Source organism: Pseudomonas sp. GD03875 (assembly GCF_029840585.1).
Classification (GTDB): Bacteria; Pseudomonadota; Gammaproteobacteria; order Pseudomonadales; family Pseudomonadaceae; genus Aquipseudomonas; species Aquipseudomonas paralcaligenes.
In genome coordinates this window covers 111,246-221,957 of record NZ_JAOCCV010000002.1, presented here as the reverse complement: position 1 = coordinate 221,957, position 110,712 = coordinate 111,246, and the positions used below count along the sequence as shown (strand labels likewise).

The window sequence follows — 110,712 nt, the reverse complement described above, 5'->3', positions numbered from 1 at the left end:
TGGACCTAAGATGGGGCCGCCCCCTGGAAAAAACAAGCGAGAACGCCGGAAAAGCAAAGGGCCCCGCAGGGCCCTTTGTTTCAACGACTTGCAGACGTCATACGTCCGGCGCGGCCTTGGCCGGCGGCTCGCTGCTTTCGTAGATCAGCAGCGGCTTCGAACTGCCTTCGATCACGCTTTCGTCGATCACCACCTTGCTGACGTCGCTCTGCGAGGGAATGTCGTACATGGTGTCGAGCAAAACGCCCTCGAGGATCGAACGCAGGCCACGGGCACCGGTCTTGCGCTCCAGCGCCTTGTTGGCCACGGCCTTGAGCGCATCGGCACGGAACTCCAGGTCCACGCCTTCCATCTCGAACAGCTTGCCGTACTGCTTGGTCAGCGCGTTCTTCGGCTCGGTGAGGATCTGCATCAACGCCGCCTCGTCCAACTCGTCGAGGGTGGCGATGACCGGCAGGCGGCCGACGAACTCCGGAATCAGGCCGAACTTGACCAGATCGTCCGGCTCGACCTCACGCAGCGCCTCGCCGACCCGCTTGCCCAGATCCTGGCTGCGAACCTCGGCGTTGAAACCGATGCCACCCTTGGTCGAACGCGCCTGGATGACCTTCTCCAGACCGGCGAAGGCACCACCGCAGATGAACAGGATGTTGCGGGTGTCGACCTGCAGGAACTCCTGTTGCGGATGCTTGCGGCCACCCTGCGGCGGAACCGAGGCGACGGTGCCCTCGATCAGCTTGAGCAGCGCCTGCTGCACGCCCTCGCCCGACACGTCGCGGGTGATGGACGGGTTGTCCGACTTGCGCGAGATCTTGTCGATTTCGTCGATGTAGACGATGCCCATCTGGGCCTTCTCGACGTCGTAGTCGCACTTCTGCAGCAGCTTCTGGATGATGTTCTCGACGTCCTCGCCCACGTAACCGGCCTCGGTCAGGGTGGTGGCGTCGGCGATGGTGAAGGGTACGTTGAGCAGGCGCGCCAGGGTCTCGGCCAGCAGGGTCTTGCCGGAGCCGGTCGGGCCGATGAGCAGGATGTTGCTCTTGCCCAGCTCGACGTCGTCTTTCTTGTCGCGCTGGTTGAGGCGCTTGTAGTGGTTGTAAACGGCGACGGACAGCACCTTCTTGGCACGTTCCTGACCGATCACGTACTGATCCAGGATGCCACTGATTTCCTTGGGCGCGGGCAACTTGTGAGCGCTGCTCTCGGCCTGGGCTTCCTGCACCTCCTCGCGGATGATGTCATTGCACAGGTCGACGCACTCGTCGCAGATAAAGACCGAGGGGCCGGCGATCAGCTTGCGCACTTCGTGCTGGCTTTTGCCGCAGAAAGAGCAGTAGAGCAGCTTGCCGTTGTCCTCGCCGTTGCGGGTGTCAGTCATTCGATCGATCCAATACGGTAGGCATGAAACACAAGATGAAGGCAATTGCGGGCATTTTCAACCCTGCGGGACGGCCGGATATGTCCGGCCGCCACGCCGTGGCGCAGGTCAGACGGCCAGTTGGCGCTTGTTCAGGACCTGGTCGATGAGGCCATACTTGACCGCTTCCTCGCCGCTCATGAAGTTGTCGCGGTCGGTATCGCGGGCGATCACGTCGATGGGCTGCTTGCAGTGGTCGGCCAGGATCTTGTTCAGGCGCTCGCGGATGGTGAGGATCTCGCGGGCATGAATCTCGATGTCCGAGGCCTGACCCTGGAAGCCGCCCAGCGGCTGGTGGATCATCATGCGTGAATGCGGCAGGCAGTAGCGCTTGCCGGCGGCGCCGCCAGCCAGCAGCAGCGCGCCCATGCTGCAGGCCTGGCCGATGCAGATGGTGGACACGTCGGGCTTGATGAACTGCATGGTGTCGTAGATCGACATGCCGGCGGTCACCGAACCGCCCGGCGAGTTGATGTAGAGGTGGATGTCTTTGTCCGGGTTCTCGGCTTCGAGGAACAGCAGCTGGGCCACGACCAGGTTGGCCATGTAGTCCTCGACCTGGCCGACCAGGAAGATCACCCGCTCCTTCAGCAGACGGGAGTAGATGTCGTAGGCGCGTTCGCCGCGAGCGGACTGCTCGATCACCATCGGCACGAGGCCGCCGGCGGCTTGGATGTCAGGCATGGTGTTCATGAAAGAATGATGCGACATGTCTAGCGATCTCTCCCTAATAGTCATGTCTCTAAAGACGCATAAGCCAGCGCGAAGGCTGGCTTATGGTTGTGCTCGAACGAGGCGAGGGATCAGGCAGCTTGCGGGGTTTCCGCCGGCTTGACCGCTTCTTCGTAGGAGACCGCTTTATCGGTCACGCTGGCCTTCTGCAGGACAGTATCTACAACTTGTTCTTCCAGTACAACCGAACGCACTTCGTTCAGCTGCTGGTCGTTCTTGTAGTACCAGGCCACGACCTGCTGCGGCTCCTGATAGGCGGAGGCCATTTCCTCGATCAGCTCGCGAACGCGCGCCTCGTCGGCCTTCAGTTCGCTCTGCTTGACCACTTCGGCGACGATCAGGCCCAGCACGACGCGGCGCTTGGCCTGCTCTTCGAACAACTCGGCCGGCAGTTGGTCCGGCTTGATGTTGCCACCGAACTGCTGGACGGCCTGCACGCGCAGACGGTTGACTTCGTTGCCGATCAGGGCCTTCGGCACTTCCACCGGGTTGGCGGCCAGCAGGCCTTCCATCACCTGGTTCTTGACCTTGGTCTTGATAGCCTGGCGCAGTTCGCGCTCCATGTTCTTGCGTACTTCGGCGCGGAAGCCTTCCAGGCCGCCTTCGGAGATGCCGAACAGGGCGAAGAAGTCGTCGTTCAGCTCCGGCAGTTGCGGGGCGGACACGCTGTTGACGGTGATGGTGAACTCGGCAGTCTTGCCGGCCAGGTCCAGGTTCTGGTAGTCGTCCGGGAAGGTCGGGGTGACCACACGCTCTTCACCCGCCTTGGCGCCGACCAGGCCATCCTCGAAGCCCGGGATCATGCGGCCGGAGCCCAGCACCAGCGAGGTGCCCTTGGCGGTGCCGCCGGCGAAGGCTTCGCCGTCGATCTTGCCGACGAAGTCGATGCTCAGCTGATCACCGTTCTCGGCGGCACGCTCGACGACCTCGAAACGGGTGTTCTGCTTGCGCAGGATTTCCAGCATGTTGTCGAGGTCAGCATCATTCACCTCGGCCTGCAGGCGCTCGACCGCGATGCCGTCGAAACCGGCCAACTGGATTTCCGGGAATACTTCGAAGGTGGCGATGTACTCGAGGTCCTTGCCCTTCTCGAAGGTCTTGGGCTCGACGGACGGAGCGCCGGCCGGGTTCAGCTTCTGCTCGACGATGGCTTCGTAGAAGGTGGCCTGGATCAGGTCGCCCAAGGCTTCCTGACGGGCGGAGTCTTCATAGCGCTGGCGGATGACGTTCATCGGCACCTTGCCAGGACGGAAACCAGGGATCTTGGCACGACGGGCAGTCTGTTGCAGACGCTTGGTCACTTCGGTCTCGATGCGCTCGGCAGGCACGCCGATGGTCATGCGGCGCTCGAGAGCGGAGGTGCTTTCAACAGAAACTTGCATGGATATTCCTCGTTGCACAGACATGGCCGGGCGTTCCGGCCCCAGAATCAAAGGCGAGCATTCTAGTGGCTCGACTTACAGAAGTCACCTGCGCAAATTCGCACAAACGATGACACGCCTGAAACGCCCTGCCAGGCGCCATCATGGTCTATGCTACGGGTCCCGTATCACACACAAGGAACCGTTCCATGAGCCTTTTCGGAAAGATACTCGACGTACTCGGCTTCGGCACCAAGGCGGAAGCCGCCGAGGCGCCTGCTGCGCCCCCTGCCGATTCGGCACCGCAGTCGGCACCGCAAGCAGTGAGTGCGGTGGATGTGACGAGCAAGCTGGAGGACCTAGCCGCCAAGCATCCGGAAAAACTCAACTGGAAGACGTCGATCGTCGACCTGCTCAAGCTGCTCGGCATAGACAGCAGCCTGACCGCGCGCAAGGAACTGGCGACCGAACTGGGCTGCCCCGCGGAGAAGATGGGCGATTCGGCACAGATGAACATCTGGCTGCACAAGACCGTGCTGCAGAAACTGGCCGACAACGGCGGCAACATTCCCCCCGAACTGCTCGACTGAGCCCCGGCACGGGAGAGGCATCGCCCTCTCCCTCCTGCCTCCCCTACCCGCGCAACGCGGGCGCCTGAGCAGCGGAAAAGCCAGGCGAAGCCCGGAAAGACTTCAGCGCAGCTGGTTGAACAGGTTCAGCCCCGCGATCTTCACGTAGCTCTGCTGCGCCGCCTCGAGAATGATGGTCTGGAACGACAGGCGCGACAGCGCTTCGGCGTAGTCCAGCTCGCGCAGGTCGGCCTGCACGGCCTTGTTCACCAGCGTGACGTCCTCATTGTCGACCTCGGTGGTGTCGATCAGGTTGAGCCGCGCGCCGATCTCCGTCTGCACTTCCAGCACGCTGCCCATGCCGTTGTCCAGGTTCTTCAGGGCGATCGCCACTTCGTCGCGGATGGCCAGGTTGCCGGCCGGCGAGGTGGGCGAGGACTCCAGCGCCTGGCGCAGCCGGGAGATGGTGTTGAGGATGCTGCGCTGCTCCTGGAACTGCGGCTGCACCACGAATTCGTCACCGCCCGCGGCGCTGGCCGGGCCGGACATGCTGAACTCGGCGCCATAGACCGTGAAGTTCGACGGATACGGGCCCGCCGCCGTGCCGGTGGCCAGCACGGGGCTGTTCGGCCCCATCGGCTGGGCGTAGACCTCGAAATTGGTGTCGTCGGTGAACTTCAGCACCACGCCCGAGGTGGGGAACTGGCTGTTGAACACCGCCTGGTTGACCACGCTGCCGCCGGAGATCACCGCGGCCGATGCGTTGGTGGAGGAGCGCGTCACCGCGAACTCGGTGGGTGCGGACTGCAGGGTGAAGCTGTGGGTGCCGATCCCCGGAGTGCCCGGCGTGGCGGTATCGGCCAGCAGGTTGTCCAGGTCCATGGCGTTGTCGCCATCCTTCAGCACCACGTCGAGCTGGAAGCGCATGCCGCGGAAGTTGATGGCGTTGCCACCGCTCACCAGCGGGTCGATCTGCCCGCCCCCGGGGATTTCCGAGGTGACGTCGGCGCCCGAGGCATCATAGATGCGGAATTCCTTGCCGCTGACGAACGTCAGCGAATATGGCTCGCCGCTGCGGAAGTCGGCATTGAACGCCCGGTTGTCCTCGACCAGCCCCGGAGACACGAACACCCGCTGGTCGCTGGCAGGCACGGCGGGAATGGTGGTCGCCGGCAAGGGCGGCGTCGGCAAGGCCGGATTGTTGACGCCCCCGGTACCCTGCACCCGGTTGGCGTTGCTCACCTCTTCGAAGAGGCGCTTGCCGTTGTCGTTGATCGCAACGTTGGTGGAACTGGCCACCTGCAGGCTGCGCTGCCCCTCGTCACCGAAATAGGAGTAGGTGCCGTCCGGATTACGGACGAACGGCGCATTCTTGCCGAGAAAGCCGCTGAACAGGTACTCGCCACGGGCGTTGCGGCTGTTCATCAGGTTGAGCAGCTCGGCCTCGCGCTGCTCCAGCTCCTTGGCGATGGACTTGCGGTCATCGGCCGACAGCGTACCGCCGCCGGCGCGCACGGCCAGTTCGCGCACGCGCTGCAGGACGGTGTTGACGGAGTCGAGGGTGGTCTCCTCCTGGGTCAGGCTGTTCTTCGCCGCGGTCAGGTTGTCCTTGTACTGGCCGAGCACGGCCTGCTGCTGCTCCAGCTGCAGCAGGCGCACCGAGGCCACGGGGTCGTCCGCGGGCGTGAGGATGCGGTTGCCGCTGCTGATCTGCTCCTGGGTGCGGATCAGGTTGGCATAGTTGCGACCCAGGCCGGACACGCCGTTGTTGAATGCCTGGATGGAAGAAATGCGCATTACCATGGTCTGGCCTCCCGGCCCTGGCGAAGGCTCGTCAGAACGAGTTGATCAGCGTATCGAACAGACTACGCGCAACTTGAATGATTTGCGCGGATGCCTGGTAGTACTGTTCGAACTGGATGAGCTTGGCGGCCTCTTCGTCCAGGTTCACCGCCGACACCGAGTCGCGGTTGTCGGTCGCCTGCTTGAGGATCGCCCCCGTGGCCTCGCTGTCGACACGCGCCTGGCTGGTAAGCGTTCCCACCCGCTCGACCAGGTCGCCATAGGAATCGGTGAAGCTCGCCCCGGTGGTATCCGGCGCCAGCGGATTGACGCCGATAACGGCCTTGTTCTGCAGGTCGACCAGTTTCAGCGCGTTGCGGTTGTCCGACACTCCGTTGGTGTTGAACGACACCGAGAAATTGTCGCCCGCCTCCGGTCGTCCGCTGATGGTCACTTCGTAGTCGAAGGCGCTCGGCACCGGCGGAGGCCCGGCCGAAGCCGGCACGCTGATGGTGATGGCGTTGTTCTGCCCCGGCACGATGGTGCCGGTATCGATCACGTTGCCGTTGATGTCCACCACATCGTAGCTCTGGGTCGAACCACCGCCGGCGCCCATGACGATGCGCAACGGCGGCGCGTTGCGCAGGCTGGTTTCCAGGTCGGCCTGGGCGGCCGGATCGTAGATGTCGATCTCGGTGAGCAGCGTGGGCTGGGTGATCTTCCCGGTCCCGATATTGGCCGGGCTGGTCTCTGCCTTCAGCGGTGCGGCGAAGGCCAGCTCCTCCGGGTTCTTCATGTCGGCGCGCATGTGGCTGCCGGCATTGCGGGTCGGCATCACCATGAAGCGATCGCCCGCGGCGAAGGTGCCGGTCGCCACACCGAGGGAGAAGCCGTCCACCTCGGGCGCCGGCACCGTGGTAATGTCGAAGGTGCCCGGGGTCGGCGGGAACAGGGTGCCGTCGGACGTCCGCCGCACCACGTATTCGGTGGCGCTGGTGAACTCCACCTCGTAGTCGCTGGTGGTCAGCCGGGTGGTGTCGGTGATGCTGACGTTGAGGTTGGCCAGCGGATCGCTGTTGCCCACTCGCGCCAGGCTGCGCTGGGACAGCAGCAGCGGATCGTTGAGCGGACGGAACAGCTCGTTGCCGAACTGGCCATTGAGGTCCAGCCCCTGCCCCAGCTGGCGGTTGATCTGGTCGGTGATCGACAGCGCCAGGCGACCCACCGAGTTCAGCGACGTATCCAGTACATCCTGGCGGTAGCGGATCAGGCCGCCCATCTCGCCGCCGGTGATCAGCGAGGTGACGTTCTGCCGGGAGTTGCCGCTGATGAACTGGATCTCGCTGCGCAGCGGGTCCGACTGCCCGGGCACCACTTCCAGGCGCGACGCCTTGGCGCCCACCACCAGCGGCTGCCCGGAGCCGATGAAGATGTTGTAGCCGCTGCCCTCCTGCGGCACCACGGTGACGCCGATGAACTCGGAGAGCTTGCGCACCGCCTCGTCGCGGGCGTCCAGCAGGTCATTGGGCTGGTTGCCGTTGGCCTGGGCCACGGCGATGGCGTCGTTGTAGCCGGCGATGGAGGTGGCCAGCTGGTTGACCTGGTCGGTCACCGCCGAGAGCTGCTTGTTGATGAACGCGTTCTGTTCATAGAGCCGGTCGTAGACGGTGTTGAAGCGCTTGGCCAGGCCTTCCGCCTCGGACAGCGCGAGCTGCCGCGCGGGGATGTTGGCCGGGTCTTCCGCAGCGGTCTGCAGGGCCGCGAAGACCTTCTGCAGGCCCGGGGTGATACCGGTGGTGCTGCCCGCCAGCAGGGAGTCGAGCTGGTTGATCTGGCTCAGGTAGGCGGACACGTCGCTGTTCAGCGCCGTGCTGGAGCGCACCTGGGTGGTGAGGAATTCGTTGTAGATGCGCCGCACGTCGACCAGCGTGGTGCCCGAGCCGATGTAGCCGGCGCCGCTGAACTGCGGGACGCGCGTGGCCTGCACCGCGTCCTGCCGGGAGTAGCCCGGGGTGTTGACGTTGGTGATGTTGTGGCCGGTGACCGCCAGCGACGTCTTGTACGCGGCAAGGCCGGACAGGCCGATGTTCAACAGGTCAGCCATGATTTAGCTCTCAGGTCCTTGTGGTCGGGCTGTCGGCGGCGGCCACAGCCTGGTAGGTCTGCATCTGCCGGGCGATCTGCGAGATCTTGCGGGCGTACTGGGGATCGGTGGCGTACCCCGCCTGCTGCAGCTCGCGCACGAAGCTCTCGGGCTTGTCGGTGACGGCCAGGGCTTCCTGGTAACGGCCGTTGCCCTGGAGGAAGCTCACGTAGTCGTTGAAGCTCTGCCGGTACGAGTCGTAGGCGCGGAAGGAAGCCGCCTCCTTGACCGCCTCGCCACCCTTGTATTCGGTGGTCAGCACGCGGGCCGACTCACCCTGCCAGCCGCCGTGGGCCTTGATGCCGAACAGGTTGTGACTGCTGGAGCCGTCGGCCTGGCGGATGATGGACTTGCCCCAGCCGGTTTCCAGCGCGGCCTGGGCGACCAGGTAGCGGGCATCGACACCGATCTTCTGCGCGGCCTCCTCGGCCAGCGGCAGCATGGTCTGGACGAACTCCGCCGCCGAGGCGAAGGCGGACTTGCCCTTGGCCAGCGGCGGCTGGGCCACGCTGCGGCCGCTGACGGCCGCGCTGTCGTTCAGTCCCAGCGGCTTGCCGTCGGCCACCGCGCTGGCCTGGGCCGGCACCCAGTCGCTGCCGGCCAGCGGCTGCGCCTCGGTGGCGGGCACGATGCCGGCCAGCAGGCGGTCGGTGAGCTTGCTCGGCAGGCTCAGGCGGCGCTGGTTGAGCAGCGCCGAGTCGTCGCGCGCAGCGCCGCCCTCGCCCGCCGGCTTGAAGGCGCCGGCGCGGGCTGTGGCGTTGGGCGACTCGACCTGGGCGAAGGGGTTGACCCGCTTGGGACCGCTCTTCATCTGGCTGAGCTGGCGCTCCAGCACCGAGGCCAGGCCGATGCCGCCGTTGTTCTTCGACAGGGTCACGGCCAGCTGCTGGTCGTGCATGTCCTGGTAGGTCTTGCTCTCGTTGCTGTTCATGAAGTTGTCTTCGCCGAACACTTCGTTCGCCTTGCGCATGGACTTCATCATTTCGTTGAGGAACAGCGATTCGAACTCCTGGGCGACCTTCTTGATGTTGCCCTCGGTGTCGCCGCCGACCTTGAACTGGTTGAGCCGGTTCAGGTCGGTGTAGGCGCCGTTGTCGAGTCCGGCTGCGAGTCTGGAATCCATGGTCGTCACCCTCAGATCACGATCAGGTCGGCCTGCAGGGCTCCCGCCTGCTTCAGCGCCTCGAGGATGGCCATCAGGTCGGAAGGCGCGGCCCCCACCTGGTTGACCGCACGCACGATCTCGTCCAGAGAGGTGCCGGGACCGAACTTGAACATCGGCTTGGCTTCCTGCTGGGCATCCACGCGCGAGCGCGGCACCACGGCGGTCTGCCCGCCGGCCAGCGCGTTGGGCTGGCTGACGATGGGGTCTTCGGTGATGGTGACGGTCAGGCTGCCGTGGGTCACCGCCGCCGGCTGCACCTTGACGTCCTGGCCGATCACGATGGTGCCGGTGCGCGAGTTGATGATGACCTTGGCGGCCGCCTTGCCGGCCTCGATCTGCATGTTCTCCAGCATCGCCAGGTAATCCACCCGCTGGTTCGGGTCCAACGGCGCGCTGACGCGGATCGAGCCGCCGTCGAGGGCCTGGGCCACGCCCGGGCCGAGCAGGCCGTTGATCTGGTCGACGATGTTCTTCGCGGTGGTGAAATCCGGACGGTTGAGGTTCAGGGTCAGGCTGTTGCCCTGGTCGAAGCCGCTCGGCACCGGCCGCTCGACGGTGGCGCCGGCGGGAATGCGCCCGGCCGACGGCACGTTGACGGTGATGCGCGACCCGTCGCCGCCGGTGGCGTCGAAGCCGCCGACCACCAGGTTGCCCTGGGCGATGGCGTAGACGTTGCCATCGATACCTTTCATCGGCGTCATCAGCAGGCTGCCGCCGCGCAGGCTCTTCGAGTTGCCGATCGAGGAGATGGTCACGTCCAGGGTCTGCCCCGGCTTGGCGAACGGCGGCAGCTCGGCATGCACCGACACGGCGGCGACGTTCTTCAGCTGCACGTTGCCGCTGCCGGCCGGCACCTTGATGCCGAACTGGGCCAGCATGTTGTTGAAGGTCTGCAGGGTGAACGGCGTCTGGGTGGTCTGGTCACCGGTGCCGTTGAGACCCACCACCAGACCGTAGCCGATCAGCTGGTTGGTGCGCACCCCCTGGATGCTCGCCAGGTCCTTCAGGCGCTCGGCCTGCACGGCGCTCGCGGCGAGCAGCAGGCAGAAAACGGAAATCAGTCTTTTCATGGTCGGCTACCTGCTCAGAACGGGAACAACGGGCTCATGAAGAACCGGTCGAACCACCCCGGCTGACTGGCATCGGCGAAGGCGCCGGTGCCCGAGTAGGTGATGCGGGCGTTGGCCACGCGGGTCGAGGACACGGTGTTGTCGGTGGCGATGTCGTCGGCGCGGATCATGCCGGCAATACGCACCAGCTCGTCGCCGGTGTTCAGGGTCAGCCACTTCTCTCCGCGCACGGCCAGGATGCCGTTGGGCAGCACCTCGGCGACGGTGACGGTGATCGAGCCGGACAGGCTGTTGCTCTGGTTCGCCCCCGAGTCACCCTTGGTGGCGCGGGTGCCGCTGTAGCCGACGTCCAGGCTCAGGTCATCGGCCTTGAGCGGGTTGATGCCGGCGTTGGAGTTGCCGACCGAGACGGCGCCGCCGAACAGCGAGGTCAGGCCGAGGTTGGCGCTGCTGTTCTTCGACATGTCCGAACCCGCCGACTTGCTGGCCTGGGTGCGCTCGCTGAGGGTGATGGTGATGATGTCGCCGACCCGGTAGGCCTTGCGGTCGTCGTACAGGTTGGTTTCGAAGCCGGCCTGGTAGATCGCGCCGTTGCTCTGCGCCGCCGGCAACGGGGTGCGCGGCAGCACCGGCGCGTAATAGGGGTCGTCCGGCTTGGGCGCGGGCGCGACGCAGCCGGTCAGGACCACGCTGCCCAGCAGGGGAAGAAGAATCAGCAGCCGGTTCATAACCACTTACCTCACGGCGTTCATGTTGCGGGTTGCCGGCGCCGGGGCGCCCGATATCAAAGGTTCTGCGTGATGAACGAGAGCATCTGGTCCGAGGTGGAGATCACCTTGGAGTTCATCTCGTAGGCGCGCTGGGTGGTGATCATGTTGACCAGTTCCTCCACCACGCTGACGTTGGAGTTCTCCAGGGTGTTCTGCAACACAGTGCCCAGGCCGGTCAGGCCCGGCGTGCCGACCTGCGGCGCGCCGCTGGAAGCGGTCTCCAGGAACAGGTTGTTGCCGATCGCCTGCAGGCCCGCCGGGTTGACGAAGTCGGAGGTCTGGATGTTGCCGATCACCTGGGCCGCGGGGTTGCCGGCGGTGGTCACCGACACGGTGCCATCCTCACCTACGGTGAAGGTCTGCACCTCGGCCGGCAGGACGATGGCCGGCTCCAGCGGGAAGCCGCTGGAGGTGACGATCTGGCCGTCGGAGTCCAGGTGGAAGCTGCCGTCGCGGGTATAGCCGACGGTGCCGTCCGGCATCAGGATCTGGAAGAATCCGCGGCCGTTAACCGCTAGGTCCAGCGGCTGCTCGGTGGTCTGCAGGCTGCCGGCGGTGAAGATCTTCTGGGTGCCGACGACACGCACACCGGTACCCAGCTGCAGGCCGGTGGGCAGCTCGCTGTCCTGGCTGGACTGGCCGCCGGGCTGGCGGCGGATCTGGTACAGCAGGTCCTCGAACTCGGCGCGGTCGCGCTTGAAGCCGGTGGTCGAGACGTTGGCCAGGTTGTTGGAGATGGTGGTCAGGTTCATGTCCTGGGCGGACAGGCCTGTCTTGGCAACCCAGAGGGCAGGAAGCATGTTCGTTCTCCTCGAGCGCCGGATTCATGGCGCTTCGCGTTGGTGATTAGCTGAGTTGCATGACCCGTGCCATGGCCGACGCGCCGTCTTCGGCGGTGCGCATCATCTTCACGTGCAGTTCGAACTGGCGGGACAGCGAGAGCATCGCGGTCATTTCCTCGACGGCGTTGACGTTGCTCGATTCGAGGAAGCCCGAGGTGAGGCGGACATTGGCCTCGGCTGCCACCGGCTCGGTCGCGCCCTTGACCCGGATCAGACCGTCGGTACCCTTCTCCATGGTCCTCGGGTCCGGGTTGACCAGCTTGATGCGGTCCACCTCCGCCACCACGTTCGGCGCCTCGCCGAGGGCACGGATGCTGATGGTGCCGTCCTGGCCGATCTCGACCTTCTGCTCCGGCGGCACGGCGATCGGCCCGCCATTGCCCAGCACCGGCAAACCGTTGCCGGTGCGCAGCTGGCCCAGGGCATCGATCTGCAGGCTGGCGGTGCGCACGTAGGCTTCGCCGCCGTCGGGTGCCTGCACGGCTATCCAGCCCTGCCCTTCGATGGCCACATCCATGTCGCGGCCGGTCTCCTGCAGCGAACCGGGGGTGAAGTCAGTGGCCGGGCGCTCGCTCATGGCGTAGACCCGCGCCGGGTAGCTCTCGCCGAACACGGGCATGGAACGCGCCTGCTCGTAGTCGCGATGGAAACCGGTGGTGGAGATGTTGGCCAGGTTGTTCGCATGGGCGCGCTGGGCCATGGTGTTCTGGCTGGCACCGGTCATGGAGATGTACAGCATCTTGTCCATGGTTTGCTCCGCAGGACGGCTTTCCGCCGCCGATGACTCTGTTACCTGCCTTTCAGCAAACACCGTGCCAAGCGCTGAAATTACACCTATCCGATTGTTTTCTATGGACTTATAAAAAAGAGAGGCTCCCGAAGGAGCCTCTTGAGATGGTTTTCCGGCGAGGGGTTGCCGCCGGCGGCAAGCCCCCTCCCCTCATCAACGCAGGTTGATGATGGTCTGGGTGATCGCGCTTTCGGTCTCGATGGTCTTGGCATTGGCCTGGTAGTTGCGCTGGGCGACGATCAGGTTCACCAGTTGGTCCGACAGCTCGACGTTGGAGTCCTCCAGCGCGCCCGCCTGCAACACACCCAGAGTTCCCGAACCCGGCGGGTTGCGCACCGGCTCGCCCGATTCGAACGACTGCACCCACTGGGTCTTGCCGATCGGGGTCAGACCCTGGACGTTGGCGAAGTTGGCCAGGATGACCTGCCCCTGCACCTTGGACTGGCCGTTGGTGTAGCGGGCGAAGATCAAGCCGGTGTCATCGACTTCCAGGCCGGCCAGCTCACCGGTGGTGTAGCCGTTCTGGCTCACGCTGCTGACGGCGAAGGAGCTGGCGAACTGGGTGGAGCGGCGCAGGTCGATGGTCAGGAACTCCGGGCTCTGGTTCGCGCCGTTCTCGCTCCATACAGGCGGCGTGGAGTTGTCCGGCGCGGCCGGGGTCCAGTTGTTCATCAGGATCGTGCCGTCCGGGTTGACGGTGAAGTCGGTGGAGGTCGAGCTCAGCAACTGTCCCGCCTCGGTGAAGGTCAGGTTAGCGGTGAACGGCGTGGTGCCGGGACCGTTGTCATAGACCGGGGGCGGCCCGGGGGTGACCAGCACGCTCTCCGGGGCGGACGGGTTGCGCCCGTCGATCAGCACATGCATGGTCCAGCTGTTGAGCGCCGGCGGCGCATCCTTGACGAAGTACTGGGTCAGTACGTGGGCATTGCCCTGGGTGTCGTAGATATTGGTCGAGGTCGACGAGTTGTAGGTGGTCGGGTCGGCCGGGTTGAACGGCGTCGTCGTTGGCGACACGCTGTTGGAGTTCAGGTTGAAGGTCTGCGCCATGGTCGAAGTCGCGCGCGGCTCCTGGCTGGCGGTCTGGATGCGCAGGTTACCGATGACGCCCGTCTGCAGGTTGTCGTTGGCGTCGACCGTATAGCCCTGCAGGTTGTAGCCGAAGTTGTCGACGATGAAGCCGTCGCGGTCGGTGCCGAAGTAGCCCGCGCGGGTGTAGCTCAGAGCACCGTTGTTGCTGACCTGGAAGAAGCCGTTGCCGTTGATCGCCAGGTCCAGCGCGTTCTGGGTGTAGTTGATGTTGCCCTGGTTGAACAGCTGGGCGACGTCGCCCAGCAGCACGCCGCTGCCCTGCGGGTTCTTGCCGGTACCGAGCATCGACGCCGCGTAGACGTCGGCGAACTCGGCGCGGGACTGCTTGAAGCCCGCGGTGCCGGCGTTGGCGATGTTGTTGCCGGTGACGTTGAGGTCCTTGGTGGCTGCCCGCAGACCGCTAAGACCGATATTGAAAGCCATGGATGTGCTCCTTTGCCGTTACTGCCGGCGCTTACAGCCTGGGGGGTTATTGACCGATTGTCTGGACCTGGGACAGCGGCACCGCGCCGATGCCCGCCAAGTTGAGCCTCATTTCGCTGCCGTTCTGACCGAGCACGACGCTGTCGACGTTGGCCGGCAGCAGGGTGTAGAGCCCCTTGGTGCCTTCGGGGTAGGTGGCCTGGGCCTCGAACTTGTAGGTGCCGGGCGGCATGAGATCGCCGTTTGAGTCCTTGCCGTCCCACATGAAGCTCACGTTGCCTGCCGCCTGCTGGCCGAGATTGACGCGGCTCACCGCCTTGCCGGCGCTGTCGTAGACGTTGACGTAGACGTTGCTGCTGCTGACCGGCAGGACCAGGCTGGCCTTGAAGGTCTCGCTGGTGTCGACCACTGCCTTGTCGGACGGCACGATCACCTTGCGCCCGACCAGGGACGAGGCCTGCAGGGCCTGCGAGGACTGATAGCCGGACAACAGGGAGCCCATGCTGGTATTGAGCTTCTCGATACCCTCGACCTGGCTGAACTGCGCGAGCTGGGCGATGAACTCGCCGTTCTCCTGCGGCTCCAGCGGGTTCTGGTTGTTCAACTGGGCCACCAGCAGCTCGAGAAATTCATTCTTGCCGAGATCCTTGCTCTGCTTGGTTTCCTGCTTGATCTGGTACTGGTCCAGTACCGAACTGGCGCCGCTTACACTGCTCATCCCTTCAACTCCTCGCTAACCGGATCACTGGCCCAGGGTCAGTACGCGCTGCATCATCTGCTTGGCGGTGTTCATCATTTCCACGTTGGTCTGGAAGGCACGACTGGCGGAAATCATGTCGGCCATCTCCTCGACCACGTTGACGTTCGGGTAGTACACGTAGCCCTTCTCGTCAGCCGCCGGGTGGTTGGGCTCGTAGCGGGGCATCAGGCTGCTCTGGTCTTCCACCACGCCCAGCACCTGCACGCCACGACCAGGCTGGTCCTGGTCGGCGAACAGCGAGCCGCGGTCGCCGTCCATGGTCGACTCGAACACGGTGGCAAACACCGGGTGGCGCGCGCGGTAGGTCTGGTCGATGCTCGACGAAACGGTCTCGGCGTTGGCGATGTTGCTGGAAATGGTGTTCAGGCGAGTGCTCTGGGCGCTCATGCCGGTACCGGCGATGTTGAAGACACTGGAGAGTGACATGACTGGGATCTCCCTTATTCGCCGCGCAGGGCGCCGACAAGACCTTTGAATTTGCTGTTGAGCAGGGTGAAGCTGGCCTGGAACTGCACCGCGTTCTCGGCGTAGTTGGCCTGCTCCTGCTGCATGTCGACGCTGTTCTGGTCGATGGACGGATGGAACGGCGTGCGGTAGCGCAGCGCCGGGTCGGCCAGCTGGATACCTTCGCTGGCGATGTGGCGGCTGTCGGTGCGGCTCATCTCGAACTGCTTGCCGCTCTGCTTCTCGCTCTGCTCCGCGAGCACGGCGGAGAAGTCCAGATCACGGGCCTTGTAATGCGGCGTGTCGGCATTGGCGATGTTGTTGGCCAGAACCTCGGCGCGTTGCGCGCGGAAGCCCAGGGCCGTTTCGTGAATGCCGAGTGCGTTTGCGAAGCTGATGCTCATGATCGGTAACCTCTGCCGTGTGGGCGTCGTGCCAGACATTTAGCAAAGGCTGTGCCATTTATATTAAGTGTTATTTTTCAATAACTTAAAAAATAAATTCGATCATCGAGAGCGGCAAGCGGCAAAGCTTTTCCGCTCCTGCCAAGGCAAGCGGCAAAGCCGTCAGGCCGATTGCCGCCCCTTAAAACTAAACGGGAGGCTTATTCCTGACGCCGGCCACCCCTTCCGCTACACACCGACATTATCTGATAAAAAATTCAATATTGAAGAATTTATCAATTTTAAATAATCTGCATGTTGCCCTGACTTTCACAACAACAAGGGATCGACACGACATGCACAACAACAAGAAAAGCCCTGCCCTACCCGAAACAGTGGATGTGCTGGTGATAGGCAACGGCCCGGTCGGCGCCACACTGGCCGCCCTGCTCGGTCGTTACGGCGTACAAACCTTGGTGATCGACAAGATCCACGACATCCTGCTGATGCCACGCGCCATCGCCCTCGACAACGAAGCCTTGCGTATCCTGCAACTGGCGGGTCTGGCCGAAGGTGCCTTCGAGAAGATCGTCATTCCCGAAGTACGCATGCACTGCCCCATTGTCGGCCAGTTCGGCCGCGCCAATACCAGTGGCAGCCTCGATGGCCACCCCAAGCTGGTGACCTTCTACCAGCCGGATCTGGAACGCTCGATGCGCGAGCAGCAGCGGCGCTTCGACAACGTCATCAGCCTGGGCGGTTTCGAGCTGGAAAACCTGCATCAGGACGCCGATGGCGTCCTTGCTTCCCTGCGAGCCGAGGACGGCAGCCAGCGGCAGGTGCACGCGCGCTACCTGATCGGCGCCGATGGTGCCAGCTCGCGGGTGCGCAGCCTGATCGGACAGGATTTCGAGGGCCAGACCTACAGCGAGGACTGGCTGATCGTCGACGCCGCCGAGCGCGAGATGCAGGCCATCGACCATGTCGAGTTTCTCTGCGATCACCGCCGCCCTACTCCGCACATGCCAGCCCCCGGCGGGCGCGAGCGCTGGGAGTTCATGCTGCATGCCGGCGAGAGCCGAGAGCAGATGGAAAGCGACGAGCGCATCGCCGAACTACTGCATAAATGGATCGAGCCCGGCCAACTGAAGATCGAGCGCAAGGCGGTATATCGCTTCCACGCACGCTGCTGCGACAGCTTCCAGAAGGGCCGGGTGTTTCTGGTCGGTGATGCCGCGCACATAACCCCGCCCTTCGTCGGTCAGGGCCTGGTAGCCGGCCTGCGCGATGCGGCCAATCTGGCCTGGAAGCTGGCCTGGGTGCTGAGCGGCCAGGCCGATGCCAGGATTCTCGACAGCTACGATCAGGAGCGCCGCCCACATGCCCGCGAGATGATCGCGCTGGCCAAACTGATGGGCCGCATGGTGATGCCAAGCAACGCACCGATGGCGCTGCTGGTCCACGGTCTGATGCGCGCGTTGCGCCTGGTGCCGCCATTGCGGCGGCAATTCGAGGAGCTGGAAATAAAGCCGAAGAACAACTTCAAGCGCGGCCTGTTTGCACGACGCGCCTGGGGTCGCCGCCTACGTCGCGGAGGCCTGTTCCCGCAGGGACTGGTGCGCGCGGCCAACGGCAGCATCGGCCTCAGCGACGATGCCCTGGGAGATCGCCTAACCTTGGTCGGATTCGGTATCGATCCGCGTGAGCAGTTGGATCAAACCGCCCAACAGCAATGGGAACGCTGTGGCGGTGGATATCTGCAGGTAGGCCTGCATGGTCAGAAGCCTGGCGCCTCGACGCCTTTCGTCGAGGACATCGGCCAGACGCTACTCGGCTGCACCTCCGAACGCTCGCTGGCGGTGATCCGCCCGGATCGCATCGTCATGCATGAGGGGCCCCACGCCCGAGCTAACCAGATGGTGCGCGAAAGTCTGGCCCTGCTTGGCCACTGAACGCAGATGCCCCAATGCCGGTGCTTCCACTATCATCGGGGTCGATTCCTCAGCGAGTATCCCAATGAGCAAGACCGCTACCCCCGACGCGCCCCTGACACGCGGTCACAAGAAGCGCGAACGTACCCGCCAGGGTCTGATCGACGCGGCGTTGCGCCTGTTCGCGCGCAAGGAGGTCGGCGAGGTCGCGTTGCTGGAAGTGGCCAGCGAGGCGGAGGTCGCCAGCGGCACCATCTACAACTATTTCCGCACCCGCGACGAAGTGGTCGAGGCCGTCGGCATCGCCCTGGCCGATGAGTTCTCCGAAGCCATCGAGCTGCTCAATGCCCATGTCGATAGCGGCGCCCGCCGGTTGAGCATCGGCGTACGCATGTTCATCCGCCGCGCCATGGCCGATCCGGACTGGGCCAGCGCGGTGATTCGCGTGGTGCATTTCGACCAGGCGATCCGCTCCAAGATCGCCGGCCATGTGCGCGCAGACCTGCGGGCAGGTGCCGAAGAAGGCGTGTTCACTTATCCCGACGAAGGTATCGCCCTCGACCTGGTGGTCTCCTGCAGCGTCGGCGGCATGCGCGCGGTGATCGAAGGCCGTGGTGTCGAGAGCCATGACGGCAAGGTCGTCGAAATGCTCCTCAAGGCGCTCGGCGCCACCCCGGCCCGCGCCCGCAAGCTGGCCGAGCAGGCGCTGCCGGACTGAGCCCGCTCAGCCACGCTGGCTGACCCAGCGCCGATATTCACGCGACTGCCGCTTGGTCTTCAGCTGGTTGCTCAGTAGCGCCAGCAGCGGCGAGGTGCGGGGCCGGGCCGGCTTGCCACGGCTGAGCAACGCCAGCTGTTTCTTGATGATCGACTGGGTCGCCGCCGAGGCGAACGCCTTGTTCTTCCAGGGCACCATGATCGGCTCGACACCCGCATCTTCGCCGGACTGCCAACGGCGCGGCAGCGCCGGGTCGACCGCCAGCGCGGTAGCCATCCCCAACATCGCCACCCGCCCTTCCAGCACCCGCTCGGCCACCACGCGACGACGGATGCCGCCGGTGACCATCAGCGGCATGCGTGCCACCGCGGCGATGCGCTCGGCGAACTCGAGGAAGTAAGCCTCGCGAGCCAGGCTGCTACCGTCGCGTGTCCGGCCCTGCATCGCCGGGCTCTCATAGCTACCACCCGAGAGTTCGACCAGATCGACCGCCTCCTTGTTGAGCAACTGCACCACTGCCGCCGCGTCCTCGGCATCGAAACCGCCACGCTGGAAATCCGCCGAGTTGAGCTTCACGGCCACGCATAACTGCGGCGCCACCTGTGCGCGCACCGCCGCCACCGTACGCAGCAGGATGCGCGCCCGATTTTCCAGGCTGCCACCCCACTGGTCGGTACGGCGATTGGACAACGGCGAGAGGAACTGGCTGAACAGGTAACCATGGGCTGCGTGAATCTGCACTCCGGTGAAACCGGCACGCTCGGCGAGCACCGCGGTGGCGGTGTAGCGCTGGATCAGTCGCTCGATCTCCACCTCGGACAATGCGCGCGGCTGGGCGAACAGTTTCTCCAGGCCGGGAATGTTCACCGCCACCGCCGACGGTCCGAACGCCGGTTGGCCGAGGTCGGCCATCAACTGGCGGCCGGGGTGATTGATCTGTATCCAGCCCTGTGCGCCACGGCTGCGGCAGGCCTCAGCCCAGGCCGCGAAGCGTTCCAGGTGGCACTCGCTATCCAGCACCACGCCGGCAGGGCCGGTCAGCGCGTGGCGGTCCACCATCACATTGCCGGTGATGATCAGCCCCGCGCCGCCTTCAGCCCAGCTGCGATAGAGGCGGATCAACGCTTTTCCGGGAGCATGATCGGCATCGGCCAGGTTCTCTTCCATGGCGGCCTTGGCGATACGGTTGGGAATCATCTGACCGTTAGGTAGGCGCAGGGGTTGGAACAGCTTGCTCATTGGTCAGTCCTTCAGGCGCTGCGCCAGGACGGCGAGCGGTTGGGTGACGCTCCACCCCAGCCAGGTGCAGGGTGGATTCGGATTCGCAACGGGGGCGGCGACCACCGCTTCACCACGCCCGGCAAAGCACGGAAACAGGCGCAGCGCATGACCACGGGCGATGCCGGCGAGCTGCTGCAGCGACCAGGGCGAGGGAAGTCGCTGCCGAACAGCGCTTCTGGCCGGCGCGACCAGTTCGCGCAGTACCGCCTCGGAATGCTGCTGGCCGAAGTGCGCTGGCGGAATGATGCGGTGATGAATGTCGATGCGGCCTTGCTGAATGCTCATTGTTGTTATGTCTCGCAGGCGTTGCCTCAGGCAATAGAACACTTTCGAACAAAATTGAACACTTATGTAAAAATAAATCAAATACCCAAATTTCTGCATCCCCCCCTGAAACGCTCACCAACAAAAAATATATCCTTTTAAATTCAATTATTTATTAGATAAACGCAGCATCATGAGCGAACCAAAATAAAAATTCGTTGACCAATTTTAGACACGAGTGTTCAATTTGATTCATCTGGAACTTGGAGCTCTAACGTCGTGGAATCTCTCAACTCAGCCCAGCGCCGCATCCACCAGGCCGCACTCCGCCTCTTCGCCGAGCGCGGCGTCAGCCAGGTGAGCATCAGCGACCTGGCTCAGGAAGCGGGCGTAGCCCGCGGGACCATCTACAACAACGTCGAAACCATCGACCACTTGTTCACGCAGGTCGCCAGCCAACTGAGCAAGGAAATGCACGTGCGGGTCAGCAAGAGCTTTGCCGACCTCCAGGACCCTGCCGAGCGGCTGGCCAACGGTATTCGTTTTTTCATCCGCCGCACGCACGAGGAACCCCATTGGGGCGCGTTCCTCAACCGCTTCGCGATGAGCGACGCTTCGCTGCGCGAGATGTTCTACAGCCAGGCGACCGCCGACCTGCTGCAAGGACTGCAACAGGGGCGCTACAAGTTCCGCCAGGAGCAACTGATCGCGGTCATCACACTGGTTTCCAGCACCACGCTGGGCGCCATGTTCCTGGTCGGCGAAGGCATCAAGGCCTGGCGTGAAGCGGGTAGCGACACCGCCGAGCTGGTGCTCAAGGCACTGGGCGTAAGCGACGAGGAGGCGCGCCAGCTGGCGACCACCGAGTTGCCCGCCCTGCCACCAGCGGCCTAACCAGCACTCATCGAACATTCCAACGGCCCTGCTCTGCAGGGTCGCAGGGCCCGGCTTTGCCCGAAAAAGGCCAGGGAGAACAACAATAATGACAGCGCAAACCGTTCAACCCACGCTCGCCACGGCCCAGCCGGCGCGCCATCCGCAGCCCACGGTAAAGGCCCAGGCGCTGGCCCACCTGATCTTCGAACGCCCGGATCTGGACAAGGCCGAGCGCTTCCTCGGCGACTTCGGCCTGCTTCCGGTGCGTCGCGATGTCGACTGCCTGTACCTGCGCGGCACCGGTCCGGCCCCCTACTGCTACCGGGTCGCCCTGGCGGGCCAGGCACGCTTTGTCGGCTTCGGCCTCGTCGTGGCAGAACGCGGCGACCTAGAGCGCCTGAGCGCCCTGCCCGGCGCCTCGGCCATCGAATCCCTGGGTACCCCCGGAGGCGGCGAATGCGTGCGCCTCACCGACCCGTCCGGCTTCCTGGTCGAGGCGATCCACGGCCAGCAGAGCGTCCAGCCCCTGCCGCACCGTGCCGCACTGCCGCTCAACGTGGTCGACGAGATGCCGCGCATCAACGCCACCCAACGCCCCCCCATCGCGCCGCCGGAAATCATCAAGCTCGGCCACGTGGTGCTCGAAGTGGCCGATTACCAGACCACTTGCGCCTGGTACACCCGGCACTTCGGCTTCATCCCCAGCGATGTGCAGGTGCTGCCGGATGGCTCTCCGGCGGTGGCCTTCATGCGCCTGAACCTCGGCGACACCCCCGCCGACCACCACACCCTGGCCATCGCCCAGGGCTTCATGGCCGCCTACAGCCATAGCGCCTACGAGGTGGTCGATGCCGACGCCGTGGGTATGGGCCAGCGCATGCTGCAGGAGCGCGGCTGGAAGCACGCCTGGGGCATCGGCCGGCACATTCTCGGCAGCCAGATCTTCGACTACTGGCAGGACCCCTGGGGCGACAAACACGAGCACTACTGCGATGGCGACCTGTTCACCGCCGAGCAGCCGACCGGGCTGCACGCGGTGAGCCCGGAGGCCATGGCGCAGTGGGGCCAGCGCATGCCCAAGAGCTTCACCAAGCCGGTAATGAACTTCGCCGCCGTGCGTGCCTTGCTGCACAACCTGCGCCGCAGCCCGGATGTGACCCTGCGCAAGCTGGTCACGCTGGCGCGGATGTTCGGCTAGGCCCCGCCGCCATGCCGCACTGCAGTCGCCGCGATCTGCTCAAGAGCGGTGCCGTGCTGGCCGGTGCAGCAGCGCTGTTGCCCTCGCCCGCCCTGATCGCCCAGGAACAACAAAACGCCGCCAGCGAGCGGCCAACCGCAGTACCAGGAGTCGCTTCCATGCCCGTCCATGTCGTCCACTTCGAACACCAGAACACCCGCCAGTGGGGTGTCATCCGCGGCGAACGCATCAGCCGCATTGCCGGTGAGTTCGCCAGCACCGGCGCGCTGATCGCCGGTACACGCCTGGAAGACCTGGCCGCGCTGCCGGACGGCGAGCTGACGCTGAGCGAGGTCAAGCTGCTAGCGCCGGTGACGCGCGACCAGCAGTTCGTCTGCCAGGGCGCCAACTACCGCCAGCACATGATCGAGTCGGGCATGGACCCGAACGTGAAGCACTTCAACATGATCTTCACCAAGGCGCAGAGCTGCATCGTCGCCGCCGACAGCGAGCTGATCAAACCACGCGAAGTACGCTTCCTCGACTACGAGATCGAACTGGGCCTGGTGCTGCGTCGCGCCATCAGCGGCAAGGTCGCCGTCAGCGAAGCCAACCTGCACGAGTTCATCGCCGGCGTGGTGATCGTCAACGACTACTCGGCGCGCGATATCCAGATTCCGCAGATGCAGTTCTACAAGGGCAAGAGCTTCCGCACCTTCGGCCCGGTCGGTCCGTTCCTCTGCCTGCTCGGCCCGCAGGACATGGGCTACCTGAAGAAGCTGCAGCTGCGCCTGACGGTCAATGGCCAAGTGCGCCAGCAGGACAGCACAGCCAACCTGGTCTACGGCCCGGCGGAGACGCTCAGCGAGCTGTCCGGCGTGCAGGACTTCGCCGCCGGCGACCTGATCGCCACCGGCACCCCGGCCGGCTGTGCGCTGTCCATTCCCTCGCCGGCCAAGCAGCGCATCGCCGCGCTGCTGCCGGAGGCGACCAAGTGGAAGCTGTTCATGAAGGCCCAGGCCGATCGCAGCCAGTACCTCAAGGCCGGCGACCTGGTGGAGGCCAGCATCCGCAGCGCCGACGGCGTGATCGACCTCGGCGTACAGCGCAACCGCGTGGTGGAGCAAGGCTGATGGCGGTCAAGAACCTGGCCGATATCGAGGCCATCGAGAGCGTGCCGCTCGAACGGCACAACCTGCCGGCCAGCACCTATGCCGCACTGCAACGCTGCGCGGCCAGGCATGCCGATGACCCGGCACTGAGCTTCTTCGTCGATGCCAAAGCCTTCCACAACACCCACGACTGGAGCTACGCCGAGCTGTTCGCCGACATCACCCGCGCGGCCAACGCCTTCTACGCGCTGGGTATCGGCGCCAAGGATGTGGTGGCCTTCCTGCTGCCCAACCTGCCGGAAACCCACTTCACCATCTGGGGTGGCGAGGCCGCCGGTATCGTCATGGCCATCAACCCGCTGCTGGAAGCGGCGCAGATTGGCGAGCTGCTGCGCGCGGCCAACGCCAAGCTGGTGGTGACCCTGGCGCCGACGCCCGGTGCTGACCTGTGGCCGAAGCTGGCCAGTCAACTCGACCACTTGCCGTCCGTGCGTGATGTCGTCTGGGTCAGCATGGCGCCCTACGTCGGCACCCTGCCCGGCCTGGCCCTGCGCTGGATGGCCCGACGCGAAAAAGGGCGCCAGCGCGGCCGGCGCATCCATGACCTGCGCAATCTGATGCGCCGCCAGCCGGCTGAGCGCCTGAACAGCGGCCGGCAGATCCGTGGCGATGAGCACTCCTCGTATTTCTGCACCGGCGGCACCACCGGCCTGCCGAAAATCGCCATCCGCAGCCATGGCTCGGAAGTGTTCAATGCCTGGGCCATGGCCGCCAACCTGCAACCGCGCGCACCGGGCCAGGTGATTTTCTGCGGCCTGCCGCTGTTCCACGTCAACGGCCAGCTGGTCACCGGGTTGATGCCCTGGACCCACGGCGACCGGGTGATCATCGGCACGCCCCAGGGCTACCGCGGCGACGGCGTGATCGCGCGCTTCTGGGCGATGGTCGAGCACTTCGGCATCAACTTCTTTTCCGGCGTACCGACCGTGTATTCGGCGTTGCTGCAGCAACCTGCCGATGGCCGCGACCTGTCCAGCCTGCAATACGCGCTGTGCGGTGCGGCGCCGATGCCGGTGGAGCTGTTCCGCGAATTCGAGCAGCGCAGCGGCGTGCTCATCCTCGAGGGCTACGGCCTGACCGAGGGCGCCTGCGTATCGTCGAGCAATCCGCCGGAGGGCCAGCGCCCGATCGGCTCCATCGGCCTGCGCCTGGCCTACCAGGACATGCGCGCGCTGATTCTCGATGACCAGGGCCAGTACCTGCGCTACGCCGACACCGACGAGGTCGGGGTGATTGCCATCCACGGCCCCAATGTCTTCGCCGGCTACCTGGATGCCAGCCACAACCGTGGCGTATGGATCGAGATCGACGGCCGCCGCTGGCTCAACACCGGCGACCTCGGCCGCCAGGACGCCGCCGGCTACTTCTGGCTCACCGGACGCAAGAAGGAGCTGATCATCCGCGGCGGCCACAACATCGATCCCAGGCAGATCGAGGAAGCCTTGCAGGCGCATGCGGCCGTCGCGCTAGTGGCCGCTGTGGGCAGCCCGGATGCCCATGCCGGCGAGGTTCCGGTCGCCTACGTGCAGCTGGTCGCCGGCCAGCACACCGACAGTGCGGAGCTGATGGCTTTCGCCAGCGCCAATATCCCCGAGCGCGCGGCGATTCCCAAGCGCATCGAGATTCTCGACGCGCTGCCCGTGACGCCCGTTGGGAAGATCTTCAAACCGGCCTTGCAACAGCGCGAGATCGCCCTGATCGTGCGTCATGAAGCCCAGGCGCTCGACGTTCCCGAGCTCGACGTGGATGTACTTCAGGATGCGCGACGCGGCCTGGTTGCCCAAGTGTCCGTCGGCTCCGGGCAAGCCGCGCTGGCCCAAGCGCTGGGCCGCTACAGCTTCCCCGTCGAATGGCGCAGCGCGCCCGAGAGTTCATCCATCGCCCCGCCACCATCCACCCAACTGACCGGCTGATCCCAGCCACCTGCACCCCCATGGCTGTTGCTCCTATTCGGCCAATGGGCCCGGCTTCGCCCGCGAAAAGGCTCGTACGACTTCGCCACAACAATAACAAGAGGTAGTGAAATCCATGACTCGCATGCAACCGCCATGGCGGCCGGCTCGCCTCGCCACCGTCCTAACCATCGCAACGCTCGCCAGCGCCCCGACGCCGGCAGTGACCTTCCGCATAGGCGAGATCGAGGGTCAGCTCGACTCGAACCTCGCCATCGGCGCCAGCTGGAGCTTGCGCAATCCCGATCCGAGCCTGCTGCATGACCCGGCCTCAGACGATGGCAGGCGCAACTTCAAGAAGGGTGAGACCTTCTCGAAGGTGTTCAAGGGCATCCATGACCTGGAACTCAAGTACGGCGAGAGCGGTGTGTTCCTCAGGGGCAAGTACTGGTACGACTTCGAACTCAAGGACGAAAGCCGGCTCTTCAAGGACATCGATGAGCACAACCGCAAGGAGGCGGCACGTTCGTCGGGCGCGGAATTGCTCGATGCCTTCGCCTACCACAACTACCTGCTCGGAGACCTGCCCGGTACGACACGCCTGGGCAGGCAGGTGGTGAGCTGGGGTGAAAGCACGTTCATCCAGGGCGGCATAAACACGATCAACCCCGTCGATATATCGGCGTTCCGCCGGCCTGGCTCCGAGATCAAGGAGGGGCTGATTCCCGTCAACATGCTCTACCTCTCGCAGAACCTGACCGAGGAGGTATCCGTAGAAGGCTTCTACCAGTTGGAGTGGGACCAGACCGTCATCGACAACTGCGGCACCTTCTTTTCGCCCACTGATGTCATGGCTGACGGATGCTCTGGCCTGGCTGCACCGCTGGGCATCACCATCCCACGGACGGGCGACCATGATGCACGCGACGGAGGGCAATGGGGAACCGCCCTGCGCTGGTTCGCCCCCGAACTGGACAGCGAGTTCGCGGCCTACTTCATCAACTACCACAGCCGCATGCCGTACTTCGGCACCGTCGGCGCCACCACGGCCGGCGACCTGGGCAGCGCGAAGTACTTCGCCGAGTATCCCGAAGACATCCAGCTCTATGGCCTGAGCGTCAGCACCATGCTACCGACCGGCACGACACTGGCCGGCGAAATCAGCTACAGGCCGAACTTGCCCGTGCAGATCAGCCCCGTGGACCTCGTGCTCGCCTCATCCGGCCTTCCCGCACTGTCTCCCGTGCTGTCTTCCGGTGATGTGCGGTTCGCCGGGGGCTCGGACATCACCGGCTACCGACGCAAGGAAGTAACGCAGGCACAGGTGACGGCGACCCATTTCCTCGATCAGGTGATGGGCGCCGACCGCCTGACGATGGTTGGTGAAGTCGGTGTGGTTCATGTCGGCGGGCTGGAGGGGCGAGGCGGCCTCAGGTATGGCCGTTCCACCGCGTTCGGCCAAGGGACGCTATATCCGGACAACGGCCTGTGCATGAGCCTCTCGAACGCCGCAACACCGCAGAACTGCACCGATGATGGCTTCGTCACCAGCACCTCCTGGGGATACAGAGTCCGTGCCATCTGGGAATACAGCAACCTCATTCCCGGTGTCGACCTGCGTCCGAATCTCGCCTGGTCCCACGATGTCAGCGGCTATGGAAACGAAATCGGCTTCAACGAAGGCGCCAAGGCCATCAGCCTCGGTATCGAGGCCAGCATCCTCAACACCTACAGCGCCAACCTTTCCTACACCGACTTCTTCGGCGGTGACTACAACACCAACATCGATCGTGACTTCGTCGCCTTGAGCTTCGGCGTCGCCTTCTGAGCGAGTGACATCACAATGAAAACAAAATCCCTGCTCCTTGCGACCACCTCCCTTTCCCTCGCCATTCACTGCACGGCCCACGCCGCCGTATCTGCCAGTGAAGCAGCCAAGCTGGGCGATACGCTGACCCCCATTGGCGCCGAGAAATCAGGCAACGCCGACGGCAGCATTCCCGCCTGGACCGGCGGCCTCGACAAGGCAGCGGCCAGCGTCAACCCCAGGAGCGGTCGGCTGGCCAACCCGTTTGCCAACGAGCAACCGCTGTTCACGATTACCGCCGAGAATCAGGAGCAGTACGCCAGCAAGCTCAGCGACGGGCAGCGCGCAATGTTCAAGCGTTACCCGCAGAGCTATCGGATGCATGTCTTCCCCGCACACCGCAGCGCGACCGTACCCGAGCATGTGCAGAAGGCCGCAGCGCGCAATGCAGTCAGCACCACACTGATTTCGAACGGCGACGGCCTGAAGGACTTCGAGACAGCCATTCCATTCCCGATTCCGCAGAACGCCATAGAGGTGATGTGGAACCACCGAACACGCTACCGCGGTGGCAGTGCCCGGAGAAGCTACGTGCAGGCCACACCCACGGCCAATGGCACCTACACGCCGGTTCATTTCAAGCAGCAGTTCACCTACAGGGATCAGCTGAACGACTTCGCCCCGGAGAAGCCAGGCAACGTGCTCTTCTATTACCGGGAACTGATCACCGCCCCCGCGCGCCTGGCCGGCGACGTGGTACTCGTCCACGAGACGCTCGATCAGGTCAAGGAACCTCGCAAGGCCTGGATCTATAACTCCGGCCAGCGACGTGTGCGTCGTGCGCCACAGATTTCCTACGACGGCCCCTTCCCCGCCTCGGAGGGGCAGCGCACCTCCGACAACCTCGACATGTTCAACGGGGCACTGGACCGCTACGACTGGAAGCTCCAGGGCAAGAAAGAGCTGTACATCCCCTACAACAACTTCCAGCTCGAATCGGCCAATCTGAAGTACTCAGAAATCGTGAAGCCGGGTCATATCAATGCCGACCTTCCCCGCTACGAACTGCATCGGGTCTGGGTGGTCGAGGGATCGCTCAAGGCAGGCGACCGCCACATCTACGCCAAGCGGGTCGCGTACATCGACGAGGACACCTGGCAGATTGTCCTGCTCGACCACTTCGATGCCCGGGGCACCCTGTGGCGAGTCGCCGAAGGCTTCATGACACCGCTCTACGACAAGCAGATACCCATGTTGGGCGTCGAGACGCTGTATGACCTCATCAATGGCCGCTACATCGTCTCGGGCATGCGCAACGAGGAGCAGGACCCGCTCGAGTTCGGCTTCAAGACCTCGTCCGCCGAGTACACCCCAACCGCCCTGCGCAACGCGGGTGTTCGCTGACGAAAGAATTGCCAATCGCTGGCCACTTGGGATCAACACGCTACTCCTCGTTGATGAATATCGACCCCAAGACTTTTACCGCCCCGCTGGGGCGGTCTTTTTTGTCAGCTCCTATCCGGCGTTTCATTGAAGCCCTGACGAACGCTCAGCCGAGTCGTTTCACTGAATCCACCATCAGTTCGGGTACATAGGACCAATCTGGCTGTGATCAAACACCTAGAACGAAAAATGCCAGTCGATTCAACTGACTGGCATTAGGCTTACGCACTCCGTTCGTGTCATCCGAGCACAATCACTTCACCTTGTAGATGATCCCCGGGCTGCACTGGACCATCTGATACAGGTCGGGCAGGCCGTTCAGCGCTTCCGACGCCCCGAGGAACAGGTAGCCCCCTGGCTTGAGGGTGGCGTGGATGCGGGTGAGGATGTCTTTCTTCACATCGGCGGAGAAGTAGATCAGCACGTTACGGCAGAACACCACGTCGAACTTGCCAAGCACCGCATAGCTTTCCAGCAGGTTCAGGGCACGGAACTCCACCCGGTTCTTGATCGCCGGCTTGACCGCCCAGCGCGCGGGTCCCTTGGCATCGAAGTAGCGCTGCAGGCGCTCCTGCGACAGGCCGCGACCGATGGCCAGGCTGTCGTACTCGCCGGACTTGCAGTTCGCCAGCATGGAGCCGGAAAGGTCGGTGGCGACGATCTGCACCCCGGCCTTGAGCTGCCCGAGATTGGTCCGCTCGAATTCGTCGATGGTCATCGACAGCGAAAAGGGCTCCTGCCCCGAGGAGCAGGCGGCCGACCAGATGCGCAGGCGCTGATTGGGATTGGCCTTGATCAGCTCCGGCAGCACCCGGTTCTTCATCACCTCGAACGGGTAGGTATCGCGAAACCACAGGGTCTCGTTGGTGGTCATGGCATCCACCACCTGCTCGCGCAGCCCTCCGCGGGGCTGGGCCTGCATCTTCTGCACCAGCTCACCGAGGGTCTTGATGCCCTGCTGCTCCATCAGCTTGTTGAGACGGCTGGAAACCAGGTACTGCTTGTTGCTTCCCAGCAGAATGCCGCAGGCCTTTTCCAGGAAGGTCCGGAATTGCTCGAAATCCAAATTGCCTGAAGACACTAATGCTGCCTCACCAAACATGATCCAACCGAGGGCCTAGCCCTCAGCCCCCATCGGCTACCCGGATGCGCTCGACGACGCGGGAGGCCAGTTCGTCCGGACGGAACTTCGCCAGGAGATCGTCCGCGCCGACCTTCTTCACCATCGCCTGGTTGAACACTCCGGAGAGCGAAGTATGCAGAATCACATGGAGGTTCTGCATCCTCGGATCGGAGCGAATCTCCGCCGTCAGGGTGTAGCCGTCCATCTCCGGCATCTCGATGTCGGAGATCAACATGAGGAACTCCTGGGCGGGACTCTTGCCCTCCTCGACCATCTTGCGCAGGTAGTCGTAGGCCTGGCGGCCGTCGTTGAGCGCCACCACCTCCACACCGACACTCTCGAGGCAGCGGGAAACCTGCTTGCGCGCCACGGAAGAGTCGTCGCAGATCAGCACGCGCTTGGACACCGCGCGGGCCTGGGTCTCCACGTCCACCACGCCCTCGGAGATCGACTCCGACATGGGCGCCACCTCGGCGAGGATCTTCTCCACGTCGATGATTTCCACCAACTGCTTGTCCACCCGGGTGACCGCGGTGAGGTAATGGTCACGGCCGGTGCCCTTGGGTGGCGGATGGATCTCCTCCCAGTTCATGTTGACGATGCGCTCCACCGAACGCACCAGGAAACCCTGCACCTTGGTGTTGTACTCGGTGATGATCACGAAACTGTTGTGGATGTCATCCAGCGCCGTTCTGCCGGTGGCCAGCGCCAGGTCGAGAATCGGGATGGTGCCCCCACGGATATTCGCCACGCCGCGCACCACCCGGCTGGATTTGGGCATCACGGTGAGCTTGGGGCATTGCAGCACCTCCTTCACCTTGAACACGTTGATGCCATACAGCTGCGGCCCGTCCAGACGGAACAGCAAGAGCTCGAGGCGGTTCTGCCCGACCAGTTGGGTACGCTGGTTAACCGAGTCCAATAGTCCGGCCATGCGCAGACTCCTTATCGTTCGTATCGCCGTACATTCTGCCAAAGCCTAGCAGGCGGCACGGGCCTTGCTTCGTGAGGTGCATGAACGCACTCACGACACTTTCCCGACGCATGATGGCCAAAAGCCCCTTTCTTGCCGGTGTTTTACCCGCTTTGGGCCTGTTCGGCTACAGCACGCTTCATGCCGCGCAGCTGACATTGCCCGAGGAGCTTATCGGCGCCACCGAAGGCTTTCTTGAATTCACCGTCGAGGATTATCTAGAGCGTAGCGAAATCCCCGCACGCCATGAAATTCAGGTCAACGCCCTCGACCCCCGGCTGCGCCTGGCGGCCTGCGACAGCGATTTGACGCAACGCCTGGAGAGCCCCGCCCAGCCAGTGGGCCGGGTCACCGTGAGAGTCAGCTGCGAAGGGAGCACGCCCTGGACGGTCTTCGTCCCGGCTCAGGTACGAATCTTCCGACCGGTGGCGGTGCTGAAGACGCCGCTCAAGCGCGACAGCGTCGTGGGGCCCGCCGACATCGCGATGATCGAGCAGGACATCGGCCTGCTGGGCAGGGGCTATATCGCCGACCCGGACCAGGCCATCGGCAGAAAAATGACGCGACCGCTGCAGGCGGACCAGGTGCTGACCCCGGCCATGCTGCAGCTGGCGGAAAGCGTGCGCCGCGGCGACCAGGTGGTGATTGCCGCGCGCGCCGGCGGGATCAATGTGCGGGTACAGGGCGAGGCCTTGTCCGCCGGCACGCTCGGCCAGCAGATCAGCGTACGCAACCTCAGCTCGCAGCGCGTGGTCAGAGCTCGTGTGATAGGCCCCGGGCAGGTCGAGGTGGAAATGTAGGCACGATTCTTGTAGCGCAAACTCCCGGCGATTTCCTACACTGTTAAACGACGCACACATTTGCGCCCTAAAGTTTCGACGGATACGGCCGACAACCCAGTCAAGCGTCCAGATACCGTCAGAGGTTCACAACATGGTTATCGACTTCAACCGGCTGAACAATGCCTCCTCTCCCGCCAACAGCGGGCGTGCCGGCAATGCCCAGGCCAGCGGCCGCAACGAGGCCGTCAGCAGCACGCTGCCGAACGCACCCCAGGTTGCGAGCGAGCAGGCCACCGCCGGCAAAACCGGCGAGTCCGTGCAGCTCAGCCGCGAAGCCCAGCAGTTGCAGAAAGTGAGCGACAAGCTGCGTGACCTGCCGACCGTGGACAAAGAGCGCGTCGCGAAACTGAAGCAGGCCATCGCCGACGGCAGCTACCAGGTCGATGCCCAGCGCGTCGCCGGCAAGCTGCTCGACTTCGAATCCCAGCGCTAGTCCAAGGGCTGCGCTGGGGGTGTTGGACGCCCAATCCCCAGAGCCCGCGATGCAAAACGACGACCTGCTGCACCTGTTCATCGAAGATATCGGCACGGCCCAGCGCCTGCTTGAATTGATCGATACCGAATTCCAGGCCATGGGCGAGCGCGACCTGCCGCGCCTGGAACAGATCCTCGGCGAGAAACTTCCCCTCCTCGGCTTGCTGGACCAGCACGGTACGGCTCGCGCCAGCCTGCTTTCCGCACAGCAACTGAGCGCCGATCGCGCCGGCCTGGAGACACTGGCCAGCCGCCGTGACGACGGCGCCGAACTGCTGGCCCGCAGCGAAGAGCTGAACCGGCTGCTGGAAAGTTGCCGCGACGCCAACCAGCGCAACGGGCGCCTGATCCGCGCCAACCAGGCATCGCTCAAGAGCGTGCTCGGCATTCTTCGTGGCGGAGAAACGCCCGGCCTCTATGACAGCCGCGGCGGCGCCGCTAGAATCGCGCAGCAACGCCCGCTCAGCCAGGCCTGAGCCATAACAACGAGCACAGGGGACATGCCGGCAATATGCCAGTATGCTAGTGCCGCAGTACCTGGAGAATGCCGGAACGTGTCCAACCCATTTCATGAGGATGACGGCCCACAGCCGCCGAAGGTGCTCACCGCGCCCTTGGAAATCATCGCCAACCTGCGCTTGCTGCAGCAGAGCCGTGATCCCCTCGTCGTCACTTTCAAGGACCGCAATCAGCGGTTCCAGAGCTATCTGGTCGAAGTCAATCGCGAACGCAGCGTGATCGCGCTGGATGAAATGGTCCCCAACGATGGCGAACGCTTCATGCAGAACGGTGAGCCGTTCCGCGTGGAAGGCTTCCATGAAGGCGTACGCATCGCCTGGGACTGCGAAGACCCGGTGCAGATCGGTGAACTGGAAGGTGCCCGCTGCTACTGGAGCCACATGCCGGAGCGCGTGACCTATCACCAGCGCCGCAACGCATTCCGCGCCCAGCTCGCTCAGGGCCAGCTGGTCAATATCGAGCTTTCCGGCACCCGCCTCACACCGGCCCTGAAAGGCCAGCTGCTGGATATCTCGGCCACCGGTTGCCGCATCCGTTTCCCGGGCGACGTCAGCAGCCGTCTGCATGCCGGGGAAGTCTACGAGCGCTTCGCCGCCCAGCTGCCGATCGGCGCCATGACTCTCGCGGCGGAACTGCGCCACGCCCACTACGTGGAGAAGGACAACATGACCTTCGCCGGGCTGCGCTTCCACCGCATGGGCGGCCTGGAGCAGCGCCAGGTCGAGCGCTTCGTCTATCAACTGCAGCGCGAGGCGCGCCGGGTCGAGGACGAATAGTTCCTAGCCGTCCTGGGGCGGCCGTCGCCCCTCAGACCTGATTGCCCAGCACACGCCTTTCCCATGGCGTGATCTCGTCCAGATAGCTCATCAGTTCCATGCTCTTGCTGGCACAGTAGCCATCGACGAACTCGTCGCCGAACCACTGCCGCGCCAGCGCGCTACCCTGCAGCCGCTGCAACGCCGCGTGGAGGGTGCATGGCAGGCTGAGCGCGGGCGGCACGTCGAATTCGCCCTGGATCGCGGCACCGGGCTCCAGTTCCTGACGCAGGCCATGCAGACCGGCCGCCAGGCTGGCGGCAATGGCCAGGTAAGGATTGGCATCGGCGCCCGGCAGACGGTTCTCCACCCGCCTCGCCGCCGGCCCGCTGGCCGGAATGCGCAGGCCGGCGGCGCGGTTGTCGTGTGACCAGCAGGCATTGTTCGGTGACGCATAGGGATGGCACAGGCGCTGGTAGGAATTCACATGTGGCGCGAACAGCAGGGTGAAATCCGCCAGCGCCGCCTGCTGGCCACCGATGAAGTGGAAGAAGGCCGGCGTCGCCTCGCCGTCTTCGGCACTGAAGATGTTCCGCCCGCTGCCCTGCTCCACCACGCTCTGGTGGATGTGCATGGAGCTGCCCGGCGTGTGCGGCAGCGGCTTGGCCATGCACACCACGGCCAGGCCATGCTTGAGCCCGACTTCGCGCAGCAGGTGCTTGAACAGGAAAGTCTGGTCCGCCATCAGCAGCGGGTCACCGTGCAGCAGGTTGATCTCGAACTGGCTCACGCCCATCTCGTGCATGAAGGTATCGCGGGGCAGACCGAGCGCCGCCATGCAGCGATAGACCTCCTCGAAGAACGGCCGCAGGCCGTTACCCGATGACACGCTGAACGCGGAGCAGCCGCTCTCGCGGCTGCCATCCAGGCCCAGAGGAGGCCGGAACGACTGGGTCGCATCGAGGTGGCGCTCGAAGACGAAGAATTCCAGTTCGGTGGCCACCACCGGCTGCCAGCCCCGTTCGGCATAGGCGGCGACGACCCGCTTGAGCAGGCCCCGGGTGGAAAGCCCGGAGCTGCGCCCATCCAGTTCGTCGGCATCGCAGATGGCCATGGCACGCGGCGATTCGCTCCAGGGCAGGCGGAACACCCGGTCCTCCGAGGCGCTGAGCATCAGGTCGCCATCATCGCCGCCGTAGAAGCGCGCCGGCGGGTAGCCGCCCATGACGCACTGCAGCAGCACGCCCCGCGCCAGTTGCAGGCGGCGGCCTTCGAGGAAGCCCTCCGCGGTCATCACCTTGCCCCTGGGCACCCCGTTGAGGTCGGCGGTGACACATTCGATTTCGGCTATTCCGGTCAAGCGCTCTGCGAGCGTACTGCTGCCGTCGGGAATCATGACTGCTTATCCTTGTTGTCGATCCGTACAAAATACGCATCAGCCGTTCAGGATTTCAAGCAGCCAGAGAGGGGAAGATTCAACGCAGGAAGGCCACCACGCGGTCGGCGTCGAAGGGCCAGTCGAGTTCGGCGCCGGTGTCGGTGCGCAACAGCACGGGAATGCGCAGGCCGTACTGCTCGACCCAGTCCTCGCGTTCGGCGATGTCGATCAGCTCGACCAGCAGGCCGTGCTCGACAAGAGGCATCAGCACCCCTTCCGCCACCTCGCAGAGGTGGCAACCGAGGGTGCCGAAAAGCTGGCATTCAGGTGGCATGGGAAAGCGCTCCGACCGAATCAGAGGCGCAGTCTAGCATCCGCTCAGGCCTCCTCCGCCGGCGCCTTGCCGAGCATGCCCTGCAGGCCGTCCAGCAGACGGCTGTTGAGTTCCTTGGCCTTCTCCAGCAACGACGTGTCGAAGCGCTCGTCGAGGCGGAAGCCGCCGTCCAGCAATTGCTCCAGCGTGCCCCTGGCGTCTTCCGACACCTTGTCGGCGGAACGCAGCGCATCGAGCAGACCACGGGCGTAGTCGACCAGAGTGTCGTTCACCGCGCTGGCGGCCTGGCCACCCTGCTGGGCGACGGTACTGTAGGCATCGGTGGCCTGGCGCACGCTGGTCTGGGTCAGCTGGAGCGACATGGCGGCAAGCTGGGAGCCGTCCATCTTCAGCTGCATGGCACGGTCGAACGCGCCGCTCAGGTTGCCGGAGTAGAAGTCGCTGGAGATGTCCTGCACCTGCTTGAAGAGGTCTTCCAGAGCAGCACGCTCCTCGTCGTCCAGTTCGCCCTCGACCTGCACCTGCCAGGCACCGATCTGCATGCTGCCGGAACGGCTCTCGACCGAGCCGGTGGAAGTCTTGCCATCGCTGGCGAGCGTGGCGCTGTTCTGCGACCAGTTGGCCGAGGCGCTGGCGATGGAGATTTTCAGGCGGTCGCCGTCGCGGGTGGTGACCTCCATGTCGAAGGTCTCGGCCTGGGCGGCGAAACGCTCGCTGCGCGCGGCCACCGCGACAGCGTTGCCGCCAGCGGTCGGCGTCTTGGCAAGGTAGTCGGATTCGAGGCCTTTCAGGCCGTTCTGGATCTTTTCGTAGGTGGCGTCGATATCTTCCGCGACCTTGCCCTTGAGCACACCCATGCCATCGAGAATCTTGCGCGCCTCGGCGAAGCCCTTCTCCACCCCTTCGCGGGCCTGGGCCAGCAGGCCCTCGAGCTTGGAGGTATCGGCACCGGCCGCCGCCTCGCTCTTCAGACGCTGCTCGATGAAACCGATGATCCGGTCGGCCACCTTATCGGGCGTGAAGTCGTCGCGCTTGCCATCCAGCGCGCCGGGCTCCAGGCCCAGACGATTGGCCAGACGATTGGCCAGGGTTCCCTGCGGGTCGACATGGCCGCGCGGATTGGCCAGGGTATTGATACCGGCGGGACGGGATTGCGACGGAGAGAGGGAAGCCAGAGTGTTCATGTCGGCGTACCAGGCAAAGAGAACTGCCTTTTTGACGGCAGCTTCCGGGAAAATTTGAGACAGAACCGACCAGTGGTTCTTCGGCGCATCTCCTATTCGGCGCGCCGAAGCCTGTTGCGTCGCCGTCTTCTCAGATACCAGCGGCTTTCAGCAGCACCTCGGCGGCGGCCTTGGCCTGCAGGGCCTGGTCGCCCGGCCCCTGGACGTGGGCCATGCTCAAGGCACCTTCGAGAAGGAATTGTAGCTGCATGGCCAGGACACCCGCCTGCGGAGCCCGCAGCGCCTCCAGCAGTTCGCGGAAATGTTCGGCGAAGGCCGCCTTGAACACGGCGGCCTGGCGATGGATGGGATGCGTACGGTCGTGAAACTCCGCGGCCGCATGGATGAAGCTGCAACCGCAGAAATCCTGCTGGTGAATCCAGGCATGCAGGCCGTCGAAGGTCAGCAGCAGCGCCTCCCGCGACGGCCGGGCGGCACGCAGCTGGGCGAGCCTTTCCAGCGTATCCCGCTCGCTCTCTTCGAGTACCGCGAGGATCAGCTCGTCCTTGGAGCGGAAGTGCTTGTACAGGGTCATCTTGGCCACCCCGGACTCCGCCAGGATGCGGTCGATACCGGTGGCGTGGTAACCCTCCCGGGCAAACAGATCCTGGGCGGTGCTGATCAATTGTTGGCGCTTGCTCGATGCCATCTGGTCTCTCCAAGTGGCGGACATTATGCGGGCGGCGGCGGTCGCCACTCCAGACGGAAAGATTTCGCTTGAAAATATACAGACCTGTCTGTCTAATTTCGAGACATACAGCGTAAACAAGGGCACGCGCATATCCGCCCCGCCCTGACCGACTACACAGACACTTATCCCTCTCCCGACATTCGAGGTTCTCCTATGCGATCCCTCATCCTCTTCCTACTCATCGCGCTGAGCAGCACCGGCCAGGCCGCCGGCCTGCGCTTCGCATTGGTCAAGACCGCCGAGACCGAGACCCGCGACGCCTTCACCATCGAGGGGGGAGCCTGGACCGAAAAGGCCATCGCCAACCACGTCGCCGTACTGATCGAACACCATGCCGCGACGCTGCTGCTCGACACCTCTCTCGGGCGCCAGGTGGACCAACAGTTCGAGTCCGAGATGCCCTGGTACGACAAACCGCTGCTGCGCTACGGCCAGGTCACGCCGGTCCGCGACCAGCTGGATCGCGACGGGGTCCGGGTCGACCGCATCCTCCTCACCCACAGCCACTGGGACCATGCTTCCGGCCTGGTCGACTTCCCCGAGGTGCCGGTATGGGCGCCCTACGAGGAAATCGCCTTCAGCCGCATCGCAGTCCCACCGGCCGTACTGCCCAGCCAGTTCGCCCACGACATACGCTGGGTGCCCTTCGACTTCGACGACGAGCCCTTCATGGGCTTCGAACGCAGCCTCGACCTGTTCGGCGACCGCAGCCTGGTCCTGGTGCCGATGGTCGGCCACACCCCGGGCTCGGTGGGCCTGTTCCTTACCCTGGATGACGGCCGGCGCTTCTTCTTCACCGGCGACACCAGTTGGCGCCTGGAGGGTTTCACCGGGCCGAAGGAAAAGTTCTGGATCAGCCGCAGGATGGTCGACGACGACCGCGACGCGACCCGCCAACAACTGCAGAAGGTGCACGCACTGATGCGCCAGGAACCGGCGCTGGTGGTGGTGCCGGCGCACGATGAAGCGGTGCAGAGGACGCTGGGTTATTACCCGCACTGGATCGAATGACTCGACCAAGGTCTAGAAGCAGTAATTTTTGCGAAATGTTTTAGTCTTCAGGCTGCAACGAATTCGGACACACCGGATCGCCATCACCAGAGGAACAATAAGAATGAGCAAGTCCCCTCTCGCCCGCGGCGTGGCGCTCGCCGCCCTGGGCACCAGCCTCACCCTGCCCGGCCTGGTTCAGGCGGCCTTCCTGGAAGACAGCAAGGCCACCCTTGAGCTGCGCAACTTCTACTTCAACCGAGACCTGCGCCAGGACTCCAACCCGACACCGGCCCAATCCAAGCAGGAAGAATGGGCACAAGGGTTCCTGCTGCGCTACGAATCCGGCTTCACCGAAGGCACCGTCGGCTTCGGCCTCGACGCCATCGCCACCCTGGGCCTGAAACTGGACTCCGGCACCGATCGCAGCGGCAGCGGCCTGCTCCAACGCGACCGGGAGACCGGCCGCGCCCAGGACAGCTACGGCGACTTCGGCGCCACCGCCAAGGCCCGGATCTCCAAGAGCGTGCTCAAGGTCGGCACCCTGATGCCGAAGCTGCCGGTGGTGCAGGCCAACGACTCGCGCCTGCTGCCCCAGGTGTTCAGCGGCGGCGCACTCAACTCCGCGGAAATCGACGGCCTGACCTTCGATGCCGGCCGCCTCAAGCAGTACAACCTGCGTGACTCCTCGGACTACGAGGACATGCTGATGACCACCGGCGGTCGTCGCAACATCACCGGTGCCGCGGGCGTCACCGCCGACAAGTTCGACTTCGGCGGCCTGAGCTACAAGTGGAACGACAGCCTGACCACCAGCTACCACTACGGCGCCCTGGAAGACCTGTACAAGCAGCACTACCTGAACCTGGTGCACGTGCTACCAATCGCCGACAAGCAATCGCTGAAATCGGACATCCGCTGGGCCCGCTCCACTGACGACGGCAACACCAACGTCGACAACAAGGCCCTCAACGCCATGTTCACCTACAGCCTGGGCGGCCACGCCTTCGGCCTCGGCTACCAGAAGATGAGCGGCGACACCGGCTTCGCCTACATCAACGGCACCGACCCGTTCCTGGTGAACTACGTGCAGATCGGCGACTTCGCCAACAAGGACGAGAAATCCTGGCAGCTGCGCTACGACTACAACTTCGCCGCCATCGGCATCCCCGGCCTGACCTTCATGACCCGCTACCTCACCGGCGACGACGTGGACCTGGGCGCGGCCGGCAACAGCGGCAAGGAATGGGAGCGCAACACGGACATCGGTTACGTCATCCAGGACGGCCCGCTGAAGAACCTCGGCGTCAAATGGCGCAACGCCACGGTCCGCTCCAACTTCGCCAACGACCTGGACGAGAACCGCCTGATCCTCAGCTACACCCTCTCGCTCTGGTAGGGAGGCAAGGCCCTAAAAAAGGCCATGTCCTCGTAGTTGTTGCGCGCCTTGTGGGAGCGGATTTATCCGCGAATTTCGCGGCCAATCGGAATGCCGCCCAGCCGCCCCCACAAAATCAGGATTGCGCCACCAACAACGGGGACATAGCCATAAAAAAGCTATGTCCCCGTTAGATGTCGTAGTGCCCTGACCCTTTCTGGATCCCCACCTGCGCGGGGATGACGAGGTATGGGAGACTCCTGCCGAGAACTGTCATTCCCGCGCAGGCGGGAATCCAGGGGCAGGCAGCTGCAACGTTCAGATAGCGGGGCTTGACCGCACAACGCGTATGGGTGGGTTTAGCCGCTTGCCGGCGTAGCCCGCTGGCGGCGCCGCGGTCGATTGCGCGGGTGCTGGTGGGTTACGGCCTGTGGCCTACCCCCTACGGGGTCCTATTGATATTGCAGGCAGGCCGTTTCTGCAGGGCAGCTACAACACGCAACGGGGACATAGCCATAAAAAAATCCGATGCCAGCATCTGACATCGGATTTTTTTTGCGCCCTCGAAACGGCTCGCGCCGGAGGGCTTCCGCGTGACGCGAGGCTTAGGCCTGCGGCGCCTGGGTACGGCTCTTGTAGGAACCGTCGCGGGTGTCGATCTCGATCCAGTCGTCGATGTTGCAGAAGTCGGCGACTTTCACTTCTGTGCCGTTGCGCAGCTTGGCCGGCTTCATCACCTTGCCGGAAGTGTCGCCACGGGCAGAGTTCTCGGTGTAGGTGATCTGGCGCACGATGGTGGTCGGCAGGTCCACGGAGATCACTTTGCCCTCGAAGAACACGGCTTCGCAGATGTCGGTCATGCCTTCTTCGATGAACGGCAGGACGCTTTCCAGATCTTCGGCGCGCAGTTCGTAGGAGTTGTACTCCGGATCCATGAACACGTAGTCGTCACCACTGATGTAGGACAGGGTCACTTCCTTGCGCTCGAGGATGACCGGCTCCATCTTGTCGTCGGCCTTGTAGACGGTCTCGGTCTTGGAACCGTTGATCAGGTTCTTCAGCTTCATCTTGACGATGGCGCTGTTACGGCCGGACTTGGTGAATTCGGCCTTCTGAATCAGCCACGGATGGCCATCGATCAGGGCCACACTGTTGGCCTTCATTTCTTGTGCGGTTTTCATACGAGTATCCGGGTTTGGATGGAGGTACAGATTTCTAGGCCGCGCATGATAGCCAATTTCGGTGAAACTGCACCAGCGCCGTGGCAAGATCGGGCTGAACGGCCAGCTCCCGGCGCCATTGCCGGGCATGTTCGGCGAGCATCGCGGACTGCTGCTCCACCGCACTCCAGGCCGCGCCCATGTCACCCTGCCCGTTCCAGGCATGCCACCCGTTCCTCAGCGCCGCCGCGGCCTCCGGCGACAACCCGTCGCAGTACAGATTGAGGAACGCATCCAGCTTTACCCAGTGGGCGCCCTCGTCCTGCTGGTAGATATGCCAGAGCATCGGCCTGCCGGCCCACTGGGCGCGCACGAAGGAATCCTCGCCGCGGACCGCGTTGAAATCGCAGCTCCAGAGCAGGCGATCGTAGTCGTCCTGACTGAGGAACGGCAGCAGATGCACCTGCAGGCTGCCGTGGAGCCAACTGCCGCCTTCGCACAGGCTGTCGACACCCAGCCAGCGTTGCAGATCTCCCTCGATGCGCCCGCGCGGCACCATCAGCTGGGTTGGTACCGGCTGGCGCGACAACACGTCCAGCCAACCGGCCAGCCCCGGATTCTCGTAGGCGAACAGGGAAACGAGCCGGGCGCCAGCCTGCAGCTCGATACCAAGACCGGCGAAGAACCGGCGCCGCGCATCGGCATCTTCCTGCCACTTCCCGCACTGCCGCAGCAGATCGGACTCACGCAGCAAGCCCCCAGTGCCTGCGGTAAAGCCGGGGAAGAAGAAGAACTTCTGCAGGCCGCCCGACTGCGGCGATGGCAGGCCATGGCAGCCGTCCACCCAGTCCTCGGCGCTGAGATATTCGAGATTGAGCCAGAGCGGCCTGGAGGCCCGTGCCGCCATCGCCGAGACATAACTGGCGGGCAGTTCGCAGGCGAAGGCCTCGACCACCACATCGGCGACTTCCACCGGTGGGAACTCGACCGGCCAGCGGCAGACCAGTACTCCACTCACCCGCTGGCTCGGTAACGCCGCATCCGCCTGTGGGCAGAGGCGCTGGAACGCTCCTGGCTCGTCCACCCATAGGCGCACATCCAGACCATGCTCGGCCGCCAACTGGCGGGCCAGCCGCCAGGTCACGCCGATGTCGCCATAGTTGTCGACGACGTTGCAGAAGATGTCCCAGCGCATGGTCATGAGTCGATCCGGTTGCCGCGGACGCAAGCCTTCCCCGACCATCCTCTCGGGGCGGCCTGGAGAACGAGCGATAGCAAGGCGAGAGAACCGGCCCGGCGAGCGCCGGGCCGGAGGGCCGTCAGTGGGCTACCCGGCTGGTGCCGTCGACGGTCATGATGCGCACGCGCTCGCCGACGCGGAAGACTTCGTTCTGCTGCACTTCCTGGACGTAGGCGCGCAGGGTGCCGTCGTCCTCGCGCACGGTGATCTCGACGCCCTGGGCACGGGTCAGCCCTTCTTCTGTTGCGGCGCCGAGCAGGCCGCCGGCGACCGCGCCGATCACCGCGGCGACGGCCGCGCCGCGACCACCACCCACACCGCTGCCGGCAACGCCGCCGATCACCGCACCGGCTCCCGCGCCCACCGGCGTCTTGGTGCCTTCAATCTTCACCGGGCGCAGCATCTCGATGGTGCCGAGACGCACGGTCTGCACCCGACGCGCCTCGTCGCGGCTGTAGGAGTCGCCGCTGAGGTTGGAGGCGCAACCGCCCAGGGTGAGGCTCAGAGCGACGAGCGTGGCAGTCAACAGCTTGGATTCATACATGGGATTCTCTCCGAGTGAGGCGGTGCTAATTAGACAGCGCCTACCGCCGTCTGTCACCCGCCAGGCCGTTGTCCGTGGCCTTTCCATAGTGTAGAGGCTGGGTGCGACATCGGGTCAGATTTCCAGTCGCCGTGGGCTGGCGCAGGATGGCAAACCCTTTTGAGAATTTGCGCATGGACTACTTCATCGTCGCCGTCACCACCGTCGCCGGCCTGTACTTCCACTGGTGGATCTACGTCCGCATCCGCCGCTGGATGGACCGCGACCTGGCGCTGTCGATGGCGGCCGGCGATCCCGCCATGCAGGCCTATATGCTCGACCGCCTGGCCGAGGCCAAGGCCCAGGGCATTCGCCGAGGTCAACTGGAAGACTGGCTGCACCAGGCCGCTCGCGAGTACCTGCAGCGCCGCGCCTAGCCGCGCGCCATCCGCCACAGGCGGGCCAGGTCGCAGGCCCTCGCCTGGAGTTCGCCAGCGGCGCCGGCCATGGCCTGTTCGAGGCTCTGCGGACCAGGCGCGAGGCTGAAGGCGGCATCGATACCCGCGTCGTAGAGTTCCTGGTAGCGCTCACCCAGGCTACCGGCCAGCGCCAGTACCGGCACACCGGCGGCCCGCGCCAGGCGCGCCACTCCCACCGGCGTCTTGCCATGCAGGCTCTGGGAATCCAGCCGCCCTTCACCGGTGATCAGCAGATCGGCGCCGCGCAATGCCTCGGCCAGCCCAGACAGTTCGGCGACCAGCTCGATCCCCGGACGGAAGCTCGCCCCGAGGAATGCCCGGGCGGCGAAACCGAGACCGCCCGCCGCGCCGGTTCCGGGAAAGTCGCTGTGATCCTCGCCCAGCGCTGTGGCCGCTACCTGCGCGTAATGAGCGAGGGCCGAGTCGAGCGCCTCAACCTGTGCAGCATCGGCGCCCTTCTGCGGGCCGAACACCCTCGAAGCGCCGCGAGGACCACACAGGGGATTATCGACGTCGGCCGCGATCAGCAGCTCGACCCCAGCGAGTCGCGGGTCCAGGCCGGCGGGATCGATACGGGCCAGATCGGCCAGCGCCACGCCGCCGGGCGCCAGGTCACGGTCCGAGGCATCGAGAAAGCGTACGCCCAGGGCCTGCAGCAGGCCCGCGCCGCCATCGTTGGTGGCGCTGCCGCCCAGGCCGAGGATGATGCGCCGGGCGCCGGCATCCAGGGCCGCGCGGATCAGCTCGCCGGTGCCGTAGCTGCTGGCGCGGGTCGCGTCGCGCTGCGCCTTCGGCACCCGGTGCAACCCGCTGGCCGCGGCCACTTCCAGCACCGCGCCGCCCTCCCCGCCCAGCCAGCCCCAATGGGCCGAGACCGGCCCGCCCATGGGATCGCGCACCTGGCATTCGCGTCGCTCGCCGCCCGTCGCGGCCAGCACGGCGTCGACCGTGCCCTCGCCGCCATCGGCCATGGGCCGCAGCAGGATGTCCGCATCGGCAAACACCTGGTGCCAGCCACGGGCAATGGCCGCCGCCACCTCGGGCGCGGAGAGGCTCTCCTTGAACGAGTCGGGGGCGATGACGACCTTCATGGGAGGATTAGGGGGCCAGGCGTTCGCGCAACCAGGCATCACCTTGCAGACGGTAGTTGAGCCGGTCGTGCAGGCGGCTGGCGCGGCCCTGCCAGAACTCGATCCGCTCCGCCAGCAGACGGTAGCCGCCCCAGTGGGGTGGGCACTCCGGCGCGCGGTCGAGGAAGCGCCGCTCGGTCTCGGCCAGCAGCGCCTGGAGTTCGTCACGATCCCGGATGACCCGGCTCTGCGGCGAGGCCCAGGCCCCCAGCCGGCTACCCAGCGGGCGGACCTGGAAGTAGGCGTCGGATTCCTCGGCGGAAACCTTTTCCACCCGCCCCTCGATGCGCACCTGGCGTTCCAGGCTGGGCCAGAAGAAGGTCATGGCGGCGAAGGGACGTGCCCCGAGCTGTTCGCCCTTGGCGCTCTGGTAGTTGGTGAAGAAGGTGAATCCGCGCTCGTCCAGGCCCTTGAGCAGCAGCACCCGGCAATGCGGGCGCCCCTCCTCGTCCACCGTGGCCAGGGTCATGGCATTGGGCTCCACCGGCAGCTGCTCGGTCTTCACCGCGTCGTCGAACCACTGGCGGAACAGACTGAAGGGCTCGACGGGCGCCTGGGCCTCGTCGAGTCCATCCCGGGTGTAGTCGCGCCGCATGTCGGCGAGGGTCTGCGAAGTACGGCTGTGGCTGTCCGACATGAGTGGCTCCCCGAGGAATGATGCCGCCAGCTTACTGCGCCTTGTCCTTGCCCTTTTGATCTGCGGCAACCTGGGCCACCGGCAGAGCCGCCGTGGTGGACGCGGGCTGGTTGTACTGAGCCAGCAGCGCGACGAGGGTCTTCTGCGGGGTCAGGAGGATTTCCACGCGGCGGTTCAGGGCGCGCCCCTGGACGCTGTCGTTGGCGGCGCGCGGCATGTCGGAGCCGACTCCCTTGAGCAGCAGGCGGTCGCGTTGCAGGCCGCTGAGACGGAAGATCGAGGCCACCGCCTTGGCACGGTCCTCGCTGAGCTTGAGGTTGGTCTCGACCTGGCCGGTGCTGTCGGCATGGCCGAGGATCAGCACGCCGGTGCTCTTGTCGGTCTCGAGGATCTTGGCGACCCGGGTGAAGGGGCCGAGCACGGCCGGCAGCAGCATGCTCGGACGATCAGGGTTGAACGAACTCTCCACCGGGGCGGTGACGACCAGCACGTTCTCGCGCCGTTCCAGCTCCATCTTGCTGTCCTGCAGCGCCACCTTCAGGCGCGGCTCGTACTCGTCCAGCCAGGCGTTGGTCATCTCGTGGTCGATCTTCGGCGGCGCCTTCTTGACGACGGTTTCACTGCCGCCGAACGGCCACCAGCTGCCGGAGCCGGATTTGTCCGAGTTGCCGGCACAGGCGGCGAGGCTCACGCAGCAGAGCAGGACGAGCGTTTTCTTATACATGGTCAGGTCTTCCCCCTGGCGAGTTACAGGCATTGGCCCAGCGTGCGCGCCAACCGCTGCGCACGCGGGTCCATGAGTACATATGGTCCGAGACTGTTGGTGACGAAGCCGAAGGCGATCTCGCGCTCCGGATCGGCGAAGCCCACCGAACCACCCGCCCCCGGGTGGCCGAAGGCCTTGCGGCCGAGGCCGTAGGTGGCGTTGGCCACCTCCGGCTGGTCGAGCATGCAACCCAGCCCCAGGCGGGTCGCGGTGAGCAGGGTGCGATCCTGGCCGCAGGCGTGCTCGCGGGTCATCTCGCCGAGCAGTTCCGGCTCCAGCAGGCGGCCGTCGAGCAGGGCTGCGTAGAAGCCGGCGAGTGAGCGGGCGTTGCCGTGGCCGTTGGCCGCCGGCTGCTGCAGGCGGCGCCACTCGGGCTTGTTGGTACTGTTCAAGATCGACGGCGGATTGGTGAAGGCGCGGGTGCTGAGCGCTTCCGGCTCGCTCATCATGCACTTGAGCAGGCGCTGGGCGGCGGCGTCACCCATGTCACCCTTCTTGCGGGCAATGTGGGACACGCGATGGAACTCTTCGTCGGCCAGGCCGACATGGAAGTCCAGCCCCAGCGGCCCGGCGATGCGCGCGGCGATGGCTTCGCCGGGCCCGCGATCTTCGATCCGACGGATCAGCTCGCCGACCAGCCAGCCATAGGTGATGGGCGCGTAGCCATGCTCCTCGCCGGGCGTCCACCAGGGACGTTCGGCGGCCAGGGCGCCGGTCATCTGCTGCCAGTCGTAGAGCGCCTCGGCCGGCAAAAGCTCGCGCAGCGCCGGCAGACCGGCACGATGGCTGAGCAGCTGGCGCGGGGTCACGCGCTCCTTGCCGGCGGCGGCGAACTCGGGCCACCAGCGCGCCACGGGCGCATCCAGTTCGAGCTTGCCTTGCTCCACCAGTTGCAGGGCGGCCACGGCGGCGAAGGGCTTGGTGCAGGAGAACAGGTTGAGGATGGTGTCGCTGTGCCAGGTCTCGGCACCGTCCCTGTCGGTGGTGCCGGCCCAGATGTCGACGACGGTTTCGCCGCCGATCTGCACGCACAGCGCGGCGCCACGTTCCTGGGGATCGTCGAACAGTTCGACGAAGGCATCTTTCAGCGCCTCGAAGCGCAGGTCGAAATGGCCCTGGATCTGCAACCTATTACTCCTCGGTCGGGATGGCCGGCATTGTTCCAGCACCGGCTCTGCATGGGAATCCTGGCGCCCTGCCTGGGCCGCCTCGTCAGACCAACGGTCCGGGTTGCGGCGCGCCCAAGGCACGCCGGGCGTAGCCGGTCAGGGCTTGTCGGCAGGCGGCGGCGCCGCGGTGTCGGCCGGTTTCGACTCCGATTCGGCCGACTTGGCCGGCTCGTCCTTGCCGGCAGCTTCCTTCGGCAGCAGGGTCTGCGGGGCCTTCAGGTTGGCCGCGCGCACCGCCTGGACGAATCCCTGCCAGGGCCGGTCGGTGATGCCCACCAGGCCGAAATGGCCGTTCTCGCCATCCAGCAGGCGGCCGGTGGCGGGCTGGTCGAGGTACTGGAACCAATGCACGCCGACGATGGAGGGCTCCTCCAGCGCCCGAGCCAGGAAGTGGGCGTAGGCCGGGCCGCGCTCCTCTTCCTTGTAGACCTCGCTGGCGCCGCCCCAGAACGGGCCGCGGTCACGCGAGCCGAAGTGGAACTCGGTGACCATCAGCGGCTTGTCCAGCGCGCGCAGGGCGGCGAAGTCGTAGCCGTGCTGCGGCTCCTTGACGTAGAAGTTGAAGCTCAGCACGTCGCAGTACTGCGCGCAGGCCTCCAGCGCCTCCGGCGTGGCGATGGCGAAGCGGCCGCCCAGCAGCAGCTGGTTCGGCGCGTGCCATTTCAGCGAATCGGCGATGGTCTTGAAGTAGGTGTCGGCGAACAGGCGCTGGAAGTCCTGCAGGTCCTTCTCGATCTGCGGGAACTCGGGGCTCGGCAACGGCGGCTCGAAGCCGGGGTCCTCCATCAGTTCCCAGGCCTTGAGGTCGATACCCCAGGCCTTGGAGAGACCGTTCTGGTTGCGGTACTTGTCGCGCAGCTGCTTGAGGAAGGCGCGCTTGGCCGGCACGTCGGTGCTCAGGCGCAGGGTGCCGTAGGCCAACGCATAGCGTGACCTGGGGTCCTCGCCGGGCGCGGCCCAGGCCAGTTCGTTGTCGGCGAAGTAGCCGATCAGCCAGGGGTCGTCGCGGCGGTCGCGGCTGGCGATGGCGATGGCGCGCTCGGCGGCCATGGCGAAACGCGGGTCGAACGGGTCGGGCATGCCGCCCCACCAGTCGTGGCCGGTGCTGATGGTGGCGTAGTCACCGGAGATCGACAGCGGGATGGTATACGGCATGCGCTGGGCCGAGCCGAGGGCGTCGTCGCTCCAGTTGCCGAGCGTGTTGAAGCCCCAGGCCTGCAGGCGCTCCAGGGTATGGCGAGTCCAGCGGTCCTTGTCGAAGCCGGGCGCCGGGCAGGGTTCCAGCTCGGCCGGGGCAGGCGTCGCGGCCAGCGGCGGCTGGGCCGTCTCGCAGGGTTCGGCGTAGGTGCGCTGCAGGTTGGCGCGATAGAAGTCGTACCAGCGACCGTGGTCGTAGGCGCGGCCCCGGCTGGCGCCGGTGTCGCTGCGGCTGTCGTGCTCGCCATAGTAGGCGGCCAGCGGCTCGCCGTCCTTGGGCAGCTGGGCGAACATCGCTTCGCGGCCCTGCACGTAGGTCTGGCTCTGCCAGGCGCTGACCGCGTTGACCCCCAGCGAGTAGAACGGATGGCCCTCGGGGGTGACCAGGAACCAGCGACCGTCGCGCTTCTCGGTGCGGAAGAAGCCCTTGGCCTCGAAGCCGGGGCCATTCAACCAGCCGCCGAAGCGATCCTGCTGCGGGCGTTCGGCGAGCCAGCCCTTGAGCTGGTCGCGCTCGCGGGCCGCGGCCTCGCGCAGTTGCTGGTCCTTGCCGATCTTCTCCGGCCATTGGCCACGGCTGTACTGCCCCCAGGCATCGACGATGCCGTCGTAGATGGCGGCCTGGGCGGCCTCGGGATTCTGCACGCCGAAGCGGCCGAGCAGGATGCTCTGCGGCGCGTCGGGCTGGCTCATGGAGAGGGTCACGGCACTGACCTCGGCGGCGTTCAGCTCGCCCTCCACGGTCTCGGCCAGGAGCACCCGATGGCCCTCGACGGTGACCGGCATGGGCGGCGCGGCGCGCATGCCGTAGGCGCGGGCGGAGGTTGCGGCGAGCGGCACGAGCAGGGTCTGCGCCGGACCGGCAGGCAGGGCGATGCGGGTGGTCAGCGCCTTGCCGTCGCGGCTCTCGATGCGTACTTCCAGGGTGATGTCCCAGTCCATGGCGTTCTGCAGGCGCAGGCTCATGGCGCCGGCCCGGGACCAATCCCACACCTCGCCAGGCGGACTCAGGCGCAGGCTGGGATGCTCGGCGGCATTGAAGGTGAAGCGGCGCAGCACCTCGCCTTCGGGGGTGGGCTCGGCGGTCAGCTCCGGAAAACTGGCGGCCTGGCTTTCTACCTTCACGGCATCGGTGGGCTTGATGAAACTGAACAGGGTCTGCTGCCCTTGCTGCGCGGCGAAGGCCGGCGCGGCGATGCTCAGGGCGAAAACGAGGGGCAGTGAACGGCGAATCATACGAACAGGCACTCCGGAAGATGCCCAAGTAGACACCAGAGGGGCCATAGATGCCACCCCGGATGCTCGACGCAGGGCCGCGCCCGAGGTGCCGGTCGGCTCAGGCGATTTCCCGGCGGAACGGCGGTAGCGCGTTGAGGATGGCCTTGCCGTAGCGCTGGGTGACCACCCGGCGATCCAGCAGGGTGATCGTGCCGCGGTCGGCCTCGGTGCGCAGCAGGCGCCCGCAGGCCTGCACCAGGCGCAGCGAGGCGTCGGGCACGGCGATTTCCATGAAGGGGTTGCCGCCACGCGCCTCGATCCATTCGGCCAGCGCCGCTTCCACCGGATCGTCCGGCACGGCGAAGGGAATCTTGGCGATCACCACGTGCTCGCAGTACGCGCCCGGCAGGTCGACGCCCTCGGCGAAGCTGGCCAGGCCGAACAGCACGCTCTCCTCGCCTTCGTCGACCCGCGCCTTGTGCTTGTTCAGGGTCTCCTGCTTGGACAGGTTGCCCTGGATCAGCACGCGCTTGCGCCAGTCGTGCTCGAGGCCGTCGAACACGTCCTGCATCTGCTTGCGCGAGGAGAACAGCACGAGGGTGCCGCGACCGCCCTTCACCAGCTCCGGCAGGTCGCGCACGATGGCGGCGGTGTGGGCCGTAGCGTCGCGCGGGTCGGCCTTGAGGTCCGGCACCCGCAGCACGCCGGCGTCGGCGTGGTGGAAGGGGCTGGGCACCACGGCGGTGACCGCCGCCTTGGGCAGACCGGCACGCATGCGGAAGCGATCGAAGGTGCCCAGCGCGGTCAGGGTCGCGGAGGTCACCAGGGCACCGTAGGCGACGTTCCACAGGTTGCGGCGCAGGGTCTCGGCGGCCAGGATCGGGCTGGCGTTGACCTCGATGTCGAACAGCGCGCCGCTGTCGACCAGGGTCAGCCAGCGGGCCATGGGCGGGTTGTCTTCGGGGTCTTCGGCGGTGAACGCCGTCCACAGCTCCCAGGTGCCCTGGGCGCGGGCCAGCAGGCTGCCGAACAGCGGATACCATTCCTCGGCCTGATGGCTGGCGAGGCCCAGGCTGGTGCCTTCGTCGTCCATCGCCTGTTTGAGCAGTTCGGTGAGGCGGGTGAAGACATCGGTGAGCTTGGCGAAGCCTTTCTTCAGCTCGATGCCCAGCTCGCGCAGGTGCTCCGGCACCAGGCCGCCCTCGAAGCGATGACGCGGGCGCTCGCGGCCGTTCATGTCCTCGCCGGCGCGGAAGTCGGCCAGTTGCTCGCAGGCGCTGAACATGAACTGCTGCTGAGTCCGGAGTTCGCGGGCCTGCTCCGGCACCTGCTCGATCAGGCGGCCAAGGTCGCCGGGCAGCGGGTGCTGGGCCAGCAGCTTGGTCAGGTTCTTCTCCACCTGGCCGAGCCAGTCGGCGGTGCTGCGCAGGCGGGTGAAATGGGCGAAGTGGCCGATGGCCTTGTCCGGCAGGTGGTGGCCTTCGTCGAATACGTAAAGCGTCTCGCGCGGGTCCGGCAGCACGGCGCCGCCACCCAGGGCGAGGTCGGCCAGCACCATGTCGTGGTTGGTGACGATGACGTCGACCTTGGTCATGCCCTCGCGCGCCTTATAGAAGGTGCATTGCTGGAAGTTCGGGCAATGGCGGTTGGTGCACTGGCTGTGGTCGGTGGTCAGGGTGCTCCACACCTTGTCCTCCAGCTCCTCCGGCCAGCTGTCGCGGTCGCCGTCCCAGCGATTGCCGGCGAGCTTCTCGATCATCCGGGTGTAGAGCTTCTGGCTCTGCTCGTCGACGTCGATGCGGAAGCCTTCCTCCTCGAACATCTGCGCGGTGGCGCCCTGGGCCTGGCCCTCCTGCAACAGCAGGTCCAGCTTGGACAGGCACAGGTAGCGGCCACGGCCCTTGGCAAGGGCGAAACTGAATTGCAGGCCGGCGTTGCGCATCAGGTCCGGCAGGTCCTTGTGCACGATCTGCTCCTGCAGCGCCACGGTGGCGGTGGCGATCACCAGGCGCTTGCCGGCGGCCCTGGCGGTGGGAATGGCGGCCAGGCTGTAGGCGACCGTCTTGCCGGTGCCGGTACCCGCCTCCACCGCCACCACGGCGGGCTCGCCGTCGCGCTGCCCCTCGTCGTTGTGCTTGATCGTACCCAGCACCTTGGCCACCTCGGCGATCATCAGACGCTGGCCATAGCGTGCCTTCAGGCCCTTGGCCTCGAGGAAACGGCTGTAGGCGCCCTGGATCTGGGACTTGAGTTCGGAACTGAGCATGGGCGGGGCGCGGGCGGGGCTGGATAAATTCTCAGTAGTTTACCGATAGGTTATGCTCGCGCGCCATCCCGCGACCGAGACCAGGCCCTACCGATGACCGTCTTTTCCGCCCTCTATGCCGTACACGCGCTGGCCGCCCTGATCTGGGTCGGCGGCATGTTCTTCGCCTGGATGATCCTGCGCCCCGCCGCAGTCGCCAAGCTCCAGGCCCCGGAACGCCTGACCCTGTGGCTGGAGGTGTTCCGCCGCTTCTTCCTCTGGGTGTGGATCGCGGTGCTGGTGCTGCCGGTGACCGGCATGGGTATGCTGCACATGCGCTTCGCCGGCTTCGAGACGGCGCCACGCTACGTCCATGTGATGATGGGGCTGTACCTGGTGATGCTGGCGCTGTTCCTGCGCGTGCAGGTACTGCAGCTGCCGCAGTTGCGCCGTGCCGTCGAGGCCCAGGACTGGGCGGCGGGTGGTGAGGCGCTGGGGCGCATTTGCCGCCTGGTCGGCAGCAACCTGCTGGTGGGCCTGGCGCTGGTGGCGATCGCCGCCGCGCGTCCCCTGTTCTGAGTCAACAGGCTCGGGCGAGAATGCCCGTGACGAGATCTCCCGTGTCACCGGCTGGATGGCCGGCGACACGGGAGCAAAGACCCGACTCCCAAGATGTACGAATCAGCCCGGTGGGCGACCGCGCCTGTGCGACAGTCGCCCCCGGTTCTGATCGTTAGGGGCGAGCCTCGACCTCGGCTTCCACGCGACGGTTGATGGCGCGGCCTTCGTCAGTGGCGTTGTCGGCTACCGGGCGGCTCTCGCCATAGCCCACCGAGCTGACGCGGTCGCTGCCCACGCCATACTGGTTGACCAGCACGTCGCGCACGGCGTTGGCCCGGCGCTCGGACAGGCCCTGGTTATAGGCGTCGGTGCCGACGGAGTCGGTGTGCCCTTCGACCACGGTGCTGGTGGACGGATACTGGCTCATGAAGTCGGCCAGCGCCTTGATGTCAGCCTGGCTTTCCGGCTTGACCACGGACTTGTCGAAGTCGAACTTGACGTCCAGTTCGACGCGCACCGCCTCGGCCTGTTCGGGCTCGGCCACGGCGACTTCCTCGACCACGGTCTCCTCGACCACCGCCACCTGCTCGCTGGCGCCATGCACCCAGCAGTAGGAAGCGGCAACGCCGGCACCGACCAGAGCACCGTAACCGGCCCACTCCGAGCTTTCGATCGCACCCAGCGCAGCGCCGGTCACACCACCCACGGCCGCGCAGGTCGGCCAGTCGGTTTTCTGGATACCAGCACAGCCGGTCAGCAGGCCGCTTGCCAGGATCAGGGGTACAGCTTTCCTTGTGATACTCATCTTCTTAGGTCTCCTGTAGGGAATCGGCATCTAACCGACAGCAAAGAAGTAAAGATCGCTTCCTTACTATCTGCCAGTTATAGGCACTTTTCGCGCCAAGTTCCAAAGAGTTTGTCCATCGCGGTAGTCTTTGCGTTCACATTAAGATCGCAGCCATGACCCAGACCTTTTCCACCCGCACTCCCCAACAGGCGCTGGCCGCCCTGCTCGACCACCATGCTCCCCGGCGCCTGCTGGTGGTCGGTGGCAGCCAGCTGCCGGCGGTGACCGCCTTCCAGCAGGCGCACCCGGAAACCGAGCTGGCCCAGGCGCCGGCCGGCCCGCTGCCCGCAGAGCTGGCGGCCCAGCGCTACGACCTGGCTCTGTTCGCCGACTGCCTGGAACACCTGCCCAGGCGCACCGCCCTGGAGTTGCTGGGCGGCATCCGCAACCTCAACGCCAGCCGCCTGGCGGTGCTGGTCGACATGGCCGCCGGCGACTGGAAGGACACCGATTTCTTCGCCCTAGCCCTGCAGGCCAGCGAGAGCTTCCAGCGCGACAACCAGGTGCTGACCCTGTTCACCTACGACCTGCGCGACTACAAGCAGGTCCCGGACTGGCTCAACGCCAAGTTCTGGGCCAACCCCGAAAACTTCGGCAAGTACTGGTGGTGATCCCATGAGCCAAGCCTGCCCCTGCGGCAGCGGCAGTGCCCTCGACGCCTGCTGCGGCCATTATCACCAGGGCACCCCGGCGCCCAGCGCCGAACACCTGATGCGCTCGCGCTACAGCGCCTACGTGCTGGGCCTGGTCGACTACCTGGTCGCCACCACCCTGCCCGCCCAGCAGGCCGGCCTGGACCGGGACGGCATCCGCGCCTGGAGTCTCGGCAGCACCTGGCTGGGGCTGGAGGTGGAAGGCAGCGAGCTGATCGGCGCCCAGCCCGAACACGCCTTCGTCACCTTCACAGCCCGCTGGCACGACGGCAGCGGCGAGCACAGCCACCGCGAGCGCTCCGCCTTCGTCCAGCGCGATGGCCGCTGGTACTTCCTCGACCCCACGGCCGCGCTGAAGGCCGGGCGCAACGACGCCTGCCCCTGCGGCAGCGGGCAGAAATTCAAGAAGTGCTGCAGCCCCTACCTGGGCTAGACCTCGGCGAAAACTCTGCTTCATTTGTTACAGCCCCCGACGGGAATCGGGGCCAACAAGGAGCAGTAGATGAAGCACAAGCACAGTGGAGCGGCGGCCGGCCTGGCCGCCTTGATGGCCGTGGCGGGCGTCCACGCGGACGATGTCAGGGTCGACCTGGGCAGCAGCGAGCGGGTCACCCGCCTGTTCGCCTACCCCAACAACTGCAGCGTGATCTGCTATCGCGACTGGACCCTCGAACAGACCGCCGAGCACTACCTCAAGCAGAGCCTCGAACGCGACGGCTACGGCGCGGCGACGGTCAAGGTCAGCCGCGACGGCGACAGCCTCTCGGCCAGCTTCAGCGGCGTGCCGCAGGACTACGGCAAGCCGCTGACCGACCTGCTGAACGCCGGGGATCTGGCCTTCGACGGCGCCAGCAAACTCAACGGCGACAACAAGTGGCAATACAGCTGGTACTTCTTCCTGCCCCTGGGCATGGCCCTGGACAACCGCAAGAGCGTGGAGCTACTGCACTTCCCACCGGACTACTCGCTGACCCAGGCGCAGGACTACCTGGAGTCCAAGACCACCGACCGCTGGGCCTCGCTGCTCACCGAGAACGGCGTGCCGACCGCGCAGACCCCGGCCTTCCAGACCATCATCGACATCGCCCCGATCGCCGCGCCAGCCAGCGCCGGCGGCGACCTCGAAGGGGTCTACGGCTACTTCACCGACTACCAGACGACCATGGTCGCCCAGCTCACCGCCGGCGACGGCCAGGCCCTGCCCATGGTGGCCTTCGGCGGGCCGGTACGCAGTTGGGTCAACAGCCAGTACAAGGCGAACATCGGCGTGCTCGGCCTGGACGAGATCAGCCCCGCGCCGGGCCAGCGCGTGCCAGTGCTCGGCGCCAACCATCCCAGCTACATCTGGTACGCGGCCGACCCGGAGAACTACGACGGCGACCAGCAGAAGGCCGACGCCGCTGGGCTGCGGGTGATGGGACAGGACATCAGCGCCGCCTGCTGGCAGGCCGGCATGGGCCAGGACCCGTCCGCCGACCCGCAGAAGACCCTCGATGCCTGCACGCAGAAGTGGCAGGTGACCGACAAGGTGCAGACCTGCGAGCTGTTCTACACCTCGGTACGCAACCTGACGCCGCCCGAGGCCCAGGCCAAGTGCAGCGCCAGCGGCAGCTGACGCCCATGCGAAGAGGCCCGCGTCGGCGGGCCTCGTCCATCACTCCTGCAGCTTGATATGCGAGGTGTCCGGCGGCGGCCCGGCCGGCGCCGTCTTGGCCTGGCCCATGTCGCTGCCGACCGGCGCCAAGCTGAACTGCGACAGGTCGACCTGCGGCGCCTGGGCCTCAGGTCTGGCGTCCTGCAGATCGGCGCCGATCGGCGCGATGCCGAAGTCGGGCGCTTCCACATCGCTGAATGCGGCCATGTACTCGTCGCGCGGAATCACCTTCGCGGAGGCGGCGCTCCTGGCCGGGGCCTCCTGCGCGGGCGCCGCTGGAGCCGGGGCGGCGACCGGCTGCGGCGCGGGTGGCGGCGCCAGCGTCACTTCCTCCACCTGCAGCGGCTGGACGATGGCCAGCGCGCCGGCGCGCTCCATGGTGGCGCGGTACTTCTCCGCCCCCGCCGCGTCCAGGTTGCTCTTGATCACGATGCGCCGCCCGGAAAACAGCAGCGCGATGCGCTGGGCATCGGCCTGGAACAGCCGCGCCAGGTTCTCCTTGACCTGGTCCGGCGAAGCGCCTGGCACCACCTGCCCGGCAAAGGCGATCTCGTAGAGGCTCATGGTCCAACTCCTGTGCAATTCGGCCACCAGTATGGCGCAGTTTCATTCCGCCAACAGCCAGGGCCGGTTTCCGCCTCGTTCACGGCGCGACGAAACGGCGCCAAGCCCTATGGCTACCAAGCAACCGCTTGTTACACTGGGGCGTCCACCGGAGTAACGCAATGTCTTCACAGGCGCGAACCAATATCATCGCCCTCGCCGTCATCTTCGCCCTGCAAGCAGGGCTCTCGGGCTGTACCAGCTGGTTCACCGGCGATTTCGCGGACCCGGAAGTCCACCTCGTCAAAGTCGATGTGATCAAGGCCAAGTTGCTGGAACAGCAGTTCTCCCTGCGTTTCCGGGTCGACAACCCCAACGATTTCGAGCTGCCGGTACGCCGCCTGAGCTACGACATCCAGCTCAACGGCATCCAGTTGGCCGAGGGCGAGTCCAGCCAGTGGATCAACGTGCCCGCCCATGGCCGCCGGGAGTTCGAGGTGCCGGTGCGGACCAACCTGTGGCGCCACCTCAAGGGCATCGTCAAGGCGCTGGAAGACCCGGACCAGCCGATCCGCTACCGCCTCAGCGGCAAGGTCCGCACCGGCGTGATGTTCGGCCGCGACGTGCATGTGCAGCGCAATGGCGAGATAATCCCCGCCGATTACATTCCGGAGTGAGCTTCATGACTCAGCAACCCCATGTCCACGGCCCCGACTGCAACCATGACCACGATCACCACCACGACGACGGTCACCTGCACGGCCCGCACTGCAACCACCACCAGGAGCCGGTACGCAACCCGCTGAAGGAAGTTGGCCGCAACGACCCCTGCCCCTGCGGCAGCGAGAAGAAGTTCAAGAAGTGCCACGGCGCCTGACCCGGGCGCCCTCCCCGTAGGAGCCGGCTCTGCCGGCGAACGCCCGCACGGCGCGCCATTCGCGAGTAGAACTCGCTCCTACCGCCCTCTACAATCCGCCCCATCGTCCGTCTCCCTGCGCCAGGAGCCAGTCATGGGTTCGCGCCTGTTCCGTCCGCTGTTCCTCACCGCCGCCGCCACCCTGGGCAGCAGCCTGTTCCTCGGTGGCTGCCAGTCCTTCCTCGACAGCCGCTACGCCAGGAGCGTGCACCCGGACCAGGGCATCGTCCGCGTCCAGGGCCTGGCGCAGAGCGTGGTGGTGCGGCGCAACCCGCTGGGCATGCCGCTGATCGAGACCACCACCTTCCACGACGCCCTGTTCACCCTGGGCTACGTGCACGCCGCCGACCGCCTCAGCCAGATGGTCGGCATGCGCCTGCTGGCCGAGGGCCGCCTGGCCGAGATGAACGGCCCCGGCGTGCTGGAGATCGACCGTTTCATGCGCACGGTGAACCTGCGCGCCAGTGCCGAGGTGCTGTACAAGAACGCCTCGCCGCGCCTCAAGGAGTTCTTCGAGGTGTATGCCCGCGGCGTCAACGCCTACCTGTTCCGCTACCAGGACAAGCTGCCGATGGACCTGGCGGCGAGCGGCTACCGCCCGGCCTACTGGAAGCCGGAAGACTCGGTGCTGCTGTTCTGCCTGCTCAACTTCGGCCTGTCGGTCAACCTGCAGGAGGAGATCGCCTCGCTGACCCTCGCCGACAAGGTGGGCGCCGACAAGCTCGCCTGGCTGCTGCCCACCTACCCGGACGAACCGTTGCCCTTCGAGGAAGCCGAGAAGCTGCGTGGCCTGAGCCTGGCCGGCAGGATCCCGGGCCTGGCCGCGGTGAACCAGGCCGCCGGCCAGGTGGCGGCCCTCAACATGCTCGGCGTCGCCGCCTCCAACAACTGGGCCATCGCCCCGCGCAACAGCCGCAGCGGCAGGAGCCTGCTGGCCAACGACACCCACCTGCCGCTGTCGATGCCCTCGATCTGGAATTTCGTGCAGATCCGCTCGCCGAAATTCCAGGCCGCCGGCGTGTCCATCGCCGGGGTACCGGCCGTTGTCGCCGGCTACAACGGCAAACTGGCCTGGGGCATCACCATGGTCATGGGCGATAACCAGGACCTGTTCCTGGAGAAGGTCAAGCGCGAGGGCAACCGCCTCCACTACCTCGCCGACGGCAAGTGGCAGCCCGTCCGCGAGCGCCAGGAAACCTTCTTCATCCGTGGCCAGAAGCCGATTCGCGAGACCATCTGGGAGACCCGCAACGGCCCGCTGCTCAACTCGGCCCTCGGCGAGCGCAAGTCACCGCTGCAGCCGCTGCCGTTGTCCAGCGGCTACGGGCTGGCGCTGCGCACCATCCAGGGCGAGGCGGACCGCTCGCTCGACGCCTTCTTCGACCTGTCCAACGCCCAGTCGGTGGAACAGGCCTTGGAGGCCACCCGCGAGATCCGCGCCGCCGCGCTGAACATTGTGTTCGCCGATGCCCGGCAGATCGGCTGGCAGGTCACCGGCCGCTACCCGAACCGCAAACAGGGCACCGGCCTGGTGCCGTCGCCCGCCTGGGACGGCGCCTACGACTGGGACGGCCATGCCGACCCCATGCTGCATCCCTACGACCAGGACCCGGCCCAGGGCTGGCTGGGCACCGCCAACCACCGCATCGTGCCGCGCGGCTACGGCATGCAGCTGTCCAACTCCTGGTTCTACCCGGAACGCGCCGAGCGCATCGCGCAGCTGGCCGGCACGGGAAGGCACGACCAGAAGAGCATGATCGCCATGCAGTATGACCAGACCACGCCCTTCGTCGGCAAGCTGCAGGCGATGTTCGACGCACCGGGCATGGCCGAGCCGCTGAAGAAGGCCATCGCCGCCCTGCCGGCCGCCGAGCGGGCCCGGGCCGAAGAGACCCACAAGCGCCTGATGGCCTTCGACGGCCGCCTCGCCGCCACCTCCGCCGACGCCGCCCTGTACGGCGCCTTCCTCCAGGAAAGCGCCAAGGCCACCTTCCTCGACGAACTGGGCCCGGAAACCGGCCCGGCCTGGCAGGCGCTGGTGGACATCGCCAACAACAGCTACTCGGCCCAGGCCGACCACCTGCTGGGCCGCGACGACAGCCCGTTCTGGGACGACGTGAAGACGCCGCAGAAGGAAGACAAGGCCGCCATCCTGGCACGCAGCCTGGCCGGCGCGATCGCCTACCTGGAACGCGAACTGGGCGCCGACCGCAACGCCTGGCAGTGGGGCAAGCTGCACCAGTACCGCTGGACCAGCAACGCCACCAAGATGGCGCCCTACCTGAGCGCCAGCCAGCGCAGCGGCATCGAGTCCATCGCCGGCTATCTGGACCGCGGCCCCTACCCGGCCGGCGGCGACCACGGCACCCTCAACGTGGCCGCCTACGCCTGGGGCAAGGACTTCGACGTATGGCTGGTCCCGGCCATGCGCATCGTGGTCGACTTCGGCCTGGAAGAGCCGATGATCGGGGTCAACAGCTCGGGCCAATCGGGCAATCCGGCCAGCCCGCACTACGCCGACGGCATCGAGGCCTGGCTCAAGGGCGGCTACATGAGCTTCCCCTTCCAGGGCCGCAACATCGACAAGGTCTACGGCAGCAAGCGCCTGCTGCTGACACCGGGCCAGTAGGCCCGGCTCGGGGGTATCGCCGTCCCGCCACCGCGATACCTCCGCCGCTTCGCTGCGCCTCCGCCATCCCCGCTCCTGCCCGACACCCTCTATCCCGGTGCTTCCGTTCGTCGCCGCCGACGCTCTGACGCGGGCTCGGCTCGTGCCGTTTCGTCGTGAAAAACACCTTGCGCATCAATCCCATAGAAATAGGGAATCGGCCGTCAATTTAACGCCAATTTATAGACGCCAATATAACGACGAACGGTGATTATCAAAGCTCCGGTGGCTCCGTATAAAGCGCGCCAAGCCCGGCCGGCATCGCCGTCCAGGCGGGCAAGCGCTTCATTTCGTGTGCGAGATACTGGCAGGGCGGCTAGGCAGTTCTAAGTGTCGTGATCGACCTGCGCTCCGAATGAATTTTCCAGTTTCTCTCGGAGCCACACGCGACATGATCGACCTCAACACCTGGAACCTGACCATCCCCGTCGGCGAGCCGGCGACCACCATCACCACCCCCCTGCTGTCTTCCGGTTACCAGGACGACTACTTCAGGCACATCAACGGCACCCTGTTCTTCTGGGCCCCCGTCGACGGCACCACCACCAAGAACGCCAAGTACCCGCGCAGCGAACTGCGCGAGACCTATGCCGACGGCAAGCTGCGCAACTGGAAGTACAAGGAAGCCGACAACCACCTGCGCGCGACCCTGAAGGTCACCCAGGTGCCGTCCACCGGCAAGATCGTGGTCGGCCAGATCCACAACGTGGAAGGCGACGATCCGCCCATCAAGCTGCAGTACCAGTACAGCGGCTCGACGAAGACCGGCAGCATCGTCGCCATCTACCGCCTGAAGCCGGGCATCGCCACGTCCAGCGTCATCGTGCAGCGCAACGTGCCGCTGGGCGGCGCGTTCTCCTACACCATCACCCTGACCAAGGGCGGCACCCTGGCGGTGTACACCAAGACACCAACCACCGAGACGGCCAAGTGGAGCGCCAAGCTGGACCCGGCCTGGGCCGCGCAGACTCTCTATTTCAAGGCCGGCAGCTACGTGCAGGACAACGCCGGCAACAACACCGAGGCCGGCTCGGTGAGCTTCACCAAGCTGCAGGTGGAGCACCTTAAATAGGACGAGTACCGGTAGGGTGCGCCGCGCGCACCGAGGCCAGCCCCCATGCGCCCTGAGCGACCGCCGCGCACCCTGCGCGGCGGTGTCGAGCCGCTCCAGCAGACGGTGCGCGCGGCGCACCCTACGGGCACATCGAAGGCGGGCGTTAAGAACCCATGAGCATATGGGCCACGACCTGCGCCACGAAACAGTTTAAAAACAGTCCTTTACACTCGATTTGTAGCACTACACTTCAAATCGAGCGGCTAACCCCGCTCCCGGCGGGGTCTTATTAGAATCAAGAACAGCTGCCAGGCACCTGACCCCGCCGGCACCTTTCGCGAGGGCCTTATGGGAATTGCCGCCAGCGACTTGTGCCAGCACGTCATCCGCCCGACCCTGCTTTACCTGGGTCGCCACTCTCCCGCCGCGGAAGCCCTGCTGCTGGGGACCGCCGCCAGCCAGTCGGCCCTCGGCAGCGCCTTGACCTGCGGCGAGGGCTACGGCCTCTACCGCATCAGCGAAGACCGCCACCGGCAGCTCTGGGACCTGCACCTGGCGCGCGACCCGGACCTCGCCAGCCTGGTCCGCGGCCTGGCCAGCCAGCATGCCTTTCTCGCCGCGCCGCACCTCGAACTGACCGTCAACCTGCGCTACGCCACGGCCATCGCCTGGATGCTGGTGGAGAGCGAACAGGCCCCGCTGCCGGAGGCCCACGACCTCCATGGACTGGCCCGGACCTGGCGCCAGGTATTCCAGCCCCACGGGCGCCTGCGCGACTTCCTGCAGGCCTGGCGGCAGCACGTACCGCTCGCTCCGCAGGCCGCCTGACGGAAAAAAGGCTGAACCTTTTCAGAGACTTGCAAGTCACTGCCAAGCCGGTCCCCGCTTAACGAAACTTCACAAAAAGCCCGTTCCAGAGCGGTTGGCAAGGCCCGGCAAAACCGTTAGCTTGCCGCCCCCTGGTTCCACCGTTCGTGAGCACCCTAATGAAAAATCTCTGGTTGAAGACCTCCATCGCACTGGCCGTCGGCGCGATTTCCACTCACAGCCTGGGCAACGGAATTGCCATCAACGAACAGAGCGTCAGCGGCATGGGCACCTCCTTCGCCGGCCGCGCCTCCACCGCCAACGATGCCACCGTACTGTTCGGCAACCCGGCCGGCCTGACCAAGCTGGAGCGCCCGGAAGTGGTCGGCGGCTTCGGCCTGGTCAAGGCCCAGGTGGACCTGGACGACGCCAGCGCGCCGACCTCCAAGGGCGACATGGTGCCCCTGACCCCGGTGCCCTTCGCCTACTACGCCAGCCCGATCGACGAACAGTGGAGCTGGGGCCTGGGCCTGTACGTGCCCTACGCGCTGATCAGCGACTACGAGAAGAGCTTCGGCGGCCGCTTCAAGGGCCAGTACAGCAAGGTGGAAGTGGTCACCCTGCAACCGACCATCAGCTACGCGATCAACGACCGCGTGTCCGTGGGCTTCGGCCCGACCATCAACAAGATCAAGGGCAAGCTGGTCAACAAGCTGGACAACAGCGCCGTCGGCGGCACTGGCGAGACCAAGGTCGGCATCAAGGGCGACGACGTGGCCTACGGCTTCAACGCCGGCGTGCTGGTCGACATCACCGACCGGCTGGCCTGGGGCCTGACCTACCACTCCAAGGTCGACTACACCCTGGAAGGCCGCACCCGGGTCACCGGCGGCACCGGCCTGGTCGGCCTGTTCAACGGCGACTACGACGGCCAGCTGGACTTCACCACCCCGGAAACCGTCGACACCTCGATCAGCTACAAGCTCGACGACCGGTGGACCCTCTACGCGGGCAGCACCTTCACCCGCTGGAGCCGCCTGGACAAGATCGTGGTGGAGAACGAAGGCACCCCGCTGGGCGTGCTGGACGAGATCAGCGAAGAGCTGAAGTGGCACGACACCTGGTCCTACGCCATCGGCGCCTCCTACCAGCTCAACCCGCAGTGGGTGCTGCGCACCGGCTTCGCCATCGACCCGTCACCGGCGGAAAACGCCCACCGCTCCGTGCGCATCCCGGTGGGCAACCGCAAGGTGTTCTCGCTGGGCGCCGGCTGGACGCCGAGCCCCGACCTGAGCATCGACGTGGCCTACTCCTACCTGCAGGAGAACCCCGCCAAGGTCAACCAGTCCGCCACCGAACTGGCCGGCGTGGAGATCGCCCCGGGCTTCAGCGCCGAGTACAACAACAGCGCCCACGGCGTGGGCCTGCAAGCCAGCTACCGCTTCTGACGGCAGCCCCTGCGGCCACGAAAAAGCCGGGCCCAGTGCCCGGCTTTTTCATGCCCGCTTCGTAGGGTGCGCCATGCGCACCAGGGATTGCATGCAGGCTTGCCGGCGCGCCCGCCCGGCAATCAGGGAGCGATGGCCTTCTCGATGGCGTCGATCAGGGCCTCGTCGTCCGGCTTGGTCCGGCTGGAGAAGCTGGCGATCACCTTGCCGTCGCGGCCGACCACGTACTTGTAGAAGTTCCAGCGCGGCGCGCTGCTCTGTTGCGCCAGTTCGCGGAACAGGGGGATGGCATCGTCGCCGCGGATCACCTGGGGCTCGCTCATGGCGAAGGTCACGCCGTAGTCGATGAAGCACACCTTGGCGGTCTCCGCGGAGTCGTCAGCCTCCTGGCGGAAGTCGTCCGAAGGCACGCCGAGCACTTCCAGCCCCTGCGCCCGGTAGTGCTGGTAGAGCGCCTCCAGCCCCTTGAACTGGGGCGTGAAGCCGCAGCGGCTGGCGGTGTTGACCACCAGCAGCGGCTTGCCGGCGAAGCGCTGGCAGAGGTCGATGCGCTCCTTGGAGCGCAACTGTTGCAGGTCGCCCTGCAGCATCGGCGGACATTCCTCCGCCCAGAGTGGAGCGGCGAACAGCGAGGCCAGGGCCAGCAGGGCGATGCGCAGGGTCATGTCGATCTCTCTCCGAACGTGAATAGCGGCAACGCTACTCGCCCGCGCCCGCCCCGGCAATGCTCAGCACAGGTTCATGTTCAACTGCAGCAGGGCCAGCCCGCCACGGCTCCAGCCCCACCAGGCCAGCGCCAGCAGGGCGCCGAGCAGGAGCGCGGCGAGGCCGACGCCCAGCCGGCGGCTCACGCTGGCTCCGCCGCGCGCAGGCGGGCCACCGGCTGCTCGCGCACCGGCCAGTTGAGGGCCGCCGCCAGCAGGCCGAACAGGATAGACAGCTGCCAGACCCGGTCGTAGCTGCCGGTGTGGTCGTACAGGTAGCCGCCCAGCCAGCCGCCGAGGAACGAGCCGATCTGGTGGAACAGGAACACGATGCCGCCGAGCATGGACAGGTTGCGCACCCCGAACAGGGTGGCCACCGTGCCGTTGGTCAGCGGCACCGTGGACAGCCACAGCAGCCCCATCGCCATGCCGAAGGCGTAGGCGCTCCACTCGGTCAGCGGGGAGTAGACGAAGGCGACGATCACCAGGGTGCGCAGCAGGTACAGGGCGGTGAGCAGGCGCGGCTTGGACAGGTGGCCGCCGAGCCAGCCCGCGATGTAGGTGCCGAACACGTTGAACAGGCCCACCAGCGCCAGCACCGTGGTGCCAACCGAGGCCGGCAGGTGCTGATCGACCAGGTACGACGGCAGGTGCACGCCGATGAACACCACCTGGAAGCCGCAGACGAAGAAGCCCAGCGCCAGCAACCAGAAGCCGGAGTGACCACAGGCCTCGCGCAGCGCCTCGCCCAGGCTCTGCTCGGTGCCGGCGGGCGCCGGCAGGGGCTCGTCACGCACCATCAGCGCCAGCGGCGCGATCAGGGCCACCAGCATGGCCAGGGCGAGCAGCGCCGAGGACCAGCCGAGCCAGCCGATCAGCCCCAGGGTGCCCGGCAGCATGGCGAACTGGCCGAAGGAACCGGCGGCGGCGGCGATGCCCATGCCGAGGCTGCGCTTCTCCGCCGGCAGCGCGCGACCGACCACGCCGAGCAGCACCGAGAAGGAGGTGCCGGACAGGCCGATGCCGATCAGCAGGCCCGCGCTCAGGGACAGCGACAGCGCCGAATCGGCGCCGGCCATCAGCGCCAGGCCCGCTGCGTAGAGCAGCCCGCCGCCGATGATCGCGCGGCGCGCACCGAGGCGGTCGGCCAGGGCCCCGGTGATCGGCTGGGCCAGGCCCCAGATCAGGTTCTGCAGGGCGATGGCGAAGGCGAACACCTCACGCCCCCAGCCGTACTCGCCGCTCATCGGCGAGAGGAACAGGCCGAAGCCGTGCCGGATGCCCAGGGACAGGGCGAGAATCAGCGATGCTCCCAGCAGGACCCAGCCCGCCTTGCGCCACGGATCAGTCATGTGTGTGTCTCCGCGGGCCGCGCCCGTCAATCGATGGTTTCCAGATCGTCCAGCAGGCGCATCAGCGCCGCCCGCTGGTCCTCGCCCAGGCGCTGCGCCAGCGCCTGCTGGGCCTGCTCCCACAGCGGCGCGCCCCGCGCCAGCACATGCGCCCCGGCTTCGGTCAGCGCCACCCGCCGGCTGCGCTGGTCGGCGCCGTCACCGAGCCGCACCAGGCCCCTGCCCTCCACCACCCGCAGGTTGCGCCCGAGGGTGCTGCGATCCAGCCCGAGCGCCTCGGCCAGCGCCGAGATGCTCGGCTCGCCCAGGCGCTGCAGGTTGCGCAGCAGCGAGAACTGGGCGGCATTGAGCCCGACGTCGGCCAGGGCGTCGTCGTAGATACGGGTCACGCCGCGGCTGGCGCGGCGCAACTTGGTGCAGAGGCATTGGGTAGGCAGCATGGATACAGGTATATACCCGTATCCACCGGACAGGCAGTTACAGTTGGACGATAAGGCAGCGGCACAGATGAACACCGTAGGGCGGGTGAAACCCGCATCCGGGTCACGCGGGTTTCACCCGCCCTACGCGATCAACGCAAGGACCAGCAGCACCGCGCACTCGCCCAGTTCCAGCAGGGCGCCGGCGGTGTCGCCGGTGGTGCCGCCCAGGCGCGCGACGAGGGCCCGGCGCAGCAGCCAGAAGCACAGCGCCGCGGCGGCCAGCGCCCACAGCGCGCTCCAGCCGAGCAGCAGCATCGCCAGGGCGTGGACGGCCAGCAGCAGCGGCAAGCGCTCGCGCGGCAGATGCTCGCTCAGCGCCTGGCCCAGGCCTCCGGCACGCACATAGACGGTCGTCAGGAACAGCAGCGGCAGCAGCGCGCGGCCCAGCCAGGGCGCCAGCAACAGGCCGACCCAGGCGTCGCGCTCCAGCAGCACGACCAGGGCGGCGAACTTGAGCAGCAGCACCAGCACCAGCACGACCACGGCGATGGGCCCGCTGCGCGGGTCCTTCATGATCGCCAGGGTGCGCTCCCGGTCACCGTAACCGCCCACCCAGGCGTCGGCGCTGTCGGCCAGGCCGTCCAGGTGCAGGCCGCCGGAAAGACCGACCCAAACCGCCAGCAACAGCGCCGCCTGAAGCAGCGCCGGGGTGTCGCCGAGCAGCCCGTGCAACCCCAGCAGCAGGCCGCCGATCAGCAACCCTACCAGCGGATACCAGAGCAGCGAGCGGCCGACCTGCCGCGCCTCGGGCATGCCGGGCAGGCGCACCGGCAGGCGGGTGAGGAACTGCAGGGCGATCAGCAGCGGCGGCGGCAGCATCAGGCTCGGGCCCGCGTCAGGCTTCGACCAGCTTCAGGCCTGGCTCAACGCTCAGGCGGTGCAGCGCGCCGTAGCCCACCTCCACCTGCAGCAACTGGCCCTCCGGCAGGTTGCGGGCGCGGGCCAGCAGCAGGCGCATCACGCCGCCGTGGGTGATCAGCAGCACGCGCTGGCCGTCCAGCTCGGCCTGCAGGCGCTCGACGGCGCCGAGCACGCGCGCGGCGAAGTCGCGCACCGGCTCGGCTTCCGGCGGGGTGAAGTGATAGGGATCGTTCCAGAACTGGCCGAGCGCTTCCGGGTCTTCCAGCAGCACTTCCGCCGAGTTGCGGCCCTCCCAGGCGCCGAAGTGCAGCTCGCGCAGGTCGGCCTCGATGCGCAGCGGCAGGCCAAGGCCTTCCGCGAACGCGCGGGCGAAACTCTCGCAACGCTGCAGCGGCGAGCTGATCACCAAGTCCCAGCCGCTCTGCCCGGCCAGGGCCAGTTGCATCTGCTGGCGGCCCTGCTCGGTCAGCGCGTCGTCGCTGCTGCCGCGAAAGCCGGGGCCGGCGTCGGTCACGCCGTGGCGCAACATGTCCAGGGAAAGAGTCATTGCTTGTCCTCAACCAGTGCTTCAGAAAAAGTAGCCATGCCGCCGTGCAGCGCACAGGCCAGTTTGATCAGGGGCAGCGCCAGGGCCGCGCCGCTGCCCTCGCCCAGGCGCAGGCCGAGGTCGAGCAGCGGGGTGGCGTCGAACTCGGCCAGCAGCGCGGCGTGGCCCGGCTCGGCGCCGGCATGAGCGAACAGCAGCCAGGGCCGCACGCCGGGATTCAGGCGCACGGCGCACAGGGCCGCCGCCGTGCAGATGAAGCCGTCGACCACCGCCGGGATGCCGGCCTGGGCGCAAGCGACGTAGGCGCCGGCCAGCGCCGCCAGCTCGAAGCCGCCGACCCGGCGCAGGGCCTCCAGCGGCTCGCCCAGATGATCCGCGTGCAGGGTCAGCGCGCGCTCGATCACCACCTGCTTGTGGTGCACGCCGTCGAGGTCCAGCCCGGTGCCGGGCCCGGTCAGCTGGTCCGGGCTCAGGTCGCCGAGGACGCAGGCCAGGGCGGTGGCGGCGCTGGTGTTGCCGATGCCCATCTCGCCCGCGAGCAGCAGGTCGCAGCCCTCGGCCAGGGCCTCCGCCACCGCGTCGCGGCCGGCCTGCAGGGCGGCCGCGCACTGCGCGGCGCTCATCGCCGGCTCGACGGCGAAGTTGGCGGTGCCGGCGCCCAGGCGCAGGTGGCGCACGCCGGGCAGCTCCAGTGTGGGGTCGATGGTGCCCAGGTCGATCAGGCGCAGCGGCACGCCCTGCTCCCGGGCCAGCACGCTGACCGCCGCGCCGCCGGTGACGAAGTTGCCGAGCATCTGCGCGGTGACCGCCTGCGGGTAGGCCGACACGCCCTCGGCGACCACGCCGTGGTCGCCGGCGAACAGCACCAGCCGCGGCCGGGCGATGGACGGCCGCTCGCGCCCCTGCAGCGCGGCCATGCGCACGGCCAGCACCTCCAACGCACCGAGGGCGCCGCGCGGCTTGGTCAGCTGCGCCTGGCGCGCCAGGGCGGCGGCCTCGGCGGCGGCGTCGGGCTGGCGGCAGGCGAGCTGCCACCAGGGCGATGAAGTCATAGCGGCTCTCCTTTGAGCAGCATGGGCAGGCCGGCGACGGTGAACACCACCCGCCCGGCGCGTTCGGCCACGGCCTGGTGCAGCCAGCCGGCCTCGTCGACGTAGCGGCGGGTCAGTTCGCCCAGCGGCACCACGCCCAGGCCAGTCTCGTTGCTGACCAGGACGATGCGTCCCGGCAGCTCGGTCAGCGCTGCCAGGAAGGCGTCGCGCTCCAGGGCCAGGCGGTTCTCGTCTTCCAGCATCAGCAGGTTGGTCAGCCACAGGGTCAGGCAGTCGACCAGCAGGCAGCGCCGGGGGGCGGCATTGTCGCGCAGGGCGCGGGCCAGTTCGAGGGGTTCTTCCACCAGGCCCCATTCGGCCGGACGCGAGGCACGATGATGGGCGATGCGCGCGGCCATCTCGCCGTCCCAGGCCCGGCCGGTGGCGATGTAGGTGACGTCCAGCCCGCTCTGCGCGGCCAGCCGCTCGGCCAGGCGGCTCTTGCCAGAGCGGGCGCCGCCGAGGATCAGTTCGAGCATCGGGGTTTCCTGTGTAGAGTCGGTGGGCGCGCGATCGCGGCCGAGGCCGCTCCCACAACAGTGGCTACAGGCCACATAGTTCGCGGAGCAGGCGGGTGTCCAGATGCGCCTCGACCAAGTCGGCCAGGCGCTCGATGTCGCGCTCCCGGCGCGCATGGTAATCCACCTGGCGCGCCTCGCGCAGGCCCGCCCAGGCGAGCAGCGCGGCGCAGGCCGCCGGCTGCTCGAACAGCCCGTGCAGGTAGGTGGCCATGACCTGGCCGTCGGCGCTCAGGGCGCCGTCGCCGCGACCGTCGTCCAGCACCACGGCCGGCCGTGCCAGCGCCGGGCCGGCGCTGACCCCGGCGTGGATCTCGTAGCCGCTCACCGGCAGGTCGCCCAGGGCCAGGCGGCCATGCACGTTGCGCAGCTGCTTCTCAGGCTCCAGCACGGTGGCGTAGTCGAGCAGGCCGAGCCCCGCGCTGCCGCCGGCCGGGCCTTCCAGGCCGTGGGGATCGTCGATGCGCGTGCCGAGCATCTGCAGCCCGCCGCAGATGCCGAGGAGCTTGCCGCCGTAGCGCAGGTGGCGGGCGATGGCGGCGTCCCAGCCGTGCTCGCGCAGGCGAGCCAGGTCGGCGCGCACGCTCTTCGAGCCGGGCAGGATGATCAGATCGGCCGGCGGAATCTCCTGGCCGGGGCCGATGAACCGCAGGTCGACCTGCGGGTGCAGGCGCAGCGGGTCGAAGTCGGTGTGGTTGCTGATGCGCGGCAGCACCGGCACGGCGACCCGCAGCACCTCGCGTTCCTTGTCCGGCTGCAGCACCTGCACCGCGTCCTCGGCCTCCAGGTGGAAGTCCATCAGGTACGGCAGCACGCCGAGCACCGGCTTGCCGGTGCGCTGCTCCAGCCAGTCCAGCCCCGGTTGAAGCAAGGCGATGTCGCCACGGAAGCGGTTGATGACGAAGCCTTTGACCCGAGCCCGCTCGCTGTCCGAGAGCAGTTCCAGGGTGCCGACCAGGTGGGCGAACACGCCGCCCTTGTCGATATCGGCGATCAGGATCACCGGGCAGTCCACCGCCTCGGCGAAGCCCATGTTGGCGATGTCGCCGGCGCGCAGGTTGATCTCGGCCGGCGAGCCGGCGCCCTCCACCATCACCACCGGGTATTGCAACGCCAGGCGCGCGTGGGATTCGAGCACCGCCGCTCGGGCGACGCGCTTGTAGCCGTGGTAGGCCACCGCGTTCATGTTGCCGACCGCCCGGCCCTGGATGATCACCTGGGCGCCGGTGTCGCTGTTGGGCTTGAGCAGCACCGGGTTCATGTCGGTGTGCGGCGACAGCCCGGCGGCCTGGGCCTGCACCGCCTGGGCGCGGCCGATCTCGCCGCCGTCGGCGGTGACGGCGGAGTTGAGCGCCATGTTCTGCGGCTTGAACGGCGCCACGCTCACGCCCTGGCGCCGGAGCCAGCGGCACAGGGCGGTCACCAGGGTGCTCTTGCCGGCGTCCGAGGTGGTGCCCTGGACCATGAGCGTGGTCATGCCGGCATCTCCTTCAGAGCCTGTTCCAGGCGGCGCCAGCCGGCCTCGTCGCCGGGCAGGCCGAAGCGCAGGCAGCGGGTCTCGGCGAACAGGCGCAGGAGGATGCCGCGCCGGGCGAAGTAGCCGTGCAGACCCACCGCCTGCGGGTGGTGGACCAGCTGGAACAGCGCGGTGCCGCCGGCCGGAGCCAGGCCGCAGGCGCTGAGCAGCACGGCCAGGCGCAGGCCATCGACCCGCAGACGCTCGCGCTGGCGCCACTGCCCCTCGCCGTCGCCCAGCAACGCCCTGGCCACCGCCCGCGCCGGGCCGCTGACCGACCATGGTCCGAGCAGTTCGGACAGGCGCTCCAGCAGCGCGGCCTCGGCCAGCGCGAAGCCCAGGCGGATGCCGGCCAGGCCGAAGAACTTGCCGAACGAGCGCAGTACGATCAGCCCCGGCCGCTGGCTATCGGCGGCCAGGCTGTGTGCCGGCGTGCAATCCATGAAGGCCTCGTCCACCAGCAACCAGCCGCCGCGTTCGGACAGCCGCGCATGCCAGCCGAGCAGGCGCTCGCGCTCGATCAGCCGGCCGGTGGGGTTGTTCGGGTTGACCACCAGCAGCACGTCCAGGCGCTCCAGGCTGCGCTCGACCGCGCCTTCGCCCAGTTCGACCACCAAGTGACCCTCTCGGCGCCAGGCCTCGGCGTGCTCGGCATAGGCCGGCGACACGATGCCCACCCGGCTGCCGTCGCGGCACAGGCGCGGCAACGCCTGGATCGCCGCCTGGGAGCCGGCCACCGGCAGCAGCGCCGGGGCGCCGTAGTAGTCGCGAGCCAGGGCCTCCAGGCCGTCGTCGGCCTCCGGCAGGCACTGCCAGGCGGACGCGGGAATCGCCGGCAGCGGCCAGCCATAGGGGGCGATGCCGGTGGACAGGTCGAGCCAGTCCGCCAGCGGGATGCCGTAGCGCCGCGCCGCCTCGCGCAGCCGTCCGCCGTGCTCAAGCAAGGCACAGTCCTCCCGCGACTAGCACCAGCAGCCACAGGGCGACGCCGCCGTACACCAGGTTGAGCGCCCGCTCGATGTCCCGCGCCCGCGGCGGCGCGCCCTCGCCCAGCTGCGGACGCGGCTCCTCGATGCCGTGATAGACCGCCGAACCGCCCAGGCTGACGCCCAGGGCGCCGGCGCCCGCCGCCATCACCGGGCCGGCGTTGGGGCTGTCCCACAGCGGCGCCTGGCGCCGCCAGCAGCGCAGCGCCAGGCGGGTGCGGCCGAGCAGCGCGTAGGTCAGCGCCACCAGGCGCGCCGGCAGGTAGTTGAGCAGGTCGTCGATCTTCGCCGCCGCCCAGCCGAAGCGCTCGAAGCGTTCGTTGCGATAGCCCCACATGGCGTCCAGGGTGTTGCTCAGGCGGTACAGCATCACGCCCGGCGCGCCGAGCAGGCAGAACCAGAACAGCGCGGCGAACACCGCGTCCGAGCCGTTCTCCAGCACCGACTCGGTGCCCGCGCGGGCGACGCCGGTGGCATCCAGTTCGGCGGTGCGCCGGCTGACCAGGTAGCCGACCCGCTGGCGCGCCCGGGGCAGGTCGCCCAGGCGCAGGGCCTGGGCCACCGGCAGGGCGTGCTGGCCGAGGCTCTTCAGGCCGACGGCGAAATACAGGGCGAAGATGTCCAGCAGCCAGCCCAGGCTGGTCAGGCTCAGCAGCCAGACCAGCACCACCGGCGGCAGCACCGCCAGGCACCAGCCGCTGACGCCGTGGCTGCGCCAGCCACGGCCGCCGGCGTTGAGGCGCTGTTCGATGCGCCGGGCCAGTTCGCCGAAGCCCACCAGTGGGTGCCAGCGGCGCGGCTCGCCGAGCCAGGCGTCCAGGCCCATGCCGGCCAGGGCGGACAGCGCCACGCTCACGGCCGCCGGCCCCACTGGTCGGCGAACACCAGTTCGTCCAGCGGGCGCTCGTCGGCCCAGCCCTCCTCCACCAGCATCGGCCGCTGGTAGAAGCCGCTCACCGGCCCCAGGCACAGCACGGCCACCGGCTGGCTGCCTTCCGGCATGCCGAGCAGTTCGGCCAGGGCGAGCGGATCGAACAGCGACACCCAGCCCATGCCCAGCCCCTCGGCGCGGGCCGCCAGCCACAGGTTCTGGATAGCGCAACTGACCGAGGCCAGGTCCATCTGCGGCAGGGTGCGCCGGCCGAACACATGGGCCTCGCGGCCGTCCATCAGCGCTGCTACCAGCAATTCGGCGCAATCGCGGATGCCCTCGACCTTGAGCCGCATGAACTCATCGCCACGCTCGCCCAGGGCCTCGGCGGTGCGCACCCGCTCGGCCTCGACCAGGGCGTGGATGCCGTCGCGCAGCTCCGGCCGGGTGATGCGGACGAAGCGCCAGGGCTGCATCAGGCCCACGCTGGGCGCCTGGTGCGCGGCCCGCAGCAAGCGCGCCAGCAGTTCAGGCTCTACCCTTCCGCCGGCAAAGTGGCGCATGTCGCGGCGCTCGGCGATGGCGCGGTAGACTGCGGCGCGCTCCTCGGCGCTGAAGGCGTGCTCGCTCATGGCGCCAGCAGCCGCGCCGTCGCCCCGGGGTTGGACGGCAGGTAGAAGTGGATGTAGGAGGCGGTCAGCCGGCCGCTGCGAAATACCGCCTCGGCCACCGGCTTGCCGTTCGGGCAGGTGCCCTGGGCCAGCGGCGCCTGGGCGCAGTCCAGCACGGAATGGTGGTAGGTGTGCCCGCGCAGACGCCCTTCCGGCAGCTCCACTTCCTGCAGCGCCAGCGCCGCCAGGCGCGGCTGCATGACCGCGCGGCCCGGCAGCAGGCCGAGCAGTTCGGCGCTCGCGCCCTGCTTGTCGGTCAGCGATTCGAGCAGGTAGAGCATGCCACCGCACTCGGCGAGGAGCGGCTTGCCGGCCGCGTGATGTGCGCGGATGGTGTCGAGCATCGGCCGGTTTTCCGCCAGTTGGCGCAGGTGCAGCTCGGGGTAGCCACCGGGCAGATAGAGGCTGTCGACGTCCGGCAATCCCGAGTCAGCCAAGGGCGAGAAGAACACCAGCTCGGCGCCCAGCTCGCGCAGCAGGTCGAGGTTGGCCTGGTAGAGGAAAGCGAAGCTGGTGTCGCGGGCCACGCCGATGCGCACCCCGGCCAACAGCGGCTCGATGGCCGGCATGACGGGGGCGGCAAAGCCCACCGGCGCCGGCAGCAACTCGCCGGCGCTGGCCAGCAGGGCATCGGCGGCGGCGCCCAGGCGCGCGTCCAGGTCGGCCAGTTCCTCGGCCTGGATCAGCCCCAGGTGGCGGCGCGGCAATTCCAGCGCGGTGGAGCGCGGCAGGCCACCGAACCAGCGCATGCCCGGCGCCAGGCTATCGCGCAGGATGCCGTTGTGGCGCTCGCTACCGGTGCGGTTGGCCAGCACCCCGGCGAACGGCAGACCGGGCTGGAAGTGAGCCAGGCCGTAGGCCATGGCACCGAAGGTCTGGGCCATGGCGCCGGCGTCGATCACGCCCAGCACCGGCACCTCCAGGCGGCGCGCCAGGTCGGCGGCCGAGGGGCTGCCGTCGAACAGCCCCATCACCCCCTCGATCAGGATCAGGTCGGCCTCGCCCGCCGCCTGCCACAGCAGGCGCCGGGTCTCGGCCTCGCCGACCATCCACAGGTCGAGCTGGTACACCGGCGCGCCGCTGGCACGGGCGAGGATCATCGGGTCGAGGAAGTCGGGGCCGCACTTGAACACCCGCACGCGCTTGCCGGCACGGCTGTGCAGGCGCGCCAGGGCGGCGGTCACGGTGGTCTTGCCCTGACCGGAGGCCGGCGCGGCGATCAGCAAGGCCGGGCAGTGGCGTGGCTCGGCCATCAGAACTCGATCCCTTTCTGCGCCTTAACCCCGGCCTTGAAGGCATGCTTGACCAGGCTCATGTCGCTGACGGTGTCGGCCACCTCGATCATCCCCGGCTGCGCGCCGCGGCCGGTCACCACCACGTGCTGCAGCAGCGGTCGCGCCTCGATGTCGGCGAGCACCTCGTCCAGCTGCAGGTAGCCGTGTTTGAGGGCGATGTTCAGCTCGTCCAGCACCACCAGGCCGACGCTCTCGTCGGCCAGCAACGTGCGTGCCACCTTCCAGGCCTCGCCGGCCATGGCGATGTCGCGCTGGCGGTCCTGGGTCTCCCAGGTGAAGCCCTCGCCCATGACGAACCAGCGCACTTCGTCGGGGAAACGGCGGAAGAAGGCTTCCTCGCCGGTGCTGGCGGCGCCCTTGATGAACTGCACCACGCCGACCTTCATACCGTGGCCGAGGGCGCGGGCGACCATGCCGAAGGCGGAGCTGCTCTTGCCCTTGCCGTTGCCGGTGTGCACCAGCAGCAGGCCGTACTCGTCCCGGGCCTGGGCGATCTTCTCGTCGATCAGCGCCTTCTTGCGCTGCATGCGCGCCTTGTGGCGGGCGTCGCGTTCGGCCGATTCGCTCATGTCGGGCTCCTGGGCACCCTGCGCGCACGGGAGGTCCGGGCGCGGAATCAATCGGGGCAGGAGGAAAAGGCGGCGGCCGGGCGCGGGGCCCGCAACCGCAGAGCCCGCCGCACTGCCGTGGATCGCGACAGGCCGGTCTCCGGGCTCGTGAGTCAGGCCTGCAGCCTGCGGGTCGCGCCTTCCCGTGCCAAGGCACAGTGGCGTCGAGCGACCCTTGTCTCACCTACCGTTGCGGGGGCAGCGCCGGATTCTTCGTGACGAATGGACCGGCTTCCCTGTTTCACCCGCGAACGCCGCGCGCCGGGGCACCTGAAGCAGGCGCGCAGCTTAGGGGCTGTTGCCGCTCCGGTGCAAGCCGCGCCGCCCGGCAGATGGGTCGAACCCCTGGGGACCTGCGGGGTTCACAACCCAGACGACCGACCTTACCCGAGGAGAACGCCATGGTCCGTGAACGCTACGCTTCCTGCATCCAGGCCTGCAGCGCCTGCGCCATCGCCTGCGAAACCTGCGCCGCCGCCTGCCTCAAGGAGCCCGACCTGCAGCACATGGCCACCTGCATCGCCTGCGACATCGACTGCGCCGACCTGTGCCGCCTGGCCGAACGCCTGATGGCCCGCGACAGCCCGCTGTGCGACGAAATCCTGCGCCTCTGCGCGATAGCCTGCCAGGCCTGCGCCGAGGCTTGCGGCGAGCACCAGCACGACCACTGCCAGCAATGCGCCCAGGCCTGCCAGCGCTGCGTGGAGGAATGCGAGGCCGCGCTCGGGGCCTGAGCGGTATCAGTCAGCGCCGTAGGGTGCGCCGCGCGCACCTATGAAATCGCGGTGCGCGCGGCGCACCCTACCGGCAACCGCACTAGCGCTTGCGGCAGAGGCTCAGACCGTCGCCCAGCGGCAGCAGGCTGAGGTCGAGCCGGGTGTCGCGACGCAGGCCGCGGTTGAGCGACTGGATGGCGCGGGTGTCGGCGCTGTCCGGGTTCTGCTCCAGCACCCTGCCGCTCCACAGCACGTTGTCGAACAGGATCAGCCCGCCCCTGCGCGCCAGTACCAGCGCGTGCTCCAGGTACACCGGGTAGTTGGCCTTGTCCGCGTCGATGAAGATCAGGTCGAAGCTCTCGCCATGGCCGCCGCGCTCCAGCGCGCTGAGGGTCTCCAGCGCCGGCGCCAGGCGCAGGTCGATGCGCTCCGCCACCCCGGCCTCCTGCCAGTAGCGCTCGGCGATGGCGTTGTAGTCGCCGGGCAGGTCGCAGCAGGTCAGGCGCCCGTCCTCGCCAGCGGCCTGGGCCATGCACAGGGCGCTGTAGCCGGTGTAGGTGCCGATCTCGAGGATCTTGCGCGCGCCGCAGAGCTGGACCAGCAGGGCCATGAACTGGCCCTGCTCGGGGGCGATCTGCCAGCCGGCCGAGGGCAGCTTCGTGGTTTCCTCGCGCAGGCGCTTGAGCAGCGGCGACTCGCGCAGGGAGACGTCGAGCAGGTACTGGTAGAGGGCGTCGTCGAGGGCGAGGGTGCGGTTGGTCATGGCTGACGCGCCAGGTGGCCGGCGGCCAGGACGCGCTTGGCGCCGAGGTAGCTCTTCTGCCAGTAGGCCTGGGTCAGGTGATCCAGGCGCACGGTGCCGCCACTGGACGGCGCGTGCACGAAGCGCCCCTCGCCCACGTAGATGCCGGCGTGGGTGACCTTGCCGCCGCCGTTGGTGGCGAAGAACACCAGGTCGCCGCTCTGCAGCTCGCCGCGGCCGACGTCGGGCACGCGCAGATTGATCATGTCGCGGGTCGAGCGCGGCAGCTGGATGCCGGCGGCGTTGCGGTAGACGTAGCCGATCAGGCCGCTGCAGTCGAAACCGCTCTCCGGCGTGTTGCCGCCATAGCGGTACGGCGTGCCGTTCAGGCCGATGGCGCTGATCACCACGTCATCGGCGCTGGCGCCGACGATGGGAAAGAGCGCGACGGGTTCGTAGGAAGGTGGAGGGGGATTGCCGGCGCATGCGGTGAGCAGCGCGGCGAGGGCTAGCAGGGAGAGGCGAGCCGTGGAATGCATGGGCGGGCGTCCTGGCCGGAATGCGCCCTACTCTGCCGGCTCGCCGCCGCGGGCGCAAGGCCCGCGACGCTCAGCGATGCGCTTCGCGCGGCTCCGGCGCCATGGCCAGGACGCGCTTGGCTTCCATGTAGCTGCGGCTCCAGTAGCTGTCGTCCAGGCTGTCTACCCGCACGCCGCCGCTACGGCTGCTGCTGGAATGGATGAACTGGTCGTCGCCCAGGTAGATGCCGGCGTGGCTGACGCGGCCACGGCCACGGTTGTTGAAGAAGATCAGATCACCCGGCTCCAGCTCGCTGCGCGAGACCAGCGGCGCGTCCAGATTGATCAGTTCGCGGGTCGAGCGCGGCAGCTGCATGCCCGCCTCTTCCTTGAACAGGAAGCCGACGAAGCCGCTGCAGTCGAAACCGCTGGTCACCGAGGTGCCGCCCATGCGGTAGCGGGTGCCGACCAGGGACAGGCCATGAGCCAGGATGCTGTCCGCCAGCGAAGGCAGCTCGTAGGCGTTATCGTCCGAGAATTCCACCACCGGCTCTTCGTCGAAGATGAACTCGACGGGTTGCGGCTGGGGCTTGTGAGCCAGATCCATCTGGGGCTGCTGCGGCGCCTGGGTGGCGCAGGCCGCCAGCAGGGCTGAGAGTGCAATGGGCACGAGGGGTGCGAAGCGCTTTAGCATGGGCACGACCGTGTCTGTCTGGGTTTTTGTTGGGGCGCGACTATGCCGCCTATCGAGGCGATTTGCAAATTCAATACCCGGGAATGTGACTCAGTAGTTCCGGCAAAACGTCTGACGCCCTCCCCGCCAGACGCAGGTCCACCCGGCGGCTGATATCGGTCTCCCGGGGATTCACTTCGACGGTGAAACCCCCGTACCTGCTGGCCTGCACCACCGGCTCGACGATGTAGGGGAAGCTCGCGGTAGTCCCCACCGCGATAACCACCTCGAAGCCCTGCCGCACCTGGTCATAAAGCCGACCAATGGCATTCTCGGGCAGCATTTCCTCGAACAGCACCACCGGAGGGCGCAGCACGCCCCCGCAGCGGGCACAGCGCGGCGGGAGCGGCCTCCGCAGGTGTTCGGCCAGCTCGGCGTCCTCCGCCCCGCAGGACTGGCAGAACAGCGGCGCCAGCTCGCCGTGGATCTCGATCAGGCGCTCGGCCGGCGAGCCGGCGGCGCGGTGGTAGCCATCGATGTTCTGGGTCAGCACCCAGCAGCCCGGCTTGCGCCTCTGCAGCTCGGCGATGGCGGCGTGGCCGGCGTTGGGCACGGCGCCGAGGCAGGCCTCGCCGAGCTGGGCCAGGTACTTCCAGCACAGCGCCGGGTCGCGCTGCAGCATCGGCCCTGACAGCGCCGCCTCGATCGGCAGCCCCTCCGCCGTCAGGCCGTTGTACAGGCCGCCCAGGCCGCGGTAGGTCGGCAGCCCGGAATCCGCCGAGAGCCCGGCGCCGGTGATGACCAGGATGCGCTCGGCGCCCTGGATGGCCCGGGCGACGCGGATGATCTCCTCCTGCATGCCTGCCTCCTGGCGCACTCAGTGGTTGACGGTGAAGGACAGCATCATCGACAGCTGGCACAACGGCCGGCCGCTCTGCGCCTGCCACTCGTTGAAGGCGGCCTGCACCGCGGCCAGCTCCTTCTGGCTGGTCGGCGCCTTGTCGATGATTTCCTGGGCCTTGAGCGCGGCGACCATGTCGTTGCTGGGAATGAAGGTGTCCTTGCCGACCATGCGCAGGAAACGCGGCGCCGACAGGCCGCCGAGCTGGTTGCCGTGCTTGGCCAGGTACTTCCACAGGCCGACGATATCGCTCGCCGGCCAGTCGGCGATCAGCGCGCCGAAGCTGCCCTTCTCGTTGCGCACGTCGAGGATGAACTGGGCATTGCGCGGCACGCTCTTGAGCTTGCCCAGGTGGCGGATCAGGCGCGTGTCCTGCATCAGCCGCTCCAGGTGCTCGGCACCCATCAGCACCACCTTCTCCGGGTCGAAGCCGAAGAACACTTCCTCGAACGCCGGCCACTTGGCGTCCACCAGGCTGTGCTTGAGGCCGGCGCGGAATATCCGCAGGGCCATCTGCGACAGGTAGCGGTCGTCGCTCAGTGTGCGCAGTTCGGCCTCTCTCACGGGCTGCGGCAACCTGACCTCCAGGGCGGCGGCCGAGCCGAAGCGGTTGAGGCAGTATTCGTGCAGCCACTGATAGTCGCGCATGGGGGTTCCTCGTCGATCCGATGGCCGCACAGGTTGCCCGCAACCCTCGCCGCCGCGCAATATCGCCAGTCATGGACGATCCGCTCGAAACCTTGTTCCAGCACTGCCAGGCCCTGCTGCGCGGCGATGCCGACACCCTCGCCCGCCTGCGCGAGGCCGGCTTCGCCTGCGCGCCCGGCCACTGGGAGTTCCTGCTGCCGCAGCTGCACCGCTGGCTGGCGCCGCAGTGGGACTACCCGCGCCTGCGCCAGGCGCTCTACGCCAGCGACCTGAACAGCCGTCTCAGAGGGCTGGGCGGCGAGATCGCCATCGCCGACAACCGGGGCAACGTCGACCTCAGTCGCTACTGCCTGCGTCGTCTTTCCTGAACAGGTGACGGGTGGCCTCGGCGTAGAGCGCCGAGCCGGCGAAGTCCGGCGCATCCAGCACCCGGCCGACGAGGATCAGCGCGGTGCGGCGGAAGTCCTTGCCACGCACTTTCTCTTCGATGTCCGCAAGGGTGCCACGCACCCAGTCCTGGTCCGGCCAGCTGGCGCGATGGACCACCGCGACCGGGCAATCGCCGCCATAGTGCGGCAGCAGTTCCTCGACGATGCTCGGCAGGTGGCGCACGCCCAGGTGGATCGCCAGGGTCGCGCGGTGGCTGGCCAGGGCGCCCAGCGCCTCGCCCGCCGGCATCGGCGAACTGTGCCCGTAGCGGGTGAGGATCACCGTCTGCGCCACCTCGGGCAGGGTCAGCTCGGCCTCCAGCAGCGCCGCGCAGGCCGCCGTGGCGGTGACACCGGGGATGATCTCGAAGGGAATGCCCAGCGCCCGCAGTTCGCGGATCTGCTCGCCGATGGCGCCGTACAGCGAGGGATCGCCGGAATGCACCCGGGCCACGTCCTGGCCCCGGGCATGGGCTTCTGCCAGCAGGGCGACGATCTGCTCCAGATGCAGCTCGGCGGTGTTCACCACCCGCTCGGCGCCATGGCCCTGGAGCACGGCCTCCGGCACCAGCGAGCCGGCGTAGAGGATCAGCGGACAGCTGCGGATCAGGCGCTGGCCCTTGACGGTGATCAGCTCCGGATCGCCGGGGCCGGCGCCGATGAAATAGACGGTCATTGAGTTACCCCGATGTCAGAGCCTGCTCGCGACCTTGCGAGCCAGAGATAAGCGAAAACGGCTGAGGAAGAAGAGTTTACAGACGGCAGAGGAGCATTCCGAAGGGCTATGTCCCCGTTACGTATCGGTGGCGCAGTCCTGCGTTCGTAGGCGCGGCTGGGCAGCATTCCGATTGGCCGCGACATTCGCGGATGAATCCGCTCCCACAAGGGGTGCGACAACTCACGTGGACATAGCCGACGCGCAGCAGATCACGAGCAGGCGCTCAGGCGCGGGCGATGGCCAGGGTAGCAGCGGCGCTGCGCTGTTTAGGACAGATCAGGGTGGCGGCGCGACCGGAGCGCTCGCTGGCCGAGGCCAGGGCACTGGCCTCGGCCACGCTGGCGGCGCCGGTCAGCTCGCGGACCTGCTCCGAGCCTTCGCTGATCTGTGGCTCGTGGCAGGCCAGTTGCTCGGCCGTGTGGAAGTCCAGCGGCAGGCCGAGGTCATGTGCCAATTGCACCAGTCCGGCCTCACCGCGCTTGTGCTCGCTGGTGGCCAGACCATCCAGCGCGCCCAGCGGCAGCGCGAGCTGCCGCAGGGTCCGTTCCAGCAGTTCGCGCAACTCGGCCGCCGTGCAGCCGCGACGGCAGCCGAGGCCGGCGATGGTCACCGGCTCAGGCGTCCCGACGGGCGCCACGGCCGAAGAACCAGGCCGCGGCCAGGCCGAGGGCGGCCCAGAACACCGCGTTGGTCAGCAGCGAGGCCAGGATGAACTCGCGCTCCAGGGCGGCCGGCGCCAGGCTCTCGTGCACCTCCGGGTGCGGCGCGCCGATCAGGTGCGGCACGGCCAGCAGCACCAGGCCGACGACGCGCAACGCCCAGTTGCGGCCGAAGGCGATCAGGCCCAGGCCGGCTGCGGTGGCGACGGCGGTGCCGATCCACCAGTACTGGCGCAGCAGCAGGTCGGCGGCGGCGGTGCCCGGCAGCTCCGGCGGCAGGCCGGCGGACGGCGCCAGGCTGAACACGGCGAAGCCGCCCAGGCCCCACAGCAAGCCCTGCCAGGTGCGGTTCGGCGCACGCAGGGTGAACAGGCCGGCCAGCATCAGGGCGAAGCCGACGGCCACCACCAGGTTGCTGAGGCCGGTGGATAGGGTGCGCTGCCAGCCATCCTCGGGCGCCCAGGCTTCCTCGCCATGACTGTGGCCGGCGGCCTCGTCGTGTGCGTGGGCGACGGCCTGCTCGCCGTGGCTGTGCTCGGCCACCGGCTCGGCGGTCTCGAAGGTTTCCGCCTGGAGAATCAGAGGGGTGACCCACAGGCTCTGCAGCAGGGTCAGGACGATGGCGGCCAGCAGGCCGGAGAAGCCCGCGGTCTGGGCGATGCGCTTGATCATGGCGGGCGGTCTCAGTGGCAGGGGAAGGCGGCGCTGTGGCGGGTATCATGGGCGGCGTTGTGCATCGCCTCGATGTGCGAGAAGCCGGCGAAGAAGATCAGCAGCGCGCCGAGCAGGCAGCTGCCGACGGCGATGGTCAGGCGCTTGGACAACGGGAGCGAAACGGAATCGGAGGACGACAGCGTGCGGCTGGACATGATGAGCACCTTCCAGGGGTTGACGGACCGGTAGAAGGAACGCAGCACGAGTACGGCCACGGGGGCCACGAGCCGGCGTACGCCCGCCCACCGCGGGTTGCCAAACTAAGGGATTCAGGCCGGTCTCCGGGCTTGCGACGCCTTTGCAGGAACCGGGTCGGCCTTCCCATGCGCTCGGCACAGTGGCGTGGTTGACCCGTCGATCGCTTACCGTTGCGGGGGCAGCGCCGGACTCGCCTCCCCTGGTCTGGAGAGTGCCCACCGGCTTCCCGTTTCACCTCGCGCACGGCGGCGAGAGGCACCTGAAACAGCCTTTCTAGAACATCACGAAGCTCCACCCAGCGTCAACCGCGCGGTTGACCGCATCCCAGGCACTGCGTAGCCTTGCGCCATTTCCGAGGTTCTTCTTCGCCATCCGAAGAAGCTAAGAGGGAACAGGGTCTTTCAAGCCCTGGCTGCCCCCGCAACTGTGAACGGACGAGACTCCCCGACAGACCACTGCCAACCGGCGGGAAGGTGGGGAAGCGCGGCAACGCTGCCGCACGCCGTAAGCCAGGAGACCTGCCTCGCAAACGTTTCGACAACCGGGCGGGGTGATCCGGTGGTGTTCGGCCCTCGCTCGTCCGCGCGTGCCCCGCCCTGCCCGTCCGTCCATTCCACGACGTCCCCGGGGCTCTCCATGCAATCGCTCGCCAAACTTCCCGTCACCATCGTCACCGGCTTCCTCGGCGCCGGCAAAACCACCCTGCTGCGCCACCTGCTGGCCAACGCCGGCGGCCGCCGCATCGCGGTGATCGTCAACGAATTCGGTGAGTTGGGCATCGACGGCGCCATCCTCAAGCAGTGCGCCATCGGTTGCAGAGAGGAAGAAGCCAACGGCCGCGTCTACGAACTGGCCAACGGCTGCCTGTGCTGCACCGTGCAGGAAGAGTTCTTCCCGGTGATGCGCGAGCTGGTGGCACGCCGCGGCGAGCTGGACCACATCCTGATCGAGACCAGCGGCCTGGCCCTGCCCAAGCCGCTGGTGCAGGCCTTCAACTGGCCGGAAATCCGCACCGCCTGCACCGTCGACGCGGTGATCACCGTGGTCGACAGCCCGGCCGTGGCCGCCGGCACCTTCGCCGCCTTCCCCGAGCAGGTGGACGCCCAGCGCAAGCAGGACCCGAACCTGGACCACGAATCACCACTGCACGAGCTGTTCGCCGATCAGCTCGCCAGCGCCGACCTGGTGGTGTTGAACAAGACCGACCTGCTCGACGCCGACGCCCTGGCCGCCGTGCGCGCCGAGGTGGCCGAGGAGCTGCCGCCATCGGTCAAGGTGATCGAGGCCCAGGGCGGCGACCTGCCGCTGAGCGTGCTGGTCGGCCTCAACTGCGAGACCGAGCTGCACATCGACGCCCGCCGTACCCACCACGACGAGGAAGACGAGGACCACGACCACGACGAGTTCGACTCCTTCGATGTGGTCCTGCCGGAAGCCGAGGAAGCGCGCCTGCTCGCCGCCCTCAAGGACGCCGTGGCCAAGCACGGCATCCTGCGCGTCAAGGGCTTCGCCGCCATCCCCGGCAAGGCCATGCGCCTGCTGGTACAGGGCGTCGGCCAGCGCTTCGACCGCCATTTCGACCGCGCCTGGGGCGCCGACGAAGCGCGGCAGAGTCGCCTGGTGCTGATCGGCCAGGAGTTGGACCGCGCTGCCATCGAGGCGGAGCTGAAGGCGGCGCTGGCGTGAGGAGAGCGAGCCGACTGCGGCTCCCTCACCCCCGGCCCCTCTCCCGAGGGGAGAGGGGAGAAAAGCTGCACCCGGCCCAACTCCCTCTCCTCCTGGGAGAGGGCTGGGGTGAGGCTCTCCCAGGCAACTCGGAGCCCTGACCCATGCACCTCCTGCGCGCCCAGGCCGGCGTCACTCTGCCGGCCGACAGCATCGCCGACCTCGGCCAGACCCCGGCCGAGCTGGTGATCCTCTGCACCGGCGACTCCCACCTGTCGCTGCTGGCCGAGGTAGCGCGCGAACTGCCCGAAGACTTCCCCAGCCTGCGCCTGGCCAGCCCGGCGCAGTTGCCCAATCACGCTTCCGTGGACTTCTACGTTGAGGAAGTGCTTCACCACGCCAAAGTCATCCTGATCTCGGTGCACGGCGGCGTCAGCTACTGGCGCTACGGCATCGAACGCCTAGTCGAGCTGGGCCGGCAAGGCGCCAGGATCATCCTGGTGCCCGGCGATGACAGCCCCGATCCCGAGCTGACCGAACTGAGCAACGTGCCGACCGAGGACAGCCAGCGCCTGTGGCAATACCTGCGCCAGGGCGGCGCGGACAATGCCCGCCACCTGCTGCACTGCATCGCCAGCCGCTGGCTGGATCGCGACTACCCGTGGAGCGAGCCACGCGCCCTGCCGCGCACGCTGATCCATCACCCGCGCCACGGCGAGGCAACCCTCGAACACTGGCGCGCCGACTGGCAGCCGGGCCGGCCGGTGGCGGCGCTGCTGTTCTACCGCGCCCAGGTACAGGCCGGTAACACCGCCTTCGTCGACACCTTCTGCCAGCGCCTGCAGGCCCAGGGCCTCAACCCGCTGCCCATCGCCGTCGCCAGCCTCAAGGAAGCCGAATGCCTGGCCCAGGTCGAGGCCTGGCTGGACGAAACCGACACGTCGGTGATCCTCAATACCACCGGCTTCGCCCAGTCCAACCCGGAGGCACCGCAAGCTCGGCCGTTCCGCCGCGACGTACCGGTGCTGCAGGCGCTCTGCGCCCTGGACAGCGAAGAACAGTGGCAGGCCAGCGCCCAGGGCCTGGGCCCGCGCGACCTGGCCATGCACATTGCCCTGCCCGAGCTGGACGGTCGCCTGATCACGAGGCCGATCAGCTTCAAGGGCGTGGCCGCACGCAGCGAGCGCAGCCAGAGCGACGTGGTGCGCTATCGCCCGCACCTGCCAGGCATGGACTTCGTCGCCGAGCTGGCGCTGCGCTGGACCCGGCTTGCGGCCAAGATCAACGCCGACAAGCGCGTCGCCCTGATCCTGGCCAACTACCCGACCCGCGACGGTCGCATCGGCAACGGCGTCGGCCTGGACACTCCGGCTGCCGCGCTGAATATCCTGCGCGCCCTAGAGCAGCAGGGTTATCCGGTCGAGGGACTACCGCACGACGGCACCGCACTGATCCACCAGTTGCTCGGCGGCGTGACCAACGACCTCGACAACCTCGACCTGCGTCCCTGCGCCCAAAGCCTGGCGCTAGACGACTACCAGCGCTGGTTCGCCAGCCTGCCCGCGGCCAACCAGCGCGCCGTGCTGGAGCGCTGGGGCCCGCCCGAGCAGGACCCGCTGTACCGCAGCGGCCGCTTGATGATCGCCGGCCTGCGCTTCGGCCTGACCTTCGTCGGCATCCAGCCGGCGCGTGGCTACCAGCTGGACGCCGCGGCGGTGTACCACGACCCGGACCTGGTGCCGCCGCACGGCTACCTGGCCTTCTACTGCTGGCTGCGCACGGCGTTCGCCGTCGATGCGCTGATCCATGTCGGCAAGCACGGCAACTTGGAGTGGCTACCAGGCAAGAGCGTCGGCCTGTCCGAGGCCTGCTGGCCGAGCGCGATCCTCGGCCCGCTGCCCAATCTCTACCCCTTTATCGTCAACGACCCCGGCGAAGGCGCCCAGGCCAAGCGCCGCACCCAGGCGGTGATCCTCGACCACCTGATGCCGCCGCTGACCCGCGCCGAGAGCTATGGCCCGCTGCGCGACCTGGAGCGTCTGGCCGACGAGTACTACGAGGCCAGCCAGCTCGACCCGCGCCGCGCTCTGGAGCTGCGCGGTGAGATCCAGCACAAGGTGCGCGAAGCCAGCCTCGACCGCGAGCTGGGCCTGCAGGTCAACGACGATCCGGACAGCTGGCTGCCGCAACTGGACGCCTACCTGTGCGACCTCAAGGAATCGCAGATCCGCGACGGCCTGCACTGCTTCGGCGAATCACCAAGCGGGCGCCTGCGCCGCGACACCCTGCTCTCCTTGGTGCGCATCCCGCGTGGCGATGGTCACGGCCAGCACGCCAGCCTGCTGCGTGCCCTCGCCCAGGACCTTGAGCTGGAGTTCGACCCGCTCGGCGGCGAGCCGGCCGAGCCCTGGAACGGCCCGCGCCCGGATTACCTGCAAGCACTCAGCGATGAGCCCTGGCGCAGCCGTGGTGATACCCGTGAGCGCCTGGAGCTGCTGGCTTTGCAACTGATCGACACAACGGATTTCGAATCCGTTGGATCGGCCAGTAATGCGGTATTGCACGAGCTACACAGACATATCGCCCCAATGCTGGATAGCTGCGGCAGCACCGAAATGAATGGTCTGCTCACCGCCCTGCAGGGCCGTTTCGTGCCGCCAGGGCCGAGCGGCGCACCCAGCCGCGGACGCCTGGACGTGCTGCCCACCGGGCGCAACTTCTATTCGGTGGACGTGCGCCACCTGCCTACCCCCACCGCCTGGCGCATCGGCGTGCAGAGCGCCGAGCGCCTGCTTGAGCGCCACCGGCAGGACGAGGGCGAACACTTGCAACGCCTGGGCCTGTCGGTATGGGGCACGGCGACCATGCGCACCGGCGGCGACGACATCGCCCAGGCCCTGGCCCTGCTCGGCGTGCGCCCGGTGTGGCAGCCCGGCAGCCAGCGGGTCGAGCGCATCGAGGTGCTGCCGTTGGAACAGCTCGGTCGCCCACGGGTGGACGTAACCCTGCGCGTATCCGGCTTCTTCCGCGACGCCTTCGCCAACCTGATCCGCCTGTTCGACCAGGCCGTGCAGGCAGTGGCCGAGTTGGACGAGCCGGAAAACATGAACCCGCTGGCCGCCCGCGTCTGGCAGGAAACCCTGACCCATCAGGACCAGGGCCTGGACCCGGTCGAAGCACGGCGCCAGGCCGGCTGGCGCATCTTCGGCGCCAAGCCGGGGGCCTATGGCGCCGGCATCCAGAATGCGGTGGAAGAACGCCTGTGGCAGACCCGCGCCGACCTGGCCGAGGTCTACCTGAACTGGGGTGGCTACGCCTACGGCCAGGGCGCCGAGGGCCTGCCGGCTCGCGCGCAGTTCGCCGAACGCCTGCAGCAGCTACAGGCGGTGCTGCACAACCAGGACAACCGCGAGCACGACATCCTCGATTCCAACGACTACTACCAGTTCCAGGGCGGCATGCTGGCGGCGGTCGAGACCCTGCGCGGCGCCAAGGCCGCTAGCTATTTCGGCGACAGCAGCCAGCCGGACAACCCGCGTATTCGCACGCTCAAGGAAGAACTGGGCCGCGTGGTGCGCGCCCGCGCGGTGAACCCCAAGTGGATCGCCGGAATGAAACGCCACGGCTACAAGGGCGCCTTCGAGCTGGCCGCCACGGTCGACTACCTGTTCGGCTTCGACGCCACCAGCGAACTGGTCGACGACCACCAGTACGCCCTGCTGGCCGATGCCTACCTGCTGGACAAGGACACCCGCGACTTCATCCAGCAGCACAACCCCGGCGCATTGCAGGACATGCTCGAGCGCCTGCTGGAAGCCCAGCAGCGCGGCCTCTGGCAGCAGCCCGGCGAGTACCGGGCGGCGCTGGAAAACCTGCTGCTGGATGCGGAGGAGTCATGAATGCCACGCCTCCCGTCGTAGGAGCGAGCTCTGCTCGCGAAACTGTTGTGCCGCATCCGTTCGCAAGCAGAGCTCGCTCCTACAGGTATGTAGCCCGGATGCAATCCGGGAACGCGCCCCAAAGCCCGCGCGGGTTTCACCCGCCCTACGCCAGCCTCGCGCCATATCTCCCAGGAGAGAGACGAAGCTCAGAGCCCCGCCCGCAGCCGCTCGGCCGCCTCGCGCAGCATCGCCTCGGTGCCACTCCAACCCAGGCAGCCGTCGGTGATCGACACGCCGTAGCGCAGCTCGGCAGACAGCGGCTGGCAGCCATCCTCCAGATGGCTCTCCAGCATCACCCCGCGCAGGCTGGCGTCGCCGGCCAGGCGCTGGTCGAGCACGTCGCGCAGCACCGCCGGCTGGCGCAGCGGGTCCTTGCCGCTGTTGGCGTGGCTACAGTCGACCATGATGCGCGCGGCGATGCCCTGCTTCTCCAGGCTCGCCCGCGCCACGGCCACGCTGGCCGCATCATGGTTCGGCCCGCCATGGCCGCCGCGCAGCACCAGGTGGGTATCCGGGTTGCCGTCGGTCTCGACCAGTGCCGGGCGGCCCAGGCCATCTACGCCGAAGTGCTGGTGCGGATGCGCCGCCGAGCGCATGGCATCACAGGCAATCGACAGGCTTCCATCGGTACCGTTCTTGAAGCCCACCGGCACATCCAGACCGCTGACCAGCTCGCGGTGCACCTGCGACTCGCTGGTGCGCGCGCCGATGGCGGCCCAGCCCAGCAGGTCGTCGAAGTAGCCAGCCACGAGCGGCTGCAGCAACTCGGTGGCCACCGGCAGGCCGCGTTCGAGCATGGCCAGCATCAGCCGGCGCGACAGCTCCAGGCCGCCGACCATGTCGCCGCTGCCGTCCAGCTGCGGGTCATAGACCAGGCCCTTCCAGCCGATGGTGGTGCGCGGCTTCTCGACGTAGGCACGCATCACCAGCAGCAGCTGGTCGCTCACATCAAAGGCCAGTGCGGCCAGGCGGTCGGCGTATTCGAGGGCGGAAATCGGATCGTGCAGGGAACAGGGGCCGACGACGACCAGCAGGCGCGGGTCGGAGCCATCGAGCACGGCGCGGATGGCCTCGCGCTGGGTCTGTACCTGGCTGGCGAGAGCGGCGGACAGCGGCAGGCGCTGACGCAAATCGGTGGGGCTCGGCAGCGGCGTTGCGCGGCGGCGAGTGGTGGATGGCGGCACGGCTTGTGCGCGCAGAGCGGTAACGGAAGCATTCATGGCGGTGGTCCTCGCCCGGCGTGGCCTCATGCCACGCGCGGCGCGCTATCTGGGTGTTCGGCTGGAATCTCGGTGGTGCGCGGCAGCGCTGCTAAATCGCCAGGCGGAGGTGCGGTAGCTGCGGTAATAAGTGCGGTAGTAAGCGGTCATGTTTCGATCCTCTGTGTGCATCGTGCTGGCCTTGTGGGCCGAAAAAACAAAAACCCCGGTCGGGTGGCCGACCGGGGTTTCGTGAAACTGGCTGGTGGCGACCCTTTGCTCTGGGGCGCCTGTGGGGTATCAGGCGCGCCGCTGGCTAAACCAATACCCATAAAAGAAATAAGCGACGGCCTCGACCTGCGCGCACACGCCAGCCACGCCGACAGCGGCGGAGCGAACGAGACGGTTCAGGGAAGGACGAGACGACATGCTGATCTCCAAAACGATGGTTGCCACGCTAACCGATCGACCCTCCCTCTTTCAACCCTTGGAACCTGCTTACGACCTCCTGGCTGTCGGCCATACGGCGTTAAAAGCGACCTCGGAATGCTCATGTACTGCTTGTACATTGCGCTGCCTCAGCCACTTTTGCCTTGTCTGGCTCTAATCCAGAAGCTCGTAAACAGGTTCACTACTTGAGGTAACGCCATGCAGCCCCACTTCCCCCTGGCCGCCGTGGTGGCCGCCGACGAGCTCAAGCTGGCGCTGTGCCTGGCCGCCATCGACCCGGCCCTGGGCGGCGTGCTGATCGAAGGTCCGCGCGGCATGGCCAAGTCCACCCTGGCGCGCGGCGTGGCCGACCTGCTCGACGGCGGGCGCTTCGTCACCCTGCCGCTGGGCGCCAGCGAGGAACGCATCGTCGGCACCCTCGACCTGGATGCAGCGCTCGGCGAGGGCCGCGTGCGCTTCTCCCCCGGCGTGCTGGCCAATGCCCACGGCGGCGTGCTCTACGTCGACGAGGTCAACCTGCTGCCCGACCACCTGGTGGACCTGCTGCTCGACGTGGCGTCCAGCGGCACCAACCACATCGAGCGCGATGGCCTGTCGCACAGCCACCCTGCGCGCTTCGTGCTGATCGGCACCATGAACCCCGAGGAAGGCGAGCTGCGCCCGCAACTGCTCGACCGTTTCGGCCTCAAGGTACAGCTCGGCGGCATGCCCGAGCCGGCCCAGCGCGCCGAGATCATCCGCCGCCGCCTGGCCTTCGACGACGCACCCGAAGCCTTCCTCGCCCAGTGGCAGACCGAGCAGGACGCCCTGCGCCAGCGCTGCATGGATGCCCGTCAGCGCCTGAGCGCAATCGCGCTGGATGACGCCAGCCTCGACGCCATCGCCCAACGCTGCTTCGCCGCCGCCGTCGACGGCCTGCGCGCCGACCTGGTGTGGCTACGCGGTGCCCGCGCCCATGCTGCCTGGCGCGGCGCCAGCCAGATCGAAGCGCAGGACATCGACGCCCTGGAGCCCTTCGTCCTCGCCCATCGCCGCCGCGAACACACACCGCCCGCCGCTAGCCCGCCGCCAGCACCAAACCAGTCGCAACAGCAGCCAGCGCAACCAGACCAGGGCGAAGGCCAGTGGGGGGCGCTGCCGCCGCAGGCCGTGGCAGTCGGCGAACGGCGCGAGCCACCGAGCTGGCCAAAAAAGCCCTGAGCATCCGCCCGCGCCAGGCCCCAGGCGCGGATGCCTTACCCCGTCCCGGCCAGGCTCAAGGCGGACGCAGCGGCGCTCGCGGCAGCAGCACGCCCACCCGAATCGACTGGCCGGCGACTTTCGCCCACGGCCGCCCGCGCCGCCGCGCCGACCTGCACTGGCACGCCCGCCGCCTGCGCCCGGGCGAGCTGTGGCTGGTGATCGTCGACGCCTCGGCCAGCACCCGCCGCCACGGCGCCCTGGCCCAGGCCAAGGGCCTGCTCGCCGAGCTGTTCGACAGCGCCTACCGCCAGCGCGCGCGCCTGGCCGTGCTCGAAGCCGGCGGCGCACAGCCGCGCTGGCTGTGGCAGGGCCAGAAGGCATCGCCTGAACTGCACGCCTGGCTGCAGCAACTCGGCGCCGGCGGCGGCACACCGATCATCGAGGCGTTGCAACTGGCCACGCCCTGGCTGGCGCGCCGCCAGCGCCACAAGCCGGGCGAGCGCCAGCGCCTGCTGCTGCTCACCGACGGCCGCCTGCGCGACTGGCCGCGGCTTACCGCGCTACCCTGCCCCGGCCTGCTGCTGGACATCGAGCGCGCACCCATCCGCCTCGGCCGCGCCCACCAGCTGGCCAGCGAGCTGGGCGCCGACTACCACCATATCGACGAACTGGCGCCAGCCTCCCGCGCGCCCACATGGAACAGACCATGAAAGAACTGCTGCTGGTCGGCATCGGCGCCGGCGACCCGGACTACATCACCCAGCAGGCGATCAAGGCCCTGCGCCGCAGTGATGTGATCTTCCTGATGGACAAGGGCCCGGCCAAACACAAGCTCAACGCCCTGCGCCGGGAAATCTGTGAACGCTTCCTCGAAGGCCACCACCCACGCTTCGCCGAAGGCCAGCAGCCGGAGCGCGAACGCGACGCCGCCGACTACCGCGCCAGCGTGGACGAACTGAACCGCGACAAGCAGGCGGTGTTCGAGCAGCTGATCGACGAGCAGATGAGCGATGGCGAAGTCGCCGCCTTCATGGTCTGGGGCGACCCCTCGCTGTACGACAGCAGCATCCGCATCATCGAGTCCATCGCCGCCGCACGCAGCGACCTCAGCTATGACGTGATCCCCGGCATCACCAGCCTGCAGGCCCTCACCGCCCGCCACCGCGTACCGCTGAACCAGATCGGCCGCGCCGTGGAAATCACCACCGGCCGCCTGCTCGCCGAGGGCTGGCCCCGGGGCGCGGACAGCGTGGCGGTGATGCTCGATGCCAAGGACACCTACCTACGCTTCGTCGGCCAGAGCCTGCACATCTACTGGGGCGCCTACGTGGGCACAGCGGACGAAATCCTCATCGCCGGCCCGCTGGAAGAGGTGGCCGAACGTATTGCCGCCACCCGCGCGGCGGCGCGGGAGCGCAACGGCTGGATCATGGACAGCTACCTGCTGCGCAAGAACGGATCAGCGGCGGGCTGAGCGAGCCTGACGGGGCAAACATCCGATCTGTCCACACACCATCGCTCGTGGCGCGTTGGATCACCTGATTGGCGCCCTTGGGCGTGCTGGCGAAGGTACACACGGGCACACTCGGGATAACGGACGCCCACCCGGGCAGGCCGACCCATCAGACTCTGCAGGAGAGCACCATGTCCAGAGGCGCCCCGATTCCCCGCGACCCCGCCAACGATTACTCCAACGAGCAGGCCAGCGCACGCCGCGACTTCGTCAAGGAACAGACCGGCGCCTCGCTGGATACGGTCGGCAAATACGCCATCGACCCGGAAGTCACCCGCGGCAACATCGAGAACTTCATCGGCGTGGTGCAGATGCCCCTGGGGCTGGCCGGCCCCTTGCGGATAGAGGGCGAGCACGCGCGCGGCGACTTCTACGTGCCGATGGCCACCACCGAAGGCACCCTTCTGGCCAGCTACAGCCGGGGCATGCGCGCCATCAGCGCGTCAGGTGGAGTGAAGACCACCGTGGTCAAGCACTCCATGCAGCGCGCTCCGGTGTTCCTCTTCGAGAACGCGCTGCAGGCACGCGAATTCGGCGCCTGGCTGGTCAGCGAGTTCGAGACGATCAAGGCGGTGAGCGAAACCACGACCCGCAGCGGCAAGCTGTTCGAGATCGAGCAGTACCCCGTGGCCAACATGCTCTACACCCGCTTCTGCTACACCACCGGCGATGCCGCCGGACAGAACATGACCAGCAAGGCCACCTTCGCCGCCTGCGAATGGATCAAGGCCAACCACCCCTTGCAGCCGCGCTACATCCTCTCCGGCGCCCTCGATACCGACAAGAATCACTCGGCCATGAACATGATCCAGACCCGCGGCAAGCGGGTGATCGCCGAGTTCACCCTCAAGCGCGAAGTGGCCCACGAGCTGCTGCGCGTCGACCCCGCCAACCTCTACCGCTACCGGCAGATCGCCGCCGTGGGCGCCTTCCAGGCCGGCTCGGCGTACAGCGGCGCGCATTCGGCCAACGGGCTGGCGGCGGTGTACATCGCCACCGGGCAGGACGCGGCCAACGTGGCCGAATCCCACGGCGGTATCACCTATGGGCAGTTGCTGGACAACGGCGACTACTACTGGTCGGTGACCCTGCCGGCGGTGATCTGCGCGACCCACGGCGGCGGCACCAGCCTGCCAACCCAGCGCGAATGCCTGGAAATGCTGGGCTGCTACGGCGCCGGCAAGGCCGACAAGCTGGCGGAAATCATCGCGGCGGTGGTGCTGGCCGGCGACGTGTCGCTGACCTCGGCGATCCTGGCCGGCGACTGGGTCAGCAGCCATGAAGCGCTGGGGCGCAATCGCTGAAGTCGTGGGCAGCGTGGGCGGTGTCGCGAGAAGCGCCATACCGCCCATGCGCATTCACGACTCGCCGTCGATCCTGTCGGAGAACCAGTTGACCAGCATGTAGGGAATCACCGAGGGAAAGAAATAAAGCGGATTGCGCTGGTAGATCGCGAAGGCGATGCCGCTCCAGCAGATCAGGGCTGCGCCCCATCTGAATTTGTCCGATAGCTTGAGGGGCTCTTTCATCCGGTCCCGACTCCGTGGTGACCCGCGAACGTACAAGTTACGAAGCAATGCTCACCCTATCCCTGGGCGTTTCCGCAAAGACCGTCACACTTCCAGCGCACGGCAGCTGTCAGCCGCTTTAATCGCGTTGACATCCGACACGCTTCGGATGTTGAATTCGCGCCCTTATTTCCACCCTCTCCTTCAGTGGTGAACGAAGTGCCCCGCGCCAGCCAACTCGCCTGATACCGACGACGGTCCATCGTGCCTGATGGCTGCCCGCACACCCGCGTGGCCGCTTCCCACATTCTGCCCGCCTGAACCTTGTCGTCGGTTTTCCCTATTTCCTATGGAGAAAACCCATGAACATGGATTTCCGCGCGTATGCGCAAAGCCTCGAGCTGCACAAATACCCACGCACTCCGCACCTGGAAAGCTCCCGCCTGCAACCAGGCGACACGGACATCGATCAGGTCCGTTATTCGTCCCTGACTGGTCAGTGGCTGGTCGTCGAAGAAAAGCTGGATGGCGCGAATGCCGGCATTAGCTTCTCGGCCGCCGGTGAACTGCTCCTGCAGTCCCGCGGCCACTACCTGACCGGCGGCGGCCGGGAACGGCAGTTCAACCTCTTCAAGCAATGGGCGGTGGCTCACGAGGGCTGGTTGTTGAGCCGTCTCGAAGATCGATACGTGCTGTTCGGAGAGTGGCTGCACAAGAAGCACTCGGTGTTCTACGACCACCTGCCGCACTTCTTCTGCGAGTTCGACGTCTGGGATCGGGCGCGAGGCGTGTTCCTGTCGACAGCCGCCCGACGCCAGCTTCTACGGGACGGCCCGGTGCTCTCCGTTCCGGTCCTTCATGAAGGGCCGGCGCCGGCGCGGCTCAAGGACCTGCTCGACCTGGTCGGTGATTCCCAAGCGAAGTCGGTGACCTGGCGCTGCGCGTTCGAAGCCACGGTGCAGCGGGAAGGACTGGACCTGGAACGCGCCTGGCGACAGTGCGACAAGTCGACCGTGATGGAAGGCCTGTACCTGAAGCTCGAAGACGAGAACGAAACGACCGGACGCCTCAAATGGGTCCGCAGGGACTTCGTCCAGGCCATCCTGGACGCGGACCAGCACCACGCGAACCAGCCCTTCATCCCGAACCTGCTGGCGGACGGAGTGGACCTCTACTCCCCTCGCCTCTCGAGGGACTGGAACGGCTTGCGGCGTGGCTACTGAGGGAGAACATGAGACATGGACATTCGACAACTGAAAGGCCTGGTACCCGCACCCGGCCAAGGCTTCGACGCGAAGGCGTGCCTGGAGACCATCCCGGCCCTGGCCCGGCTGGCGAGTACGCCCCAGGACCCGTACTACCACGCCGAAGGTGATGTGTGGACGCACACCTGCATGGTGGTCGAGGCGCTGCTCGCCCAGCCGGTCTACCAGCAGGCGACCGATGAACAGCGCTTCGTGCTGTTCATCGCCGCCCTGCTGCACGACATCTCGAAGCCGGACACCACGGTGATCGATACCGAGACCGGCCGCATCGGCCAGCCGGGCCACTCACGTCGCGGCGCCATCGACGCGCGCCTGCTGCTGTGGCGTGCGGGCGCGCCTTTCGCGCTTCGGGAGCAGGTCTGCCGGATCATCTCGGTCCATCAACTCCCGTTCTTCGCGCTTTCGGGCAACCGCAGCGCGCAAAGCCCGGAGTTCATCCTGCACAAGCTGTCGTGGGAACTCCCGGTGTGGATGCTGTGCGCAGTCGCTGAAGCGGACATGCAGGGGCGGTCCTACGAAGGGAAGCAAGGCGTCCTCGACGAGATCGAGCTGTTCCGGGAACTGGCCGCCGAGGAAGGCTGCCTGTACGGGCCACGTGAATTCGTGGACGACTACACCCGGGTCCAGTACTTCCGTGGTGCCCGCGTCCACCCCGACTACGCGCTGCACGAGCCGGAAGGTTCTCGCGTCATCGTGCTGTCCGGCATGCCCGCCAGCGGCAAAAACACCTGGGTGGCCAGGCACCACCCAGACCTGCCGGTGATCTCGTTCGACGACGCACGCGAGGCGCTGGGCCTGCGCCATGGCGAGAACGAAGGGGCGGCCGCCCACTTCGCCATCGACCAGGCGAAGGCACTTCTGCGCGAGAAAAAGCCCTTCGTCTGGAACTCGACGCACCTGTCGGCCCAGATGAGGAAAAAGACCCTCGACCTGCTGTATGCCTACCAGGCGAACGTACAGATCGAGTATCTGGAGATGCCCGAGAAGGAGATCTACCGGCGCAACAACAGCCGGGATACCAGCCTGCGCAACGACGACATCCGGCGAATGCTGTTCAAGTGGGAGGTGCCATTGCCAACCGAAGCGCACCGGGTTCGTTACCACGGCGACCAAGGCGCTTTTTAGGTGGCGATGGGGGCATTCCATCTGGTGGCCGTATGCTGGAAATACGCTGTTAGGGGATGGAGGCTGCCGTCGACGGCAGCCTCACGCGAATGATCGCTTTCGGTCGGAGGCGGCCTGGGAGGTCGTCTACTTTCGGCCAGAGGCGGACACGCAAAGAGCTACTATCCGGCCTGCATGCCCGGTGTGATTAGAGGTGTTCTTTGAAGAACGGCACGATCTGCTCCATGGCCAGCGCTACCGGCTCTGGAAGGTCGTACAGGTCGTAGTGCGACCAACCTTCGGCCACGAAGATCTGCTTGGTTTTCGACGCCGCCCGTCCGTAGATCTCCCAGCCATCGCGATAGGCACCGAAGGCGCCGGGCTTATCACCGATGACCACCAGCAAGGGTTGGGTCAGCAGAGTTTCGGCGTGGGCAAAGGCATCCCAGGCAATGGCCGCGCTGTTGAAGGAGAACAGACCGCTGGTGGCACCATTGGGCTGCTGACCACGCGCTGACTTGTAGTAGTCGGTGGCTTCCAGCACATCGATATCGGTCAGGCCTGCCTGCTTGCCCGCTTCGACCGATTCAGGCAGATAGTTGATGACGTGGCGTGCCGCGCCCTTGGCTTCCGCCGTGCGCTGTTGGGCCATGGCCGTCAATGCACCTACCGGATCGAACTGGGTAAATCCCTCACGCATCAGGCGCCCGAAGTTCACTCCGGTAATCGATGTGAGCGCCTTGATCCGATGGTCGGTGATGGCAGCACTGACGGTATAAGCACCACCCCCACACACACCAATGGCGCCAATGCGGTTCTCATCCACATAGGGCAGCGTCACCAGGTAATCGATGGCGAATCGAATGTCAGAGACGCGAATGGCCGGGTCTTCGATAAAACGTGGCTCACCGCCGCTGGCGCCCTGGAAGCTGGCGTCGAAGGCCAGTACCACGAAGCCGGCCTGTGCTAGCTGACGGGCATAAACGCTCCCCGAGGTCTGCTCCTTGCAGCTGCCAATCGGGTGGGTACTGACGATAGCGGGATAGGTTTTGCTCTGGTCAAAATCCGCTGGCAGGTACAAGTCGGCTGCGCTGTCCCAGCCGAGGTTGCGGTAGGTGATGTGTTGGATGGTGCTCATGCTTCGGACTCCTGATCCCGGCACCGCTGCGCCGGGCATCGACAAGATTGGGGGGTTACAGGCGGCTCTGGAAGAAGTCAGCCAGCACAGAGACGGCTTCATTCACATAGGGCTGCTTGTCGTACAGCGACATGTGGTTGGCCCCCTCGATCAGGTGCATGCTCTTGTCGCTGCTGGCGGCACGCGCCAGGAGGTCATCGCTCATCCATTTGCTACCCGCCTGGGTGCCCGCCACGATCTGCAACGGCTGGGTCAGGAAAGCCTCGGCCTTGTGGTAGGCGTCGTAGGTGATGATCTGCGGCAGGCTGCGCGCAGTCATGAAGCCCGGCGCATTGGGGTGCTGGGCGCGCGGGGTGTGGTAATACTCCCAGGCCTCACGCAGTTCTTCGTTCGGCGCATCTTCTTCGCGCATCGGTGCCAGCGGCAGGGTCGCCAGCTCAGCGCTCTTGGCGTCGCTACTACGTGCCTGAGAACCGTGCTCGATGTACGACAGGGCATCGGCATCCTTGACGGTGTTTTCCCAGCCATTGCGGAACATCTGACCAATGTTGACGGCGCTGACCGTGCCGACAGCCTTGATGCGACGGTCGTTGATCGCCGCATTGGCGGTGTAGCCGGCGCCGGCACAGATGCCCATCGCACCGATACGAGCCCCATCGACGTAAGGCAGCGTGGTCAGGTAGTCGACCACTGCACTGATGTCCTCGCTACGTACATAGGGGTTCTCCAGCTGGCGCGGCACACCGGTGCTCTCGCCTTGGTAGGAGGCATCGAAGGCGATGGCCAGCAATCCCTGTTCAGCCAGCTTCTGCGCATACAGACCGGAAGCCTGCTCCTTCACACCCCCGCCCGGATGAGCGACGACGATGATCGGATACTGTTTGCTGGCATCAAAACCAGCCGGTTGATGGATGACGGCGGCAAGAGTGATGCCTTGGCCGTTGAGGGTGGGGATGCTGACTTTCTGCATGATCTGGGCTCCAGTACTGAGCGTCCGGGTGTCGCTCGATGGAGTTATCCTAGGCCCAGGTTTGTTTTAGAAAAATATGCAAAACTCGACATGAGACGTTAGGAATCCTTAACAATATGTCGATCAATCCAGCGCTTCTCCCGGCCCTTGCCTGGTTCGTCCATATCGCTCGTCATCGCAGCTTTACCAAGGCGGCGACCGAGATGGATATGTCCCGTGCAGCGTTGTCACAGCACCTCAAAAGCCTGGAGCAACAGCTCAACGTGCGGCTGCTGCATCGCACCACACGAGACATGTCGCTGACTGAAGAAGGCCAGCGTCTGTTCGATGCCTTGGCCCCGGCCCTGAAGATGATCGATACGGCAGTCACCGAGTTGGGGGAGGTGCAGGCCGCACCCACCGGTCTGATCCGAGTGAATGCCTCGCGCATCGCCGCACGCACCTTGCTGGAGCCGTACCTGGGCGAGTTTCTCGCCCGCTATCCGGGACTGCGTCTGGAGATGGTGCTCAATGACGGCATCTCCAACATCATCGCTGACGGTGCCGATGTCGGAATTCGCCTGGGCGAGAGTCTGGACGAACACATGGTGGCCGTACCGATTACCCCGCGTATCGAGATGGCAGTTGTAGGCTCGCCGGCCTACTTCAAGCGCTACGGTATTCCACAGACGCCAGCGGAACTCGGCCAGCACAACTGTCTGGCGTATCGCTTCACCAGTAGCGGCACGCTGGATCGCTGGTCGTTCACCGAGCCGGATGGCGATGGGCATACCCAGGTGTTCGAGCCACGCGGCAGTGTGGTGTTCAACGATGACGAGAGCATGCTCAAGGCTGCCATCCAGGGCGTCGGTCTGATCAAGTACCTCGATATCTGTGTGCTTGAGCAACTGGAATCGGGGGAGCTGGTGAGAGTGCTACAACCTTGGTGCCCATCTTTCCCTGGCTTCTACCTCTACGCCCCTACACGTGCGCAGATGCCGGCCAAGGTGAGAGCGCTGATCGACTTCCTTGTAGAGAAGCGATCACTGCTGGGCTGACTTTGTGGCCTCAGAAGCGAAGATCATGACTGACTGCTTATGGCCGATTCTGTTGAAAAACTCCCTCGGCGATTTTCTTCGCCGAAAGTGCACGGCTGAGGCTGAAATCTGAATCGTTGCGCTGGTCGAGTTGCTCTGGATTTCGCGTAGAAGCGCTCGATTTGTACATTTTTCCGGCTACGAGCAAGCAGCTCTGTCGCACATCGAGTTTTTCAACAGAATCGGCCGGTAGCGACGTCCACGAAAAACGCCGTTGCTGGCTGTGCTGACCCCGATGGGCACTGCCGGCCATCTGCTCAGAGTCCAAGCCATGAGCCCGCCCCAGCCCGCTCCGCACTACTCCCTGCTTATCCAGCCTTCGCTTCGGCGCCACAGCTCCGCGGCCAGAGCCGGATCACAGGCAACCGGGGATGGCTGTTCTTCCTTGCTATCGGCGTAATAGCGCCCGGTTTGACCGGTCACTCGGGGGTCGGTTGCGCAGTACAACGTCGTAGCGGCTCCGTCCTCTTCACTGCGCATAAACAGCTTGATCACCCACGCGAGCATCGAAGGCAGTGCTCGCCATACGTCTGTCGCGACCACGCCGGGATGAACCGCATAGGTCGTGACGCCGGTCCCCTCCAGGCGACGAGCCAGTTCCTTGGCATGCAGCAGGTTCGCCAGCTTCGCGACTGCGTACTCCTGTAGCGCCGTACGACTTCGCGTCGGCTGGCGCACCCGGTCAAAGTCGATTCCCTGGGCATGGCGGTGCGCCTTGCTGGAGAGCATGACGATACGCGCCGGGGCCGACTCGACAAGTCGCTCCTTCAGCAACTCGACCAGCAGGAAGTGGCCTACGTGGCAGGTGCCGAATGCCAGTTCGAAGCCGGAGGTGGTCATGCCTCTCTGCCCCGCCAGCCCCGCATTGCAGATCAGCAGATGGAGATGCAGGCCCCGCTTGAGAAAGGCATCGGCACAGCGGCGAACCGAGCCGAGATCGCCCAGGTCGAGCAGCAGGAACTCGGCCTGGGCGGTGCCGTCACTCAGGCTCCGGATTTCATCGAGTACAGGGCGTGTGCGTGCCTCGGAACGGCAGGCCAGGAACACCCGATATCCCTGCAGCGCCAGCGCGCGAGCGGTGATCCGGCCGATACCGGAGTTGGAGCCGGTCACCAGAGCGACCTTCCCGTTTGATTGAACACGTGGCATCGGGTTGTCCCTGTTCAGGTGGGTAGTGCCTGGCCTTTTAGCTTGAGCAGATCCAGGGCGACGTCGACGATCATATCCTCCTGGCCGCCGACCATGCGCCGCTCGCCCAGCTCGACCAGGATGTCGAGGGTCTTCAGGCCGTATTTGGCAGCGGCGACTTCGGCATGGCGCAGGAAGCTGGAGTACACACCCGCGTAGCCGAGGCCGAGGGTCTCGCGGTCGACCCGCACCGGGCGGTCCTGCAGCGGGCGGACGATGTCGTCGGCCGCGTCCATCAGGGTGTAGAGATCGGTGCCGTGGTTCCAGCCCAGGCGCTCGGCGGCGGCGATGAACACCTCCAGCGGCGCGTTGCCGGCACCGGCGCCCATGCCGGCCAGGCTGGCGTCGATGCGGTCGCAACCCTCCTCCACCGCGGCGATGGAGTTGGCCACGCCGAGCGACAGGTTGTGGTGGGCGTGCATGCCGGTCTGCGTTTCCGGCTTGAGCACCGCCTTGAAGGCACGCATGCGGTCGCGGATATCGTTCATGTTCATCGCGCCGCCGGAGTCCGCCATGTAGATGCACTGCGCACCATAGCTCTCCATGAGCCGGCCCTGGCGAGCCAGCTCTTCGGGCGGAACCATATGGCTCATCATCAGGAATCCGACGGTGTCCATGCCCAGCTCGCGGGCGTATTCGATGTGCTGCCTGGACACATCCGCCTCGGTGCAGTGGGTGGCCACGCGCACGATACGCGCGCCGGCCTCATAGGCGTTCTTCAGGTCGTGCACGGTGCCGATACCGGGCAACAGCAGGGTGGCGATCCTGGCGTGGCTGATCTCGCTGGCCACCGCCTCGATATATTCGAGGTCGGAGTGCTTGCCGAAGCCGTAGTTGAAGGAGGAGCCCTGCAGGCCGTCGCCGTGGGCCACCTCGATGGAGTCCACCCTGGCCTTGTCCAGGGCACGGGCGATGGCGCGCACGCCGTCAAGGCCGTACTGGTGGCGGATGGCGTGGCTGCCGTCGCGCAGGGTGACGTCGGAGATGTACAGCTTCTTGCTCGGGTCGAAAGTCATGTTCGCGCTCCTCAGCCGTTGCGCGTCGCGCTGTTCAGGATCGATTGCGCCATGCGCTCGGCGGTGGCCAGCGCGGCGGAGGTCATGATGTCGAGGTTTCCGGCATAGGCCGGCAGGTAGTGAGCGGCGCCTTCGACTTCGAGGAACACCGAGGTCTTCAACCCGGAGAACCGGCCGTGGCCGGGGATGTTCAGCGGCGCGGATTCGGGGATGACGTCGAACTGCACCTTCTGCTTCAGCCGGTAGCCCGGCACGTAGGCCTGCACGGCGGCGGCCATCTCCTCGATGCTCGCCTCGACCTCGGCCTGGTCGGCCGCCTCGGAGAGCACGAACACCGTGTCGCGCATCATCAGCGGCGGCTCGGCCGGGTTCATGATGATGATGGCCTTGCCCTTGGCCGCGCCGCCGATCACCTCGATGGCCTTGCTGGTGGTCTCGGTGAATTCGTCGATATTGGCGCGGGTGCCGGGGCCGGCGGACTTGCTGGCGATGGAGGCGATGATCTCGGCGTAGTGGACCCTGGCCACCCGCGACACCGCCGCGACCATGGGTATGGTGGCCTGGCCGCCGCAGGTGACCATGTTGACGTTGAGCTGGTCGAGGTTCTGCTCCAGGTTGACCACCGGCACGCAGTAGGGGCCGATGGCCGCGGGGGTCAGGTCGATCAGGCGGATGCCCGGCTTCACGCCACGCAGGAAGCCGGAGTTCCAGACGTGCGCGCCGGCGCTGGTGGCATCGAAGACGAAGTCGATCTCGTCGAACACAGGCAGGCGGCTCAGGCCCTCGACCCCCTCGGGAGTGATGGCCACGCCCAGGCGCTCCGCGCGGGCCAGGCCGTCGGACGCCGGGTCGATGCCGACCATGGCGCCCATTTCCAGGTACTGCGCGTTGCGCATCACCTTGATCATCAGGTCGGTGCCGATGTTGCCGGAACCGACGATGGCGACTTTGAGTTTCTTGGTGCTCATTCCGTTTCTCCAGGCCGGCGGCTCAATGGAAGTGGCAGCCGACTTCGCCCAGGCGAGTCAGGCGCAGGTGCAGGTGATCGCCGGGGACGACCTGGGTCATGGGACCGAGGGCGCCGGACAGCAACACGTCGCCGGCCACCAGCGGGCGACCGAACTCGGCCATGGTGCGGGCCAGCCACAGGCAGGCATCCAGCGGGTTGCCCAGGCAGGCGGCGCCGACGCCGATGGAGGCCTGGCGGCGGTTCTTCTCCAGCAGCATGCCCTCCAGGCGCAGGTCCAGCGCCGACAATCGTGTGGGTTGCTTGCCCAGCACGTAGAGGGCGGAAGAGGCGTTGTCCGCCACCGTATCGGCCAGGGTGATCCTCCAGTCGACGATGGCGGAGTCGACGATCTCGATGGCCGGCAGCAGGTACTCCACCGCACTCATCAGCTCGGCCAGCGTGGTGTCGGCATCGGGCAGGTCGCGACCGAGGACGAAGGCGATCTCGCCCTCGGCCTTGGGCTGGATCAGCCGGCTGCAGTCGACGCCTTCGCCATCGGCGATCTCCATGTCGGCGAACAGCATGCCGAAGTCCGGCTGGTCCACGCCCAGCTGCTGCTGCACCGCAGTGGATGTGAGGCCGACCTTGCGCCCGACCAGCCGCCGCCCCTGGTCCAGGGCACGCCGGGTGTTGATCTCTTGCACGGCGTAGGCCTCGGTCAGGGTGGTGATGCCGAAGGTCGCCGAGATCTGTGCGCAGGGTTCTCGCCGTTGCCGCGCCTGTGCCAGCGCGTCGGCGGCCTGTTCCAGCTTCTTCAGGGCGTCGCGGCTCATGCGCTTTTCCTCATGTCGGCGACGTTCGCCTGGCCGGCGGCCAGGTTCGGCCGCCAGCCCAGCTGGCGTTTGAGTTCGGCCAGCGCAGTGTCCAATTGCTCAGCGGGCACCAGGGCGAAGACAAACTTGTCCGGTCGTACCACGGCGATCAGATCGCGACCGCGTCCTGCACGCTTGAACCAGCGCACCAGATCCTCATCGGGCTCCTCGACCTCGACCAGATCGGCGGGACTGAAACGTTGCACGCCCATGCCCTGTGGGCGGCCGCCGAAGGGGAACAGCGTGACGTAGCGGGTATCCAGCGCCGACAGGAACTGCCGGGACTCGGCAGACAGGGCAACCCGCGGGTTGTTCTCCAGGCCAAGCAGGGCGAAGCCCTCCCCGAGCACTTCGTCGAGCGGAACGCGCTTCCCCTTGAACGTGCGGACTTCCGGCTGGGGCAACAGCGTGCCGGCGACGTCGCGGCGGCCGCTCCTGGGCAGCCCCAGGTAGGAGCCGGGCTTGTAGGTCGGGGTGGGCTTGAAGCCACCCTCGCGCAGCCACTTGCCCAGTACCGGGGTGGCATTCAAGACCCTGACGGCAACGTTGCGCAGCGCCGTCTTGAACGGATTCGACATGGAGACGAAGTCTTTCATCCTCACCGAGATGTCGATCATCGCCTTGGCATGGTGGTAGCGCTCGCTACCGTAGGTGTCGAGCAGCTTGTCGGCGGCCTTGCCACGCAGCACCGCCTCCAGCTTCCAGGCCAGGTTGTAGGCGTCGCGCACGCCGGAGCTCATGCCCTGGCCCATGAACTGCGGGGTCATGTGCGCGGCGTCGCCGGCCAGCAGCACGCGTCCCTTGCGCCACTCGCGGGCAACCAGGGCGTTGAAGGTGTAGACCAGCTTGCGCTTGACCTCGAACCTGTCCGGGTCGACGTAGCGGCTGAGCAACTGCCGTACCGTGGCCGGGTCCTCCATGTACTCCTTGGTCTGGCCGGGCATCAGCATGAACTCGAAGCGGTGGAAGCGCCCCGGCTGCGGGCAGCTGACCACCGGGCAGCCCGGATCGCAGATGAAGTTGAAGTAGGGAATGTGGCGCAGCGCGTCTTCCCCTTCCTTCATCTCCAGGTCGACCACCAGCCAGGGCTCGGGGAAGTTCTTGCCGTCCATGCCGATGCCGAGCTTCTCGCGCACCGTGCTGCGGCCGCCGTCGGCGCCGACCAGGTAGCGCGCCTTGAGGGTGGCCGGCGCCGGGTCGACGTCGAGATCGACGCGGCTGCCGTCGCCATCGCCGAAACGGCAGCTCTGCGTGGCCTGGTGAGTGAGGGTGACCAGCTCGCCATCCTGCTCGAAGTCCACCAGCTCGCGCCCGCGCACCACTTTCACCGTCGGGTGGTTCGCCAGCAGGTCGCTGAGCCTGGTCTCCAGCCAGGGCTGGTAGAGGAAGTTGATCACCGGCCAGCCGAAGCGGCGCTTGAGCTGCCAGTAGCGGCCGATCACCCGTCCATCCGGGAAGGTCCACTGGGCCGGGGTGTCGATCTGCATGTCGGCCGCCAGATCCTTGGCGACACCGGCGGCCTGCATCACGCGCATGCACTCGTCGTCGGTATACACCGCACGGGCATTGCCGTAGAACACCGGTTCGCGCTCCAGTACCAGCACCGACAGGCCGCGCTTGCCGAGCAGGTGGGCCAGCGTGGCGCCGGTCGGGCCGAGGCCGGCGATGACGACGTCGACGATTTCAGAATTGTGGGTAGTCATGGCGGTTCCTACAGCGGGGAGTACTCGGCGCGGCGCAGCGAGCGCAGGCCTTGGCCGAAATTGCCCAGGTTGGTCTTGAGCGTGTTCCAGGTACCAGGCTTCTGGGGCTTGTGGCCCCACAGGCTGATGCCCTTGTAGGTCGCGATCTGCCAGCTGGCCTCGTCGACTTCCAGGGCGTTCCAGCCCAGCTCCAGTTCGAAACCGGAGGGGGTGAGGACGTAGAACGACTGCTCGCGGTCGTTGGGGTGTTCGCCGATCTCGTGGGCCATCTCGAAGCCCAGCCGACGGCAGCGCAGGAAGGCATCGGTCAGCCCACCGACTGACGTGGTCAGCAGGTTCATGTGCTGGGCCTTGGTGCGGATCGGGTCGAGCGCAAGGCCGCGCACCTGGGCGATGGCGATCGAGTGGTGGCGCGGATTGACGCGGAAGAACTCGATGTCGACGGTCACACCAGCCAGTTGCTCGACGATGGTGTCGCTCTGCCGGGCATCGAAGATTTCCTGCCAGAAGCGGCGCATGTCCTTGCCGCGACGGCTGGTGATCGCCAGGTGGCCCATGCCGGCCTCGCCGGTGATGAAGCCTTCGCTGAGCATGCTCAGCGGCTCGTCGGTGGTCAGCGGCTCGATGAACAGCTCGATGGCCATGCGCTTGGGCCCGATCACCCGCCAGAAACGCACCACGCCGCGTTCGGCGGCTTCCGCCGCGCTGCTTTCGTGGATGGCGATGCCGCGGGTTTTCAGGCGCTGGAGCACGATGTCCAGGGTGTTCTGGTCGCTCAGCTGCCAACCGATGGCGGCGAAGTCTTCCGCCGGGCCGCGTTTGACGATGATGCGGCGTTGGTACTGGTCCATGCGCAAGGCCAGCAACTGGCTGTCCACATGCTGCAGGTGCAGGCCGATGCCGTCCTGCAGCAGGGCCTGCCAGCGGTCCAGCCGGCTCGACTCGATGACCACATAGCCCATGCTGCTGGCGCCGAAGATGTCCTGTTTCATAGGTACTCCGTACGCTCAGGCCGGGTTGTGGCAGGCGAGGAAGCCGGCGGTGACGGCGTTGAATTCCGCTGCGCGCTCCCACTGCACCCAGTGCCCGGTCTTGCTGAACAGGTACAGGTCGCAGTTGGGCATGCGCTTGCGCAGCGTCTCGCCGCCACTGGGGCGATTGACTTTGTCTTCCGCCCCCCACAGCACCAGGGTCGGCACCTGGCACTGGTCGAGGCGTGCGTCACGGGTGAAGTCCATGCGCAGTGCGGCCTTCAGGCCTGGTGGGCGACGCAGCGGCGGAGCGGCGACCACTTCAGGGTCGATGCTGGAGCGGTAGCGCTCGGCGATCATGGCGTCGGTCACCAGGCTGCCGTCGTAGACCAGGTATTCGCGGATGAAGCGGGTGATCTTCTCCAGCGTCGGGCCTTCGCCGTTGTAGTAGTCGAGCAGCTGGTTCAGCCCCTTGGTGGGCAGGCTGCGCGTGGTGTTTATCCCGCCCGGGCCCATCAGTACCAGGGCCGAGACCCGCGCCGGCGCCTCCAGTGCCATGCGCAGCGCGCAGGCGCCGCCAAGGGAGTTGCCGACCACGTGGGCCGACTTGATCTGCAGGACGTCGAGCAGGCCGAGCATGCTCCTGGCCAGATCGCCGAAGGAATCGCTGCGATCCAGGCCCTTGGTCGACTGGCCATAGCCGGGCATGTCCACCACCAGCACGCGGAACTGTTTGGCCAGTGCCTCGATGTTGCGCGAGTAGTTGGACATGCCCGAGGCGCCCGCCCCGCCGCCGTGCAGCATGAGCAGAGGATGGCCCTGGCCGGCCTCGCTGAGGAATATCTGCCGCCGGCCGACGCTGACATGGCGGGATGTGAGGCCTGGAATGGCTGCGTTATGGGTCATGTGCGCTCCAGAGATACCTGCTGGTTGTCGTGCCAATTAATCTACAATTGCTCATATATGAACACAAGTGTTCATTTGAATGCTGTAGTGATCTCACTCGCTGATGCGAGCGTTGCCTGCTCGTAAAAGGCCGCCCCGCAGGGCGGCAAGGGTCTAGAGCGGAACGCCTTCGACTGGAGTAGCCGGGGTCAGCGAATGCCCGCGTTGCGCAGAGCCGCCGGGGTGTATTCGGCGGCCAGCGAAGAGAAGCCGAACTCGATCGGGTCCTTCTCCTCGTTGCGCATGCCGGAGACGATGTAGCGGCCATTGATCAGGTCATACAGGGCCTCGGCACCCAGCCACGGCACCTGTACGTCGTACAGCGGTGTCAGATGTCCCTCCGCGGCGCGCCACAGCGTGCCGCGCGAGTCGTAATGGTCCGCCAGGGCGATCTGCCAGGAGTCTTCGTCGATGAAGAACACCCGCCTGGCGTAGATATGGCGCTCGCCTTTTTTCAGGGTGCCCTCGACCTCCCACACGCGGTGCAGCTCATAGCGCGTGTGAGCGGGGTTCAGGTGGCCGGGATGGACGATGTCGCTGTACTTCAGCGTCGGCGAGTCCAGCTTGAAGCTGTTGTAGGGGATGTAGATCTCGCGCTTGCCGACCAGCTTCCAGTCGTAGCGGTCGGGCGCCCCGTTGTACATGTCCAGGTTGTCGGCGACCCGCTGCCCCTCCGAGGCCGGGTACGGCCCGTCGTAGGAAATCTGCGGAGCGCGACGCACACGACGCTGGCCGGCGTTGTAGATCCAGGCCATGCGCGGCTCTTTCACCTGGTTCAGGGTCTCGTGCACCAGCACCACGTCGCCGGCCTGGCGTGCCGGAGCGGTGACCAGCTGCCGGTAGTAGAACAGCACGTTGCCGGGCTTGGCCGGATTGAAGTCCTTGATCCGGTCGCGGAAGGTGAACTGCTGCTTGAAGTACACCGGCATGAACTTGCCGCTGGCCAGTGGCGTGGCCTGCACGTGGGTGCGCTTGGCACTGCCGCCGCGGTAGCGGGTGATGTGGTTCCACAGCACTTCCAGGCCGTTCTGCGGGATCGGGAATGGAATGGCGGTCGAGAAGTCGACCAGGCCATTGCCGCCCTCGACCAGCCTGGCCCTGGTCGCGTTCTCCTTCGCCGCCTGGTAGACGGCATCGGGCAGGCTGGCACTGCGATGACTCGGATAAACCGGTATCTGGTAAGTGGCGTATCGCTTGAGCATCGCCTGCTGGCCAGGACTCAACTTGTCCTGGTACTGGGCCGCGTTCTGCGCGGTGATGGTGAACAGCGGCTGCTCGTTGGCGAAGGGGTTGCTGAGGAAACCCTGGGCGCTGAGTGTCCCGGCGTCCTTGGGCAGGCCACCGGTCCAGGCAGGGATGCTGCCATCGGCGTTGCCGTCCATTTCGGCGCCGATGGGGGTCAGGCCGGAGCCAAGCTGGTTGGCCTGATCGGGGCTGACCGCCGCCAGGGCGGTGTGGGCGAAGGTGCAGGCAAGGGCGAATGAGCACGCCGAGAGCATTTTATTATTCATCTGGATAACTCCACTTAGAACGACACGGCGAAACTCAGGGCGACGTAGTCGCGATCGGCCATCGCGTTGTAGTCGCCGCCGAAGTAGTCGGTGTAGGCGAGACTGGCGGTGTAGGTATTGAGGTAGACGGCGTCCAGCCCCAGGCTGATGGCCTTGGAGCCTTCGTTGAAGCCGGGCTCCGGCCCGTAACCGTTGACGTCGTGGCTCCAGGCCAGGCTGGGCCTGAGTTCGACGCCGTCGATCACATTGCTGTACTCCCAGATCGCGCGAACGCGGTAACCCCAGGAGGTGCTGGTGGTGAAGCCGTCGTCGGTGCAGTACTTGGGCGTCCTGGTATTGATCTGGGTCGTGCAGATGCTGTTGTCGGCCAGCTCACCCATGCCGAAGGTGGTGCTGCGGCCATAGCGCAGGCCGTCGCCGCCCATGCCGCCGACGTGGGTCACGCCGGCTTCGCCGACCAGGGTGAGGCGATCTGCCCCCATGACCTGGTCGAAGAAGTGGGTGGCTGTGACTTGGGCCTGGGTCAGCTCCTTGCGCTGGTAACCGGACATCGTGGCGCTGTTGGCAGCGGTGAAGTAGCCCGACGACAGCACGGGTGAGAAATTGGGATCACCGAAGAAAGACGCGACGATGTCGACCGCGCTGATCTGGATCGGCATGTTCGGCCGGTAGCTGATCTCGCCGGAAAGCGTGGTGCCGGTCGGCAGGATGGTGCTGAAGCTCAGGCCGTACAGCTGGATGTCTTCCGGGTAATCCGCGAAGTACTGCGAGGTACCCAGGCGGTATCCCTGAACCAGGGCCTGGCCCTGGGCGCTGCCGACCACGGCACTGCATATCGCCGGATCGTCGATGCCGAGGTTGGCGCAAGCCTGGCTGGCGAAACCCAGATCGGCCATGTGCGGGCTGCTGATACCGCTGATGTAGGGCATGCGGCTGTGGTAGTTCATGAAGTAGGCGGCAAACTCGCTGTTCAGCTCCGGGGCGAACCAGCGCAACGCGGCGCCCCACTGGCCGTCATCGCGGGCGTCGTTGTCACCCGCGCGCGGAATGCGAATGCCCTCGTTGGTCAGATCGACGCCGAAAGGTGAAAGCGCGGCCTGGGCCAGGGCGTTCTGATCCAGCGCGGGACCGGCGACCAGGCCGGTGCAACCATCGGCAATCGCATCGTTGGGCGCGAAGAAGGTGCCGCAGTTGTCGATGACGCTCTGATCCCACTCCAGCTGGTAGAACAGCTCCGCGGTCAGGTTATCCGTGAGGTTCTGCGACAGGTAGAACATGTTGACCGGGATCAGGGCTTCCTTGATCTCCGAACCAGGGCGGCGAAACGCAGCGACATCGACCGGGTTGATGCTGTTAATCCCCCCCTGGATGAAGGTGCTCTCGCCCCAGCTCACCACCTGCTTGCCGAGGCGAACCGTCCCCGGCAGGTCGGCGATGGTGTAGCCGTGGTAGGCGAAGGCATCGAGCAGCTGCACGCCGCTGGATTGCGCGCCGGTCTTGCGATTGTGGTCGTCGATGTCCTTGAACAGGCGGCTCTCGTCCTTCAGCTCGAAGTCGTACCAGTACTTGCCGCGCAGGAACACGCCGCTCTCGCCGTGGCTCAGCTGCAGGTCGTGGATGCCCTTGAAGATCTTGGAGAAGGTCTCGCCCTTCTTGAAGTTGCGCCGACCGTCGTCGGTGACGCTGCTGCCGAGCAGATCGGGATCCGGGTTGCGCAATGCCCAGCTGGCACCGATGGACAGGGTGGAATCCAGCTGGCCATCGATCTCGCCGATGGAAAAGTCGATGGCCTGGGCCGACGCGGAAAACAGGGTTGCAAGGCTGATTGCATTGGCGAGCCGGGCCGGCCGCCATCGGGGTTGCTTGAGCATCTTCACTACCTCTTGTTGTTCTTGTGTTGCGACGCAGGCCCTTTTTGCGGGACGAGCCGGCCCGTACAGGTCATCGAGGGCTCGATGAAATCCGTATTTCTGGAAGTGCTGGGTATTACGCCCTGCGTACTAGCGGGCGCTTGATCAGCAGAAGTGCCTGACTGGCCTAACCTGCTTGTTCACTTTTTTCAGGCAATAAGCTCCTCCTGCGCATCACATGGTGCGCTTTGCAGAACCGGGTTTATCAGTCGTCTAGAGTCGGTAACTCTGGGAGCGGAGCAGTGGCAAATGCTCTAGCTTCATCAGCTGGCACACCCAACCCTCGCAGGACAAACTCCGCGGTATCGGCGCCGGCATCGCGCCACGTCTTATGCCCTTGCAGGACGAGACTGATAGCCGACAGAACCGCTCCAGCGATCAGGCCAATGGCGGACAAGAGTTGATCCTGACGGAAGCTGTAGCGCTGACTGGCAAGGCCTTCCAGCACGTCTCTCACAGGTGGGCCATCCCACAGAGCCTGCATCGATACATGCGAGGCTCCATAGCGAAGTAGGAAGCTACCCCAGTTGTGCTCCTCATGGGCTCTACGGATATAGAAGCGAATGCCGTTGGACAGCCGCTGCGCCGGATCCAGCCCAGGGGCCGCGCTCTTGCCAACCCGCTCGTTCATTTCGGATGCCAGCTCGGTGGCGACCGTCTCGAACAACGTTTCGATGGATTCGAGATTCTTGTAGATGGTGTTGCGCGCCAGCCCCGCCTTCTGCGCCAGTTCACTGACGTTAACGTCCGCCAGTTCCTTCTGGGCGAACAGCTGGAGGGCCGCTTCATGGATGCGCTTTTGAATGATGCTCACGGCTATAGACCTTCGAGACGTCGAATGCTCACAAGTGAACACCACTGATCACTACAAATCAACCACGAAATCGTCTGTTTTTTAGCCGGACATCACCATGCACCCCATGAAATACGTCTGGAACAGCCATTACAGAGGCCATGAGCGCGGCGAGAGGCAGCTTGTGGAAGGGTTACAGGCAAGCCAAGACATGATCCGCCCTTGACCGTAGTGATCACAAGTGCTCATCATGGATCGAGTGTGTTAGCGGTGAGTCGCCGATCGGCTCGAATTCCATGCTCGCCAAGGTACCTCTCATGGCCATCAAGCAAGGGCGCATAGACGTCCACCACCACGTAATCCCCCCTGCCTTCGTCGCCACCATGCAAGCCAAGGGCATCGAGAAGGTCGCGGGCGCCCCGCTTCCCAGGTGGACTCCGGAGAAGTCCATTGCCGTGATGGATGCCAACGGCATTCAGACCGCGATCACCTCCCTCTCCGCACCCGGTGTTCACTTTGGCGGCGGAGCCGCCCAGGCCGTCGACCTGGCCCGGCGCTGCAACGAATTATCCGCAGGGATGGTGGCGCAGTATCCCGGCCGCTTCGGCTTCTTCGCGGTGCTGCCGATGCCCTTCACCGCGCAGGCCTGCAGCGAGGCCATCTACGCCCTGGATGTGCTGAAGGCCGATGGCGTGGTGCTGCTGGGCAGCACCGACGGCCATTTCCTCGGCGACCCACTGTTCGACGAGCTGATGAGCGAGCTGGATCGCCGCCGGGCGGTGGTCTTCGTGCATCCCAACCTGCACGAGACCAGCGTGAACATCGGCCTCGACATGCCGGGCTTTCTCATCGAGTTCCTCTGCGACACCACGCGCGCCGCGATCAACCTGATCCTGAGCGGAACCCAGGAGAAATACCCCAATACCCGCTGGATCCTGGCCCATGCCGGTGGCTTCCTGCCGTTCGTGGCCGGGCGGCTGGGCACGGTGGACATTCCCGATCTGCAGCGCCACGCGCCACAGGGCGTGCAGTACTACATCGAGCGCTTCTACTTCGACACCGCGCTGTCGCCGTCGCGCTACTCCATGGTGGCGCTGAAGGAGCTGGTCGATCCCTCGCACATCCTGTTCGGCAGCGACTTCCCGTTCGCGCCGGCCCCCGCGTCGGCGCTGCAGTGCCGCACCCTGGACGAATCCGACCTGTTCCCCGAGCCGGTCAAGTACGGCGTCGCCCGGGGCCACGCGCTCGAACTCTTCCCCCAGTACCGCCATGCCGACGAGGTCGTCGCCGCCCTCCCCATCTTCGAGAGCGAGTCCGTGGCCGGGCGCCTGCGACGAGCGATGACCGGGCCGATGTCATCCATGGCCGAGTCCATGCGCAACCGCTGATCTGCGGGGCTTCAGTACAAGAACAAGAGGTGGTCATGAAACGTCGTACATTCGTCGTGGGCGCTGGCGCGCTCATAGGTGCCGGGGTGCTCGCATCGAACATGAAAAGCGAACCAGAGAAGAACATCGTGAGGAACCTTGA

Annotated in this window: 107 protein-coding genes, 2 pseudogenes and 3 riboswitches (1 of these 112 cut by a window edge); of the genes and pseudogenes, 39 read left to right on the top strand and 70 right to left on the bottom strand. The window is 66.5% G+C overall.

Annotation, left to right across the window (positions count from 1 at the left end):
- Positions 1-97: 97 nt before the first annotated feature.
- From clpX to tig, 3 genes are all read right to left on the bottom strand, one after another.
- Entirely contained in the window at positions 98-1,378 is a 1,281-nt protein-coding gene (gene clpX, locus N5D30_RS02520; RefSeq protein ID WP_220813433.1) for an ATP-dependent Clp protease ATP-binding subunit ClpX, read from the bottom strand.
- Positions 1,379-1,486: 108 nt separating this feature from the next.
- The gene (gene clpP, locus N5D30_RS02515; RefSeq protein ID WP_220813434.1) at positions 1,487-2,128 is read right to left on the bottom strand and encodes an ATP-dependent Clp endopeptidase proteolytic subunit ClpP; all 642 of its coding nucleotides are present in this window, start codon (positions 2,126-2,128) and stop codon (positions 1,487-1,489) included.
- Between the two features lie 92 nt (positions 2,129-2,220).
- A complete protein-coding gene (tig, locus tag N5D30_RS02510; protein ID WP_279902273.1) occupies positions 2,221-3,531 on the bottom strand; it encodes a trigger factor in 1,311 nt (436 codons plus the stop codon).
- Between the two features lie 188 nt (positions 3,532-3,719).
- On the opposite strand from tig, the gene N5D30_RS02505 reads away from it, so the two are divergent.
- On the top strand, positions 3,720-4,100 hold the full coding sequence (locus N5D30_RS02505) for a DUF3597 domain-containing protein (protein WP_220813436.1): 381 nt from the start codon (positions 3,720-3,722) through the stop codon (positions 4,098-4,100).
- A gap of 102 nt (positions 4,101-4,202) precedes the next feature.
- On the opposite strand, the gene N5D30_RS02500 is transcribed toward N5D30_RS02505, so the two are convergent.
- The 11 genes from N5D30_RS02500 to flgB all read right to left on the bottom strand — a co-directional run bounded on the left by N5D30_RS02500 (position 4,203) and on the right by flgB (position 15,761).
- Positions 4,203-5,882, bottom strand: coding sequence for a flagellar hook-associated protein 3 (locus tag N5D30_RS02500; RefSeq protein WP_279907518.1), 1,680 nt, complete (start codon positions 5,880-5,882; stop codon positions 4,203-4,205).
- A gap of 31 nt (positions 5,883-5,913) precedes the next feature.
- Entirely contained in the window at positions 5,914-7,965 is a 2,052-nt protein-coding gene (flgK, locus tag N5D30_RS02495; protein ID WP_220813437.1) for a flagellar hook-associated protein FlgK, read from the bottom strand.
- A gap of 10 nt (positions 7,966-7,975) precedes the next feature.
- Positions 7,976-9,127, bottom strand: a complete 1,152-nt coding sequence (gene flgJ / locus N5D30_RS02490; protein WP_279902274.1) for a flagellar assembly peptidoglycan hydrolase FlgJ — start codon at positions 9,125-9,127, stop codon at positions 7,976-7,978.
- A gap of 11 nt (positions 9,128-9,138) precedes the next feature.
- A complete protein-coding gene (locus tag N5D30_RS02485) occupies positions 9,139-10,239 on the bottom strand; it encodes a flagellar basal body P-ring protein FlgI (protein WP_279902275.1) in 1,101 nt (366 codons plus the stop codon).
- A gap of 14 nt (positions 10,240-10,253) precedes the next feature.
- Positions 10,254-10,967 carry a flagellar basal body L-ring protein FlgH gene (gene flgH / locus N5D30_RS02480; protein ID WP_220813440.1) on the bottom strand — a complete coding sequence of 238 codons (714 nt, stop codon included), beginning with the start codon at positions 10,965-10,967 and terminating at the stop codon, positions 10,254-10,256.
- Between the two features lie 56 nt (positions 10,968-11,023).
- On the bottom strand, positions 11,024-11,809 hold the full coding sequence (gene flgG / locus N5D30_RS02475) for a flagellar basal-body rod protein FlgG (protein ID WP_220813441.1): 786 nt from the start codon (positions 11,807-11,809) through the stop codon (positions 11,024-11,026).
- A gap of 46 nt (positions 11,810-11,855) precedes the next feature.
- A complete protein-coding gene (flgF, locus tag N5D30_RS02470; protein WP_279907517.1) occupies positions 11,856-12,599 on the bottom strand; it encodes a flagellar basal-body rod protein FlgF in 744 nt (247 codons plus the stop codon).
- A 195-nt stretch (positions 12,600-12,794) separates the two neighbouring features.
- Positions 12,795-14,153 (bottom strand): flagellar hook protein FlgE, encoded by a 1,359-nt coding sequence (flgE, locus tag N5D30_RS02465; protein ID WP_220813443.1) that lies wholly within the window; start codon positions 14,151-14,153, stop codon positions 12,795-12,797.
- 46 nt (positions 14,154-14,199) lie between these two features.
- Positions 14,200-14,871, bottom strand: a complete 672-nt coding sequence (flgD, locus tag N5D30_RS02460; RefSeq protein WP_220813444.1) for a flagellar hook assembly protein FlgD — start codon at positions 14,869-14,871, stop codon at positions 14,200-14,202.
- A gap of 24 nt (positions 14,872-14,895) precedes the next feature.
- Positions 14,896-15,339, bottom strand: a complete 444-nt coding sequence (gene flgC, locus N5D30_RS02455; RefSeq protein ID WP_220813445.1) for a flagellar basal body rod protein FlgC — start codon at positions 15,337-15,339, stop codon at positions 14,896-14,898.
- Positions 15,340-15,353: 14 nt separating this feature from the next.
- Positions 15,354-15,761 (bottom strand): flagellar basal body rod protein FlgB, encoded by a 408-nt coding sequence (flgB, locus tag N5D30_RS02450; RefSeq protein ID WP_220813446.1) that lies wholly within the window; start codon positions 15,759-15,761, stop codon positions 15,354-15,356.
- A gap of 335 nt (positions 15,762-16,096) precedes the next feature.
- On the opposite strand from flgB, the gene N5D30_RS02445 reads away from it, so the two are divergent.
- Together N5D30_RS02445 and N5D30_RS02440 are read left to right on the top strand one after the other, a co-directional pair.
- Positions 16,097-17,692, top strand: coding sequence for a bifunctional 3-(3-hydroxy-phenyl)propionate/3-hydroxycinnamic acid hydroxylase (locus N5D30_RS02445; protein WP_279907516.1), 1,596 nt, complete (start codon positions 16,097-16,099; stop codon positions 17,690-17,692).
- 64 nt (positions 17,693-17,756) lie between these two features.
- Positions 17,757-18,389 (top strand): TetR/AcrR family transcriptional regulator, encoded by a 633-nt coding sequence (locus N5D30_RS02440; RefSeq protein WP_279907515.1) that lies wholly within the window; start codon positions 17,757-17,759, stop codon positions 18,387-18,389.
- Between the two features lie 6 nt (positions 18,390-18,395).
- Here the strand turns inward: N5D30_RS02440 and N5D30_RS02435 are convergent, their stop codons facing one another.
- Together N5D30_RS02435 and N5D30_RS02430 are read right to left on the bottom strand one after the other, a co-directional pair.
- Entirely contained in the window at positions 18,396-19,628 is a 1,233-nt protein-coding gene (locus N5D30_RS02435) for an NADH:flavin oxidoreductase/NADH oxidase family protein (RefSeq protein ID WP_279907514.1), read from the bottom strand.
- Positions 19,629-19,631: 3 nt separating this feature from the next.
- Positions 19,632-19,955, bottom strand: coding sequence for a hypothetical protein (locus N5D30_RS02430; RefSeq protein WP_279907513.1), 324 nt, complete (start codon positions 19,953-19,955; stop codon positions 19,632-19,634).
- A gap of 258 nt (positions 19,956-20,213) precedes the next feature.
- Between N5D30_RS02430 and N5D30_RS02425 the strand changes: the two genes are divergently transcribed.
- From N5D30_RS02425 to N5D30_RS02400, 6 genes are all read left to right on the top strand, one after another.
- Positions 20,214-20,828: a TetR family transcriptional regulator gene (locus tag N5D30_RS02425; RefSeq protein ID WP_192319434.1), complete on the top strand. Its 615-nt coding sequence runs from the start codon at positions 20,214-20,216 to the stop codon at positions 20,826-20,828.
- Between the two features lie 88 nt (positions 20,829-20,916).
- Positions 20,917-22,008, top strand: a complete 1,092-nt coding sequence (locus tag N5D30_RS02420; RefSeq protein ID WP_279907512.1) for a VOC family protein — start codon at positions 20,917-20,919, stop codon at positions 22,006-22,008.
- 158 nt (positions 22,009-22,166) lie between these two features.
- Entirely contained in the window at positions 22,167-23,120 is a 954-nt protein-coding gene (locus tag N5D30_RS02415; RefSeq protein WP_347881187.1) for a fumarylacetoacetate hydrolase family protein, read from the top strand.
- Entirely contained in the window at positions 23,120-25,072 is a 1,953-nt protein-coding gene (locus tag N5D30_RS02410; protein ID WP_279907510.1) for an acyl-CoA synthetase, read from the top strand. Before N5D30_RS02415 ends, N5D30_RS02410 begins: the two co-directional genes overlap by 1 nt.
- Positions 25,073-25,187: 115 nt before the next feature.
- A complete protein-coding gene (locus tag N5D30_RS02405; protein ID WP_279907509.1) occupies positions 25,188-26,879 on the top strand; it encodes a DUF1302 domain-containing protein in 1,692 nt (563 codons plus the stop codon).
- Positions 26,880-26,894: 15 nt separating this feature from the next.
- Positions 26,895-28,262 (top strand): DUF1329 domain-containing protein, encoded by a 1,368-nt coding sequence (locus N5D30_RS02400; protein ID WP_279907508.1) that lies wholly within the window; start codon positions 26,895-26,897, stop codon positions 28,260-28,262.
- A 292-nt stretch (positions 28,263-28,554) separates the two neighbouring features.
- Here N5D30_RS02400 and cheR read toward each other — a convergent pair whose 3' ends face one another.
- On the bottom strand, positions 28,555-29,382 hold the full coding sequence (gene cheR, locus N5D30_RS02395) for a protein-glutamate O-methyltransferase CheR (RefSeq protein WP_279902279.1): 828 nt from the start codon (positions 29,380-29,382) through the stop codon (positions 28,555-28,557).
- A gap of 43 nt (positions 29,383-29,425) precedes the next feature.
- Complete coding sequence (locus N5D30_RS02390; RefSeq protein WP_279907507.1) at positions 29,426-30,358, bottom strand: chemotaxis protein CheV; 933 nt, start codon at positions 30,356-30,358, stop codon at positions 29,426-29,428.
- A gap of 80 nt (positions 30,359-30,438) precedes the next feature.
- On the opposite strand from N5D30_RS02390, the gene flgA reads away from it, so the two are divergent.
- From flgA to N5D30_RS02370, 4 genes are all read left to right on the top strand, one after another.
- Positions 30,439-31,197, top strand: coding sequence for a flagellar basal body P-ring formation chaperone FlgA (flgA, locus tag N5D30_RS02385; protein WP_220813449.1), 759 nt, complete (start codon positions 30,439-30,441; stop codon positions 31,195-31,197).
- Positions 31,198-31,330: 133 nt separating this feature from the next.
- A complete protein-coding gene (gene flgM, locus N5D30_RS02380) occupies positions 31,331-31,672 on the top strand; it encodes a flagellar biosynthesis anti-sigma factor FlgM (RefSeq protein WP_220813450.1) in 342 nt (113 codons plus the stop codon).
- 49 nt (positions 31,673-31,721) lie between these two features.
- The gene (flgN, locus tag N5D30_RS02375; protein WP_279902281.1) at positions 31,722-32,189 is read left to right on the top strand and encodes a flagellar export chaperone FlgN; all 468 of its coding nucleotides are present in this window, start codon (positions 31,722-31,724) and stop codon (positions 32,187-32,189) included.
- Between the two features lie 24 nt (positions 32,190-32,213).
- Positions 32,214-33,008, top strand: a complete 795-nt coding sequence (locus N5D30_RS02370; protein WP_220813452.1) for a flagellar brake protein — start codon at positions 32,214-32,216, stop codon at positions 33,006-33,008.
- Between the two features lie 31 nt (positions 33,009-33,039).
- Here the strand turns inward: N5D30_RS02370 and N5D30_RS02365 are convergent, their stop codons facing one another.
- From N5D30_RS02365 to N5D30_RS02350, 4 genes are all read right to left on the bottom strand, one after another.
- On the bottom strand, positions 33,040-34,281 hold the full coding sequence (locus tag N5D30_RS02365; protein ID WP_279907582.1) for a glutamine synthetase family protein: 1,242 nt from the start codon (positions 34,279-34,281) through the stop codon (positions 33,040-33,042).
- A gap of 181 nt (positions 34,282-34,462) precedes the next feature.
- Complete coding sequence (locus tag N5D30_RS02360) at positions 34,463-34,699, bottom strand: glutaredoxin family protein (RefSeq protein WP_220813453.1); 237 nt, start codon at positions 34,697-34,699, stop codon at positions 34,463-34,465.
- A gap of 44 nt (positions 34,700-34,743) precedes the next feature.
- On the bottom strand, positions 34,744-35,883 hold the full coding sequence (locus N5D30_RS02355) for a DUF5610 domain-containing protein (protein WP_279907506.1): 1,140 nt from the start codon (positions 35,881-35,883) through the stop codon (positions 34,744-34,746).
- Positions 35,884-36,013: 130 nt separating this feature from the next.
- Positions 36,014-36,571, bottom strand: a complete 558-nt coding sequence (locus tag N5D30_RS02350; RefSeq protein ID WP_279907505.1) for a TetR/AcrR family transcriptional regulator — start codon at positions 36,569-36,571, stop codon at positions 36,014-36,016.
- Between the two features lie 195 nt (positions 36,572-36,766).
- Between N5D30_RS02350 and N5D30_RS02345 the strand changes: the two genes are divergently transcribed.
- Positions 36,767-37,624, top strand: coding sequence for an MBL fold metallo-hydrolase (locus N5D30_RS02345; RefSeq protein ID WP_279907504.1), 858 nt, complete (start codon positions 36,767-36,769; stop codon positions 37,622-37,624).
- Positions 37,625-37,727: 103 nt separating this feature from the next.
- Positions 37,728-39,002, top strand: a complete 1,275-nt coding sequence (locus tag N5D30_RS02340) for an OprD family porin (RefSeq protein WP_279907503.1) — start codon at positions 37,728-37,730, stop codon at positions 39,000-39,002.
- A 584-nt stretch (positions 39,003-39,586) separates the two neighbouring features.
- Here the strand turns inward: N5D30_RS02340 and efp are convergent.
- The 3 genes from efp to N5D30_RS02325 all read right to left on the bottom strand — a co-directional run bounded on the left by efp (position 39,587) and on the right by N5D30_RS02325 (position 41,925).
- A complete protein-coding gene (efp, locus tag N5D30_RS02335) occupies positions 39,587-40,162 on the bottom strand; it encodes an elongation factor P (protein ID WP_220813457.1) in 576 nt (191 codons plus the stop codon).
- Positions 40,163-40,196: 34 nt separating this feature from the next.
- Entirely contained in the window at positions 40,197-41,342 is a 1,146-nt protein-coding gene (earP, locus tag N5D30_RS02330; RefSeq protein ID WP_279907502.1) for an elongation factor P maturation arginine rhamnosyltransferase EarP, read from the bottom strand.
- 118 nt (positions 41,343-41,460) lie between these two features.
- Positions 41,461-41,925 (bottom strand): hypothetical protein, encoded by a 465-nt coding sequence (locus N5D30_RS02325; RefSeq protein ID WP_220813459.1) that lies wholly within the window; start codon positions 41,923-41,925, stop codon positions 41,461-41,463.
- 173 nt (positions 41,926-42,098) lie between these two features.
- Between N5D30_RS02325 and N5D30_RS02320 the strand changes: the two genes are divergently transcribed.
- Positions 42,099-42,341: a hypothetical protein gene (locus tag N5D30_RS02320; RefSeq protein WP_279907501.1), complete on the top strand. Its 243-nt coding sequence runs from the start codon at positions 42,099-42,101 to the stop codon at positions 42,339-42,341.
- On the opposite strand, the gene N5D30_RS02315 is transcribed toward N5D30_RS02320, so the two are convergent.
- The 6 genes and pseudogenes from N5D30_RS02315 to dinG all read right to left on the bottom strand — a co-directional run bounded on the left by N5D30_RS02315 (position 42,338) and on the right by dinG (position 50,766).
- Entirely contained in the window at positions 42,338-43,474 is a 1,137-nt protein-coding gene (locus N5D30_RS02315) for a glycerate kinase (protein ID WP_279907500.1), read from the bottom strand. The two genes, N5D30_RS02320 and N5D30_RS02315, sit on opposite strands and share 4 nt — an antisense overlap.
- 7 nt (positions 43,475-43,481) lie before the next feature.
- The gene (gene pdxH, locus N5D30_RS02310; RefSeq protein ID WP_279907499.1) at positions 43,482-44,150 is read right to left on the bottom strand and encodes a pyridoxamine 5'-phosphate oxidase; all 669 of its coding nucleotides are present in this window, start codon (positions 44,148-44,150) and stop codon (positions 43,482-43,484) included.
- Positions 44,151-44,250: 100 nt separating this feature from the next.
- Positions 44,251-44,880, bottom strand: a pseudogene (locus N5D30_RS02305) (OmpA family protein); the annotation flags it as partial.
- 17 nt (positions 44,881-44,897) lie between these two features.
- Entirely contained in the window at positions 44,898-46,043 is a 1,146-nt protein-coding gene (locus tag N5D30_RS02300; protein WP_279907498.1) for a serine hydrolase, read from the bottom strand.
- A 138-nt stretch (positions 46,044-46,181) separates the two neighbouring features.
- A complete protein-coding gene (locus N5D30_RS02295) occupies positions 46,182-48,518 on the bottom strand; it encodes a beta-agarase (protein ID WP_279907497.1) in 2,337 nt (778 codons plus the stop codon).
- 100 nt (positions 48,519-48,618) lie between these two features.
- The gene (dinG, locus tag N5D30_RS02290) at positions 48,619-50,766 is read right to left on the bottom strand and encodes an ATP-dependent DNA helicase DinG (protein ID WP_279907496.1); all 2,148 of its coding nucleotides are present in this window, start codon (positions 50,764-50,766) and stop codon (positions 48,619-48,621) included.
- A 93-nt stretch (positions 50,767-50,859) separates the two neighbouring features.
- On the opposite strand from dinG, the gene N5D30_RS02285 reads away from it, so the two are divergent.
- Positions 50,860-51,324, top strand: a complete 465-nt coding sequence (locus N5D30_RS02285; RefSeq protein WP_279907495.1) for a CopD family protein — start codon at positions 50,860-50,862, stop codon at positions 51,322-51,324.
- 154 nt (positions 51,325-51,478) lie between these two features.
- Here the strand turns inward: N5D30_RS02285 and N5D30_RS02280 are convergent.
- A pseudogene (locus N5D30_RS02280) lies at positions 51,479-51,832 on the bottom strand (OmpA family protein); the annotation flags it as partial.
- Positions 51,833-52,266: 434 nt separating this feature from the next.
- Here N5D30_RS02280 and N5D30_RS02275 point away from each other — a divergent pair.
- The 3 genes from N5D30_RS02275 to N5D30_RS02265 all read left to right on the top strand — a co-directional run bounded on the left by N5D30_RS02275 (position 52,267) and on the right by N5D30_RS02265 (position 54,421).
- Positions 52,267-52,764 carry a DUF6231 family protein gene (locus N5D30_RS02275; protein WP_279907493.1) on the top strand — a complete coding sequence of 166 codons (498 nt, stop codon included), beginning with the start codon at positions 52,267-52,269 and terminating at the stop codon, positions 52,762-52,764.
- A 4-nt stretch (positions 52,765-52,768) separates the two neighbouring features.
- The gene (locus tag N5D30_RS02270) at positions 52,769-53,239 is read left to right on the top strand and encodes a YchJ family protein (protein WP_279902295.1); all 471 of its coding nucleotides are present in this window, start codon (positions 52,769-52,771) and stop codon (positions 53,237-53,239) included.
- A 114-nt stretch (positions 53,240-53,353) separates the two neighbouring features.
- A complete protein-coding gene (locus tag N5D30_RS02265) occupies positions 53,354-54,421 on the top strand; it encodes a hypothetical protein (RefSeq protein WP_279907581.1) in 1,068 nt (355 codons plus the stop codon).
- Positions 54,422-54,460: 39 nt separating this feature from the next.
- Here the strand turns inward: N5D30_RS02265 and N5D30_RS02260 are convergent, their stop codons facing one another.
- A complete protein-coding gene (locus N5D30_RS02260) occupies positions 54,461-55,024 on the bottom strand; it encodes a hypothetical protein (RefSeq protein WP_279907492.1) in 564 nt (187 codons plus the stop codon).
- Positions 55,025-55,185: 161 nt separating this feature from the next.
- On the opposite strand from N5D30_RS02260, the gene N5D30_RS02255 reads away from it, so the two are divergent.
- The 6 genes from N5D30_RS02255 (at position 55,186) to N5D30_RS02230 (ending at position 61,896) form a co-directional block, all read left to right on the top strand.
- Positions 55,186-55,680, top strand: coding sequence for an LEA type 2 family protein (locus N5D30_RS02255; RefSeq protein WP_279907490.1), 495 nt, complete (start codon positions 55,186-55,188; stop codon positions 55,678-55,680).
- Between the two features lie 5 nt (positions 55,681-55,685).
- Complete coding sequence (locus N5D30_RS02250) at positions 55,686-55,880, top strand: SEC-C metal-binding domain-containing protein (RefSeq protein WP_279907489.1); 195 nt, start codon at positions 55,686-55,688, stop codon at positions 55,878-55,880.
- A gap of 133 nt (positions 55,881-56,013) precedes the next feature.
- A complete protein-coding gene (locus tag N5D30_RS02245) occupies positions 56,014-58,548 on the top strand; it encodes a penicillin acylase family protein (protein WP_279907488.1) in 2,535 nt (844 codons plus the stop codon).
- Positions 58,549-58,978: 430 nt separating this feature from the next.
- Positions 58,979-59,659 (top strand): polysaccharide lyase family 7 protein, encoded by a 681-nt coding sequence (locus tag N5D30_RS02240; protein WP_279902300.1) that lies wholly within the window; start codon positions 58,979-58,981, stop codon positions 59,657-59,659.
- 330 nt (positions 59,660-59,989) lie between these two features.
- A complete protein-coding gene (locus tag N5D30_RS02235) occupies positions 59,990-60,469 on the top strand; it encodes a hypothetical protein (RefSeq protein WP_279907487.1) in 480 nt (159 codons plus the stop codon).
- Positions 60,470-60,627: 158 nt separating this feature from the next.
- Positions 60,628-61,896, top strand: coding sequence for an outer membrane protein transport protein (locus tag N5D30_RS02230; RefSeq protein WP_279907486.1), 1,269 nt, complete (start codon positions 60,628-60,630; stop codon positions 61,894-61,896).
- Positions 61,897-62,018: 122 nt separating this feature from the next.
- On the opposite strand, the gene N5D30_RS02225 is transcribed toward N5D30_RS02230, so the two are convergent.
- The 14 genes from N5D30_RS02225 to cobO all read right to left on the bottom strand — a co-directional run bounded on the left by N5D30_RS02225 (position 62,019) and on the right by cobO (position 73,359).
- Positions 62,019-62,561 carry a glutathione peroxidase gene (locus N5D30_RS02225; RefSeq protein ID WP_279907485.1) on the bottom strand — a complete coding sequence of 181 codons (543 nt, stop codon included), beginning with the start codon at positions 62,559-62,561 and terminating at the stop codon, positions 62,019-62,021.
- A 63-nt stretch (positions 62,562-62,624) separates the two neighbouring features.
- Positions 62,625-62,747 (bottom strand): hypothetical protein, encoded by a 123-nt coding sequence (locus N5D30_RS02220; protein WP_279907484.1) that lies wholly within the window; start codon positions 62,745-62,747, stop codon positions 62,625-62,627.
- A complete protein-coding gene (locus N5D30_RS02215) occupies positions 62,744-63,952 on the bottom strand; it encodes an MFS transporter (RefSeq protein ID WP_279907483.1) in 1,209 nt (402 codons plus the stop codon). The genes N5D30_RS02220 and N5D30_RS02215 overlap by 4 nt, the downstream gene beginning before the upstream one ends.
- A gap of 26 nt (positions 63,953-63,978) precedes the next feature.
- Positions 63,979-64,392 (bottom strand): MarR family winged helix-turn-helix transcriptional regulator, encoded by a 414-nt coding sequence (locus N5D30_RS02210; RefSeq protein WP_279907482.1) that lies wholly within the window; start codon positions 64,390-64,392, stop codon positions 63,979-63,981.
- 123 nt (positions 64,393-64,515) lie between these two features.
- Complete coding sequence (locus N5D30_RS02205) at positions 64,516-65,253, bottom strand: adenosylcobinamide-GDP ribazoletransferase (protein WP_279907481.1); 738 nt, start codon at positions 65,251-65,253, stop codon at positions 64,516-64,518.
- 16 nt (positions 65,254-65,269) lie between these two features.
- Positions 65,270-65,842, bottom strand: a complete 573-nt coding sequence (gene cobC / locus N5D30_RS02200) for an alpha-ribazole phosphatase family protein (RefSeq protein ID WP_279905854.1) — start codon at positions 65,840-65,842, stop codon at positions 65,270-65,272.
- Positions 65,839-66,894, bottom strand: coding sequence for a nicotinate-nucleotide--dimethylbenzimidazole phosphoribosyltransferase (cobT, locus tag N5D30_RS02195; RefSeq protein ID WP_279907480.1), 1,056 nt, complete (start codon positions 66,892-66,894; stop codon positions 65,839-65,841). Before cobT ends, cobC begins: the two co-directional genes overlap by 4 nt.
- On the bottom strand, positions 66,891-67,412 hold the full coding sequence (gene cobU / locus N5D30_RS02190) for a bifunctional adenosylcobinamide kinase/adenosylcobinamide-phosphate guanylyltransferase (RefSeq protein WP_279907479.1): 522 nt from the start codon (positions 67,410-67,412) through the stop codon (positions 66,891-66,893). Before cobU ends, cobT begins: the two co-directional genes overlap by 4 nt.
- A gap of 64 nt (positions 67,413-67,476) precedes the next feature.
- A complete protein-coding gene (locus N5D30_RS02185; RefSeq protein WP_279907478.1) occupies positions 67,477-68,928 on the bottom strand; it encodes a cobyric acid synthase in 1,452 nt (483 codons plus the stop codon).
- Positions 68,925-69,911, bottom strand: coding sequence for a threonine-phosphate decarboxylase CobD (cobD, locus tag N5D30_RS02180; protein WP_279907477.1), 987 nt, complete (start codon positions 69,909-69,911; stop codon positions 68,925-68,927). The genes N5D30_RS02185 and cobD overlap by 4 nt, the downstream gene beginning before the upstream one ends.
- On the bottom strand, positions 69,904-70,809 hold the full coding sequence (cbiB, locus tag N5D30_RS02175) for an adenosylcobinamide-phosphate synthase CbiB (protein WP_279907476.1): 906 nt from the start codon (positions 70,807-70,809) through the stop codon (positions 69,904-69,906). Before cbiB ends, cobD begins: the two co-directional genes overlap by 8 nt.
- Complete coding sequence (gene bluB, locus N5D30_RS02170) at positions 70,806-71,456, bottom strand: 5,6-dimethylbenzimidazole synthase (RefSeq protein ID WP_279907475.1); 651 nt, start codon at positions 71,454-71,456, stop codon at positions 70,806-70,808. The genes cbiB and bluB overlap by 4 nt, the downstream gene beginning before the upstream one ends.
- Positions 71,453-72,748: a cobyrinate a,c-diamide synthase gene (locus N5D30_RS02165; protein ID WP_279907474.1), complete on the bottom strand. Its 1,296-nt coding sequence runs from the start codon at positions 72,746-72,748 to the stop codon at positions 71,453-71,455. Before N5D30_RS02165 ends, bluB begins: the two co-directional genes overlap by 4 nt.
- A complete protein-coding gene (gene cobO, locus N5D30_RS02160; protein WP_279907473.1) occupies positions 72,748-73,359 on the bottom strand; it encodes a cob(I)yrinic acid a,c-diamide adenosyltransferase in 612 nt (203 codons plus the stop codon). The genes N5D30_RS02165 and cobO overlap by 1 nt, the downstream gene beginning before the upstream one ends.
- A 112-nt stretch (positions 73,360-73,471) precedes the next feature.
- Positions 73,472-73,687: riboswitch (cobalamin riboswitch) on the bottom strand.
- Positions 73,688-73,799: 112 nt separating this feature from the next.
- Between cobO and N5D30_RS02155 the strand changes: the two genes are divergently transcribed.
- Positions 73,800-74,132: a four-helix bundle copper-binding protein gene (locus tag N5D30_RS02155; RefSeq protein WP_279907472.1), complete on the top strand. Its 333-nt coding sequence runs from the start codon at positions 73,800-73,802 to the stop codon at positions 74,130-74,132.
- Between the two features lie 82 nt (positions 74,133-74,214).
- On the opposite strand, the gene N5D30_RS02150 is transcribed toward N5D30_RS02155, so the two are convergent.
- The 5 genes from N5D30_RS02150 to N5D30_RS02130 all read right to left on the bottom strand — a co-directional run bounded on the left by N5D30_RS02150 (position 74,215) and on the right by N5D30_RS02130 (position 77,596).
- On the bottom strand, positions 74,215-74,877 hold the full coding sequence (locus N5D30_RS02150) for a class I SAM-dependent methyltransferase (RefSeq protein ID WP_279907471.1): 663 nt from the start codon (positions 74,875-74,877) through the stop codon (positions 74,215-74,217).
- Complete coding sequence (locus tag N5D30_RS02145) at positions 74,874-75,395, bottom strand: C40 family peptidase (protein WP_279905841.1); 522 nt, start codon at positions 75,393-75,395, stop codon at positions 74,874-74,876. Before N5D30_RS02145 ends, N5D30_RS02150 begins: the two co-directional genes overlap by 4 nt.
- A 70-nt stretch (positions 75,396-75,465) precedes the next feature.
- Positions 75,466-76,068, bottom strand: a complete 603-nt coding sequence (locus tag N5D30_RS02140) for an NlpC/P60 family protein (protein ID WP_279907470.1) — start codon at positions 76,066-76,068, stop codon at positions 75,466-75,468.
- A 70-nt stretch (positions 76,069-76,138) separates the two neighbouring features.
- Positions 76,139-76,906, bottom strand: coding sequence for an NAD-dependent deacylase (locus N5D30_RS02135; protein ID WP_279907469.1), 768 nt, complete (start codon positions 76,904-76,906; stop codon positions 76,139-76,141).
- A gap of 18 nt (positions 76,907-76,924) precedes the next feature.
- Positions 76,925-77,596, bottom strand: coding sequence for a DNA-3-methyladenine glycosylase I (locus tag N5D30_RS02130; protein WP_279907468.1), 672 nt, complete (start codon positions 77,594-77,596; stop codon positions 76,925-76,927).
- A 71-nt stretch (positions 77,597-77,667) separates the two neighbouring features.
- On the opposite strand from N5D30_RS02130, the gene N5D30_RS02125 reads away from it, so the two are divergent.
- Positions 77,668-77,964, top strand: a complete 297-nt coding sequence (locus N5D30_RS02125) for a hypothetical protein (RefSeq protein WP_220813500.1) — start codon at positions 77,668-77,670, stop codon at positions 77,962-77,964.
- Here the strand turns inward: N5D30_RS02125 and cobM are convergent.
- The 4 genes from cobM to N5D30_RS02105 all read right to left on the bottom strand — a co-directional run bounded on the left by cobM (position 77,933) and on the right by N5D30_RS02105 (position 80,270).
- Entirely contained in the window at positions 77,933-78,700 is a 768-nt protein-coding gene (gene cobM / locus N5D30_RS02120) for a precorrin-4 C(11)-methyltransferase (protein WP_279907466.1), read from the bottom strand. The genes N5D30_RS02125 and cobM overlap by 32 nt on opposite strands.
- A 265-nt stretch (positions 78,701-78,965) precedes the next feature.
- Positions 78,966-79,352, bottom strand: coding sequence for a cobalamin biosynthesis protein (locus N5D30_RS02115; RefSeq protein ID WP_279907465.1), 387 nt, complete (start codon positions 79,350-79,352; stop codon positions 78,966-78,968).
- Positions 79,353-79,356: 4 nt separating this feature from the next.
- On the bottom strand, positions 79,357-80,073 hold the full coding sequence (locus N5D30_RS02110; RefSeq protein WP_279907464.1) for a CbtA family protein: 717 nt from the start codon (positions 80,071-80,073) through the stop codon (positions 79,357-79,359).
- A gap of 11 nt (positions 80,074-80,084) precedes the next feature.
- Entirely contained in the window at positions 80,085-80,270 is a 186-nt protein-coding gene (locus N5D30_RS02105; RefSeq protein ID WP_279905833.1) for a CbtB-domain containing protein, read from the bottom strand.
- 99 nt (positions 80,271-80,369) lie between these two features.
- Positions 80,370-80,591, bottom strand: a riboswitch (cobalamin riboswitch).
- Between the two features lie 60 nt (positions 80,592-80,651).
- Positions 80,652-80,854: riboswitch (cobalamin riboswitch) on the top strand.
- Positions 80,855-80,949: 95 nt separating this feature from the next.
- Between N5D30_RS02105 and cobW the strand changes: the two genes are divergently transcribed.
- Together cobW and cobN are read left to right on the top strand one after the other, a co-directional pair.
- Positions 80,950-81,999, top strand: a complete 1,050-nt coding sequence (gene cobW / locus N5D30_RS02100; protein ID WP_279907462.1) for a cobalamin biosynthesis protein CobW — start codon at positions 80,950-80,952, stop codon at positions 81,997-81,999.
- Between the two features lie 143 nt (positions 82,000-82,142).
- Positions 82,143-85,877 carry a cobaltochelatase subunit CobN gene (cobN, locus tag N5D30_RS02095; RefSeq protein WP_279907461.1) on the top strand — a complete coding sequence of 1,245 codons (3,735 nt, stop codon included), beginning with the start codon at positions 82,143-82,145 and terminating at the stop codon, positions 85,875-85,877.
- Positions 85,878-86,065: 188 nt separating this feature from the next.
- On the opposite strand, the gene N5D30_RS02090 is transcribed toward cobN, so the two are convergent.
- A complete protein-coding gene (locus tag N5D30_RS02090) occupies positions 86,066-87,139 on the bottom strand; it encodes a 3-deoxy-7-phosphoheptulonate synthase (RefSeq protein WP_279907460.1) in 1,074 nt (357 codons plus the stop codon).
- A 627-nt stretch (positions 87,140-87,766) separates the two neighbouring features.
- Between N5D30_RS02090 and N5D30_RS02085 the strand changes: the two genes are divergently transcribed.
- The 4 genes from N5D30_RS02085 (at position 87,767) to N5D30_RS02070 (ending at position 91,567) form a co-directional block, all read left to right on the top strand.
- Positions 87,767-88,768 carry an AAA family ATPase gene (locus N5D30_RS02085; protein ID WP_279907458.1) on the top strand — a complete coding sequence of 334 codons (1,002 nt, stop codon included), beginning with the start codon at positions 87,767-87,769 and terminating at the stop codon, positions 88,766-88,768.
- Entirely contained in the window at positions 88,750-89,460 is a 711-nt protein-coding gene (locus N5D30_RS02080) for a VWA domain-containing protein (RefSeq protein ID WP_279907580.1), read from the top strand. The genes N5D30_RS02085 and N5D30_RS02080 overlap by 19 nt, the downstream gene beginning before the upstream one ends.
- The gene (cobF, locus tag N5D30_RS02075) at positions 89,457-90,224 is read left to right on the top strand and encodes a precorrin-6A synthase (deacetylating) (RefSeq protein WP_279907457.1); all 768 of its coding nucleotides are present in this window, start codon (positions 89,457-89,459) and stop codon (positions 90,222-90,224) included. The genes N5D30_RS02080 and cobF overlap by 4 nt, the downstream gene beginning before the upstream one ends.
- 170 nt (positions 90,225-90,394) lie before the next feature.
- Positions 90,395-91,567 carry a hydroxymethylglutaryl-CoA reductase gene (locus N5D30_RS02070; protein WP_279907456.1) on the top strand — a complete coding sequence of 391 codons (1,173 nt, stop codon included), beginning with the start codon at positions 90,395-90,397 and terminating at the stop codon, positions 91,565-91,567.
- Between the two features lie 54 nt (positions 91,568-91,621).
- On the opposite strand, the gene N5D30_RS02065 is transcribed toward N5D30_RS02070, so the two are convergent.
- Positions 91,622-91,792, bottom strand: a complete 171-nt coding sequence (locus N5D30_RS02065) for a hypothetical protein (RefSeq protein ID WP_279905825.1) — start codon at positions 91,790-91,792, stop codon at positions 91,622-91,624.
- Between the two features lie 341 nt (positions 91,793-92,133).
- On the opposite strand from N5D30_RS02065, the gene N5D30_RS02060 reads away from it, so the two are divergent.
- On the top strand, positions 92,134-92,994 hold the full coding sequence (locus N5D30_RS02060) for an RNA ligase family protein (protein WP_279907455.1): 861 nt from the start codon (positions 92,134-92,136) through the stop codon (positions 92,992-92,994).
- Positions 92,995-93,009: 15 nt separating this feature from the next.
- Positions 93,010-94,161 carry an AAA family ATPase gene (locus N5D30_RS02055; protein WP_279907454.1) on the top strand — a complete coding sequence of 384 codons (1,152 nt, stop codon included), beginning with the start codon at positions 93,010-93,012 and terminating at the stop codon, positions 94,159-94,161.
- 187 nt (positions 94,162-94,348) lie between these two features.
- Here the strand turns inward: N5D30_RS02055 and N5D30_RS02050 are convergent, their stop codons facing one another.
- Positions 94,349-95,278: an alpha/beta hydrolase gene (locus tag N5D30_RS02050; protein ID WP_279907453.1), complete on the bottom strand. Its 930-nt coding sequence runs from the start codon at positions 95,276-95,278 to the stop codon at positions 94,349-94,351.
- A 55-nt stretch (positions 95,279-95,333) separates the two neighbouring features.
- Positions 95,334-96,248 carry an alpha/beta hydrolase gene (locus N5D30_RS02045; RefSeq protein ID WP_279907452.1) on the bottom strand — a complete coding sequence of 305 codons (915 nt, stop codon included), beginning with the start codon at positions 96,246-96,248 and terminating at the stop codon, positions 95,334-95,336.
- A gap of 116 nt (positions 96,249-96,364) precedes the next feature.
- On the opposite strand from N5D30_RS02045, the gene N5D30_RS02040 reads away from it, so the two are divergent.
- Positions 96,365-97,285: a LysR family transcriptional regulator gene (locus N5D30_RS02040; RefSeq protein WP_279907451.1), complete on the top strand. Its 921-nt coding sequence runs from the start codon at positions 96,365-96,367 to the stop codon at positions 97,283-97,285.
- A 336-nt stretch (positions 97,286-97,621) separates the two neighbouring features.
- Here the strand turns inward: N5D30_RS02040 and N5D30_RS02035 are convergent, their stop codons facing one another.
- The 10 genes from N5D30_RS02035 to N5D30_RS01990 form a co-directional block, all read right to left on the bottom strand.
- Entirely contained in the window at positions 97,622-98,437 is an 816-nt protein-coding gene (locus N5D30_RS02035; RefSeq protein ID WP_279907450.1) for an SDR family NAD(P)-dependent oxidoreductase, read from the bottom strand.
- A 50-nt stretch (positions 98,438-98,487) separates the two neighbouring features.
- The gene (gene dmpG / locus N5D30_RS02030) at positions 98,488-99,528 is read right to left on the bottom strand and encodes a 4-hydroxy-2-oxovalerate aldolase (RefSeq protein WP_279907448.1); all 1,041 of its coding nucleotides are present in this window, start codon (positions 99,526-99,528) and stop codon (positions 98,488-98,490) included.
- Between the two features lie 11 nt (positions 99,529-99,539).
- Positions 99,540-100,496, bottom strand: coding sequence for an acetaldehyde dehydrogenase (acetylating) (locus tag N5D30_RS02025; protein WP_279907447.1), 957 nt, complete (start codon positions 100,494-100,496; stop codon positions 99,540-99,542).
- Between the two features lie 22 nt (positions 100,497-100,518).
- Positions 100,519-101,310, bottom strand: a complete 792-nt coding sequence (locus N5D30_RS02020) for a fumarylacetoacetate hydrolase family protein (RefSeq protein WP_279907446.1) — start codon at positions 101,308-101,310, stop codon at positions 100,519-100,521.
- Complete coding sequence (locus N5D30_RS02015; protein WP_279907445.1) at positions 101,307-103,052, bottom strand: bifunctional 3-(3-hydroxy-phenyl)propionate/3-hydroxycinnamic acid hydroxylase; 1,746 nt, start codon at positions 103,050-103,052, stop codon at positions 101,307-101,309. Before N5D30_RS02015 ends, N5D30_RS02020 begins: the two co-directional genes overlap by 4 nt.
- 8 nt (positions 103,053-103,060) lie before the next feature.
- A complete protein-coding gene (locus tag N5D30_RS02010) occupies positions 103,061-104,044 on the bottom strand; it encodes a VOC family protein (RefSeq protein ID WP_279907444.1) in 984 nt (327 codons plus the stop codon).
- Between the two features lie 15 nt (positions 104,045-104,059).
- Positions 104,060-104,929, bottom strand: coding sequence for an alpha/beta fold hydrolase (locus N5D30_RS02005; RefSeq protein WP_279907443.1), 870 nt, complete (start codon positions 104,927-104,929; stop codon positions 104,060-104,062).
- A gap of 188 nt (positions 104,930-105,117) precedes the next feature.
- Positions 105,118-106,467, bottom strand: coding sequence for a DUF1329 domain-containing protein (locus tag N5D30_RS02000; protein ID WP_279907579.1), 1,350 nt, complete (start codon positions 106,465-106,467; stop codon positions 105,118-105,120).
- 26 nt (positions 106,468-106,493) lie between these two features.
- Positions 106,494-108,350 carry a DUF1302 domain-containing protein gene (locus tag N5D30_RS01995; protein ID WP_279907442.1) on the bottom strand — a complete coding sequence of 619 codons (1,857 nt, stop codon included), beginning with the start codon at positions 108,348-108,350 and terminating at the stop codon, positions 106,494-106,496.
- 244 nt (positions 108,351-108,594) lie between these two features.
- Positions 108,595-109,209, bottom strand: coding sequence for a TetR/AcrR family transcriptional regulator (locus N5D30_RS01990; RefSeq protein WP_279905393.1), 615 nt, complete (start codon positions 109,207-109,209; stop codon positions 108,595-108,597).
- Between the two features lie 290 nt (positions 109,210-109,499).
- Here N5D30_RS01990 and N5D30_RS01985 point away from each other — a divergent pair, with 290 nt between their 5' ends.
- The gene (locus N5D30_RS01985) at positions 109,500-110,570 is read left to right on the top strand and encodes an amidohydrolase family protein (protein ID WP_279907441.1); all 1,071 of its coding nucleotides are present in this window, start codon (positions 109,500-109,502) and stop codon (positions 110,568-110,570) included.
- 35 nt (positions 110,571-110,605) lie between these two features.
- Positions 110,606-110,712, top strand: the start of a protein-coding gene (locus N5D30_RS01980) for an amidohydrolase family protein (protein ID WP_279907440.1). The gene runs 1,090 nt beyond the window's last position; only the first 107 of its 1,197 coding nucleotides appear in the window; it begins with the start codon at positions 110,606-110,608; the stop codon falls past the right edge of the window.

What these genes read in the sequence shown, in the direction of transcription:
- clpX (WP_220813433.1), bottom strand. Translation starts at nt 1,378, where the DNA reads ATGACTGACACCCGCAACGGCGAGGACAACGGCAAGCTGCTCTACTGC.
- clpP (WP_220813434.1), bottom strand. Translation starts at nt 2,128, where the DNA reads ATGTCGCATCATTCTTTCATGAACACCATGCCTGACATCCAAGCCGCC.
- tig (WP_279902273.1), bottom strand. Translation starts at nt 3,531, where the DNA reads ATGCAAGTTTCTGTTGAAAGCACCTCCGCTCTCGAGCGCCGCATGACC.
- N5D30_RS02505 (WP_220813436.1), top strand. Translation starts at nt 3,720, where the DNA reads ATGAGCCTTTTCGGAAAGATACTCGACGTACTCGGCTTCGGCACCAAG.
- N5D30_RS02500 (WP_279907518.1), bottom strand. Translation starts at nt 5,882, where the DNA reads ATGGTAATGCGCATTTCTTCCATCCAGGCATTCAACAACGGCGTGTCC.
- flgK (WP_220813437.1), bottom strand. Translation starts at nt 7,965, where the DNA reads ATGGCTGACCTGTTGAACATCGGCCTGTCCGGCCTTGCCGCGTACAAG.
- flgJ (WP_279902274.1), bottom strand. Translation starts at nt 9,127, where the DNA reads ATGGATTCCAGACTCGCAGCCGGACTCGACAACGGCGCCTACACCGAC.
- N5D30_RS02485 (WP_279902275.1), bottom strand. Translation starts at nt 10,239, where the DNA reads ATGAAAAGACTGATTTCCGTTTTCTGCCTGCTGCTCGCCGCGAGCGCC.
- flgH (WP_220813440.1), bottom strand. Translation starts at nt 10,967, where the DNA reads ATGAACCGGCTGCTGATTCTTCTTCCCCTGCTGGGCAGCGTGGTCCTG.
- flgG (WP_220813441.1), bottom strand. Translation starts at nt 11,809, where the DNA reads ATGCTTCCTGCCCTCTGGGTTGCCAAGACAGGCCTGTCCGCCCAGGAC.
- flgF (WP_279907517.1), bottom strand. Translation starts at nt 12,599, where the DNA reads ATGGACAAGATGCTGTACATCTCCATGACCGGTGCCAGCCAGAACACC.
- flgE (WP_220813443.1), bottom strand. Translation starts at nt 14,153, where the DNA reads ATGGCTTTCAATATCGGTCTTAGCGGTCTGCGGGCAGCCACCAAGGAC.
- flgD (WP_220813444.1), bottom strand. Translation starts at nt 14,871, where the DNA reads ATGAGCAGTGTAAGCGGCGCCAGTTCGGTACTGGACCAGTACCAGATC.
- flgC (WP_220813445.1), bottom strand. Translation starts at nt 15,339, where the DNA reads ATGTCACTCTCCAGTGTCTTCAACATCGCCGGTACCGGCATGAGCGCC.
- flgB (WP_220813446.1), bottom strand. Translation starts at nt 15,761, where the DNA reads ATGAGCATCAGCTTCGCAAACGCACTCGGCATTCACGAAACGGCCCTG.
- N5D30_RS02445 (WP_279907516.1), top strand. Translation starts at nt 16,097, where the DNA reads ATGCACAACAACAAGAAAAGCCCTGCCCTACCCGAAACAGTGGATGTG.
- N5D30_RS02440 (WP_279907515.1), top strand. Translation starts at nt 17,757, where the DNA reads ATGAGCAAGACCGCTACCCCCGACGCGCCCCTGACACGCGGTCACAAG.
- N5D30_RS02435 (WP_279907514.1), bottom strand. Translation starts at nt 19,628, where the DNA reads ATGAGCAAGCTGTTCCAACCCCTGCGCCTACCTAACGGTCAGATGATT.
- N5D30_RS02430 (WP_279907513.1), bottom strand. Translation starts at nt 19,955, where the DNA reads ATGAGCATTCAGCAAGGCCGCATCGACATTCATCACCGCATCATTCCG.
- N5D30_RS02420 (WP_279907512.1), top strand. Translation starts at nt 20,917, where the DNA reads ATGACAGCGCAAACCGTTCAACCCACGCTCGCCACGGCCCAGCCGGCG.
- N5D30_RS02415 (WP_347881187.1), top strand. Translation starts at nt 22,167, where the DNA reads ATGCCCGTCCATGTCGTCCACTTCGAACACCAGAACACCCGCCAGTGG.
- N5D30_RS02410 (WP_279907510.1), top strand. Translation starts at nt 23,120, where the DNA reads ATGGCGGTCAAGAACCTGGCCGATATCGAGGCCATCGAGAGCGTGCCG.
- N5D30_RS02405 (WP_279907509.1), top strand. Translation starts at nt 25,188, where the DNA reads ATGACTCGCATGCAACCGCCATGGCGGCCGGCTCGCCTCGCCACCGTC.
- N5D30_RS02400 (WP_279907508.1), top strand. Translation starts at nt 26,895, where the DNA reads ATGAAAACAAAATCCCTGCTCCTTGCGACCACCTCCCTTTCCCTCGCC.
- N5D30_RS02390 (WP_279907507.1), bottom strand. Translation starts at nt 30,358, where the DNA reads ATGGCCGGACTATTGGACTCGGTTAACCAGCGTACCCAACTGGTCGGG.
- flgA (WP_220813449.1), top strand. Translation starts at nt 30,439, where the DNA reads ATGAACGCACTCACGACACTTTCCCGACGCATGATGGCCAAAAGCCCC.
- flgM (WP_220813450.1), top strand. Translation starts at nt 31,331, where the DNA reads ATGGTTATCGACTTCAACCGGCTGAACAATGCCTCCTCTCCCGCCAAC.
- flgN (WP_279902281.1), top strand. Translation starts at nt 31,722, where the DNA reads ATGCAAAACGACGACCTGCTGCACCTGTTCATCGAAGATATCGGCACG.
- N5D30_RS02370 (WP_220813452.1), top strand. Translation starts at nt 32,214, where the DNA reads ATGCCGGCAATATGCCAGTATGCTAGTGCCGCAGTACCTGGAGAATGC.
- N5D30_RS02365 (WP_279907582.1), bottom strand. Translation starts at nt 34,281, where the DNA reads ATGACCGCGGAGGGCTTCCTCGAAGGCCGCCGCCTGCAACTGGCGCGG.
- N5D30_RS02360 (WP_220813453.1), bottom strand. Translation starts at nt 34,699, where the DNA reads ATGCCACCTGAATGCCAGCTTTTCGGCACCCTCGGTTGCCACCTCTGC.
- N5D30_RS02355 (WP_279907506.1), bottom strand. Translation starts at nt 35,883, where the DNA reads ATGAACACTCTGGCTTCCCTCTCTCCGTCGCAATCCCGTCCCGCCGGT.
- N5D30_RS02350 (WP_279907505.1), bottom strand. Translation starts at nt 36,571, where the DNA reads ATGGCATCGAGCAAGCGCCAACAATTGATCAGCACCGCCCAGGATCTG.
- N5D30_RS02345 (WP_279907504.1), top strand. Translation starts at nt 36,767, where the DNA reads ATGCGATCCCTCATCCTCTTCCTACTCATCGCGCTGAGCAGCACCGGC.
- N5D30_RS02340 (WP_279907503.1), top strand. Translation starts at nt 37,728, where the DNA reads ATGAGCAAGTCCCCTCTCGCCCGCGGCGTGGCGCTCGCCGCCCTGGGC.
- efp (WP_220813457.1), bottom strand. Translation starts at nt 40,162, where the DNA reads ATGAAAACCGCACAAGAAATGAAGGCCAACAGTGTGGCCCTGATCGAT.
- earP (WP_279907502.1), bottom strand. Translation starts at nt 41,342, where the DNA reads ATGACCATGCGCTGGGACATCTTCTGCAACGTCGTCGACAACTATGGC.
- N5D30_RS02325 (WP_220813459.1), bottom strand. Translation starts at nt 41,925, where the DNA reads ATGTATGAATCCAAGCTGTTGACTGCCACGCTCGTCGCTCTGAGCCTC.
- N5D30_RS02320 (WP_279907501.1), top strand. Translation starts at nt 42,099, where the DNA reads ATGGACTACTTCATCGTCGCCGTCACCACCGTCGCCGGCCTGTACTTC.
- N5D30_RS02315 (WP_279907500.1), bottom strand. Translation starts at nt 43,474, where the DNA reads ATGAAGGTCGTCATCGCCCCCGACTCGTTCAAGGAGAGCCTCTCCGCG.
- pdxH (WP_279907499.1), bottom strand. Translation starts at nt 44,150, where the DNA reads ATGTCGGACAGCCACAGCCGTACTTCGCAGACCCTCGCCGACATGCGG.
- N5D30_RS02295 (WP_279907497.1), bottom strand. Translation starts at nt 48,518, where the DNA reads ATGATTCGCCGTTCACTGCCCCTCGTTTTCGCCCTGAGCATCGCCGCG.
- dinG (WP_279907496.1), bottom strand. Translation starts at nt 50,766, where the DNA reads ATGCTCAGTTCCGAACTCAAGTCCCAGATCCAGGGCGCCTACAGCCGT.
- N5D30_RS02285 (WP_279907495.1), top strand. Translation starts at nt 50,860, where the DNA reads ATGACCGTCTTTTCCGCCCTCTATGCCGTACACGCGCTGGCCGCCCTG.
- N5D30_RS02275 (WP_279907493.1), top strand. Translation starts at nt 52,267, where the DNA reads ATGACCCAGACCTTTTCCACCCGCACTCCCCAACAGGCGCTGGCCGCC.
- N5D30_RS02270 (WP_279902295.1), top strand. Translation starts at nt 52,769, where the DNA reads ATGAGCCAAGCCTGCCCCTGCGGCAGCGGCAGTGCCCTCGACGCCTGC.
- N5D30_RS02265 (WP_279907581.1), top strand. Translation starts at nt 53,354, where the DNA reads ATGGCCGTGGCGGGCGTCCACGCGGACGATGTCAGGGTCGACCTGGGC.
- N5D30_RS02260 (WP_279907492.1), bottom strand. Translation starts at nt 55,024, where the DNA reads ATGAGCCTCTACGAGATCGCCTTTGCCGGGCAGGTGGTGCCAGGCGCT.
- N5D30_RS02255 (WP_279907490.1), top strand. Translation starts at nt 55,186, where the DNA reads ATGTCTTCACAGGCGCGAACCAATATCATCGCCCTCGCCGTCATCTTC.
- N5D30_RS02250 (WP_279907489.1), top strand. Translation starts at nt 55,686, where the DNA reads ATGACTCAGCAACCCCATGTCCACGGCCCCGACTGCAACCATGACCAC.
- N5D30_RS02245 (WP_279907488.1), top strand. Translation starts at nt 56,014, where the DNA reads ATGGGTTCGCGCCTGTTCCGTCCGCTGTTCCTCACCGCCGCCGCCACC.
- N5D30_RS02240 (WP_279902300.1), top strand. Translation starts at nt 58,979, where the DNA reads ATGATCGACCTCAACACCTGGAACCTGACCATCCCCGTCGGCGAGCCG.
- N5D30_RS02235 (WP_279907487.1), top strand. Translation starts at nt 59,990, where the DNA reads ATGGGAATTGCCGCCAGCGACTTGTGCCAGCACGTCATCCGCCCGACC.
- N5D30_RS02230 (WP_279907486.1), top strand. Translation starts at nt 60,628, where the DNA reads ATGAAAAATCTCTGGTTGAAGACCTCCATCGCACTGGCCGTCGGCGCG.
- N5D30_RS02225 (WP_279907485.1), bottom strand. Translation starts at nt 62,561, where the DNA reads ATGACCCTGCGCATCGCCCTGCTGGCCCTGGCCTCGCTGTTCGCCGCT.
- N5D30_RS02215 (WP_279907483.1), bottom strand. Translation starts at nt 63,952, where the DNA reads ATGACTGATCCGTGGCGCAAGGCGGGCTGGGTCCTGCTGGGAGCATCG.
- N5D30_RS02210 (WP_279907482.1), bottom strand. Translation starts at nt 64,392, where the DNA reads ATGCTGCCTACCCAATGCCTCTGCACCAAGTTGCGCCGCGCCAGCCGC.
- N5D30_RS02205 (WP_279907481.1), bottom strand. Translation starts at nt 65,253, where the DNA reads ATGCTGCCGCCGCCGCTGCTGATCGCCCTGCAGTTCCTCACCCGCCTG.
- cobC (WP_279905854.1), bottom strand. Translation starts at nt 65,842, where the DNA reads ATGACTCTTTCCCTGGACATGTTGCGCCACGGCGTGACCGACGCCGGC.
- cobT (WP_279907480.1), bottom strand. Translation starts at nt 66,894, where the DNA reads ATGACTTCATCGCCCTGGTGGCAGCTCGCCTGCCGCCAGCCCGACGCC.
- cobU (WP_279907479.1), bottom strand. Translation starts at nt 67,412, where the DNA reads ATGCTCGAACTGATCCTCGGCGGCGCCCGCTCTGGCAAGAGCCGCCTG.
- N5D30_RS02185 (WP_279907478.1), bottom strand. Translation starts at nt 68,928, where the DNA reads ATGACCACGCTCATGGTCCAGGGCACCACCTCGGACGCCGGCAAGAGC.
- bluB (WP_279907475.1), bottom strand. Translation starts at nt 71,456, where the DNA reads ATGAGCGAGCACGCCTTCAGCGCCGAGGAGCGCGCCGCAGTCTACCGC.
- N5D30_RS02165 (WP_279907474.1), bottom strand. Translation starts at nt 72,748, where the DNA reads ATGGCCGAGCCACGCCACTGCCCGGCCTTGCTGATCGCCGCGCCGGCC.
- cobO (WP_279907473.1), bottom strand. Translation starts at nt 73,359, where the DNA reads ATGAGCGAATCGGCCGAACGCGACGCCCGCCACAAGGCGCGCATGCAG.
- N5D30_RS02155 (WP_279907472.1), top strand. Translation starts at nt 73,800, where the DNA reads ATGGTCCGTGAACGCTACGCTTCCTGCATCCAGGCCTGCAGCGCCTGC.
- N5D30_RS02150 (WP_279907471.1), bottom strand. Translation starts at nt 74,877, where the DNA reads ATGACCAACCGCACCCTCGCCCTCGACGACGCCCTCTACCAGTACCTG.
- N5D30_RS02145 (WP_279905841.1), bottom strand. Translation starts at nt 75,395, where the DNA reads ATGCATTCCACGGCTCGCCTCTCCCTGCTAGCCCTCGCCGCGCTGCTC.
- N5D30_RS02140 (WP_279907470.1), bottom strand. Translation starts at nt 76,068, where the DNA reads ATGCTAAAGCGCTTCGCACCCCTCGTGCCCATTGCACTCTCAGCCCTG.
- N5D30_RS02135 (WP_279907469.1), bottom strand. Translation starts at nt 76,906, where the DNA reads ATGCAGGAGGAGATCATCCGCGTCGCCCGGGCCATCCAGGGCGCCGAG.
- N5D30_RS02130 (WP_279907468.1), bottom strand. Translation starts at nt 77,596, where the DNA reads ATGCGCGACTATCAGTGGCTGCACGAATACTGCCTCAACCGCTTCGGC.
- N5D30_RS02125 (WP_220813500.1), top strand. Translation starts at nt 77,668, where the DNA reads ATGGACGATCCGCTCGAAACCTTGTTCCAGCACTGCCAGGCCCTGCTG.
- cobM (WP_279907466.1), bottom strand. Translation starts at nt 78,700, where the DNA reads ATGACCGTCTATTTCATCGGCGCCGGCCCCGGCGATCCGGAGCTGATC.
- N5D30_RS02110 (WP_279907464.1), bottom strand. Translation starts at nt 80,073, where the DNA reads ATGATCAAGCGCATCGCCCAGACCGCGGGCTTCTCCGGCCTGCTGGCC.
- N5D30_RS02105 (WP_279905833.1), bottom strand. Translation starts at nt 80,270, where the DNA reads ATGTCCAGCCGCACGCTGTCGTCCTCCGATTCCGTTTCGCTCCCGTTG.
- cobW (WP_279907462.1), top strand. Translation starts at nt 80,950, where the DNA reads ATGCAATCGCTCGCCAAACTTCCCGTCACCATCGTCACCGGCTTCCTC.
- cobN (WP_279907461.1), top strand. Translation starts at nt 82,143, where the DNA reads ATGCACCTCCTGCGCGCCCAGGCCGGCGTCACTCTGCCGGCCGACAGC.
- N5D30_RS02090 (WP_279907460.1), bottom strand. Translation starts at nt 87,139, where the DNA reads ATGAATGCTTCCGTTACCGCTCTGCGCGCACAAGCCGTGCCGCCATCC.
- N5D30_RS02085 (WP_279907458.1), top strand. Translation starts at nt 87,767, where the DNA reads ATGCAGCCCCACTTCCCCCTGGCCGCCGTGGTGGCCGCCGACGAGCTC.
- cobF (WP_279907457.1), top strand. Translation starts at nt 89,457, where the DNA reads ATGAAAGAACTGCTGCTGGTCGGCATCGGCGCCGGCGACCCGGACTAC.
- N5D30_RS02070 (WP_279907456.1), top strand. Translation starts at nt 90,395, where the DNA reads ATGTCCAGAGGCGCCCCGATTCCCCGCGACCCCGCCAACGATTACTCC.
- N5D30_RS02065 (WP_279905825.1), bottom strand. Translation starts at nt 91,792, where the DNA reads ATGAAAGAGCCCCTCAAGCTATCGGACAAATTCAGATGGGGCGCAGCC.
- N5D30_RS02060 (WP_279907455.1), top strand. Translation starts at nt 92,134, where the DNA reads ATGAACATGGATTTCCGCGCGTATGCGCAAAGCCTCGAGCTGCACAAA.
- N5D30_RS02055 (WP_279907454.1), top strand. Translation starts at nt 93,010, where the DNA reads ATGGACATTCGACAACTGAAAGGCCTGGTACCCGCACCCGGCCAAGGC.
- N5D30_RS02050 (WP_279907453.1), bottom strand. Translation starts at nt 95,278, where the DNA reads ATGAGCACCATCCAACACATCACCTACCGCAACCTCGGCTGGGACAGC.
- N5D30_RS02045 (WP_279907452.1), bottom strand. Translation starts at nt 96,248, where the DNA reads ATGCAGAAAGTCAGCATCCCCACCCTCAACGGCCAAGGCATCACTCTT.
- N5D30_RS02040 (WP_279907451.1), top strand. Translation starts at nt 96,365, where the DNA reads ATGTCGATCAATCCAGCGCTTCTCCCGGCCCTTGCCTGGTTCGTCCAT.
- dmpG (WP_279907448.1), bottom strand. Translation starts at nt 99,528, where the DNA reads ATGACTTTCGACCCGAGCAAGAAGCTGTACATCTCCGACGTCACCCTG.
- N5D30_RS02025 (WP_279907447.1), bottom strand. Translation starts at nt 100,496, where the DNA reads ATGAGCACCAAGAAACTCAAAGTCGCCATCGTCGGTTCCGGCAACATC.
- N5D30_RS02020 (WP_279907446.1), bottom strand. Translation starts at nt 101,310, where the DNA reads ATGAGCCGCGACGCCCTGAAGAAGCTGGAACAGGCCGCCGACGCGCTG.
- N5D30_RS02015 (WP_279907445.1), bottom strand. Translation starts at nt 103,052, where the DNA reads ATGACTACCCACAATTCTGAAATCGTCGACGTCGTCATCGCCGGCCTC.
- N5D30_RS02010 (WP_279907444.1), bottom strand. Translation starts at nt 104,044, where the DNA reads ATGAAACAGGACATCTTCGGCGCCAGCAGCATGGGCTATGTGGTCATC.
- N5D30_RS02005 (WP_279907443.1), bottom strand. Translation starts at nt 104,929, where the DNA reads ATGACCCATAACGCAGCCATTCCAGGCCTCACATCCCGCCATGTCAGC.
- N5D30_RS02000 (WP_279907579.1), bottom strand. Translation starts at nt 106,467, where the DNA reads ATGCTCTCGGCGTGCTCATTCGCCCTTGCCTGCACCTTCGCCCACACC.
- N5D30_RS01995 (WP_279907442.1), bottom strand. Translation starts at nt 108,350, where the DNA reads ATGCTCAAGCAACCCCGATGGCGGCCGGCCCGGCTCGCCAATGCAATC.
- N5D30_RS01985 (WP_279907441.1), top strand. Translation starts at nt 109,500, where the DNA reads ATGGCCATCAAGCAAGGGCGCATAGACGTCCACCACCACGTAATCCCC.